Source organism: Pseudomonas sp. B21-009 (genome assembly GCF_024749345.1).
Taxonomy (GTDB): domain Bacteria; phylum Pseudomonadota; class Gammaproteobacteria; order Pseudomonadales; family Pseudomonadaceae; genus Aquipseudomonas.
Genome location: NZ_CP087199.1, coordinates 5,764,922 through 5,875,347, shown reverse-complemented (window position 1 = coordinate 5,875,347; position 110,426 = coordinate 5,764,922). Strand labels below are relative to the sequence as shown.

Genomic DNA, 110,426 nt, shown 5'->3' with positions numbered 1-110,426 from the left:
TTCTCCTTTGCCAACGTGTACTTCCCGCCACTGTTCATCTACCTGCTGGTAGCAACGGTGTTCTATCTCATTTTGGAAAGGATGGCGCGACGTTGGTTGGACCTGATGTGGCATCCAAACCTGCTCCGATTCTTCCTGTCGGTGTCCTTGCTTTCTCTGCTGGTCATCAAATTCTGAAGAGGCGTCGATGAATCACGTAGTGAGATTGTTCAAGTTCCTGGCCACCCTGGTTGTTGGTGCCTTTTCACTCTATTTCGGCCTGTCACTTTGGAATGCTTATGTACTGGCACCATGGACCCGGGATGGCCGCATTAGTGCTCAGGTTATCCGGATCGCTCCCGAGGTATCGGGCAGCATCGAGCGGGTTTGGGTCGGTGATAACCAGTGGGTGCAGAAGGGCGAACTGATGTACAGCATCGATGCTCGAAGCTATGCCCTGGCAGTCGATCAAAAAGCCGCCGAACTGGCCGAGGTCAAGGAGGTGTTCCAGCAGCGCAACGAAGAGCTACGCCGCCGGAAGCTGCTGGTAGGTGTAGTGCCCAAGGAAGAGATCGATAACGCTGTACGCACCCGTGCAATCGCCAACGCTCGGCTGAACATTGCACAGGCCCAGTTGGCACAGGCTCAACTGGAACTACAACGCACCAAGATCTTTGCACCCGTAGATGGCTATGTCACCCAACTGCGTCTACAACCCGGTGATTATGCCGTTGCAGGTGGCACCAACATGTTCGTTGTCGACAGCAAGAGTTTCTGGGTCACCGGCTATTTCGAGGAAACCAAACTCACAAATATTCCTCTTGGGGCCCATGCCAAGGTCAAGCTCATGGGGTTCTCGCCGCTGCTATCCGGTCATGTGTCGAGCATAGGACGGGGAGTCTCCGATACCAATGAAGTGCGGGCGCAGAACGGTTTACCTCAGGTAAGCCCGACGTTCAGCTGGATTCGACTGGCCCAGAGATTGCCGGTGCGCATTGAAATTGACCACATCCCGGAGGGCGTGGAGCTTGCAGCAGGCATGACCGCAAGTATTGAGGTGGACCAGGCTGGTGCACCAAACCATCGGCGTCTGACTCATTGGCTCCAGGAGTTTCTGTAATGGGCGCCGTAGCTATAGGTAAACGGTTTGGCGCATTGCCCTTGCCCTTTACATCTTCTACAAGCCTGTATGTCTTGCGCAGTTGCATGGCAGCAGCGCTGGCATTGTGCGTAGGTCTCTACCTGCATCTGGACTCGCCATTCTCCGCGGCCTCTACCGTGCTCCTGCTGGTCAATCCCGTTCAGGGAGCTGTGGTTGGCAAAGGTCTGCATCGTATCGCCGGCACGCTGGTAGGTGCCGTAGCCGCATTCGTTCTGGTGGCGTGTTTCGCCCAGCAAATGATCCTCATGATAGTGGGCGTTGGGATATGGCTTGGGCTATGTGTAGCCGCTATGTCGGTAGTTCGGCATTACTTCGCAACTACCGCCGTCGTGGCCGGCTACACCGTTTGCCTGGCGTTAGGGCCAGCCATCACCGAACCTCAGATCAGCTTTGAACACATCGTCTCCCGTGCCACTGCGGTGGTGGTCGGGGCTATTAGTCTGACTCTGGTTACCGTCCTTTTCAGTCGCAAGACAGTCGAGGCTCGCATACGCGACACCGTGGTCAGCTTGTGCGTCAAGGCTGCAGCGTTGATTGCAGAGAAATACGCACAACCTGCAGATGAGCAGGCGCATCGCAAACGCCTTGTCCTCGCGGCAGAGATCAACAAGGTGGACGATCTCCTTGGCCTGGGTCGAGGTGAATCCTGGGTCATCAGTGACAATTTGAAAGCTATCAGGTCTGGCTCGGCTTACCTGCAATCTGCACTGCTGGAACATGAGTTGCCTGCCGACTTGTCAGTACTGGAATCAACAAATGCAGTTTCGGCAACGGGCCTTCAGCTTGCTTCGGTAAGCAGGGCATTAAGCGAACACTCTTTGAGCCTGGCAGAGGCCAAGGTCCGGGTTCGAACCATTCGCGACGAGCTAGCAAGCAAAACAGCTTCGGCTGCCCAAGCGAGTCATCCAGAGCAACGTACCCTCCTTGCGTTCAGGCGCTTGGACGAGCAGTTGGAAGAGTTCGCTTTGGCCCTGGAAGGCTTTTCTTCCCTAGAGCAAGAAACTGCTCATGTTCATCGCCCATTTCGCTTTCATCGCCATTACGCCGACGGCCTGCGTAACGGGATCAGAGCCCTTCTGGCAACTTTGCTGGCAGCTGCTGTCTGGTACATAAGTGGTTGGGACCAAGGCCCGACCCTGCTGGCAGTTCTGGGGCCCTACTGCACACTGATCGCTGCAATGCCCACCCCCGAAAAAGGCACCGAAAGCTTTCTACGGGGGACGCTGTATGCGATTCCCGCAGCGCTCGCTTGCAAGTTCCTCATCCTGCCGCAGATCAATGGTCTGCCACTGCTGCTGGTCAGCCTGAGCCTTTTCTGGTCGTTCGGCATTCACGCGACTACCTTGCCTTCACGCGCTTTCCAGGGGGTAGCTTTTCTGATCGCCTTCAACACACTGGTATCTACCACTCTCGTACCCGCCTATGACTTCAATGACTTCGCGAATCAGTCTGTTTCATGGATCATCGCTTTGGGTATTTGTCTGCTTGCGTACCAGCTGCTGCCAAAACGAAATGACAGGAATTTCAATGGGCTAGTTGACGCCCTTCATCGCGAGACCCTGGTATTGCTTCGACAGGGTGCCGCCGGTAGTGATCACTCATGGCAGGTGCGCCAGCAGCACCGGCTCGCCTCGTTGGCTGCGCTGGCCCCAGCAACACTCGATAGCCAGCATCAACACGAGTACCTGGGCAGATTGTCACTGCAACTAGCGCGTGAACTGCGGCGGGTGCATGCCGACCTGAAGCAGCTTGACCCTCAAGACCCGATCGCGCAGCTCATCGGCGCTGGATTGAGCCGCCTCGCTCGCTCCCCACAACGCTACCCCCGGATGATCCTTCAATCACACCGAACCGCAAATTCATTGCGTCGGCTTGGGGCGATGCATTTCGCTGCGATCTTCGATGATTTGGCCTGGTTGTTGGGGCAGTACAGACACGTTCAAAGCAAAAAAGTGAGGTCCTCATGAAACTGGTTAGCTCAATCCTGCTTGCTCTCTTGCTCCTCAGCCCGCTTAGCCAAGCATCAGATGGTGCAGAGGCATTGGAGCGATGGCACCAAAAATTCAAAGAGGAGCGTGGTCAGGACAAAGGTCAGACCGAAAAGAAGCCAATTGCGCCAACGACTTCGAACACCAGTAAAAAAACAGACTGACCTGCGCCACTTCCGGTATTCCAGAACGATCACGTGAATACTCTGCTACAGAAGTTAATCGCGGTTCGAACAGAGATAACGAGCTCCTCCCTTGTGCATTCAAATCGGGCCAACGATTTGAATGCACTTTTTTCTAGAATCGCCCGTTGAGAAGCATCGCCCGGATGAGCACGGGCCATCTGCTCTGTTTTGTCGGTTTGTCCGGCAAGCAGACCCATTAGCTGGCCTGGATCAATAGTCCTGACGCGCGCTTGGCTTAGTGTGCGCAGTCCATGTTTCTTTTTCACGGACGAAAAGCTATGCAGACTCTGGAGCGAAAGCTAGATATCCAGCCCCTGTCGCGGGCGGACATGACCATCGAAATCAACGGCCAGGCGGTGGCGGTCGCTGCCGGTGAAACCGTGCTCAGCGTGCTTAACGCCGTGGGCCTGCGCCAGGTGGCGCTTAACGATCACCAACAATTGACCGGCGCTTTCTGCGGCATGGGCGTGTGCCATTGCTGCCTGGTGTCGATCAACGGCCGGCCCAAGCGCCGCGCCTGCCAAACCGAGGTACAGCCGGGCATGCGGGTCGAAACCGGGACCAACCGTTTTGCCGGGCAGGAGGCACCATGAGCTTGCGTCCAGTTATTGTCGGTGGTGGTTCGGCAGGTATGGCAGCGGCGATCGAGCTGGCCAGGCACGGCGTCTCGAGCCTGTTGTTTGATGAAGCCTCACGCCCGGGTGGCGTGGTGTTTCGCGGACCGCTGCGCAGCGGCGTCGACCTGGGCTACCTGGGTGCCCGCTATAGCAAGGCGCTGAAAAAACTGCACAAGGACTTCGCCGCCTGCGCCGATCGCATCGACCTGCGCCTGAACAGCCGTGTAGTCGGTGGGGACGAGCAGCGCCTGATGGTACTCGATGGCGAAGAAACCCTGCACGAAATCGATTTTTCCCATCTGTTGCTGTCGGCCGGTTGCCACGAGCGCAACGTCCCGTTTGCCGGCTGGACCTTGCCGGGTGTGATGTTGCTCGGCGGGCTTCAGTTGCAGATCAAAAGCGGTGTGGTCAAACCCCTGGGCAGTACCGTGATCGCTGGCACCGGGCCGTTGTTGCCGTTGGTGGCCTGCCAGTTGCACGCGGCCGGGGCGAAGGTTGCCGGCGTCTATGAAGCCTGCCCGTTCAGCAAGATTGCCCGTGAAAGTCTGGCGCTGATGAACAAGCCGCAGCTGTTCCTCGATGGCCTGAGCATGCTTGGCTACATGAAGCTCAACGGCATCCCCATGTACTACGGCTGGGGGATTGTCGAAGCCAAGGGTGAGGGTGAGCTGGCTGAAGTGACCGTGGCGCCCTACGGTGAAGATTGGCAGCCGGACCTTTCCCGCGCCCAGCGCGAGCCGGCGCAAACCCTGGCGGTGGGCTACGGTTTTATCCCGCGCACCCAGCTCAGCCAGCAACTGGGTCTGGACCATGGCTTCAACGAAGACGGCTACCTGCGTCCGGAAAGCAACGTCTGGCAGCAAAGCAGCCAGCCGCACATCCACCTGGCCGGTGACATGGGCGGCATCCGTGGTGGTGAGGCGGCAATGCTCACCGGGCGCATCGCGGCTGTTTCGATCCTGCTGCAGCAGGAGGTACTCAACGCAGAAGAGGCGATCGAACTGCGCGAGAAATACCTCGGCCAGCTGGCAGCGATCAAACGCTTTCGCGCCGGGGTAGAGCGCTACACCCACCGCGGCACCAAGCAGATCGAGCTGCCGCAGGCGGACACGGTGATCTGTCGTTGCGAGCATGTCACCCGCAGCGACATCGATCGCGCCCTGGAGCAGGGCGTCGAGGACATGGCCGGGTTGAAGATGCGCACCCGGGTGAGCATGGGCGACTGCCAGGGGCGCATGTGCGTCGGCTATTGCAGCGATCGCCTGCGCGAAGCAACCGGACGTGCCGATGTCGGCTGGCTGCGGCCGCGTTTCCCGATCGACCCGATTCCATTCTCTGCATTCCAGCAACTCGGCACGGAAGCCTGAAGCATGAACAGAACCTATGATGTGGTCATCGCCGGTGGCGGTGTGATCGGTGCGTCCTGCGCCTACCAGCTGTCCAAACGCAAGAACCTGAAGATCGCCCTGATCGATGCCAAGCGCCCGGGCAATGCCACCCGCGCGTCGGCCGGTGGCCTGTGGGCCATTGGTGAGTCCGTGGGCCTGGGCTGCGGAGTAATCTTCTTTCGCATGATGTCGGCCAAGCACAAGCGCGAAGCCCATGGCGCGGCAGTGGCGGTGGATTCGAGCACGCCGCACATCCTGCCGCAGTCGTTCTTCGACTTTGCCTTGCAGTCCAACGCACTTTATCCACAGCTGCACCGCGAGCTGATCGAGCGCCACGGCATGGACTTCAAGTTCGAGCGCACGGGCCTCAAGTACGTGATCTACGACGATGAAGACCGCCTCTACGCCGAGCACATCGTTGCGCAGATCCCGCACCTGGCCGACCAGGTGCGCTGGCTCGACCGCGATGCCCTGCGCCAGGCCGAACCTGCGGTGAGCCATGAGGCCCATGGTGCCCTGGAGTTTCTCTGCGATCACCAGGTCAGCCCGTTCCGCCTGGCCGATTCCTATATGGAGGCGGCGCGCCAGAACGGTGTCGACCTGTTCCACAACACCAACATTACGGGTGTGCTGCATCAGGGTTCGCGGGTCAGCGGCGTGCAAACCGCCGAAGAGGGCACCTTTCACTGCGATACCCTGATCAACGCCGCCGGCGCCTGGGCCGCAGACTTGAGCGAGTGGGCCACGGGCCTGCGGATTCCGGTCAAGCCGGTCAAAGGCCAGATCATCCTCACCGAGCGCATGCCCAAGCTGCTGCAAGGCTGCCTGACCACCAGCGACTGCTACATGGCGCAGAAGGACAACGGTGAGATCCTGATCGGCAGCACCACCGAAGACAAAGGCTTCGACGTCAGCAACACCTTCCCGGAGATCAACGGCCTGGTTCAGGGCGCGGTGCGCTGCGTGCCGGAGCTGGCGCAGATCAACCTCAAGCGCACCTGGGCCGGCTTGCGCCCGGGCTCGCCGGACGAGCTGCCGATCCTGGGGCCGGTCAGCGAAGTCAGTGGCTACGTGAATGCCTGTGGACACTTTCGCACCGGCATCCTTACCTCGGCCATCACTGGCGTGCTGATCGACAAGGTCGTGAACCAGGAAACCCTGCCGCTGGATATCACCCCGTTCCTGGCCTCGCGTTTTGACCTGCTGGCTGTGGAAAACCAACAGGCTGCCCTGGCCTGATTGTGGATAAGCCGGCCTTCAGCCTTGAAGGCCGGCTTCATCCGTTCGACCGGCCTGACTGATCAGACCTGCATCGCCTTGCCGTCGACGTTCATCGCCGCCTGGCGCAGTGCTTCGGAGCGCGTCGGGTGCGGGTGGCAGGTGAGGGCGATGTCTTCAGCCGAGGCGCTGAACTCCATGGCCACGCAATACTCACCGATCATCTCACTGACGCTTGGGCCAACCAGGTGCACGCCCAATACTTCATCGGTACGGGCATCTGCGAGGACCTTGGCGAAGCCTTCGGTCTCGTGGTTGATCTTGGCCCGGCTGTTGGCGCTGAAGGGGAACTTGCCGACCTTGTACTCGCGGCCTTCGGCCTTGAGCTGCTCTTCGGTCTTGCCGACGCTGGCCAGTTCCGGACGGGTGTAAATGACCGCCGGAATCAGGTTGTAGTTGACCTCGTGGGCCTTGCCGGCAATCTGTTCGATGCAGGAGATAGCCTCGTCCTCGGCCTTGTGCGCGAGCATCGCTCCGCAGGTGACATCGCCAATTACCCACACGCCCGGGACGCTGGTGCGGTGGTGCCGGTTGGCGAGCATGCCGCGCTTGTCGGTTTCCAGGCCGACGCTTTCCAGGCCAAGGCCCTGGGTATAGGGGCGCCGGCCGATGGCAACCAGTACGTAGTCGGCCTCGAGAGTTTCGGCGCTGCCGCCTGCGGCAGGCTCCAGGCTCAGGTTCACCCCTTGCGCTGAAGCGCTGGCCTGGGTGACCTTGCTGCCGAGCTTGAACTTCATGCCTTGCTTGGCCAGGGCGCGTTGCAGGGTTTTTGCCGCTTCTTCATCAGTACCGGGGCAGATGCGATCGAGGTACTCGACCACGGTCACCTGGCTGCCCAGCCGGCGCCACACCGAACCCAGCTCCAGGCCGATGACCCCGGCGCCGATTACCACCAGGTGCTTGGGCACTTCACTCAGGGCCAGGGCGCCGGTGGAGTCGATGATGCGCTGGTTGTCGATGGTCACGCCAGGCAGCGGCGTCGGTTCGGAGCCGGTGGCAATGACGACGTCCTTGGCCTCCAGCTCAGTTACCGCGCCCTGGTCGTCGGTCACCTTGACCCGACCAACTCCATCGAGCTTGCCCCAGCCCTTGATCCAGTCGACCTTGTTCTTGCGGAACAGGAACTCGATACCCTTGGTCAGGCCGCTGACGCTCTCATCCTTCTGCTTCATCATCTGCGCAAGGTTGAGGGTCGGTTTGACCTCGATGCCGAGGTTGGCGAACTCGCTGCCAACCGCCGCCTCATACAACTCGGAGGCATGTAGCAGGGCTTTGGACGGCATGCAGCCGACGTTAAGGCAAGTGCCGCCGAGGGTCGAGCGACCTTCCACGCATGCCACGCTCAAGCCCAGTTGACCGGCACGAATAGCCGCGTTGTACCCACCAGGCCCGCCGCCAATGATTACTACATCATAGGTTTTCATTGTTGTACTCCAGGATGAAGAATCGACAATGGCGCCAAGACTAATCTGCAAATCGCTCGATTGTATACAATAAATCGTAGGTTCCAGCCCCCGGCGCAAGGTCTGCAACGGGCTAGATAGGCTCAGACTATGGTCGGCATAAGCTGAAAGTTCCGGCAGATGAACTACCCTTTTGGGCAGACGTCCGATGAAAAAAGGAGGCTCATTTCATGCTTGCGCAACTTCCACCTGTTCTGCAAAGCCTGCGACTGCCACTGCGACTCAAACTTTGGGATGGCAATGCGTTCGATCTGGGGCCCAAGCCGCAGGTGACCATCCTGGTCAAGGACCCGCAGCTGATTACTCAGTTGACCCATCCAAGCCTGGATGAGTTGGGGGCAGCGTTCGTCGAAGGCAAGCTGGAACTGGAGGGCTCCATCAGTGAGGTGATCCGCGTCTGTGACGAACTTAGCGTGGCTTTGCTCAAGGATGAAGAAGACGATCAGCCGGTGCGCACCGAGCATGACAAGGCTACCGATGCGGCAGCAATTTCCTACCACTACGACCTGTCCAACGCCTTCTACCAGCTGTGGCTGGACAGCGACATGGCCTACTCCTGCGCCTATTTCAAATCGCCCACCAACACCCTGGAGCAAGCCCAGCAGAACAAGTTCGAGCACTTGTGCCGCAAGCTGCGCTTGAAGAAGGGCGACTACCTGCTGGATGTCGGTTGTGGTTGGGGCGGGCTGGCGCGCTACGCAGCCAGGGAGTTCGGTGCCAAGGTGTTCGGCATCACTCTGAGCAAAGAGCAGCTCAAACTCGGCCGTGAGCGGGTCAAGGCCGATGGCCTGGAAGGGCAGGTTGAGCTGCAGATACTCGATTATCGCGACCTGCCCCAGGACGGTCGCTTCGACAAGGTGGTGAGTGTCGGCATGTTTGAACACGTGGGTCATGCCAACCTGGCGCTGTATTGCCAGCGCTTGTTTGGCGCCGTGCGCGAAGGTGGCCTGGTGATGAACCATGGCATCACCGCCAGGCACACCGACGGGCGACCGGTCGGGCGCGGCGCGGGCAGCTTCATCGAGCGCTACGTGTTCCCCCATGGCGAGCTGCCGCACCTGTCGATGATCAGTGCACGCATCAGTGAAGCGGGGCTGGAGATTGTCGACGTCGAAAGCCTGCGCCTGCATTACGCGCGCACCCTCGAGCACTGGAGCAACCGCCTCGAAGCACAGCTGGACAAGGCTGGCGCGCTGGTGCCAGAGAAAGCCCTGCGCATCTGGCGCCTGTACCTGGCTGGTTGCTCCTATGCCTTTGCCAGGGGCTGGATCAATTTGCACCAGATCCTTGCGGTCAAACCCTTTGCCGATGGCAGCCACGATTTGCCGCTGACCCGCGAAGACTTCTACCGTTAAAGCACCTTACAGAATCGGCGAAATCAGCCGGGCGATACGCATCCCCAGCTGCTGCAGGCGATGTGTATCGCGGCTGTCTTCGGCGGTGATTTCCCGGGATTGGTCGAAGTCATGGCTGAGCATCGCTTCGACCTGATCGGCAAATGCGCGGTCTACGGTCAGCAACATGATCTCGAAGTTGAGGCGAAACGATCGGTTGTCGAGGTTGGCGCTGCCGATGGCGCTGATCTCGTTGTCGATCAGCACCACCTTCTGATGCAGGAATCCAGGTTCGAAACGAAACATCCGCACCCCGGCGCGCACCGCCTCAAAGGCGAACAGGCTGGAGGCGGCGTAGACGATACGGTGGTCTGCACGCGAAGGAATCAGGATGCGCACATCTACCCCGCGCAACACTGCAAGGCGCAGGGCTGCGAACACCGCTTCGTCAGGGATGAAGTAGGGGCTGGTGATCCACAGGCGTTCGCGCGCCGAGTGGATGGCTTCGACGAAGAATAGCGAGCAAGTTTCTTGCGGATCGGCCGGCCCGCTGGCCAATACCTGGCAGAGCACGCCATCTTCCGGGTAGGTGTCCGGCAGGATCAAGGGCGGCAGTTGGCGCGACGCCCAGAACCAGTCCTCGGCGAACGATTCCTGCAGGCAGGCCAGCACTGGCCCGCTGACCTGGACGTGAGTATCACGCCAAGGGGAGAGCTTGGGATTGCCACCCAGGTACTCATCGCCAACGTTGTGGCCACCCAGAAAACCCTGCAGGCCATCGACCACGACGATTTTGCGGTGGTTGCGAAAGTTGACCTGGAAGCGGTTGAACCAGCCGCGGCGAGTGGCGAAAGCGCGGATATTGACGCCGCCTGCACGCAGCTTATGGCTGTACGCAGAGGGTAGGGCATGGCTGCCGACGCTGTCGTAGAGCACGTAGACCTTGACGCCTTCGGCGGCCTTTTTCAGCAGCAGGGCCTGTAGCTGCCGCCCCAGTTCATCGTCGTGAATAATGAAAAACTGCACCAGCACCGTGTCGCGTGCGCCGGCAATGGCGTGAAAGATGGCGTCGAAAGTAGCCTTGCCGTCGATCAGCAAACGCACCTGATTGTTGGCCAGGCACGGCATGCGTCCCAGCTTGGGCATCGCCCGCAGCGCGGCATAGGATTCTGAATTGCGGGCTGCCAAGGCCTCTTCGACCCAGGGTCGCCAGTTGAGATCGGCCATGGCCACATGCATTTCACGGTTGGCCTGGCGCCGGGCCTGGATGTAGGCGTCGAAGGTACGGCTGCCAAACACCAGGTAGGGAATAAGGGTGAAGTAGGGAATGAACAGCAGCGATAAGGCCCAGGCAATTGCCCCCTGGGCGGTGCGTACGGTGAACACCGCGTGCAAGGCGGCGATTGCCCCGAGCAAGTGAATCACGCCAATGAGGTAACCGAAGAAGTACGGGCTGTGGTAATCCATACGCATCCTGCTGTCCGAAGGCTCTACCCCTAACAGAGCATGTTCATGGCAGCACTTGCAACCGAAAGCACAAATTGACGTCTAAGCTGTGTTCCAGCTTGGGGCTGGAGTTTCGAGGAGTCACTACATGAAAAATCGTCTGCCGCTGCTGGCACTGATGTTCGGTCTGGCAAGCCCGTTGGTGCATGCGCAGATGTTGCAACCTGGCCTTTGGGAGCTGACCACCAGCAACATGCAGGTTGATGGCAAGCCGCTTCCAGACATGGGCTTCATGCTCGGTCAGTTGAAGAACCTGCCACCGGAGCAACGGGCGATGATCGAAGGTGGCCTGGCCAAGCAAGGGATCAGCGTCGCCGGTCAAGGTGTGCGCTCTTGCCTGACGCCGGAGCAGGTAAAAACCAATGACATCCCGCTGCAGGATCCCAAGTCTGGCTGTACCCAGAAGATCACCGAGCGCACCGGCAATGTCTGGAAGTTCACCTTCAGCTGCCCGAAAGCCCAAGGCAATGGAGAAGCCACGTTCGTCAGCGATCGTGAGTTCACAACCCAGGTCAACGGTACCTTCAACGCGTCCGGTGTGCAGCAGCAGGGCAGTATGAACACCCGGGCAGTGTGGCTTGGTAATGACTGCGGTACGGTTAAACCGCGTAGTTGAAGCGCCTCACCATCGCCATTGGCTGTGAGCGACTGCGTCGTGGGCATGCAAGCTTTCGGCATGCTCCACACGCAGGTTGAAGCCGCTGAGCCACGGCAGGGTTTTCAGCGCCACATTCAAGCGCCGGGCGGCATCTTCACAGAACATCAGGTTCTGCCCGTTGGCCAAGGCAAAGGCTTGTTCATCGGCGCGCTTTACCGCAGTTTGAACAGCGGTGCCCAAGGCGCTCTCGGCCTGGTTGATCAGCGTTTCTATCGGCAGTTCGTTAATCCCTGGGCGCAGACGAACCTCCAGCTTTGCCGCACTGCGTTGGCTATGGGGCGTGGCCACAATACCCTCGGCACTACCCAGCCAACTCAAGATCGCTTCATGGCTCAAGCTGCGATTGCCAAAATCGCTGATGAATTGCTGTTGAATCAGCTGCCGAGCCAAGGCGGCTGAGCAGGGGCAGGTGGAGGAATACGCCACATCGACAAATAGTTCCACGTGGAACACTCCGTCTTTTATCTGCGCATCCAGAGTAACCGGATAGGCTTTCCAACCTGCCAAGGGGCTGATTAGCGCAGGGCGTTTGAGCATCAGTTCGAATCGCAGGGTCAGGAACGCACTGGCGGAAAGGCCTATGTGGCTGTCGAGAAAACCCTGCAGAACTTCATCGATCAGCGCCGGACTCAAGGGTTGATGTTCCAGGGTTTCCAGCGCCAGGTACAAGCGTGACATGTGAATGCCCCGGGAGGCGCCATCATCAAGGCTGACGCCTGCGTCGGCTGTTGCTGGCAATATCTGCCCATCGATCTGCAGCGGCAGGGCAATGCCACACATGCCGACCCAATCCAATGGCAACTGGGAAGTGGTGGCTTGGGCAGCGATGTCAGGAAGGGTGAAAGCGCTCATCAGGGGTTCACTTTTCAAGAAGGCTATTGGCAGCCGCTCAGACGATTGCAGCGCAGATTGAAACGCTGCCCGCTGGAACTGGAGACCTTGTTCAAGGTGGTCCAGCCCACACGCTGGCTGTATCCGACCCAGGTTTCGCCATTGCTCGCCACGCCTGTGAAGAAAGTCAGCTGGCCATAGCGGCTATTGGTTTGTGCCCACAGCCGGCGGCCCTCCATTTCGAAGCCGCGCAGGTAGGTGGTGCTGCCCTGGGTTTGCACGCTGTAGTAATTGCCCTGGGCATCGCTGCAGGCAAGCAAGGTTGCACTGCGGGTACAAAGTGCCAGGCCGTTGCTGAGGGGCGCGCCGTTTGCAACGGCGGATTCGCACAGCAGCAATGCAGCGAAGGCAAAAAGGCAACGTGATTTCATCTTCCAGGTCGGCCTTTGGTCATGTTCTGAGCGAAGTGGGTTGGCGAGATTGTATTGTTATAATATAACATTGCGCAATGCATCGTTCGAATGCACTCGCCCCGATGAGGATAGCCCCCATGCCCAACCGTCTTCCCGTCACTGTGCTTTCCGGCTTTCTGGGTGCCGGCAAAAGTACTCTGCTCAATCACGTGCTGAAAAACCGCGACAACCTGCGGGTCGCGGTGATCGTCAACGACATGAGCGAAATCAACATCGATGCCAGCGAGGTGCAGCGCAACGTCAGTCTCAACCGCGCCGAAGAAAAGCTGGTGGAGATGAGCAACGGCTGCATCTGCTGCACCCTGCGCGAAGACCTGCTCGAAGAGGTCGCACGCCTGGCCCGCGAGGGGCGTTTTGATTATCTGTTGATCGAGTCCACCGGCATCTCCGAGCCGTTGCCGGTCGCCGAAACCTTTACCTTTCGTGACGAGCAAGGCCGCAGCCTGGCCGATCAGGCGCGCCTGGACACCATGGTCACGGTGGTCGATGGCTTGAACTTCCTGCGTGATTATCAGGCGGCCGAGAGCCTGGCCAGCCGCGGCGAAACCCTTGGTGACGAAGACGAGCGCTCGATCAGTGACCTCTTGATTGAGCAGGTGGAGTTCGCTGACGTGATTCTGTTGAGCAAGATCGATCTGATCAGCAGCGCCGAGCGCGAAGAGCTCAGCGCGATCTTGCGCAGCCTTAACGCCCAGGCGCAGATCGTGCCGATGGTCATGGGTCAGGTAGCGCTGCAGCAGATCCTCAACACCGGTCTGTTCGACTTCGACCGCGCCGCCCAGGCGCCTGGCTGGCTGCAGGAACTGCGCGGCGAACACGTGCCGGAAACCGAGGAATACGGAATTGCCGCGACCACCTGGCAAGCGCGCCGGCCGCTGCATCCACAGCGCTTTTACGATTTTATCCACAGGCCCTGGGACAACGGCCGGTTGCTGCGCTCCAAGGGCTTCTTCTGGCTCGCCAGCAAGCACCAGGATGCCGGCAGTTGGTCGCAGGCCGGCGGCATGATGCGCCACGGTTTTGCCGGGCGCTGGTGGCGCTTCGTACCCCGTGAGCAGTGGCCGCAGGATGAGCAGAGCAGCGCGCAGATCTTCAAGAACTGGACTGCAGAGTGTGGTGATTGCCGCCAGGAGCTGGTATTCATCGGTCAGAATATCGACTTCGCTCGGCTCGATGCCGAGCTCTCGAGCTGCCTGCTCGACGATGCAGAAATGGCCGCAGGCGTGAACAGTTGGCGGCAACTGCCCGACCCGTTCGGCCCGTGGTTTGACGAGGACGCGGCGTGATGCGCCAGGCCTTCGGCGACACGCCTCAAGTGCTCACCGAGGCGTTGCAGGATGGCGTCAATCTCGCGGTATGGCAGCGCCGCTTGCCGGTGCAGATCGAAGACTTTGCCCGCTTGCTGCTGTCGCTGAACCAGCCACTGGGTGAAAGCCGGGTCATCGAGCTGGATGAGCAACAACAGTTGCCGGACCTCAGTAGCTTGCTGGGCGGGTATGCCGACCTGGAAGGCCATGTGGCGTTTGTTACCGACGTTGCCTGGCTGGTGGCTGCCTACGCCTGCTTGCTCGACGCCCGACGAGTCGGCTTGCGCCTGCAGGCGCTGGGCAACGCCATGTGCCCGCGGTTTCATGTCGATCACGTCCCTCTGCGTTTGCTGAGCACCTACGCCGGGCCGGGTAGTGAATGGCTGGGAGAAGGTGCAATCGACCGTACGCAACTGGCTCGGGAGCAACCGCATGCCGAGGCAATCCGCCAATTGGCCGAGGGTGAGGTGGCCTTGCTCAAGGGCGAGAAATGGCTTGGTAATCAGGGAGGCGGGCTGGTCCATCGTTCGCCGGCCTTGGCCAATGGTGAGCGGCGTTTGATCCTCAGCCTTGACTGGATGGCCTGATATAACGGCATAGTGACGAAAATTTCAGGCACTCTCCGTCCCATGCTGCAGAACATTCCTACCCACGTGATTGCCGGCCCGCTCGGCGCCGGCAAGACCAGCCTGATTCGCCAGTTGCTGGCGCAGCGGCCCGCCGATGAGCGCTGGGCGGTGCTGATCAACGAGTTCGGCCAGATCGGCCTGGACGCAGCGCTGCTGGCAACCGATGACGATGGGATTGCCCTGGGAGAGGTGGCCGGCGGTTGCTTGTGCTGCGTCAACGGCATGCCATTCCAGGTCGGCCTGGGTCGCCTGCTGCGCAAGGCCAGGCCGCATAGGCTGTTTATCGAACCATCCGGGTTGGGCCATCCGTTGCAGTTGCTGGAGCAACTGCGCTTACCGCCTTGGCAGGGGGTGTTGGCGGTACAACCGGCGGTACTGGTGCTCGATGCCGAGCAGCTGGCTGCGGGTGTTGCCTTGCCGCAAGCTCAGCACTCGACCCTGGCCAGCGCCGGGCTGCTGGTGCTGAACAAATCCGCTGGTCTGGACGAACAACAGCGCTTGTGGATAACTTCCCGGCTGGCGGATGCTCGCCTGTACTGGACCGATTTCGGCCATCTGCCGTTGTCCGAAGTGCCGATGGCAAGTGCTCCGCCAAGCCATTCCCTGGCTGTGGATAAACTGGCATCAGCCAGTGTTTCCGCAGTCATAGGCAGCCTGTGGACAAATCCGCAGGAGCCAATTTGCAGCATCCAGGAGGCGGCGGAGGGCTGGAGCATTGGTTGGCGCTGGCACCCGGCTCAGGTGTTTGATCGTGCCCGCATCGAGAAATTTCTGCGGGAGTTGGACTGGCGCCGGGCCAAGGCAGTTATCCACAGCCTGGACGGCTGGCAAGCGCTCAATGCCCTGGCTGGACAGCCGTCCTTGCTGTGGAGCCGCAGCGAATGGCGGCGTGACTCGCGGCTGGAGCTGATTTTCGCCGAGCCGCAAGCTCCTGAAGCGCTAAAACAGGCCATGCTGGCCTGCCGCGTCTAGTTACGCCAGCGGTTGTGGTCCTGACGCCACTGGTTCATCTCGACCACGTTATCGTGGTGTGGCGGCGTCTTGATCTCGAACGGGTAGGGCGCCAGTTCGATCTGCATGGTATGGGCGCCGAACTGGGTGACGGTACCGGGGTGGCGCTGTTCGCCGGTCACGGTGAATTCGAAGTTGTACACCCGGGCCAGGCGTTTGCGGCCGTTGGCATCGCGAACAAAGCCGATGCGCTTGAGCGCGACATTGCCATCGAGCAGCTCCAGGTCGAGCTTGGCGCAGTGCTGCTTGACCCGCTCCAGAGCCTTTTCACGCAAGCCGTGGTTATGCCACAACCAAGCGCCTGCCGTGGCCAGCAGCATCAGCACGAAGAGATTTCCCAGGGTCAACATTTACATATGCTCCAACGAGGTATGCCCAGCTTAACTGCCTCCCCGGTCTGTCGTACAGGTGGCATTTAGCGCCATACTGCGCGCCTTGTTTTTCATTCCTACGCTTTCGGAAGACCTGCATGAAACGTACACCGCATCTGCTCGCCATCCAGTCCCACGTGGTTTTCGGCCATGCCGGCAACAGCGCCGCAGTGTTTCCCATGCAGCGGGTCGGGGTGAAGGTCTGGCCGCTCAATACCGTGCAGTTCTCCAACCATACTCAGTATGGCCAGTGGACCGGAGAAGTGCTTGCTCCAGCGCAAATACCTGCACTGGTAGAAGGGATTGCGACGATCGGTGAGCTGGGCAACTGCGATGCGGTGTTGTCCGGCTACCTGGGCAGTGCCGAGCAGGGGCGGGCGATCCTCAGCGGCGTGGCCCGGATCAAGGCGGCCAACCCGCGCGCCTTGTACCTCTGCGACCCGGTGATGGGCCATCCCGAGAAGGGCTGTATCGTTCCGGCCGAGGTCAGCGAGTTTCTGCTCGAAGAAGCGCTGGCCCGTGCTGATGTGCTGTGCCCGAACCAGCTGGAACTGGACAGCTTCTGCGGGCGCCGTGCCGAGTCTCTGCAAGACTGTGTCGACATGGCCCGTAGCCTGCTGGAGCGCGGCCCGAAAGCGGTGCTGGTCAAGCACCTGGCGTACCCGGGGCGTGGCGCGGAAGATTTCGAGATGCTGCTGGTGACCGGCGAAGGGAGCTGGCACATCCGCCGCCCGCTGCTGGCATTCGCCCGCCAGCCGGTAGGCGTTGGTGACCTGACATCAGGCTTGTTCCTGGCGCGCTTGCTGCTCGGCGATGACTGGCTAGCGGCGTTTGAATTCACCGCCGCCGCGGTGCACGAAGTGCTGCTGGAAACCCAGGCCTGTGCCAGCTACGAGCTGGAACTGGTGCGGGCGCAAGATCGCATCGTGCACCCGCGGCTGCGCTTTGCGGCGCAGCCTCTGGCCTTTTAACGGGCGGTCTTAAAGGGCGTCGCCCTTGAGTTCCTGGTAGCGCTTTTCCAGCTCCTGACGGATCAGCCGGCGCTGTTTACCCTGGAGGAAACGGCGCTTCTCTTCGCTGCTTTCAGGCTGGCGCGGCGGCACCGCAACCGGCTTGCGGTCGTCGTCGACGGCGACCATGGTGAAGAAGCAGCTGTTGCTGTGGCGCACCGAACGCTCGCGAATATTCTCAGTGACCACCTTGATGCCGACTTCCATCGAGGTGTTGCCGGTGTAGTTGACCGAAGCGAGGAAGGTCACCAGCTCGCCGACATGCACCGGCTCGCGAAAGACCACCTGGTCGACCGACAGGGTCACCACATAACGACCGGCGTAGCGGCTGGCGCAGGCATAGGCCACTTCGTCGAGGTATTTGAGCAGCGTGCCGCCGTGGACGTTGCCAGAAAAGTTGGCCATGTCCGGGGTCATCAGGACGGTCATCGACAGCTGGGCGTTTCCAGGTTCCATAGTGTGCTCACGGTAAGGTTGCGCTGAGGCGGGGTGGCGATTGCTGTTCACGCTTCTTTCCCCCAATACGATTCCCATCTAAGTAGACGGGACGCTGACAGCGGCCTTGCCGTCACGCTATTTGTGCCATTTGCGGCGATGCTTTGGTCGATCTGTTTCTTCATATTGCACCGGCTTTTCGCGACAAGCGGCGGTGTTAACCTGAAGAAGCCCATGCAAGGTGGGCATTCCTACATTTAAAACGCTATGTACCCGCAACTCAATCAGACAATTCATCGGGTGAGTTGCGGCTTGTCTCTGGATACCAGGTAAGGAGTCCCACGCCGTGCATGCCATCAGCTTTATCCAGGATTTGGCAGTGATCATGCTGGTTGCCGGGGTGGTCACTATCCTCTTCCACCGTTTCAAACAGCCGGTAGTGCTTGGCTACATTGTTGCCGGCTTCATCATCGGCCCGCACACCCCGCCGTTCGGCCTGATTCACGACGAAGAGACGATCAAGACCCTGGCCGAGCTCGGCGTGATCTTCCTGATGTTCTGCCTGGGCCTGGAGTTCAGCCTGCGCAAGTTGTTCAAGGTCGGGGCCACGGCGTTCATCGCCGCGTTCCTGGAAATCGTGCTGATGATCTGGATCGGATTCGAGATCGGCCGCTGGTTCGGCTGGAACACCATGGATTCACTGTTCCTCGGCGCCATCCTGGCGATTTCCTCGACCACCATCATCGTCAAGGCGCTCAACGACCTGAAGATGAAGAACGAGCGTTTTGCCCAACTGATCTTCGGCGTGCTGATCGTCGAAGACATCCTGGGCATCGGCATCATCGCCTTGCTCTCGGGTATTGCCGTGAGTGGCACGGTGAGCTCGGGTGAGGTGTTTTCCACGGTCGGCAAGCTGTCGCTGTTCATGATCGTTGCCTTGGTCATCGGCATTTTGCTGGTGCCGCGCCTGCTGGCTTACGTGGCCCGCTTTGAAAGCAACGAGATGCTGCTGATTACCGTCCTGGGCTTGTGTTTCGGTTTTTGCCTGTTGGTGGTCAAGCTTGAATACAGCATGGTCCTGGGCGCCTTTCTGATTGGCGCGATCATGGCCGAGTCGCGCCAATTGCTGAAGATCGAGCGCCTGATCGAACCGGTACGCGACCTGTTCAGCGCCATCTTCTTTGTCGCCATCGGCTTGATGATCGATCCGTCGATCCTGGTCGAGTATGCCTGGCCGATCGTGGTCATCACCATTGCCGTGGTGCTGGGCAAGATGCTGTCCTGCGGCATGGGCGCCTTTATCGCCGGCAACGACGGACGTACCTCACTGCGGGTCGGGATGGGGCTTTCACAAATTGGCGAGTTCTCGTTCATCATCGCCGCACTGGGCATGACCCTGCAGGTCACCAGCGACTTCCTTTACCCGGTGGCGGTAGCCGTTTCGGCCATCACCACGCTGCTTACCCCGTATCTGATTCGCGCCGCCGACCCGCTGTCGCTGAAGCTCGCCAAGGTCGTGCCGGGGCGCCTGTCGCGGGTGCTGTCGCTGTACGGCGAATGGCTGCGCAGCATCCAGCCCCATGGCCAAGGGGCATTGTTGGCGTCGATGATCCGACGGATTCTGCTGCAGGTGGGGGTGAACCTGGCGCTGGTGGTGGCGATCTTCTTCAGCGGTGGTTATTTTGCCGCGCGCATCGGTGACTACCTGAGCGAATGGGTCAGCGATGTCGGCCAGCAGAAGGCCTTGATCTGGGGCGCGGCGCTGATGCTGTCGCTGCCTTTCCTGATCGCTGCGTACCGCAAGCTCAAGGCGCTGTCGATGCTGCTGGCGGAGATGGGGGTCAAGCCGGAGATGGCCGGGCGCCACACCCAGCGGGTTCGACGGGTGATTGCCGAGGTCATTCCGTTGCTGTCGCTGTGGGTGATCTTTTTACTGCTGTCGGCGCTGTCGGCCAGCATTCTGCCCACCAGCGAGCTGCTGTTGCTGATCGTGATAGTCGCGGCAGTGGTGGTGGCGGTGCTGTGGCGCTGGTTCATCCGTGTGCATACACGCATGCAGATCGCTTTGCTGGAGACCCTGGAAAACAACCAGGAAAACCACCACTAAGAGGCGCTTCCTGCGCGGGGCGGTTCGAATGTCCGAGGGGATGGAGCGGTAGCGAAGCGCCACGCGCGGGAAGGCGTGGCGATTCTACGAGCATTAATAGCCAAGAGCCATTATTTTATGCGGGTATTTCTCATTCAGCTTTCCAGCCAGACATCCCGCGCCCAGTGCCAGACCGATTCCCAGCTGTCCTCGGTAACGATCTCTTCTTCGCCGGACCACAGCACCACGGTGCCGTCCTCTTCGACGCAGTAGTAATCGTCGCCGTCCTGGCATATCGGGATCAGGTCGCGCGGCACGCCGGCATCCCAGGCATTGGCTGCCACGTCCGGCAAGTAGGTATGCGACTGCGGGTCGGTGACGGTGACCGGCTCCAGGCTGCCGTAGACCACGTCGCTGACCGTCAGCAGGAACTCCTTGAAGACGAACGGAATGTTGATGAACAACTCTTCTTCGATTTCGACCAGTTGGTCTTCGTCCGGCAACTCCAGCGGCACCGGTACCGGTTCATTGGCTTCTCGGAGCTGTTCGATGACTTCTTCCACGGTTCTATCCTCTAACCTTTACGACACGCTGCGCGTTATACCCTAGTAGCCTGCTGCGCTAAAAGCAAAACCCCGGGACAAGCCCGGGGTTTTTTGTGCAATGCCTCAAGATCAGCCGTTCTGACGGATCCCGGCAACCAGCCAAGGCTGGTTCTCGCCCGGCGCGCGTTCCATGTTCCAGCTTTCGCTGAACGGTTCGCCCTGGTCGAAGCGCGAAGTCTTCGATACACCGCTGAAGGTCAGGGTGGCGATGGTCTTGTCGGCGCGGTCGTCGACACCTTCAAGTTGCACATTTAGGTCGTCGATGTAAGTGGACTGGAAGGCATCACCCAGGTCAGCACGCTCCTGCTTGAGGAACTGCAGCATCTGCGGGGTGACGAACTCGGCGATCTTGTCCATTTCGTTGGCGTCCCAGTGCTGCTGCAGCGACTGGAAGTGGTTGCGGGCAGCCGCCAGGAAGCTTTGCTCGTTGAACCAGGCCGGGGCGTTGATTACCGGACGGGCGGCGGCAGGTGCAGCCGAACCACCGAAGATCGACGGCTGCGCAGGCTGGTGCGCTTCACGCTGGAAAGGCGCGTGGCCGGCGGCGGCCATTTGTGGCTGCTGCTTGCGGCGACGGGCGGCGATGAAGCGGAACGCCAGGAAGGCAATCAGCGCCATGATCAGGATGTCGAAGATCTGCATGCCCTGGAAGCCGTCGCCCATGAACATGGAGGCCAGCAGGCCACCGGCGGCGAGGCCGGCCAGCGGGCCGAGCCAGCGCGAAGCACCGCTGGCGGCGGCAGGTGCGCGACCTGGCGCGGTTGGCGAGGCAGCCGGGGTAGCTGGGGCTGCCTGGCGGGTCTGGTGGGTCGGCGCGGCGCCCGAGCTCTTGCCGCCGCCGAAGCGTTTGGCGTTGGCGTCGAGACTCATCGTCAGGCCGATGCACAGCGCCAAAGCGATGCTAAGAAAACGTTGCATAGAAGGGTATTCCCGTTTTGTGGATTGCACGCGCGTCATGGTGCACAGGTTGTAGGACACATGACCAGCGCCATAATGTTTCCAGCTTTTGCCTGAATGATCTGAATACGCTGTAGGAGCGGGCTTGCCCCGCGATTACGGCGTGCAAGTCACATTGCATCGCGGGGCAAGCCCGCTCCTACAGGATTTTCTGCGTTACAGCGCTTCGAGCTTGGCGTAACCGAGCATCAGCCACTTGCTGCCTTCGGCAAAGTTGACCTGGACCCGGGCCTGGGCGCCGGAGCCTTCGAAGTTGAGGATCACACCTTCGCCAAATACCGCATGCTGCACCCGCTGGCCAAGGTTGAAGGCGGTCTGCGGGATGTTGGCGTTGGCGAACAGGCTGCTCGAGTTCTGCTGCTGACCGGAGCCGAACGGGCGGCTGACGCTGTTGGACAAGCGCACTTCCTGCACCAGGCCGGCCGGAATTTCGCGTACGAAGCGCGAGACCTTGTTGTAGGTCTCGCTGCCGTACAGCCTGCGGGTTTCGGCGTAGGTCATCACCAGCTGCTGCATGGCGCGGGTGATGCCGACATAGGCCAGGCGGCGTTCTTCTTCAAGACGGCCGGGCTCTTCCAGGCTCATCTTGTGTGGGAACAGGCCTTCTTCCATGCCGACCAGGAAGACGTGAGGGAACTCCAGGCCCTTGGCACTGTGCAGGGTCATCAGCTGGATGCTGTCTTCGTGCTCGTCGGCCTGGGCGTCGCCGGCTTCCAGCGAGGCATGGCCGAGGAAGGCCGCCAGTGGCGACAATTCGGCGTCTTCTTCGCTGTTTTCGAAGTTGCGCGCGGCGCTGACCAGTTCCTCAAGGTTTTCCACCCGGGCCTGGCCTTTTTCGCCTTTCTCTTCCTGGTGATAGACGATCAGCCCGGACTGCTCGATAACCGTCTGGGTCATCAGGTGCAGGGGCATCTCCAGGACTTTGGCGGCAAGGTTCTCGATCATTTCCATGAACGCGCCCAAGGCACTGGCGGCACGGCCTTTGAGCGCCTTGTTGGCGATCAGCAGGCTCATCGACTCCCACATCGAAACCTGGGCGTGGCGCGCGTGCTCGCGAATCGCTTCGACGGTTTTCTCGCCGATACCGCGCGGTGGCACGTTGATGACCCGCTCAAGGGCGGCATCGTTGCCGCGGCCTTCGAGCAGGCGCAGGTAGGCCATGGCGTTCTTGATCTCGGCGCGTTCGAAGAAGCGCTGGCCGCCATAGATGCGATAAGGAATGCGTTCGCGCAGCAGTGCTTCTTCAAGCACCCGCGACTGGGCGTTGGAGCGATAGAGGATGGCGATGTCGCTGCGTGCCAGGCCGGTCTTGAGTGCGCTTTCGATGCTCTCGACCACGTAGCGGGCTTCGTCGTGTTCGTTGAAGGCAGCGTACAGGCTCAGCGGTTCGCCATCGCCGCCATCGGTCCACAGCTCTTTGCCCAGGCGCCCGCTGTTGTTGGCGATCAGGGCGTTGGCCGCCTTGAGGATGCCGGCGGTGGAACGGTAGTTCTGCTCCAGGCGGATCAGCTCGGCGTCAGGGAAGTCGGCGGTGTACTGGTGGATGTTCTCGATCTTGGCACCGCGCCAGCCGTAAATCGACTGGTCGTCATCGCCGACCACCATCAGGCTGTCGCCGCCCTTGGCCAGCAGCCGCAGCCAGGCGTACTGCACGGCGTTGGTATCCTGGAATTCGTCGACCAGCACATGGCGGAAGCGCCGCTGGTAGTGCTCGAGCAGGCCCGGGTGGTCGCGCCACAGGTCCAGGGCGCGCAGCAGCAGCTCGGAGAAGTCGATGACGCCGGCGCGCTGGCAGGCTGCCTCGTAGGCTTCATAAATGCTGCGCATGGTGCCCAGGAACAGGTCGCCGCTGGCTTGGATATGTTGCGGGCGCAGGCCTTCGTCTTTCTGGCCGTTGATGAACCACTGTGCCTGGCGCGCCGGCCAGCGCTGTTCATCCAGGCCCAGCTCGCGGATTACGCGTTTGACCAGACGCTGCTGGTCGTCGCTGTCGAGGATCTGGAAGTTCTGGTTCAGCCCGGCCTCTTGCCAGTGCGCGCGCAACAGGCGGTGCGCCAGGCCGTGGAAGGTGCCGACCCACATGCCGGCCGGGTTGATGCCCATCAGCTGTTCGATACGCTGGCGCATCTCGGCAGCGGCCTTGTTGGTGAAGGTCACCGACAGGATCGAGTGCGGCGAGGCCTGCACCACCTGGATCAACCAGGCGATGCGGTGCACCAGCACACGGGTCTTGCCGGAGCCGGCACCGGCCAGGACCAACTGACGACCGACCGGCGCAGCTACAGCCTGGCGTTGGGCGTCGTTGAGAGAGTTCAACAGGAGAGAGAGATCATCGCGCATCCGGCCATTTTAGGGGCGCAGGCGACCCTTGGGCAAATATACAGTAGAAAAACTTGGCGCTGACGACCGGCCGGTCACCGGCTGCAGCCCAAGGCCTGCGTGCTTGAGCACCTGCCGTCGGGAAATGCGATGAAATAATTATGATCCAGAGCAGTTTGGCCCAGGGGCTTGCTTGTGTATGCTCCGTGCACGTTTAAGGCTAACCATTACAAGAACACCGCCTATGACACTCGGTTCCGACTCCCTGAGCGCCCCAGCCCAAGCGCGCCGGAGTATTCGCAAACACTTCGCACCGCAACTGGCTGTCGAGCGCACCCGCCTGCTGTATCAAGGCTCGTTGCTGCCGACCCTGTTCATGCTGCTCAACGGCCTTGTCTGTGCCTGGCTGCTGTGGAACCCGGCGCGTTACCTGCTGGTCAGCGTCTGGGTGGTCTGGCTGATGGCGCTGGTGGCGTTGCGGGTGATCCAGGTGGCCGCTTTCGATGCTGCCATGCCCGACCGGCAAGCCCAGCCGACCTGGTGGCGGATGTTTTTGCTCGGTTCGGCCTTCAGCGGCCTGACCCTGGCCAGCGCGGCGATTGCCCTGGTGCCGGTGGACAACTTCGTCCAGCAGGCCTGGGTGTTTGGCCTGCTGGGGGCGGCGACGCTTTCGGCCAGCGTTGCTTATGCCGTCAGCCTGCCAGCGTTTCTCAGTTTTACCTTGCCTTGCCTGCTGCCGCCGATTGCTTTCCTGTTCTGGAGTGGCGACGAACAGCAGCGCGGCTGGGGCTGGCTTGGGCTGATTCTGTTGATTGCGCTGTCGGTGGTGGCCTGGCAGGTCAACCGGCTGATCGAACGCGGATTGCTGCGACGCTTTCAGAATCAGGAGCTGATCGAACACCTGCAAGCGGCGCAAAGCCGCAGCGAGAGCCTCAACCAGGCATTGGCCGAGGAGGTCGAACAGCGCCGGTTGATCGAGGAACAGCTGCGTGAGGCGCAGGTTGGGCTGGAGTCGCGGGTGGCCCAGCGCAGCCAGGAACTCGATGTCGCCAACCAGGCCCTGAGCAAAAGCGAGCAGCGCCTGGCCCTGGCGCTAGAGGCCAGCGAGCTGGGGCTTTGGGACTGGAACCTGGACACCGACGAGATCCACCACACGCAATTGCGCGAGCTGTTTGGCCTGGAGCCTGAACAAGTCCAGGAAATGCTCGCGCACCTCAAGCCACGTTTGCATCCTGATGACGTGCCGCTGCTCAAGCGTACCCTGGTCGAACACCTCAAGGGCCGCAGCGAGGACTACCGCATCGACTACCGGGTGCGTCACCGCCAGGGCCATTGGTGCTGGATTGAGGACCGTGGCCGGGCGGTGGAACGTGATGCCAGCGGGCGGGTGCTGCGCATGCTCGGCACCCGCCGGGAAATCAGCGCGCAAAAAGCCCAGGAGGAACAGCAGCGTCTGGCCGCCACGGTGTTTGAAGCCGCCAGCGAAGGCATTGTGATTCTTGACCCTGACTATGTACTGCTGGCCGTCAATCAGGCCTTCTGCCGGGTTACCGGCTACAGCCGCGAAGAACTATTGCAAGGGCGGTTGCTGGAGCTGGCGTGCAGCCTTGATGCTCGTCGACATTCACAGGCTATCGAACTGGCCCTGGAGCAACAGGGCAGCTGGCAAGGCGAACTGGTCGAGGCGCGCAAGAACGGTGAGCTTTATCCTCAGTGGCTGCAGCTTAACGGCGTACGTGATGCCCGCGGCAACCTGACCAGCATCGTCGGCTTCTTTACCGACCTGTCGGCGCGCCGTGAGTCTGAAGAGCGCCTGCGCTACCTGGCCCACTATGATGAACTGACGGGCCTGGCCAACCGCGCCTTGTTCCGCCTGCGCCTGCACGAGGCCGGCGAGCGCCTGCGCCAGAGCGGTCGCGGCCTGGCCCTGCTGCACATCGACCTGGACCGCTTCAAGCTGCTCAACGACAGCCTTGGCCATGAAGTTGCCGACCACTTGCTCAAGCAGATGGCCCAGCGCATCAGCAATGCCATGCCCGAGGCCGACACCGTGGCGCGGCTTTCCGGCGACGAGTTTGCCGTGCTGTTCGATGCCTACAGCAACCTGTCGAGCTTGGTGCGAGTGGCTAGCCGCCTGCTCGACAAGCTACGCGTGCCCCTGCGGGTCGATGGTCACGAGCTGGTGATCAGCGCTTCGGTGGGCATTAGCCTGCTGGCCGACACCTCGCGGGATGTCACGGTGCTGGTCAGCCAGGCCAATACCGCCATGCAGCACGCCAAGCACCTGGGTGGCGACAACTTCCAGTTCTACACCGAGAGCCTGCAGGCCAGCACCCTGCAGCGCCTGCAGCTGGAAAACCACCTGCGCAAGGCCATCGAAGAGCGGCAACTGCAGGTCTACTACCAACCCAAGCTGTGCCTGGCCACCGGCCGCCTGCATGCGGCCGAGGCGCTGGTGCGCTGGCAGCATCCGCAGTGGGGCATGGTGCCGCCATCGGATTTCATCGGCCTGGCCGAAGAAACCGGGCTGATTGCACCGATGGGCGAATTCGTCCTGCGCCAGGCCTGCTGGCAGGCTTGCGAGTGGCAGCGCATGGGCCTTGCGCCGATTCGCGTGTCGGTGAACCTGTCGGTGTATCAGTTGCGCCAGGGCAAGCTGGTCAGCCTGGTGCGCCAGGTTTTGGAAGAAAGCGGCCTGGCCCCGCACTTGCTGGAACTGGAACTGACCGAGAGCCAGTTGCTCGACAGCGTCGAGCACATCATCGCCACCTTCCGCCAATTGCATGAGCTGGGGGTGAAGCTTGCGATCGACGACTTTGGCACCGGCTATTCATCGCTCAGCTACCTCAAGCGTTTCCCGGTGGACTACGTGAAGATCGATCAGGCCTTTATCCGGGGCCTGCGCGAGGGCAGCGAGGACGCGGCGATCACCCGGGCAATCATCGCCATGGCCCAGAGCCTGGACCTGCAGGTGGTTGCCGAGGGCGTCGAGACCGCTGAACAGCTGGACTTCCTGCGCAAGCAAGGCTGCAACGAAGTGCAGGGCTACCTGATCAGCCGGCCGGTGCCGGCGCAGGAACTGGCCGGTTTACTGGCCAGCCGCTACAGCTTTTAAAGGTGCCAGGCGCGGCCCTGGTGGGCCAGCAGGCTGTGGGCCTGGTCCGGGCCGTTACTACCGGCGTGGTAGGGGCGCGGGGCCTGGAAGTGTTCCTGCCAGCCGTTAAGGATCGGGTCGATCCAGGCCCAGGCCGCCTCGACCTCGTCACGGCGCATGAACAGCGTCGAGTCGCCTTCGAGCACATCCAGCAATAGCCGCTCATAGGCGTCCCAGCGACGGGTCTGGCCGAATACCTGGGCCAGGTTGAGGTTCAGTTCCACCGGCTCCAGGCGCATGCCCTTGCCGGGGGTCTTGGTCATCATTTGCAGGCTGATGCGCTCGTCGGGTTGTAGCTGGATCAGCAGCTGGTTGGCCTGATCGCCGTCGAACAGGCGGTGGGGCACCGGCTTGAACTGGATGACGATCTGCGACGAGCGCTTGGCCAGGCGTTTGCCAGTGCGCAAGTAGAAGGGCACGCCGGCCCAGCGCCAGTTGTTGATGTGGGCTTCTACGGCGACAAAGGTCTCGGTATCGCTGTCGTTGTCGACATCTTTTTCGAAGTAGTAAGCCGGTACTTCCTGGCCGCCGATCTTGCCGGCGCTGTACTGGCCGCGCACGGTCTTGTCCTGCACGTCCTGGCCGGTGATCGGTTGCAGGGCCTTGAGGATCTTCACCTTTTCGTCACGAACCGCTTCAGCCTCGAATTGTGCCGGCGGCTCCATGGCCACCAGGCACAGCAGCTGCAGCAGGTGGTTCTGCAGCATGTCGCGGGTGGCGCCGGCGCGGTCGTAGTAGGCGCCACGGTTTTCGACGCCGAGGGTTTCACAGACGCTGATCTGCACATGATCGACCTGGTTGTTGCGCCACACCGGCTCGAGCAAGGCATTGGCAAAGCGCAGGGCCATGAGGTTCTGCACCGTTTCCTTGCCCAGGTAGTGATCGATACGAAACACCTGCGACTCGGCGAACACCGCGCCGAAGGCCTCGTTGATCGCCGTGGCCGACTCCAGCGAGTGGCCGATGGGTTTTTCCAGGACGATGCGCGCATCGTGATCGGCAAGCCCGGCGATTTTCAGGTGGTTGGCAATCGGCACGAACAGGTTCGGTGCGGTGGCCAGGTAGTAGATCCGGGTCAGGCCGCCGGCTTCACCAAGAAAGCGCGCCAGGCGGACGAAATCGGCGCTTTGCGAGGCGTCCATGGGGAAGTAGTCCAGGCGCGCCGAGAACCGCGCCCAGACATCCTCGTCGAAGTCGGCACGGGCAATCTGTGCCCGGCAACGGCGTTCGGCGAGTTTGAGGAATTGATTACGCGGCAGATTGCTGCGGGCCAGGGCGATGATGCGCACGGCGGGGTGCAGGCGAGCCTCGCGATACAGGTGGTAGAGCGCCGGAAGCAGTTTATGCAGGGCCAGGTCACCGGTGCCGCCGAACACCATGATGTCGCAAGGGATAGTCAATACCACCACTCTCCTAGTTCGTTTAGCTGGGCGGGTCGCCGGTCATGTAGTATAACTACAAGAAAGCTACAACCCGGTCAGTCGATCATAACCGAGTCCTGCCCTTGAATCTGTTGCAACACATCGCCCAGTCGCGCCATCTGCTACGCAAATCGGAACTCAAGGTTGCCGATCACGTGCTGCTTGATCCTGCGGCCGTCATGCATAGCTCCATGGCCGATCTTGCCCACAGCGTCGGCATCAGCGAGCCGACCATCGTGCGTTTTTGCCGTGCGATCGGTTGTTCCGGTTTCCAGGACCTCAAGCTCAAGCTGGCCCAGAGCCTGGCGGCGGGCGCGAGTTTCGGCCAGTTCGCCATTCATGAAGACGACTCGGTTGCCGACTACAGCCTGAAGATCTTCGACACCACCCTGCATACCCTGATGGAAGTGCGTGAGCACCTCGATCCACAGGCTTTGCAGCGTGCGGTATCCGCCATGGCCCAGGCCCAGCGTGTCGAGTTCTACGGTTTTGGTGCCTCCGGCGCGGTAGCGGCCGATGCCCAGCACAAGTTCTTCCGCCTGCTGCTGACGGCGGCGGCGTATTCCGACCCGCACATGCAGGCGATGTCGGCGGTCACCCTCAAGCCGGGCGATGTGGCCATCTGCATTTCCCAGTCGGGGCGCTCCAAGGACCTGCTGATCACCGCCAACCTGGTGCGTGAAAGCGGCGCCACGCTGATCACCCTGTGCCCGAGCCAGACGCCGTTGGCGGAGCTGTCGACCGTCAACCTGGCCATCGATGTGCACGAAGACACCGAAATCTACACCCCGCTGACCTCGCGCATTGCCCACCTGGTGGTGATCGACGTGCTGGCCATGGGCGTGGCCATGGCCCGCGGGCCGAGCCTGGTCAACCACCTCAAGAGCGTCAAACGCAGTCTGCGCAGCCTGCGCCTGTCGCCCAAGTCGATCAAGGCGATGGACGACTGAGACCTGTAGGCGCGGGTTCATTGATTTGTCATTGGCCCGCCGCCAAACCGTAATGCCACGACGTCAGGCTAAAGCTCCCGCACTCGATAAGGGAGATATGTAATGGCTCGTGAATTCGATGGCTCGTACCAACCCAACGCCAAATCCCGCAAACAGCAGGAAAAAGACCAGCGCCGCATGGAGTTTCGCCGCGCGATCGAAAGCTACTCCGAGCAGCGCCGTCTGCTGCAGGACATCACCGACTACCCCGATTTGCAGGCCGTCAGCGTGTGGCAGGTATCGGCGGCAGAATCCCCGAGAAACGCTCAACAAGCCCGCTGATCTGTGCACGTTCGCTGCGAATGAACGCTAGAAAGGCCAGGGCCACCGGCGATTGCCGCTTGGCCTTGGACTGCACCACACACCAGCTGCGGTACAGCGGCAGCTCTTCGACCGGCAGCTCGCGCAGCACGCCGGTGGCCAGTTCCAGGTTCAATGCATGGCGGGTCAGCAGGGCGATGCCCAGGCCGGCAATCACGCACTCGCGCTGGGCATCGGCCGAGGCCACTTCCAGCGTCTGAGTGAAGTGCACGCGCTTTTCCTTGAAGTACTCTTCGCAAGCCTTGCGTGTGCCCGAGCCCTGTTCGCGTACCAATAGCGTGTGCGGCTCAAGGTCTTGCAAACGCAGGCTGTCGAGCTTGCACAGCGGATGATCGGGCGGCGCCACGGCAACGATCGGATTGTTGAGGAACGGCAGGAACTCCAGGCCCATGTCCTGGGGCACCATGGACATAATGATCAGGTCATCACGGTTGTCCGAGAGGCGACGTATGGCCTGGGCGCGGTTGACCACTGTGAGGGTAAGATTGACCTCGGGGTGCAAACGCTTGAAGGCCGCGAACAGATGCGGGACGAAGTACTTGGCGCTGGATTCGACCGCCAGCTTCAATTGCCCCTGCAGCGAGCCCTGCATGTCGGAGAGCTGCATGTCGAGGCTCTCCAGGCGCCCGAAGATATCGCGGCTGGCGCGTTGCAGCGCTTCAGCGGCTTCGGTCAGGTAGAGCTTCTTGCCGACATACTCGAACAGCGGCTGGCCGACCAGTTCTTCCAATTGGCGGATCTGTAGACTAACGGCGGGTTGCGTCAGGTTCATCTCCTCGGCCGCCCGGCTGTAGGAACGCAAATCACAGACCTCATTGAAGATCTGAAGTTGACGCAATGTCATACGCATCAATGACTTACGCATTTTTCTCAAGCCCCGGCAAAACCTTGTAACAGCACTATAAGCTTTTGCTTATGCACACCCTAATAAATATTGATTTTTGTTTATCCAGAGACAGCGCTAGGGTAAAGATGCGACTGGCCAGCGACGATTGGTCACGCGCCGACCGGCCTTGCCGGCTCGTTTGTTCTAGCGGCCTTGGGAATACTCCAGTGATAAAAAAGATCCTGATCGCCAACCGCGGTGAAATTGCTGTTCGAATCGTGCGTGCCTGCGCCGAGATGGGCATCCGTTCCGTGGCGATCTACTCCGACGCCGACCGCCATGCCTTGCACGTCAAACGTGCCGACGAGGCCCACAGCATTGGTGCCGAGCCCCTGGCCGGCTACCTGAACCCGCGCAAGCTGGTGAACCTGGCCGTGGAAACCGGTTGTGATGCGCTGCATCCCGGTTATGGTTTTCTGTCTGAGAACGCTGAACTTGCGGACATCTGTGCCGAACGCGGTATCAAATTCATAGGCCCGGCGGCTGAAGTCATTCGCCGTATGGGTGACAAGACCGAAGCTCGCCGCAGCATGATCAAGGCCGGTGTGCCGGTGACCCCGGGCACTGAAGGCAACGTCGCCGATATCCACGAAGCGCTGCTCGAAGGCGACCGCATCGGTTACCCGGTGATGCTCAAGGCCACTTCCGGCGGTGGCGGCCGCGGTATTCGCCGCTGCAACAGCCGTGAAGAGCTGGAGCAAGCCTTCCCGCGGGTAATCTCCGAAGCGACCAAGGCCTTCGGTTCTGCGGAAGTGTTCCTGGAAAAATGCATCGTCAACCCGAAACACATCGAGGCGCAAATCCTCGGTGACAGCTTCGGTAACGTCGTCCACCTGTTCGAGCGCGACTGCTCGATCCAGCGCCGTAACCAGAAGCTCATCGAAATCGCCCCGAGCCCGCAACTGACCCCCGAACAGCGCGCCTATATCGGCGACCTGTCAGTGCGTGCGGCCAAGGCCGTGGGCTACGAGAACGCCGGTACCGTGGAGTTCCTGCTCGCCGATGGCGAGGTGTACTTCATGGAGATGAACACCCGGGTGCAGGTGGAACACACCATCACCGAAGAAATCACCGGTATCGACATTGTTCGCGAGCAGATCCGTATTGCCTCCGGCCTGCCGCTGTCGGTCAAGCAGGAAGACATCCAGCACCGCGGCTTTGCCCTGCAGTTCCGCATCAACGCTGAAGACCCGAAGAACAACTTCCTGCCCAGCTTCGGTAAGATCACCCGTTACTACGCACCCGGCGGCCCCGGCGTGCGGACCGACACGGCGATCTATACCGGCTACACCATTCCACCGTTCTACGACTCGATGTGCCTGAAACTGGTGGTCTGGGCGCTGACCTGGGAAGAAGCCATGGACCGCGGCCTGCGGGCTCTGGACGACATGCGCGTGCAGGGGGTGAAGACCACGGCTGCCTATTACCAGGAAATCCTGCGCAATCCGGAATTTCGCAGTGGTCAGTTCAATACCAGCTTCGTTGAAAGCCATCCGGAACTGACCAACTACTCGATCAAGCGCAAACCCGAAGAGCTGGCCCTGGCCATCGCCGCCGCCATCGCCGCACATGCGGGCTTATGAATAAGCCAGCTGCAAGTTGTTAGCTACAAGCGACAAGTCAGAGCCGATCGGCTTTTTCTTGCGGCTTGTAGCTTGAAGCTTGCCGCTATGAGGAGATAAGAATGTCCAAGAAGATCTTTGTCACTGACACAATCCTGCGCGATGCCCACCAGTCCCTGCTGGCCACCCGCATGCGTACCGAAGACATGCTGCCGATCTGCGACAAGCTCGACAAGGTCGGCTACTGGTCGCTGGAAGTCTGGGGCGGGGCGACCTTCGACGCCTGCGTGCGCTTCCTCAAGGAAGACCCTTGGGAGCGCCTGCGCAAACTGCGTGCGGCACTGCCCAACACCCGCCTGCAGATGCTCCTGCGCGGGCAGAACCTGCTGGGCTACCGCCACTACAGCGATGACGTGGTCAAAGCCTTCGTCGCCAAGGCGGCGGTCAACGGCATTGACGTGTTCCGCATCTTCGACGCCATGAACGATGTGCGTAACCTGCGCGTGGCCATCGAAGCGGTCAAGGCCGCTGGCAAGCACGCCCAGGGCACTATTGCCTACACCACCAGCCCGGTGCACACCATCGACGCCTTCGTCGCCCAGGCCAAGCAGATGGAAGCCATGGGTTGCGACTCGGTTGCAATCAAGGACATGGCCGGCCTGCTGACTCCCTTCGCCACCGGCGAGCTGGTCAAGGCGCTGAAGGCCGAGCAGTCGCTGCCGGTGTTCGTCCATTCCCACGACACCGCCGGCCTGGCTGCCATGTGCCAGCTCAAGGCGATCGAGAACGGCGCCGACCATATCGACACCGCCATCTCCAGCTTCGCCTGGGGCACTAGCCACCCGGGCACCGAGTCGATGGTCGCGGCCCTCAAGGGCAGCGAGTTCGACACCGGCCTGAGCCTGGAATTGCTGCAGGAAATCGGCCTGTACTTCTATGCCGTGCGCAAGAAGTACCACCAGTTCGAAAGCGAATTCACCGCCGTCGACACCCGTGTGCAAGTCAACCAGGTACCGGGCGGGATGATTTCCAACCTGGCCAACCAGCTTAAGGAGCAGGGCGCGCTCAACCGCATGAACGAAGTGCTGGCGGAAATCCCGCGGGTGCGCGAAGACCTCGGCTTCCCGCCACTGGTGACCCCGACCTCGCAGATCGTCGGTACCCAGGCGTTCTTCAACGTGCTCGCCGGCGAGCGCTACAAGACCATCACCAACGAGGTGAAGCTGTACCTGCAAGGCGGTTACGGCAAGGCTCCGGGTGTGGTCGACGAAAATCTGCGGCGCCAGGCCATCGGTAGCGAAGAAGTCATCGACGTGCGCCCGGCCGATTTGCTCAAGCCGGAAATGGCCAAGCTGCGCAACGACATCGGCGCCCTGGCCAAGTCGGAAGAAGACGTACTGACCTACGCCATGTTCCCGGACATCGGGCGCAAGTTCCTCGAAGAGCGTGAGGCCGGCACCCTGACCCCTGAAGTGCTGCTGCCGATTCCGGAAGCCGGCGCCGTGGCCTCGGCCGGCGGCGAAGGCGTGCCGACCGAATTCGTCATCGACGTGCACGGCGAGACCTACCGGGTGGATATCACCGGTGTTGGCGTCAAGGCCGAAGGCAAGCGTCACTTCTACCTGTCCATCGACGGCATGCCGGAAGAAGTGGTGTTCGAGCCGCTCAACGAATTTGTCGGCGGTGGCAGCAGTAAACGCAAGCAGGCCAGCGCCCCTGGCCATGTCAGTACCACCATGCCGGGCAACATCGTCGATGTGCTGGTCAAGGAAGGCGATACGGTCAAGGCCGGCCAGCCGGTGCTGATCACCGAGGCGATGAAGATGGAGACCGAGGTGCAGGCGGCAATCGCCGGCAAGGTCACCGCCATTCACGTGGCCAAGGGCGACCGGGTCAACCCGGGCGAGATCCTGATCGAGATCGAGGGCTGATTTTCAGGCCCTCATCTACAAGCGGTTAACCTCTGGGGGGCGTATGCCTCCCTTTTTTTGCCTGCTCCTACCGGCACGCCTCCAAGGTCTGTACCTGTCCCTCGGGCCGCTGGTTATCTGCCGCCAACCAACGTTCGAACCCCGCCGCAATCGCCGGCCATTCATCATCGGTAATCGAGAACCAGGCGGTGTCGCGGTTTCGGTCCTTGATCACCATGTGCTTGCGAAACACCCCCTCGAAGGTGAAGCCAAAGCGCAGCGCGGCGCGCTTGGAGCGGGCGTTGTCGTTGTTGCATTTCCATTCCAGGCGGCGGTTGCCCAGCTCGAACGCCAGTTTGCCAAGCAGGTACACCGCTTCGGTGCCTTTAGGTGTGCGCTGCATGGCAGCACCAAAGGCGATATGGCCAATCTCGATGCGGCCCTGTTCGGGCACGATCGACATCAGGCTGAGGATGCCCTGGGTCTGGCCGCTGGCCAGGTCAATGACGCTGTAGAACAGCGGATCGCTGCTGGCGGCATTGGTGTCGAGCCAGTGATCGAAGTCTTCGCGCTCGGTGAACGGACCGTAGGCCAGGTAGTCCCACAGTGTGCGGTCGGCCCGGGAGCCCTGGAACACTTCCCAGAGGTCTTCGGTGTCGCGCTTGGGGTCGAGTTTTTCCAGGCGCACGAAGCGCCCGGTCAATGTTGCAGGTTGCGGGCGCTTGGCCGGATGCCAGTGCAATGGGCTGCTCATGGGGTGGCTCCTCTGGCTTACAGCGGTTTGCGAAACTGGATGAAGCCGGGCCGCTCGGCGACCTGCTCGTACAGGCTGATGGCCGTGGCGTTGGTTTCGTGGGTCAACCAGTGCACCTTGGCGCAACCTGCCGCCTTTGCCGTAGCGTAGACGTATTCGATCAGCTGGCGGCCGATACCCAGGCCGCGTTGCTCACTTTGCACGTAGAGGTCCTGCAGGTAGCAGGAGTTCTCGATGCTCCAGTTGGAGCGGTGATAGATCCAGTGGACCATGCCCAGTGCCTTGCCGTCGACCCAGGCCAGGGCGGCGTTGGTCGGCTCGGCCGGGTCGAGCATGCGCGCCCAGGCCACGGCGCTGACCTCGTCATCGATACGGGTTTCGTAGAATTGCTGATAGGCCTGCCACAGCGGTAGCCAGGCGCTGTGATCGTCGGCGGTGACAGGGCGGATGGTGACGTTAGGCATAGGTGTGTTCCTTCAAGGTTGGCCCATCAGGGCGGCCAATTGGTTGTCCAGGGGGTCGTTGTTGTTGGCCAGGCCGGTGCGCACGCCTTCGATGTCGATGGCCGAACGGTTCTGGCTGAGTTTGCGTGTGCCTTGCAGGCGCTCGATGGGCAGGGCGAAGCCGACGATTGCCTTGAGCATGCCGGCCATGTAGTCGGCAGGCGCTTCGTCCACCGACCAGGGTTTGGCCTGGCGTTGTTCGTGGTGATCACTCAGGCGGCGGACGATCTCCAGCAGACGCTCGGCGTCATGGAAAACCACAGCCTTGCCCCAGGCGTGCACAGCCACGTAGTTCCAGGTCGGAACCGTGCGCGGATCGTCGACCTTGCTGGGGTAGTAGCCGGCGCTGACATACGCATTGGGCCCGGCAAACACCAGCAGCGCCTCGGCGCCGTTGGCCAGATCCTGCCATTGCTTGTTGGCGCGGGCGAAGTGGCCGTACAGGGTGCCGTTGCTGCCCTGTTTGCGATCCAGCAGCAGCGGCAGGTGACTGGCCTGCAAGCCCTGTTCACCGTGGGTGACCAATACGGCCAGGCGCGTTTGCTCGATCTGCTGGTGCAGACGCTCGAGGTCGGTTTCCTTGTAGCTCGAAGGTGTGAACATGTGGATTGTCCTTGGCGAATGGCTCAATCCTAGGCAGGCTATTGGACTAAGGTAAGAGCCATTTCCAGCTAATTTCATAGGTCCATTGTCATGAGCGAGCGCCCCTTCACCTTGCCGTTCGACCCGACTGGTATCGTCCTTGATCGTCGCCAGGGGCTCAGCCGCCAGCTTTACCAGGCGCTTCGCATGCGCGTGCTGGACGGTCGCCTGAGCAGTGGCACGCGCTTGCCGGCCAGCCGTGATATGGCTGCGGCGCTGTCGGTGTCGCGCAACAGCGTGGTGCGTGCCTACGACCAGTTGTACGCCGAAGGCTATATCGAAAGCCGGGTCGGCGATGGCACCTATGTCAGCCAGCTGCCAAAACTATCCACAAAAATATCCACAGGGTTATCCCTGGGTTTTTCCACAGGGTTATCCACAAAAACAGCAAATAGCACTGTGGATTCATCCAGCAAACTTATCCACAATGGTCCTTGCAACCGTCTGGAAAGCCACCATTTACCGCCACCGAAAAGTGGTCCGCCACGGGCTTTTCGCGTCGGTTTGCCGGCGTTCGATTTGTTCCCTTTCGACGTCTGGGCCAAGCTTCAGGCGGGTTTCTGGCGCAACCCCGATCGCGCTGCTTTGGGCTATGGCGACCCGGCTGGAGAGCCGCAACTTCGTCAATTGATCGCGACCTATTTGCGTCGATCTCGTGGACTTTCCTGCACGGCTGAACAAATTGTGATCACCAGTGGCGCACAGCAGGCCATCAGCCTTTGTGCACAGCTGTTATTGGAGCCTGGCGAAGTGGTGGCTGTGGAAAACCCCGGTTACCGCGCTGCTGGAAACGCCTTCGCCTTGACCGGGGCAAAAGTGCAAGGCGTGGCGGTCGACGATGAGGGCCTGGACTGCGCTGCGCTCAATGCCGTGGAACATTGTCGCCTCAGCTATGTGACGCCATCGCACCAGTATCCGACCGGCGTCACCATGAGCCTGGCCCGTCGTCTGCAGTTGCTGGCCTGGGCCGAGCGCAAGGACGGCTGGATCATCGAAGATGACTACGACGGTGAGTACCGCTACAGCGGCGACCCGCTAGCACCTCTGGCGGCGCTGGATCGCAGTGGGCGGGTGTTGTATGTCGGCACCTTCGGCAAGATAGCCTTTCCGGCGCTGCGCCTGGGTTACCTGGTGCTGCCCAGGCAGTTGGTGCAGGTGTTTTCCCGCTGCCGGGCGCTGGCCGTGCGCCACTCTGAAATAGGCACTCAGGCAGTGATGGCCCAGTTCATGGCCCAGGGGCATTTTCAACGGCATATCCGGCGCATGCGCCGAGCTGCCTTGAGCCGGCGTAATGCGTTGAAAGCGGGCTGGCCAATGGACGTTAGCGGCGTCGGCTCGATGCCAGAGGTTGCGGCTGGATTGCATGTGAAAGTCGAGGTCGACAGTTATGCCCGTGAGCAGGATTTGATCGCCCGAGCCGAAGCGGTGGGTGTTGAACTCAATGCCCTCAGCGATTTCTGGCTGCCTGACTCGACCGTCCCTGTGGATAAACGTGCCGGCCTGGTACTGGGTTTCGCCGCTGTCGACGAAGCCGCTACTGCCGACGCGCTGACCCGCTTGCGGCGGGCCTGGCGTCGGTGATGGTCAGGTCCCGGCCTTGATCTTGGTCCAGGCACGGGTGCGCGCTCGCTCGGCATCGCGCGGTAGTGGCTTGAGGGTGTAGAGCTTGGCCATGGCTTCTTCGGTGGGGTACAGGTTGGGGTTATTGCGGATGGCCGGGGCAACCCGTTCGGTGGCGTCCTTGTTCGGGTTGGGGTAACCGACAAAGTCGCTGATCGGCGCGATCACCTTTGGCTGCAGCAGGTAGTTGATGAAGGTGTAGGCATCTTCCGGGTTGGCCGCGCCTTTGGGGATTGCCAGCATGTCGAACCAGATTGGCGCACCTTCCTTGGGCAGACGCATGTCGACGACCACGCCGTTCTTCGCCTCGCTGGCGCGGTTGGCGGCCTGGGAGAAGCTGCCGGAGTAGCCGACCGCTACGCAGATGTCGCCATTGGCAATATCCGCCATGTATTTGGAGGAATGGAAGTAGGTGACGTGCGGGCGGATTTTCAGCAGTAGCTCTTCGGCCTTTTTGTAATCCGCAGGTTTCGTGCTGTTCGGTGGCAGGCCGAGGTACTGCAGGGCCAGTGGCAGGATTTCAGAGGGTGAATCAAGCAAGGCCACGCCGCACTGCTTGAGCTTGGCGATGTTCTCCTCCTTGAAGATCAGGTCCCAGCTGTCGACCGGGGCGTTGTCGCCCAGCGCCGCCTTGACCTTGGCCGGGTTGAAGCCGATCAGCACGGTGCCGTACATGTAGGGCACGGCGAACTGGTTGCCGGGGTCGTTGGCCTCGATCAGCTTCATCAGTTTCGGGTCCAGGTGCTGCCAGTTCGGCAACTTGCTGCGGTCCAGGGGCTGGAACACCCCGGCTTCGATCTGCTTGGCCAGGAACACGTTGGACGGCACCACCACGTCGTAGCCGGAGTTGCCGGTCAACAGCTTGGCTTCCAGGGCTTCGTTGGTGTCGAAGATGTCGTAGATGAGTTTGACCTGGCTGTCTTTCTGGAAGTCCACCAGGGTTTGCGGGGTGATGTAGTCGAACCAGTTGTAGACCCGCAGGGTGCGTTGTTCGGCAGCTTGCAGGCTACCGGCGAGCAGGGTGCTGCACAGCAGCGGGGCGAGCAGGCGCTGGAGTCGGGTCATGCTTGAGCTTCCTGTTGGGCGCGTTCGAAACCTTCGAGTACGTTCACCGCGTTGATGCCGATTTCCTCGACCGCATAACCGCCTTCCATGACGAACAGCGTCGGCTTGCCGAGGCGGGCAATGCGTTCGCCCATCTGCAGGTAGTCGGGGCTGTCGAGCTTGAACTGGGAAATCGGATCGTCCTTGAAGGTATCCACGCCCAAGGAAATTACCAGCACGTCCGGGCCGTAGGCGGCGATGCGCTCACAGGCCTCGTCCAGGGCCTTGCTCCAGGTCGGCCAGTCACTGCCGGCTGGCAGCGGGTAGTTGACGTTGTAGCCCAGACCCTCGCCTTCGCCGCGCTCGTCGGCATAGCCGAGAAAGAACGGGAATTCGGCCTGCGGATCACCATGGATCGAGGCGAAGAACACATCGCTGCGCTGGTAGAAGATTTCCTGGGTGCCGTTGCCGTGGTGGTAGTCGACATCGAGGATAGCCACCTTGCGCCGGCCCTGGTCGAGGAACGCCTGGGCGGCGATGGCGGCGTTGTTCAGGTAGCAATAACCCCCCATGACGTCGCTGGCGGCGTGGTGCCCGGGTGGCCGGCAGAGGGCGAAGGCGCTGTGGGCGCCGGTCTGGATTGCCGCCTGGGCGGTAAGGGCCACTTGTGCGGCGCTGTAGGCCGCTTGCCAGGTACCCGCGGTGATGGGCGCGCCGGCGTCGAAGCTGTAGTAGCCAAGCTCGCCATGCAGGCCGCTGGGTTTTACGCTGCGCAGGGTGCGCGCCGGCCAGGTGAAGGGCAGCAGGTCGCCTTCGTGGCCCAGTTGGGTCCAGCGCTGCCAGGCGCCTTCGAAGAAATTCAGGTAATCGGCGCTGTGCACCCGCAGCAAGGGCGCGCGGCCAAAATCGGCAGGGCCCTTGATGGCCCCCAGTTCACGGGTCTTTACCCGATCCAGGACATGGTCGGCGCGCGAGGGCATTTCGAAGCAGGGCATCAGTTGCCCGTCGATCAGCTCGCAGCGGCCGTGGTGCAGGCGGTGGTCATCGGAATAGATCGTCAGCATGTTGTTGTTCTCCGGGTCACTGGCGTCGCTCCATTGTTGGTGGCACGGGCCTGCTGCAGAACGACGGAAACGGCCAAAAGGGGATCGATATGGCCAACCTGACTGTCCGGATTTCGCCCCCCGGCGGTGCAAGCGCGATGTTCAGGCGCGGAAGTGACTCGGCGCCACCCCGCTCCAGCGCATGAAGGCGTGGCGAAAGCTGGCGGTCTCGCTGAAGCCGAGTAGTTCGGCGATGCGGTAGATGGGCAACTGATCTTCGGCCAACAGTTGCTTGGCGCGCTCGAAACGCAGTTCATCGAGCAGCTGTTGATAACTGCTGCCCAGCTCTTGCAGGTGCCGGCGCAAGGTGCGCGACGAGCAGTTCATTTGCCGCGCCAGGCCCTCGAGGCCGGGCGCCGCATCGAGTTGTTCGAGCAGCAGTTGGCGGATCCGCCCGAGCCAGGCCTGGCGGCCGGTGAACTCCAGGTTAAGCCGCCGGCAGCGCTCGCTCATGGCCTGGTGAGTGATCTGGTCGGCCAGCGGCAGGGGCTGGTCCAGCCATGTGCGGGCGAAGGCGAAGGCATTGTCGGTGGCCTCGAATCGCAATGGGCAGGCAAAGCTGTCGCCGTACAGTGCATGGTAATCCGGCATTGGGTGGGCGAAGCGTGCAGCCGTCAGCGGCAATGGCTGGCCAAGCAGGTCGTCGCAGATGACTTTCAGCGAGGTCAGACAGAACTCGGCGTTGAATGCAGCCAATTGCGGGTCTTCGCGATAATCGCTGGCGCTGAACCAGACCCGCTCGCCATCCTCGACCAGACGCAGCTGAAAAAGTGTTCCCAGTAGCGCCGGGTACTGCATCGCCAGGCGCAAAGCGTCACCTAAGGTGGCACTGGAGAGCAGGGCGTAACCGAGCATGCCGTAGCAGGAAACATGCATGCGCCGGCCCAGCTCCAGGCCTACTTCGCGGCGTCGGGCCACCGCATTGGCACACACCAGCATCTCTTGGCGGGTGGTGATGCGCGAGTCGGCGCGGCCCAGGTCTGCCGGGCTGATGCCGCTGCCGGCCAGCAGCGCTTCAGCGCCGGGGCCCTGGCCTTGAAAGGCTTGCAGAACCAGCGATACAGCGTTGAGGGTGGTGAGGTGTGAATGGAGCATGCTCGGCTTCTTTCGACAGGTTGGCCGAGCAAATCGAGCAATTTGTATGCCTTGAGCCGCTTACAGCAATTCCCCGCAAAGGTCCTGCTCCACCAGGTACCTTACCTCGCCAACCGGCAAGCCGCTGCCCAGCAGCAACTGCAACTTGCCAAACAACGCTTCACGGGTCATGCCGCCACCCGACAGCACGCCGGCCTGACGCAAGCGGCTGCCGGCCTCATAGACATCCAGTTCGACCCCGCCTTCATGGCACTGGGTGATGGCGACCACGACCACACCGCTTGCCTGAGCCTCGGCCAGGGCGGCGAGAAAGTCGGGGTTGTCGGAAGGGCCGGTGCCACTGCCAAAGCATTCCAGGATCAAGCCCTGGGCACCGCTGGCGAGCGCGGCCTGCACCATTGGCGCGCCGATCCCCGGCACCAGAGGCAGCACGGCGACATTGGCGACTTGCTTGGGCTGGCGATAATCGAGCGCTGCAGGCCCGGGCATCGTTGCGCCAGCGCCGGCAAAGCGCTTGAGGGTAACGAACGGATGCCGGCCAAAGCTGCGGACCTTGGCGGTACGGTGCGGGGCTAGCAACTCTCCGTGAAAATACAGCTGCACACCCGGCGCGACGCCGGTGGCCAAGGCCTGCAATGCGCCGGTGAGGTTCTCCCAGGCATCGCTGTCGGCGACCCCGGCCGGCAGCATCGAGCCGGTGAACAGCACTGGGGCCTGCAAGCCCAGCAGTTGAAAGCTCATGGCGGCGGCGCTGTAGGCCAGGGTATCGGTGCCATGCAGCACCAGCACGGCATCGCAACCTTGGCTGTCGACGGCGTCGATGATCGCCGCACGCAGGCGCTGCCAGTACTGCGGGGTCATGTTGGCGCTGTCGATCAGCGGCAGCAGTTCACGGAACTGCCAGGTGGGAATGCCGGCCTGGCCGGCCAGTTGCGCGCGCATCCGCTGTTCGAAGCCGGACGCCGGAGCCAGGCCGTTGGCGCTGGCTTGCATGCCGATGGTGCCGCCGGTGTACAGCACCATGATGTTGCGGGCCGGTTGCGCAATTGCCATTCGCCTGTCTCCGTGGTCGGCTTGGGTTAAGCCGACCACAGTACGCGAACACCGGGCTGGCTGTCAGCGCTTGGTGTCTTCGACCTTGGCAGGCCAGGCGTTGGTATCCAGGTCGAGGTCGGCGAACTTGGCCGAATCGAACACCGGCGTTTTTATCCCGGCTGCGCGCTGGTCGTCGTAATCGCGCAGTACGCGCATGGCCACCTTGAACAGCAGGGCCAGGGCGATCAGGTTGACGAAGGCCAGGCAGGTCATGGTGATGTCGGCGAAGGCGAACACCGTGCCCAGGTTCTGCACCGCGCCCCAGAAGATCAGCAGCAACACCAGGGCGCGGTAGCCGATCAGGGCTTTGCGGTTGTCACCGACCAGAAAGCGCAGGTTGCTCTCGCCCAGGTAGTAGTTGTAGAGGATCGAGGTGAACACAAACAGCGCCAGGGCGACGCTGATGAAAATCCGCCCCCAGTCACCGACCACCGCAGCCAGCGAATTCTGGGTCAGGGCAATGCCGTCGCCTTCGAAGCCCGGGGTGTAGAAGCCCGACAGCAGGATCAGCAAGGCGGTGCAGGTGCAGATAATGAAGGTGTCGAGGAACACCGAGAACGCCTGGACCACGCCCTGGGCAATCGGGTGGTCGACTTCGGCCACGGCGGCGACGTTGGGTGCGCTGCCAAGGCCGGCTTCGTTGGCGAACACGCCACGTTTGACGCCCATGATGATGGCGCTGCCAACCAGGCCACCGAAGGCCTGATCGAGGCCGAAGGCGCTCTTGACGATGGTCATCAGCATGTCCGGCACCTGGTCGAACTGCAGCACGATCACGTACAGGGTCACGGCGATGTAGGCCAGGGTCTTGACCGGTACCAGCAGGTCGGCGACGGCGGCGATGCGCTTGATGCCGCCGATGAACACCAGGCCCAGCAGCACCGCCAGGGCGATGCCGGTGTAGGTGGTGTCGAACTGGAAGGCGTTGTTCAGCGAGTGGGTCACGGCGTGGGCTTGCAGGCCGTTGAAGGCGAAACCGAAGGTCACCAGCAGCAGGAAGGCCATGACCATGCCCAGCCAGCGTTTGCCCAGGCCGTGCTCGATGTAATACGACGGGCCGCCGCGGTACTGGCCTTCGCTGTCGCAACGCTTGTACAGCTGGCCGAGGGTGCATTCGATGAAGCTGCTGGACATGCCGACCAGCGCGGTCACCCACATCCAGAACACCGCACCGGGGCCGCCAAGGGTCACGGCGATACCGACCCCGGCAATGTTACCGGCACCGACCCGGCCGGCCAGGCTGAGCATCAGCGCCTGGAACGAGCTCAGTTGCTCGCTGCTGCTGCGCAGGCTGTCGCGAAACACCGCGAACATGTGGGTGAAGTACCGCAACTGAACGAAACGCGAGCGGATCGTGAAGTAACTGCCCAGACCGACAATGAGCACGATCAGTACCTTGCCCGAGAGGAAGTCGTTGATGACTTCAAGCATGGAGTGTTCCTCGCTTTTGATGACTTTGCTGCGTGTAGCGCCAGGGGGCTGGCACGCAAGAGGGCGGGCACTATACCGATGCGAGCGCCGCGCGTCTGCCTTGGCGTGGCGGATATGCCCTCTGAAAGGGCATAAAAAAAGGGCCCGGGGAATGATCCCTGGGCCCTCAAAAGGTGAGAGGTGTCTAGTCCCTCGACCTGGTGAGCGTGTTACAGCATCGGTTACGCCTTGAGCGGCACCAGACGCGGAGCAATCATGTTTTCCGGACGCAGGATGTCGTTGAGCATCTCTTCGTCCAGCAGGCCTTCCTCGCGGACCAGCTCCAGCACGCCACGGCCACTTTCCAGGGCGATGGCAGCGATACGGGTGGCGTTTTCGTAGCCGATGTACGGGTTCAGGGCGGTGACCAGGCCGATCGAGTGCTCGACCAGTTCACGGCAGCGCTGTTCGTTGGCGGTGATGCCGACGATGCAGTGCTCGCGCAGCATGTCCATGGCGCGTTGCAGCAGGCGGATCGAGTCGAAGATCTTGTAGGCGATCAGCGGCTCCATGACGTTCAGCTGCAGCTGGCCACCTTCGGCGGCGACGGTCAGGGCCAGGTCGTTACCCATGATGGCGAAGGCCACCTGGTTGACCGCTTCCGGGATTACCGGGTTGACCTTGCCTGGCATGATCGAGCTGCCTGGCTGACGCGCTGGCAGGTTGATTTCGTTGATGCCGGTACGTGGGCCGCTGGACAGCAGGCGCAGGTCGTTGCAGATCTTCGACAGCTTGACCGCGGTGCGCTTGAGCATGCCCGAGAACAGGACGAAGGCGCCCATGTCCGAGGTGGCTTCGATCAGGTCGGCAGCCGGGACCAGCGGCTGGCCGCTGATAGTGGCCAGGCGCTGAACGGCCAGGAGCTGGTAGCCAGGGTCGGCGTTGATGCCGGTACCGATGGCGGTACCACCCAGGTTGATTTCAGTCAGCAGCTCTGGCGCCAGCGAACGCAGACGGTTGAGGTCTTCGGTCATGGTGGTGGCGAAGGCGCGGAATTCCTGGCCCAGGGTCATCGGCACGGCGTCCTGCAGCTGGGTACGGCCCATCTTCAGTACGTGGTCGAATTCCTGGCCTTTGGCAGCGAAGGCCTGGATCAGGCTGTCGAGGCTGGCCAGCAGGGCGTCGTGACCCAGCAGCAGACCCAGGCGGATCGCAGTCGGGTAGGCGTCGTTGGTCGACTGCGCCATGTTCACGTCGTTGTTCGGGTGCAGGTACTTGTACTCGCCCTTCTGGTGGCCCATGGCCTCCAGCGCGATGTTGGCGATCACTTCGTTGGCGTTCATGTTGGTAGAAGTACCAGCACCGCCTTGAATCATGTCGACCACGAACTGCTCGTGGTAGTCGCCGCGGATCAGACGGGCGCAAGCCTCGCTGATGGCAGCGTGCTTGGCATCGCTCAGGTGACCCAGCTCGCGGTTGGCGTCAGCAGCAGCCTGTTTGACCATGGCCAGGGCCACAACCAGTTTAGGGTAGTGCGACAGCGGAACGCCGGAGAGGTGGAAGTTGTTGGCAGCACGCAGAGTCTGGATACCGTAGTAGGCATCGGCAGGAACTTCGAGGGTGCCAAGCAGATCTTTTTCGACACGGAACGATGCAGCAGCGGACATGATGGATATCATCTCGATTTTGACCCGGCACATGCCGGAATGGCGTCAATCCTAGGCCCGCGCCGATTTTGCGGCCAATGCTGTTGCACGCTAACCTATGCACAAACGGCATACGGGTTGATGTGACGCCAACTGCCGATCGAGCGTGTTCAATTTTGGTGCATGCCTGGAGAGCCCATGAACCTTGAGAGCAAATGGCTGGAAGATTTCAGTGCCCTGGCCGCCACCCGCAGCTTTTCCCAGGCCGCCGAGCGCCGCTTTGTCACCCAGCCGGCCTTCAGCCGACGCATTCGCAGCCTGGAAGCGGCATTGGGGCTGACCCTGGTCAACCGCTCGCGCACGCCGATCGAGCTGACGGCGGCGGGGCAATTGTTTTTGGTGACGGCGCGTACGGTGGTCGATCAGCTGGGCGAGGTGCTGCGCCATCTGCATCACCTGGAAGGCGGGCAGGGCGAGGTGATCCAGGTGTCGGCGGCACACTCGCTGGCGCTGGGGTTCTTTCCGCGCTGGATCGCGCAGTTGCGCAACGACGGCCTGAACATCGCCACGCGTTTGGTCGCGACCAACGTCGGCGACGCTGTGCATGCCCTGCGCGAAGGCGGTTGTGATCTGATGCTGGCGTTCTACGACCCCGATGCCGCCTTGCAGATGGATGCGGAAATCTTCCCCTCGTTGCACCTGGGTCACACTGAAATGCTGCCCGTGTGCGCCGCCGATGCCGACGGCAAGCCGCTGTTCGACCTGGAAGGCGAGGGCAGCGTGCCGCTACTGGCCTATAGCGCCGGGGCGTTCCTTGGGCGTTCGGTCAATCTGCTGCTGCGCCAGCGCAACCTGCGCTTTACCACTGTCTATGAAACGGCGATGGCCGACAGCCTCAAGAGCATGGCCCTCGAAGGCCTGGGCATCGCCTGGGTGCCGAGGCTGTCGGCGCGGGCCGAACTTGAACGCGGTGAGCTGGTGATTTGCGGCGGTAGCCAGTGGCACGTACCGCTGGAAATCCGCCTGTATCGCTGCGCCCTGGTGCGCAAGGCCAACGTGCGCCTGCTGTGGCGCAAGCTGGAGGGTGGGCCGGCGACGCCGGCTTGACCCGAAAGTCAGCCAAAGCCCCGAAAAATAAGGCCGACAGTTGGTCGTCGGAGTGCATTAAGCGCACCGCTTTGCGATATACTGCGCGGCCTTCGGTCGGTTTCACCCGGCCCTAATTCGTATAACAAGCCACGCCGGTTGTCCCCGCGTGGCTTGTTGTTTTTTGACGCGCCTGCGGGCGCCCAAGAGAAGAGGCTCGACGATGAGTGCACTGGTTGGCGTGATCATGGGCTCCAAGTCCGATTGGTCCACCCTTAGCCACACCGCCGATATGCTGGAAAAACTCGGCATTCCCTACGAGGTCAAGGTGGTCTCTGCCCACCGTACCCCGGACCTGCTGTTCCAGTATGCCGAAGAGGCCGAAGGCCGTGGCATCGAGGTGATCATCGCCGGCGCCGGTGGCGCTGCCCACCTGCCAGGCATGTGCGCGGCCAAGACCCACCTGCCGGTGCTGGGCGTACCGGTGCAGTCGTCGATGCTCTCGGGTGTCGATTCGCTGCTGTCGATCGTGCAGATGCCGGCCGGCATTCCGGTTGCCACCCTGGCGATCGGCAAGGCTGGCGCGATCAACGCCGCGCTGCTCTCGGCGAGCATCCTCGGCGCCAAGCACCCGCAGTTCCACACTGTGCTCAAACAGTTCCGCGCTGAGCAGACAGACAACGTTCTGGACAATCCAGATCCGCGCCAGGCTTGAGGTCAAAAGCATGAAAATCGGTGTAATCGGTGGCGGCCAGCTGGGCCGCATGTTGGCCCTGGCAGGTACTCCGCTGGGCATGAACTTCGCTTTCCTCGACCCGGCTCCGGACGCCTGCGCAGCGCCCCTGGGCGAGCACCTGCGCGCCGATTACGGTGACCAGGACCACCTGCGGCAGTTGGCCGACGAAGTTGACCTGGTGACCTTCGAGTTCGAAAGCGTCCCGGCAGAAACAGTGGCCTTCCTTTCGCAGTTCGTGCCGGTCTACCCGAGCGCCGAGTCGCTGCGTATCGCCCGCGATCGCTGGTTCGAAAAGAGCATGTTCAAGGACCTGGGCATTCCCACCCCGGCCTTCGCCGATATCCAGTCGCAAGCCGACCTGGAGGCCGCCGTTGCCAGCATCGGCCTGCCTGCCGTGCTCAAGACCCGCACCCTTGGTTATGACGGCAAAGGTCAGAAAGTGCTGCGAACTGCCGCAGATGTTGTGGGTACTTTCGCCGAACTGGGCAGCGTGCCGTGCCTGCTCGAAGGCTTCGTGCCGTTCACCGGCGAAGTGTCGCTGATCGCCGTGCGTGCACGCGATGGCGAAACCCGCTTCTACCCGCTGGTGCACAACACCCACGAGAACGGCATCCTGCGTTTGTCGGTGGCCAGCGAAGACCACCTGCTGCAGGGCCTGGCCGAAGACTACGCCGGTCGCGTGCTCAAGCAGCTCGACTACGTCGGTGTGCTGGCCTTCGAGTTCTTCGAAGTCGATGGCGGCCTTAAAGCCAACGAGATCGCCCCGCGGGTGCACAATTCCGGGCACTGGACCATCGAAGGCGCCGAGTGCAGCCAGTTCGAGAACCACCTGCGCGCCGTTGCCGGCCTGCCGCTGGGTTCGACCGCCAAGGTCGGCGAAAGCGCCATGCTCAACTTCATCGGCGAAGTGCCGGCAGTCGACCAGGTGATCGCCATCGACGAATGCCACCTGCACCACTACGGCAAGGCCTTCAAGGTCGGTCGCAAGGTTGGCCACGCCACTCTGCGCTGCGACGACCTGACGACCCTGGAGCAAAAAATCCAGCAAGTCGAAGCCCTGATCAAGGGCTGAAGGGAACCTTCCCGCCCCGCTGTCCCTCTGATGGCAGGATGCCAAAGCGCTGACTAGGCTTTGGCATGCGCCATTCAACTCAGAGGGATTGCCATGGGTATCATCGGAACCATCTTCATCGGCCTGATCGTCGGTCTGCTGGCACGCTTTCTAAAGCCTGGCGACGACAGCATGGGCTGGATCATGACCATTCTGCTGGGCATTGCCGGTTCGCTCGCCGCGACCTACGGCGGCCAGGCGCTGGGCATCTATCAGGCTGGAGAGGGTGCAGGTTTCCTCGGCGCGCTGGTGGGCGCGATTATCCTGTTGGTGATCTACGGGCTGGTCGTCAAAAAGAGCTGACGGCAGGCTAGAATGCTCGGCACCGAATTCCTTCGTTGCCGAGCTTTTTCATGCGCCGTGTATTACTGCTTTCTCTATTACTGCTGAGCGGCCTGGCCCGGGCTGAGTTGCCGGAAACCGACTGGCTGGAGCTGATGCCCAAGTCGGACCAGAAAGCCCTCGAGCAGATGCCCGAAATCGACCACAACTCCCCGGAAGCCATGGGCACCTTCAGCGAAAAGGGTGGCCTCAAGCAGAGCAAAGGCTTGCCGGCGGTGATGTATTCGACCAAGACCGTGGCCGCCATGAATGGCAAGCACATCCGCCTGGGCGGGTATCCGGTGCCGCTGGAAACCGACGCCAAGGGCAACAGCACGTTGTTCTTCCTGGTGCCTTACCCGGGCGCCTGCATCCACGTGCCGCCGCCACCACCGAACCAGCTGGTGCTGGTGCGCTATCCCAAGGGCTTGAAGCTCGACGATATCTACACGCCGCTGTGGGTCAACGGTACGTTGAAGGTGGAGACGGTCAGCAATGACCTGGCGGATGCGGCCTATGCAATGGATGCAGCCAAGGTGCGGGTGGTGGAAGACGCCGATCTTTGAATGATCGCGGGGCAAGCTTGCTCCCACCGGATACTGTGGGAGCGGGCTTGCCTCGCGATAGTGATCTACAGCTGTTCGCTATCGATTTTCAGACTCAGCGAATGGGTTGCCCCAGGCGCCAGTGTCACCACATCTTCCCACACGTTCGCGGTCTCGATGCAGAGCATGCGCTGCCAGCCATCGTCGGCCATATCCGGCAACTCAGCGGCACGCTCGGTCCAGGGGTTCCAGATCACTGCCGTACGCGAACCCTGGGCCGTTATCACCACGCGACGGTTCCAGGCCGGGTCGACGATGCTCAGTTGCTCGGGCGCCTGCAGATAAATGCGGTCGGTTTCACCGGCAAAGCCCAGCGCGCCTTGCTGCTGGCGCTGCTCCCAGTTGGCCAGGGTTTCGATGTAGTTCAGACCATCGACACCTTCGACCTGGACCTCGCGCACATCGCTGACCGCGAAGTAGCTGTGCAGCGCCTGGCTGAGGGTGACCGGGACGTTGTCGAGGTTATAGCTGGAGAGGGTGATGCTCAGCTGTTCGCCCATGACGATGGTCAGCTTGAGCTCAACGATGTGTGGCCAGCCGGGCAGGTCGCCTTTGGCCTCTGGTAGGGTGAATTCGACTGTTACATTGCCGTCCTTCACGGCGATGCCCAGCAATTGCCAGTCACGACCGCGCACCAGGCCATGGGCCGGGCCGTCTTCAGCGCGATACATGGCCTGCACGGCATCGGGGTTGCGCTTGAAAATGCCAAACCAGGGCCAGCACACCGGAACCCCGGCGCGCACGGACTTGCCCTGCCTGAAGATGGCCTGTTCGCTGAGCCACAGCAAAGGTGGCTCGCCGAGCCGCTGATAGCTGAGCACCTGCGCGCCTTGCTGGGCGACCAGCAATTCAGCCGTGTCGCTGGTGATGCGCCAGCAATTGAGCTCGCCGTGCTTTTCGGATTCGACCTTGGGTGTGGACATGCGCTTTATCTCGTAGGTTTGCCGTACGGCCTTGGACCGCTTGCATACCTTCGAGTTTACCGCGCAGCGGTCTCAGCGACGAGGAGGAACCGAGCGGGTGCGCCCGCTGCCGTCGATGGCGACGAACACGAATACCGCTTCGGTCACCTTGCGCCACTCGCTGGACAGCGGGTCGTCGCTCCACACCTCGACCATCATCTGGATCGAGCTGCGGCCGATTTCCAGGGTCTGGGTATAGAAGGACAATTGCGCGCCGACTGCCACCGGCACCAGGAATGCCATGCGATCGATGGCCACGGTAGCTACCCGGCCACCGGCAACGCGACTGGCCATGGCGGTACCGGCCAGGTCCATCTGGGCGACCAGCCAGCCGCCGAAGATATCGCCGAAACCGTTGGTTTCACGGGGCAATGCGGTGATCTGCAAGGCCAGGTCGCCTTGCGGGATAGGATCTTCTTGTTCGAGTTCAATCATGCCGGGGGTGCCTCTGACCCATGACGCTTCGTTGGTTGGCGCTATGACAGACGCCTCGAAAAACGATTCAGCACAACTATTCTACGCTGCTTTCGCTTTGCCAGGCGGCGAAGGGAAACTCTGCGAAACCGACTAAGCATACCTAGCGGCGTTTTCGCACAACATCCTTCAGAAGGCGCAACCCTTTCCTACAAGCGGCCAGTATATAGAGCCGAAAGCGCAGCGACGACCATGCAGTCATGAATACTTGTATTGAATTTGTACTGCTATGTGCTTTTTCTGCCAATTTGCTATCTTTCCAGGCTGCCCAGGCCCAAACCCGCGTGCCAGGCGGCCTGCACCCCCAATAAGAAATGCCAAACAAGAGAGACCTATGACCTCCGTGCCCGGCAGTATCGCGCAGCCTTCGAGGCCGCTGACCCGCAGTGACTACAAGACCTTGTCGCTTTCCGCCCTGGGCGGTGCGCTGGAGTTCTACGATTTCATCATCTTCGTGTTCTTCGCCACGGTGGTCGGCAAGCTGTTCTTTCCCGCCGAAATGCCTGAATGGCTGCGTTTGATGCAAACGTTTGGCATCTTTGCCGCCGGCTACCTGGCGCGGCCGCTGGGCGGCATCGTCATGGCCCACTTCGGCGACCTGCTGGGGCGCAAGAAGATGTTCACCCTGAGCATCTTCATGATGGCGGTGCCGACCCTGATCATGGGCTTGCTGCCGACCTATGCGCAGATCGGCCTGTGGGCTCCGATCCTGTTGCTGGTGATGCGGGTGATCCAGGGCGCGGCGATTGGCGGTGAAGTGCCGGGCGCCTGGGTGTTCGTCTCCGAGCACGTGCCGGCGCGCAACACCGGGTACGCTTGCGGCACGCTGACGGCGGGGCTGACTGCCGGGATTCTGCTCGGTTCGCTGGTGGCGACGCTGATCAACACGGTTTACAGCCAGCAGGAAGTGGCCGATTACGCCTGGCGTATTCCGTTCCTGCTCGGCGGCGTGTTTGGCTTGTTCGCGGTCTATCTGCGCCGCTGGCTGCACGAAACCCCGGTGTTTGCCGAGATGCAGGCGCGCAAGGCGCTGGCCGAAGAAGTGCCGCTGCGCGCGGTATTGCGCGACCACCGTGGCGCCATCGTGCTGTCGATGCTGCTGACCTGGCTGCTGTCGGCCGGCATTGTCGTGGTGATCCTGATGACCCCGGCGCTGCTGCAGAGCCTTTATCAGGTCAGTCCGACCGATTCGCTGAAGGCCAACAGCCTGGCCATCGTCCTGCTCAGCCTCGGTTGCATCGGCACCGGCGCGCTGGCCGACCGTTTTGGCGCCGGGCGGGTGTTCATTGTTGGCAGCCTGGCGCTGCTGGTGACCTCCTGGACCTTTTATCACACGCTGCCTACCCACCCCGAGTGGCTGTTCCCGTTGTATGCCTTGACCGGCTTGTGTGTCGGCATCGTCGGCGCCGTGCCGTACGTCATGGTTAAAGCCTTCCCGCCGGTAGTTCGGTTCAGTGGCCTGTCGTTTTCCTACAACCTGGCCTACGCGATCTTCGGCGGCCTGACGCCGATGGCCGTCACCGCGATGCTCAAGTTCAGCCCGATGGCGCCGGCTTATTACGTTGCTGGTATCTGCACCATTGGTCTGCTGGTGGGTATTTATCTGACCGCGAAAAAGCGCTGAAACCGCTCTAAATCAAACCTCGCAACATTTTGAAAAGGCCATCACCGCTCGCCGGTGATGGCCTTTCATCTAATTGTCACATTCGATTCATAGAGTAGTCATACGGCCTGCAGATACTTGGGCCCGATCCATCTCACCCCAATTCCTGCTAGGAGCAAGGCATGAAACTGAAGCGTTTGATGGCGGCCCTGACTTTCGTCGCCGCTGGCGTTGCCACCGCCAATGCGGTTGCCGCTGTTGACCCTGCTATTCCGACCTACACCAAGACCACCGGTGTGTCGGGCAACCTCTCCAGCGTCGGTTCCGATACCCTGGCCAACCTCATGACCCTGTGGGCCGAGGCCTACAAAAAGGAATATCCGAACGTCAACATCCAGATTCAGGCTGCCGGCTCCTCCACCGCGCCACCCGCGCTGACTGAAGGCACCGCCAACCTCGGCCCGATGAGCCGCAAGATGAAGGACGTCGAGCTGCAGGCCTTCGAACAGAAGTACGGCTACAAGCCAACCGCCATCCCGGTTGCCGTCGACGCCCTGGCCGTATTCGTACACAAGGACAACCCGATCAAAGGCCTGACCATGGCCCAGGTCGATGCAATCTTCTCTTCGACCCGCCTGTGCGGCGCCAAGGCCGACGTGAAAACTTGGGGTGACCTGGGCGTGACCGGCGACCTGGCCAACAAGCCAGTGCAGCTGTTCGGCCGTAACTCGGTGTCCGGCACCTACGGCTACTTCAAGGAAGAAGCCCTGTGCAAAGGCGACTTCAAGCCTAACGTCAACGAACAACCTGGCTCGGCTTCGGTCGTGCAGTCGATCAGCAGCTCGCTGAACGGCATCGGTTACTCGGGCATCGGCTACAAAACCGCCAGCGTCAAGACTGTAGCCCTGGCCAAGAAAGAAGGCGGTGCCTTCGTTGAAGACAACGAAGCCAACGCCCTGAACGGCACCTACCCGCTGTCGCGCTTCCTCTACGTTTACGTCAACAAGGCGCCGAACAAGCCTCTGGCCCCGCTGGAAGCCGAGTTCGTCAAGCTGGTGCTGTCGCAAGCCGGCCAGCAAGTGGTGGTGAAGGATGGTTACATCCCGCTGCCAGCCAAAGTGGTTGATAAAGCCCTGGCTGACCTGGGCCTGAATCACAACGGCAACGTTGCGAAGAAGTAACTGAAGGACCGGCGGGGGCGGGTTTTGTCCCGGTCTCGCCACTCATTGCGAGTCCGCTGCCAGGGGTATCTGCGCGGCGGGCTTTTTTGCGTCACTGCATTGTCATGTTTTTGTCATACGGGACCGCTAGGGTGTGCGCATGAATGATCTGGCCAACTCCACCATGACCCAAAATTCTCCCCCCGTGCGGATTGACTTCAATACGCCCGAACTGCAACGCAAGCGGCGCATGCGTGCGCTCAAGGATCGCCTGACCCGCTGGTATGTACTGGTGGGCGGGCTTGCCGTGCTGGCAGCCATTACCCTGATCTTCTTCTACCTGGCCTATGTGGTCGTACCGCTGTTCCAGGGCGCTACCCTGACCAGCAAGAAGGCCCTGGAGCCGACCTGGCTGCAGCAGGACGCCGGCAAGCCGCTGATGATCGCCCTGGAAGAGCAGAACCTGGTCGGCATGCGGGTTTCCGACAAGGGCCAGGCGCTGTTCTTCGACACCAAGAGCGGTGCCGAGCTCAAGCGCGTCGAACTGCCGGTGCCGGCTGGCACCCAGGTGACCTCGATCGGTGCCGATCAGCCGGGTAACCCGCTGGTGGTGCTGGGCCTGTCCAATGGCCAGGCGCTGGTGTTCAGCCACAGCTACAAGATCACCTACCCGGACAACAAGAAAACCATCACTCCGGCCATCGACTTCCCCTATGGCCAGGAGCCCTTCGCCCTGGATGACCAGGGCCGGGCGCTGGAGCATGTCAGCCTCAACGTCAATGGCGAGACCCTGGTGGTGGCCGGTTCCACCGGTGCGCACCTGCAGGTGGTGTCGCTGAGCCGCGAAGAGAACATGATGACCGGCGAAGTCACCAGCGAGCAGAGTCGTATCGAGCTGCCACAGATGACCGAAGCGGTCAAAGCCATCTTCATCGACCCGCGCCAGCAGTGGCTGTATGTAATCAACGGTCGTGCCCAGGCTGATGTTTTCAGCCTGCGCGACAAGAGCCTCAACGGCCGCTACAAGTTGCTCGACGACGGCAATGCCGAAGTCACCGCCAGCACTCAGTTGGTGGGCGGTATCTCGCTGATCATCGGTGACTCCAAAGGTGGCCTGGCCCAGTGGTTCATGGCCCGCGACCCGGATGGCGAGCAGCGCTTCAAGCGCATTCGCGAGTTCCAGATGGGCAAGGCGCCGGTGGTGCAGATCGATGCCGAAGAGCGCCGCAAGGGCTTCGTTGCCCTCGACGCTGACGGCGAGCTCGGTGTGTTCCACAGCACCGCGCACCGTACCCTGCTGGTCGAGCCGGCTGCTGAAGGCGCGGGCATTCTGGCGCTGTCGCCACGGGCCAACCGCATCATCATCGAAGAAGGCGGCAAGCTGCTGCCGCTGACCCTGAAGAACCCGCACCCGGAAGTGTCCTGGAGCGCGCTGTGGAGCAAGGTCTGGTACGAGAACTACGACGAGCCCAAGTATGTCTGGCAGTCGACCGCCTCGAACACCGACTTCGAACCCAAGCTGAGCCTGTCGCCGCTGACCTTCGGTACCTTGAAGGCCGCGTTCTACGCGATGATCCTCGCTGCGCCGCTGGCCATTGCCGCCGCCATCTACACCGCCTACTTCATGGCCCCGGGCATGCGCCGCAAGGTCAAGCCGGTGATCGAACTGATGGAGGCGATGCCGACGGTGATTCTCGGCTTCTTCGCCGGCCTGTTCCTGGCGCCGTTCCTTGAAGGCCATCTGCCGGGTGTGTTCAGCCTGTTCCTGTTGATGCCGCTGGGCATTCTGGTCGCCGGCTTCGCCTGGAGCCGCCTGCCCGAGTCGCTGCGCCTGCGGGTGCCGGATGGCTGGGAAGCGGCGATCCTGATCCCGGTGATCCTCTTCACCGGCTGGTTCGCCCTGTACATGAGCCCGTTCATCGAGACCTGGTTCTTCGACGGTGACATGCGCCTGTGGATTACCAACGACCTGGGTATCACCTACGACCAGCGCAACGCCCTGGTGGTCGGTATCGCCATGGGTTTTGCGGTGATCCCGAACATCTACTCGATCGCTGAAGACGCCGTGTTCAGCGTGCCGCGCAGCCTGACCCTGGGTTCGCTGGCACTCGGTGCCACGCCATGGCAGACCCTGACCCGCGTGGTCATCCTGACCGCAAGCCCGGGGATCTTCTCGGCGCTGATGATCGGCATGGGCCGCGCGGTGGGTGAAACCATGATCGTGCTGATGGCCACCGGCAACACCCCGGTCATGGAAATGAACCTGTTCGAAGGTATGCGCACCCTGGCGGCCAACGTTGCGGTGGAGATGCCCGAGTCGGAAGTCGGTGGCAGTCACTACCGCGTGCTGTTCCTCGCCGCGCTGGTGCTGCTGATGTTCACCTTCGTGATGAACACCTTGGCCGAGCTGATTCGCCAGCGTCTGCGCAAGAAATACTCGTCGCTTTGATAGAAAGGTAGCGATCCGTGAAAAAGGATTCCCTCAAAAGCTGGTTCAAGAGCGGCGCCCCCGGCGTCTGGATGAGCGGTGGCGCGGTCGCCATCGCGGTGATCATGACCATCGGTCTGCTCGCCGTGATCGCCGTGCGCGGCCTGGGCCATTTCTGGCCGGCCGACCTGCTGCAAGCCAGCTACAACGTGCCTGGCCAGGCCAACCACATCGTCGTTGGCGAAGTGGTGCAGAAGGAAGAGGTACCCCGTGCCCGTTTGAAAGGTGCCGGCCTGCCGGTGCCTGATGAAGGCCCGGAGTTCATGACCCGCGAGCTGATCAAGGTCGGTAACCGCGACCTCAACGGTAGCGACTTCACCTGGGTGGTCGGCGAATGGCTGACCGACCAGCACAAGCCGGTCGACCTGATCGCCCTGGAGCGCCGCGAGTGGGGCAACTTCTATGGCTACCTGGTCAGCGTCAAGGAAAACGGCAAGGTCGTCGCCGAAGGCCAGGCGGCCTGGAGCGAGCTGCAAGATCGCCTCAAGCGTGCCGACAAGCTGGCCGGCGAGCTGCAGAAGCTTGAGAAGAAGGACATCGGTGCGATCAACTACGGTCTTGAGCGTCTGCGCCTGCAGACCCGCAAGCTGGAGCTGGACGGCAAGCTGGACGCCGCTGCCCAGGCCGATATCGAAGCCGAGCGCGCCGAGCTGAACAACCGCTACAAGGCCATCGAAGAGCGTCTGGGCGGCCTGCACCAGGACTTCGGCCGCGACAGCCTGGTGGCCAAGGACGGTAATGGTCGTGAGGTGGAAATCAACCTGAGCAAGGTGGTGCATGCCTACCAGCCGAACGGCATGGGTATCTTCACCAAGCTGGGCGTGTATTTTGCCAAGGTCTGGGAATTCCTCAGCGACGACCCGCGTGAAGCCAACACCGAAGGCGGGATCTTCCCGGCGATCTTCGGTACCGTGATGATGACCCTGATCATGGCCGTGATCGTCACCCCGTTCGGCGTGCTGGCGGCGGTGTACCTGCGTGAATATGCGCGTCAGGGCCCGGTGACCCGCCTGATCCGTATTGCGGTGAACAACCTCGCCGGTGTTCCGGCGATCGTCTACGGCGTGTTCGGCCTGGGCTTCTTCGTCTATGTGCTGGGTGGCTCGCTCGACCGGCTGTTCTTCCCCGAAGCGCTGCCGGCGCCGACCCTGGGTACGCCGGGCCTGCTCTGGGCTTCGCTGACCCTGGCGCTGCTGGCGGTACCGGTGGTGATCGTGGCCACCGAAGAAGGCCTGGCGCGGATTCCACGTACGGTCCGTGAAGGCTCGCTGGCGCTCGGTGCAACCAAGGCCGAGACCCTGTGGAAGATCGTCCTGCCCATGGCCAGCCCGGCGATGATGACCGGCATGATCCTCGCCGTGGCCCGGGCCGCCGGTGAAGTGGCGCCGCTGATGCTGGTAGGTGTGGTGAAGCTGGCGCCGTCGCTGCCGGTGGACGGCAATTACCCGTACCTGCACCTGGACCAGAAGATCATGCACCTGGGCTTCCACATCTATGACGTCGGCTTCCAGAGCCCGAACGTCGAGGCCGCGCGGCCGCTGGTGTACGCCACCGCGCTGTTGCTGGTGCTGGTAATCGCCACCCTGAACCTCTCGGCGGTATGGATTCGTAACCACCTGCGCGAGAAGTACAAGGCGCTGGACAGCTGACTGAAAGCTATTAGCCATAAGCGGCAAGCTACACGCCGCTTTTGCTCAAACTTGCAGCTTGCAGCTAGAAGCTTGCAGCTACAAACGGAGTGAAATCATGCAACATGAAACCCATTCTCACGGTATAGACATGTCGGCCCTGGGTCGCGACAAACAGAGCCTGCGCCTGGCTGAAGAAACCGTAGCCATCGAAGTGCCAGGCCTGAGCCTGTACTACGGCGACAAGCAAGCGCTGTTCGATGTCAGCATGAACATCCCCAAGCAGCGTGTGACCGCTTTCATCGGCCCGTCCGGCTGCGGTAAATCGACCTTGCTGCGCACCTTCAACCGCATGAACGACCTGGTTGACGGCTGCCGCGTGGACGGCGCGATCAACCTTTACGGCAACAACATCTACCGCAAGGGCGAAGACGTCGCCGAACTGCGCCGCCGGGTTGGCATGGTGTTCCAGAAGCCCAATCCGTTCCCCAAGACCATTTACGAGAACGTGGTCTACGGCCTGCGTATCCAGGGCATCAACAAGAAGCGCGTGCTCGACGAAGCCGTGGAGTGGGCGCTCAAGGGTGCGGCGCTGTGGGAGGAGGTCAAGGACCGCCTGCACGAGTCGGCGCTGGGCCTGTCCGGTGGTCAGCAGCAACGTCTGGTGATTGCCCGTACCATTGCCGTGGAGCCGGAAGTACTGCTGCTCGATGAGCCGTGCTCGGCACTCGACCCGATCTCGACGCTGAAGGTCGAAGAGCTTATCTACGAGCTCAAGTCCAAGTACACCATCGTCATCGTTACCCATAACATGCAGCAGGCGGCGCGGGTCTCCGACTACACCGCATTCATGTACATGGGCAAGCTGGTGGAGTTCGGTGATACCGACACGCTGTTCACCAACCCGGCGAAGAAGCAGACCGAAGACTACATCACCGGCCGGTATGGCTAGCGGCAGTTGCAAGCTTCAAGCCGCAAGCTGCAAGAAAGTGGCGAGCGTGAAGCCCGGGAACGACACGAACAAACTTGAAGCTTGAAGCTTGCTACTTGAAGCTTTTTCGCGGAGCGAAAGCATGATCGATAAAGACAGCCTTACCCACCATATCTCCCAGCAGTTCAACGCCGAACTCGAAGAGGTTCGCAGCCACCTCCTGGCGATGGGCGGCCTGGTCGAGAAGCAGGTCAACGATGCGGTTACCGCGCTGATCGAGGCCGACTCGGGCCTGGCCCAGCAAGTGCGCGAAGTCGACGAGCAGATCAACCAGATGGAGCGCAACATCGACGAAGAGTGCGTGCGCATTCTGGCCCGACGTCAGCCGGCGGCGTCTGACCTGCGCCTGATCATCAGCATTTCCAAGTCGGTAATTGACCTGGAGCGCATCGGCGACGAGTCGACCAAGATTGCCCGTCGCGCCATCCAGCTGTGCGAAGAAGGCGAATCGCCTCGCGGTTACGTTGAAGTGCGTCACATCGGCGACCAGGTGCGCAACATGGTCCGTGATGCCCTGGATGCCTTTGCCCGTTTCGACGCCGACCTGGCGCTGTCGGTGGCCCAGTACGACAAGACCATCGACCGCGAGTACAAGACCGCGCTGCGCGAGCTGGTCACCTACATGATGGAAGATCCACGCTCGATCTCGCGCGTTCTCAGCGTGATCTGGGCGCTGCGTTCGCTGGAGCGTATCGGCGACCACGCGCGCAACATCTCCGAGCTGGTGATCTACCTGGTGCGCGGTACCGACGTCCGTCACCTGGGCCTCAAGCGTATGCAGGAAGAGGTTCAGCGCAGCGGCGAAAAGGCTAATGTTCCGGGCAAATCTGACGATAACTAAGACTGCCCGAGAATGAACGCCCGGCCTTGGCCGGGCGTTTTCGTTTGCGGGTGAGGCAGCCGCGAACGAAACAACGAGTCCCGGCGTGACCCAATGTTTGGCAAATGGCCATCAGTCAGCGTTATGCTAGTCGGGATTCAATAGGAGTGGCGATGAGTAAAGTCAGTGTGTTGGTTGTGGATGATGCGCCGTTCATTCGCGACCTGGTCAAGAAGTGCCTGCGTAACTACTTCCCCGGTATCGTTATCGAAGATGCGGTCAACGGCCGCAAGGCCCAGACCTTGCTGAGCCGTGAGGCTTTCGACCTGGTCCTGTGCGACTGGGAAATGCCGGAAATGTCCGGCCTTGAGCTGCTGACCTGGTGCCGTCAGCAAGAGTCGATGAAGACCCTGCCGTTCATCATGGTGACCAGCCGTGGCGACAAGGAGAACGTGGTCCAGGCGATTCAGGCCGGGGTCTCGGATTTCGTCGGCAAGCCGTTCACCAACGAGCAACTGCTGACCAAGGTGAAAAAAGCCCTGACCAAGGTCGGCAAGCTCGACACCTTGCTGGCCAGTGCGCCGACCCGCGCGACGTCGGCGTTTGCCAACGACTCGCTGAGCGCCCTGACTGGCGGCCGTGCCGAAACGGTCAAGCCGACAGCCCCGGTGGCCCCGGTAGCCGCGGCCAAACCCCTGGTGAGCGCTCCCAAGCCTGCAGCTGCGGCGCCGGCAGGGCGTGGCCAGGGCCAACTGCGCCTGCCAAGCGGCGTGCAGCCGTGTGTGATCAAGGCCTTGAGCCTCAAGGAAGCACTGCTGGTGGTGCGCCGTGGCGAAACCCTGCCACAGGTTCTGGAAGGCGCGGTACTCGACCTGGAGCAGGGCGAGAACGCCGAGATCGCCCGCCTCAACGGCTACCTGCATGCGGTTGCCGCGCTGGAGCCGAAACCCGACAGCGACTGGTTGCAACTGACCTTCAAGTTCGTTGACCAGGATGCGCAGAAGCTCGACTACCTGTCGCGCCTGATCGCCCGCGGTTCGGCGCAGAAGCACTTCGTGCCAGGGGCCTGAAGGCCCTGTTGGAGCGGGCCTTGCCCCGCGATCGAGCGCGCAGCGGTCGCAATCCAGACAACACCTGATGTATTGACTGGGCTGGCCTCTTCGCGGGGCAAGCCGGCTCCTGCAGGAGCCGGCCTTGCCGGCGATCAATGCACCGTTCGTCTCCTGGTACACCCCTGAAACACTCTCGCCATACCCCCGCCAAAATCCGCTGCTAGGCTTCGACAGACCACTCACTGTCAAAAAGCCACTACTCATGCCTGCACGCACGCTGCTGTTCTGCGCCTTGCTCATGGCCTGCGGCCCTGTGCTGGCCATGACCCTTTACAAAAGTACCGACGCCTACGGCGTGGTGTCCTATTCCGATCGACCGATTCCCGGCGGCCGGGCGTTTGTCTTTGGCGACAGGATGGTTGAGCAACTGGAAACCCAGGTGCAGTTGCAGGCCAACCGCTTTGCCGCAGGCGTGCGCTTCAGTGCGCGTAACGACACCTACGCGCCGGTCGAGGTAGAGCTGCGCCTGGAGCGCCTGGGCAATGTCCAGGGTGGGGCGTCGCGTTTGGTGCGGCGAGTGGTGCCGGCGCGCAGCACGGTGGCGCTGACGCTGCTCAGTGCCCGCCAGCCCGGCAAGCCGGTGAGCTACAAGAGCAAGTTCGATTTTGCCCTGGGCAACCCGGGCCAGCGTCAACAGGCGTTCCGTTACCCATTGCCCTGGCGCGGCGGGCCCTTTCGCTTGACCCAGGGGCCCAATGGCCGCTACAGCCACTTCGGGCCCAAGGGCCGTTATGCCATGGACATCGCCATGCCTGAAGGCACGCCGATCATCGCCGCACGGGCAGGGGTGGTGATCAAGACCGAAAACAGCCAGAGCGGCCGTGGCAGTCATCCGTCAGGCAACTTTGTGCGCATCCTTCACGAAGACGGCACCATGGGCGTGTACCTGCACCTGATGCGCGGCTCGGTGGTGGTCAGGGAAGGGCAGCGGGTGGTGTACGGCACGCCGCTGGCAAAATCCGGCAATACCGGCAACAGCAGCGGCCCGCACTTGCACTTTGTGGTGCAGCGCAACGTCGGGCTGGCGCTGGAGTCGATACCCTACCAGTTCAACCAGCCCGTCGGCGGGCTGCCGAACTTTACCGCCGGCAACCCCTGAGGCGGCTCAATCGAGCTTGAGCACCTTGGCCAGGACGATCTTCGGCCCCTTCATCTTTTTGATGATGATGCGCAGGCCTTCGACTTCCAGTAGCTCTTCCTCTTCCGGAACCCGCTTGAGGGTCTCGTAGACCAGGCCGGCGAGGGTTTCGGCCTCGATGTGGTCCAGATCCACGCCAAGCAGGCGCTCGACCTTGAATAGCGGGGTGTCGCCGCGTACCAGCAGCTTGCCCGGCTGGTAGGCGAGGATGCCGCGCTCGGCCTTGCGGTGTTCGTCCTGGATGTCGCCAACCAGCACTTCCAGCACGTCCTCCATGGTCAGGTAGCCGATGACCTTGCCGTCGGCTTCCTCGACCAGCGCAAAGTGCGCACCGCCTTTGCGGAACTGCTCGAGCAGGTGCGCCAGCGGCATGTGCCGCGACACGCGCTCCAGCGGCCGGGTCAGCTCGGCCAGGTTGAACGACTCGGGGATATGGTCGAGATCGGCCAGCTCCAGCAGCAGGTCCTTGATGTGCAGCAGGCCGATGAATTCGCCGCGCTCGGCATCGAGTACCGGGTAGCGACTGAACTTGTGCCGACGGAACATCGCGAGGATTTCCTTGAGCGGCGCGTTGGCATCGAGGCAGACCATGTCTTCCCGCGAGTTAGCCCAGTCGACCACTTCCAGCTCGCCCATTTCCACCGCCGAGGCCAGTACCCGCATGCCTTGGTCGCTAGGGTCCTGGCCACGGCTGGAGTGCAGGATCAGCTTGAGTTCTTCACGGCTGTAGTGGTGTTCGTGGTGCGGCCCGGGCTCGCCCTGGCCGGCAATACGCAAGATGGCGTTGGCGCTGGCGTTGAGCAGGTAGATGGCCGGGTACATCAGCCAGTAGAACAGGTACAGCGGCACCGCCGTCCACAGCGACAGCAGCTCGGGCTTGCGGATCGCCCAGGACTTGGGCGCCAGCTCACCTACAACGATGTGCAGGTAGGAGATGACGAAGAAGGCGCTGAAGAACGAGATGCCCTTGATGACTTCCGGCGATTCAACGCCGACGGCGGCCAGCAGGGGTTCGAGCAGGTGCGCGAAGGCCGGCTCACCGACCCAGCCCAGCCCCAGCGAGGCCAGGGTGATACCCAGTTGGCAAGCGGACAGGTAGGCGTCCAGCTGGCTGTGTACGGTGCGCAGGATCTGCCCGCGCCAGCCATGCTGCTCGGCAATCGACTCGACCCGGGTCGAGCGCAATTTGACCATGGCGAACTCGGCGGCAACGAAGAAACCGTTGAGCAGAACCAGCAGCAGAGCAAAAAGAATCATGCCGAAATCGGCGAAAAGTGCAGCGAGGTTGAAACCAGGGGAAGGGTCCATGATGGAGTTTTACGGGGTCCGTCTTTTAAGAAAGGGAGTACAGCAATGCCAGCATTAGCTGGCGCGAGTCAGCCAATGTAGCGGCTGACTGCGCAAATTTAAAGGGCGGCGGCTCAGGAGGCCTGGCGCGAGGCTATCTGCACCGGGGCGAAATGGCAGGTAAAGGTGCTGCCATGGCCTGGCACGCTGCTGATTTCCAGGCGCGCGCGATGGCGCAGCAGCACGTGCTTGACGATCGCCAGGCCCAGACCGGTGCCACCGGTATTGGAGGCACGGCTGGAGTCGACGCGGTAGAAGCGCTCGGTCAGGCGTGGCAGATGCTTGGGGTCGATGCCGATGCCCGAGTCCTGCACGCTCAGGTGTGCGCCTTGCTCGTCGGCCCACCAGCGGATGCGGATCTGGCCTTCGTCCTGGGTGTATTTGACTGCATTGAACACCAGGTTGGAGAAGGCGCTGCGCAGCTCCGCCTCGCTACCCTTGAGGCGAATGCCCGGCTGCGCCTCCAGGCTGATGCGCTGGTTACGCTGCCCGGACAATGCCTGGGCGTCGCCCTTGATCGATTGCAGCAGGCTCTCGACCGCTACTGGCTGGTTGTCCGAGGGGTAGTCGGTGGCTTCCAGCTTGGCCAGCAACAGCAGGTCGTTGAGCAGCGTTTGCATGCGCCCGCCTTGCTGCTGCATCTGCTGCAGGGCACGAACCCAGCGCGGGTTCACCTCTTCGACGTTATCGAGCAGGGTTTCCAGGTAGCCGGCGATCACCGTCAGCGGCGTGCGCAGTTCGTGGGAGACGTTGGCGACGAAATCCTTGCGCATCTGCTCCAGCTGATGGATGCGGGTGACATCGCGTACCAGCATCAGGTGCTCGTTGTTGCCGTAACGGGTGATGTGCAGTTGCACGCGCATGCGGTCGTTGATCGGCGAGGGGATCTCCAGCGGTTCGAGGTAGTTCTCCTGCTCGAAGTACTCCTTGAAGCGTGGATGACGTACCAGGTTGGTTACTGGCTGGCCGCTGTCCTGCGGGGTCTTGAGGCCGAGCAGGGTTTCCGCGGCGCGGTTCCACCACTCCAGGTTGCCATCGCTGTCGAGCATGATCACCGCATCCTTGAGGGCGGCGGTGGACTCCTGCACCCGGTCGATCACCGCCTGCAGACGCCCGCGCACGCGCTGGTCGCGGCGTTGCAGATGGTAGATGCTGTCGAACACCTCGCCCCACAGGCCATAGCCATCGGGCGGTGCTTCATCGGGTTTGTGCAGGCGCAGCCATTCGTGCAGGCGCAGCAGTTGCTTGAGGGTCCAGCCCAGGTAGATCGCCAGGCCCAGGGCCAGGCTCCAGCCATAGTAGCCGCTGATCAGGCCGGCCAGCAGGCAGACGGTGATCAGCAACAGCATGTGGCGAATCAGGGTGCCATGCCAGTTCTGGTTCAATTGGGATCCTTAGCGGATCAGCTGCACGTTGCAAGCTACAAGCTGCAAGGTTGAAGCGGATCTGCGTGTGCTTTTGCTCTTTCTTGCAGCTTGGGGCTTACAGCTTGCAGCTTTCTCAACTTTTAGTTGAGAACCGGTAACCGGTGCCGCGGACGGTTTGTACCAGATTTTCGTAGGCATCGCCCAACGCCTTGCGCAGGCGGCGGATATGCACGTCGACGGTGCGTTCCTCGACATAGACGTTGCCGCCCCAGACCTGGTCGAGCAGCTGGCCACGGGTGTAGGCGCGCTCCTGGTGGGTCATGAAGAATTGCAGCAGGCGGTATTCGGTCGGGCCCATTTCGGCCGGCTTGCCGTCGATGGTCACCCGGTGGCTGATTGGATCGAGCAGCAGGCCGCCGACTTCGATCGGCGCTTCGCCATCGCTCGGGCCGGCGCGGCGCAGCACGGCCTTGAGCCGGGCCACCAGCTCGCGCGGCGAGAAAGGCTTGGTGATGTAGTCGTCGGCGCCGACTTCCAGGCCCTGGATCTTGTTGTCTTCCTCACCCTTGGCGGTGAGCATGATGATCGGGATGTCGCCGGTCAGCTCGTCGCGCTTGAGGCGGCGGGCCAGTTCGATACCGGAGGTGCCCGGGAGCATCCAGTCGAGCAGGATCAGGTCCGGCTTGCGGTCGACGATGATGGCGTGGGCCTGCTGGGAGTTTTCGGCTTCCAGGCAGTCATAGCCGGCCATTTCCAATGCAACGGCGATCATCTCGCGAATTGGCGCTTCGTCGTCAACGATCAGAATGTTTCTGCCAACCATGCTTAAACCTCTTCCATTAAAGGTGTCTTGGCCCGCATTAGATAACGGAATTATTGCAGTCGTGTGACAGCTCGTGGGCCATTGCAGCAACATTCTGTTACTGGGCTAGGCTTAAATTCCCTCTCCCGAGAATTACGGTGAATCCAATGACACGACATACGCTGAACTGGATGGGTCTATTCGCTGCAGTAGCCCTGGCGCTGCCGGGAGTGGCCTCGGCTCATCATGCCATGGAGAAAGGTGGCATGTGGGTCGACCATAAGGGTATGACCTTGTACACCTTTGATAAGGACGCTGGTGGCAAATCCATGTGTAACGCTGATTGTGCCAAGAACTGGCCGCCGTTGATGGTCAAGGATGGCGAGAAAGCCGAAGGCAAGTGGACACAGATCAAGCGCGATGACGGCAGCATGCAGTGGGCCTATGATGGCAAGCCGCTGTACACCTTCGTCAAGGACAAGAAGGCGGGGGAAACCACGGGGGATGGCATGAAGGACGTGTGGCACGTCGCCAAACCGTAGTGGCTTTTTCGCGGGGCAAGCCCGCTCCTACATGTAGGAGCGGGCTTGCCCCGCGAAAAAATCAGAAACTGTAATCCAGCACGATGCCGATAAAGATCAGCAGCCCCGCCCAGTGATTGTGCAGAAAGGCCTTGAAGCACGATTCGCGGTCCAGCTTGCGCGTCGACCAGAACTCCCAGGCAAAGCACAGCAAGGCTGCCACCAGTCCCAGGTGGAACCAGCCGCCCAGCTCGAAGCGGTTGCCGGCCAGTAACAGGCAGCCCAGGGACAATACCTGCAAGGTGAGGATGATCACCCGATCGGCTTCACCGAACAGGATGGCGGTGGATTTGACCCCGATTTTCAGGTCGTCATCGCGGTCGACCATGGCGTAGTACGTGTCGTAGCCCACGGTCCACAGCAGGTTGGCGATGTACAGCAGCCAGGCGATGGCCGGCAGCTCGCCGGTGGCGGCGGTGAAGGCCATGGGGATGCCCCAGGAGTAGGCCGCCCCCAGCACCACCTGCGGGTAGTAGGTGTAGCGCTTCATGAACGGGTAACAGGCCGCCAGCGCCACAGCGCCGAACGACAGCCACACCGTGGTGGCATTGGTGCACAGCACCAGCAAGAAACTCACCCCGACCAATACCGCAAACAGGGTCAGCGCCTCGCGGGCGTTGATCCGTCCGGCGGCCAGCGGGCGGTCGGCAGTGCGTTTGACGTGGCCATCGACCTTGCGGTCGGCGAAATCGTTGATGGCGCAGCCGGCAGCGCGCATCAGCACCACGCCGAGGGTGAATATCAGCACGTTGGCCAGGGTCGGCGCGCCCTTGGCGGCAATCCAGACGGCCGAAAGGGTCGGCCACAGCAGCAGGTAGATGCCAATCGGACGGTCCATCCGGCTCAGCTGGATGAAGTCCCAGGCCCGGGGGTGCAGGCGATTGAACGACTTGAGCAACTGCAGGTACATCAGCGGGTCTCCGATGGGGTGTCGGCGGCAATCCACAGTGTAGGCAAGAACACCTCGGCCACCAGCACGCTCAAGGCGTCGCGATCAAAGCGCGAACGGCGCCCCCACAAGCCTGCATGGCACTGCTCCAGCGGCAGCCAGGCCTGCGGATAGTGGCAGACCTCGATGGGCCGGCGGACAAAGCCCTGTTCGCAGAACAGCAGTTCGCCCAATGAGCGGCTGCCCAGCGCTTCCATGTCCAGGCCGCCACTTTCCAGCGAGCTGCGCGCGGCCACGCTGCGGGCAAACACCCAGGGCTGGCCATGGCCGCGCAAATACACTTCGCGCACCCAGCCTTCGCTGCCCAACGGCAGGTCAAGGGCCTGGCATTCGTCTTCGCGCAGGCGTTGCCAGCCCTCGCAAAGGGGTGTCACGCAAAAGTGATCGGCGGATAATTGAATCAGGCGGCGGGTCAGGGAGCCCTGGTCGTACAACCAGTCGCGAGTCGTGGGCGATGTGCTGTCTGCCAGGTCAGGGTGCTGCAGCCAGAGTGCAGCGGGCGCTTGCAATGTTTCGTACGGCACGGCGGTATCGAATAACAGGCCAGAGAGACGCCGAGCTTAGCATGATTGCCCGATCCGGCTTGCATGCTGGCACCTGGCTCCAGTACAAAGCCCTTTCTTTGATGGCCGCCACTGTAATCTTCACGAGAGCGGCCACTCCAATGCCTGAGTCTTTCGAGGAAGTGCGTTATGAAAAAGTGGCAATGTATTGTCTGTGGCCTGGTCTACAACGAAGCTGACGGTTGGCCGGACGACGGCATCGCTCCAGGCACCCGGTGGGAAGACGTACCCGAAGACTGGCTGTGCCCGGACTGCGGTGTCGGCAAGATGGATTTCGAGATGATCGAAATCAACTGATCACATTTCAATCAGATTTCAAGGAAGGCAGCGCATGACGGCTCCAGTGGTGATTGTCGGTACAGGTCTGGCGGGTTACAACCTGGCTCGCGAGTTTCGCAAGCTCGACGGCGATACGCCGTTGTTGCTGATTACCGCCGACGACGGCCGTTCCTACTCCAAGCCGATGCTTTCCACCGGTTTCGCCAAGAACAAGGACGCCGACGGCCTGAGCATGGCCGCACCCGGCGCCATGGCCGAGCAGCTCAAGGCCGAGGTGCGCACCCACACCCGCATCAGCGGCATCGACCCGGGCCATAAACGCCTGTGGATCGGTGAAGAGCAGGTTCACTACCGCGACCTGATCCTGGCCTGGGGCGCCGAAACCGTGCGGGTGCCGGTCGAAGGCGATGCGGGCGAGCTGATCTTCCCGATCAACGACCTCGAGGACTACGCGCGTTTTCGCGCCGCCGCCGCTGGCAAGCAACGGGTGCTGATCCTCGGCGCCGGCCTGATCGGCTGTGAGTTCGCCAACGACATGAGCCTGGGTGGCTATCAGGTCGAGCTGGTGGCGCCGTGCGAGCAGGTCATGCCGACCTTGCTGCACCCGATGGCGGCAGCTGCGGTTCAGGCCGGCCTTCAAGAGCTGGGCGTGCGCTTCCACCTGGGCCCGGTACTGACCCGCCTGCAGCGGCTGGAGCAGGGCCTGGAAGCGCACTTGTCCGACGGCAGCGTGATTGCTTGCGACCTGGTGGTTTCGGCTGTTGGCCTGCGCCCACGCATCGACCTGGCCTCGGCTGCGGGGTTGCAGGTCAATCGCGGCGTAGTGGTTGATCGCCAGCTGCGTACCTCCCACGCCAACATCTTCGCCCTCGGTGATTGCGCCGAAGTCGATGGCCTCAATCTGCTGTATGTGATGCCGTTGATGAGTTGCGCCCGGGCGCTGGCGCAAACCCTGGCCGGCAACCCGACAGCGGTCGCCTACGGGCCGATGCCGGTTACGGTTAAAACCCCGGCCTGCCCGCTGGTGGTGTCGCCTGTGCCCCATGGCCGTGAGGGCCAGTGGAGCGTTGAAGGCCAGGGCGCCGACCTCAAGGTGCTCTGCCATGACGCAGACGGCCAACTGCTGGGCTATGCCCTGACCGGCACCGCCGTCATGGACAAGCTGGCTCTAAATCGGCAACTTCCGGCGCTGATGGCGTAAATAACCGGCGTTCTGTCGGATTTCCCCTGCCTTTGCCCCAACAATGGCCGCCCAGAGACTGGCGCGGCCCCTGAGGGCATGCCATTCTCACTCCGTCTGCCGCAGTTTAGAGCCTGCGGTGCCTTGGGCGCTGTTCTTCAAGAGCAGCACGGCATAACAACAAAAAAACCGTCAAAGAGGCTTCACTATGCGTAAACCAGAACTCGCCGCCGCCATTGCGGAAAAGGCTGATCTCACCAAAGAGCAAGCCAACCGCGTGCTCAACGCCGTGCTCGAAGAAATCACCGGCGCCCTGCACCGCAAGGACAGCGTGACCCTGGTCGGCTTCGGTACCTTCCTGCAGCGCCACCGCGGTGCCCGCACGGGCAAAAACCCGCAAACCGGCGAGCCGGTCAAGATCAAGGCCAGCAACACCGTTGCTTTCAAACCAGGCAAATCCCTGAAGGACAGCGTCAATCCGTGATGCCTCGCACAGATCGATTGCAGTGAAAAACGGGCACCGCACAAGGTGCCCGTTTTTTATTGCCGCCGCCCTGGCATCTGGCTAGCATACGCGGCCGCCGTCGCAAGGACGGGGAAGTGTCCAGGGAGGGCCGTGATGAAGACCGAAGGATTCGCACTAACCGCTAGCGCAGGGCAACGCCATGTATGACGGCTTGACCTTGCCCAACTACCTGGCGGGCGTTGCCGACAGCGACCTGTTCGGCAGCCTGGCCTTTGTCTGCCTGATATTGATACTCACCAGCCTGCACCGACGCTGGCGTGACCAGCTCTGGCATCGCCTGCTGACGTTCATTTGCCTGACCACCGTGGTGGTCATGGAACTGGTGGGTTCCTACTATGCGAACCTGCCGCCGGCATGAGCAAAGGCAAAGGGTTGGCCCTGGCGTTGCTGGTACTCCTGCTGCTGCCAGGCGTGACCACGCCGTTGTATTCGAACGCGCTGCTGCTGTGGATGGAGCCTGACAACTTCATCCCCGCCGAATCCTCAATGCTGACCTTCGAGCCCTACCAGATTTCCCAGGGCTCCTCGTCCTACTGGCTGTACGGCCAGGACAAGCACAACTACTACCACTTCACCTACGAAGCCGCGCACCCCTATCGCTATATCCCCCGCGACAACAACTGCCCGGGCTTCGACAGGAACGATGTGCGCAGCTGGTGCCAGGCTTTGCAAGGAAACTCCCGATGATCAAACGCTGGCTGATCGCCCTGGCCGTGCATGCGCTGGCTTGCTTCCTGTTCCTGGTGCTCAACGACATCGGGGTTCATTACTACAAGCAGATCTACGGCGGCTTCACCGCCCGCGGCGTGGCGTCTGGCGCCATTTTCTGGCTGGTGTTCGATGTGATGGTGATCTTCAGCCTGGTGATCGTTTTCGTGCCGAGGCTCAAGCACAAACTCATGATCAATGGCGCGCTGGTGGCGTTGATCATCTACTGGCTGATGCCGGATCACCCGGTGCGAACGATGTTTTTCAGCCCGCTGGCCGGTGGTCTGACTTTCCTGGCGATAATGCTTGCCCACTGGTTGGGCCGGCTGAATGTATGCAACAAGGATCGGTCTTGAAACGTAGGCACTATTTTGCCCTGGCGATGGTTGGGGCATTGGTACTTTGGGTGGGACACAACATCCAGGTATTGATCGATCGGCCAGGCGAAGTCAGGGTGGTCAGCGAGTCGGGCCGTTATCTCATGGAGAATGTGCCGGTTGGTGGCTGGCTGGTGCCTTTCGATGACCTGGCCTACCTGCGTTTCATTGACCGCAGCAATCAAAAGCAGGTTTACCGCACGCCGCTGTTCTCGCAGACCTCTTTGGACATGCGCGATTACGAAGACAACGGCACTGTCGGCATCGTCTGGATCAGCTTGTACAAGGCTGATGGGCATATCGAGATCGCCATACCCAACTGGAAGCCCCATTGGCTCAACTACTTCATCAGCAATACGCCCTATGACGTGGCCGACGAGCAGGCCGATTGCCGCAAGCCGGAAAGCGCCCTGCGCTTTATCCGCGATGTGCTGGGTTACTGGCTGGGTTTCAGTGACTACTGGTGTACTCCCACTCAACAGCTGATCGACAGAGGCAAACCATGAAAGGCTTTGCGACGACGTGGCGGCAGTGGTTCTGCTCGTTCCTGCTGCTGGCCGGGGCGACAACCTGCGCTGGTGCCCCGGCGGACATGCCGGACTGCTCCGACAACGATTTTGGCGCCTTTTTCGCCGCTTTTGCCCAGAGCGAAGCGCTGCAGCAGTCGCTGGTGGCTGACCCGCTGATCGAGCAGCGGATCTACCCCGGTCGCAAGCAACCGCGTGTGGCGATCCGCAAGCTGGCCCCGGAGCAGCGCCCGTCGCTGGCCTTGCTACAGCCGGCCAAGCGTGCCGCGCTGGGGCTGGTGGTCGAGCAGGAGGGTAGCCGGCAAGTGGTGTTGCACGACACCAAGGGCGAACTGCTCAATGTCTATACCTTTACCCGCGGCCAATGCTGGGTGTTACAGCGGATCGATGACTGGTCGCTGGCGGGCTTCTTTACCGGGCGCCAGGAGAAGGTTGCCGGCGAGCTGGATGTCGAGCGCGCCAGGCTCTATGAGAATCTGGGCAGGGCAGGGCTCTACGACAACCCTGGGCAACTGATGAACGCCGCCCTCAACAGTCTGCTCAGTGCCGCTACCAAGGGCAACAACGAGGCCGCAGTCCAGGCGGTCATCCTGATTTTTTCAGGGGATGCCGAACGACTGCCGGACTCGACCATCGTGCAGCTCCTGGAGGCGGCGATGGTCACTGAACGGGACGCCGGGGCCATGCTGGCGCACTTCGTTTGCTACGGCGAAGAGTATGCCGAGGACCGGGTCTGCCAGGGCCCGGGCAAAGCGCTTCAAGCCTTGCGCCAATCGGCGAAGCTGGAGTCGCCGCGGGGGCTGGTGGAGCTTGGCTTTGCCTACGAGGCAGGCAAGCTTGGCCAGCAGGACAATGACCGCGCCATGGCGTGCTACCAGCAAGCGGCACTGGAGGCCAGCGGTTACCGCGACAGCGCCGTGGACGGTATTAAGCGCCTGAGCGACAAAGGCGTGGTCGAAGACGAGACACAGAAATGCTTGTAACTCGCCCTTACCGCCTGGCAATCGCTCTGGTTGTGCACCTGTTGGCCATTGTCACTTACCTGTGGCTGCACAACACTGGCATGACAATGTACCGGCAGATGGCCGGCGGGCTGATGTCACGCGGCGTCGCGATCGGCATGGGCATGTACCTGATCTTCTACTTCGTGGTGTTGATGAACCTGGCGATCGCGCTGGTGCCGCGGCTCAAATGGCGGTTGCTGCTAGCGGCGGCCATTCCTGCCGCAATCCTGCTCTACCTGTTGCCCCAGCATCCGCTGCGCGCAATGTTTTGCAGCGTGCTGGGGTTGTCTACGGCACTGGCGGCTGTCGGCGCGAACCAGTTGATTCTGTACGCGTTGAGCAGGTTCAGGCGTCAGTGAATAACCCGGTTACAAGGCCAACGGCGGCTATCATCGGGTAAAGCGTAGAGAACTATGGCGTTTTTGTAGCGAGACTATAAACTGCTTCGCCAGTCACTTTTTAGCCGAGGCGTGCACATGAAGTTTCGCTTTCTCCTTTGGGCCATGGGCCTGCTGATGGCCAAAGCCAGCCGCAACAATCCTGCCTTTCAGCAGCAACTGGCCGACAAGGACCTGGTGTTCCAGCTGCAGACCCTCGATGGCAAGGCGGCGCGCCATTTCATCGTCAAGGACCTGCGAATCAGCAGCAAATCCGGCACTCACCCTGCGCCAGCTTTCGCTATCGCCTTCAAGGATGCCGCGTTCGGTTTTGCCACCCTGCAGGCCAAGAACAAGCAACTGGCCTTCATGCAGGGGATTCAGGACAAAAGCATCCAGATCAAGGGCAACCCGGCGCTGGTGATCTGGTTCCAGGGCCTGATGAAGTACCTGAAACCGAAAAAGAAGGCCTGACCGCCAAGGTCAGGCTTACGCCTCAGTGCTGGCTGAATTGCGAGGCCAGCTCACGCAGCATGGCTTCGGCTTCCAGCACCTTGTTGACCACGTCCTCGGCTTTTTCGCGGGTCAGGTTCAGACGCTCGAGCAGATCGTCGGGGATGCTTTCCTGCGGCCCCGAGCCGATTCCGCGCGAGCGCAGCAGGCGCACCGCCAGGCACACCAGGTTGGGGAAGGCGGCGCAATCGCCGGCATAGGTCGGGTCGTGCTGGAAGCGCAGGGCAGTGGACAGCTCATCCGGCATGTCCCAGTAGCGCATCAGCCAGGCGCCGATCTGCTCGCGGCTGATGCCCAGCAGGTGTTGCTCGACGTAGCTGTGGCACAGGTGCGGGTTGACCTCCAGGTGCCGGCAGATCAGCGAGAAATGCGGCGGGAACACATGCGCCAGCAACAGGTAGCCGAAGTTGTGCAGCAGCCCGGCCAGGTAGGTCAGGCCCGATTCCGGGCGCTCGGCCCGTGGCATGGCCCGGGTCAGGCCCTCGATCACCGCAGCGGTGTAGATCGATTGCTGCCAGTACGGCGTGGTCTGTTGCGGGTGGTCCTTGGGCAGGCTCAGGGTTTTGCCCAGCGCCAGGCCCAGGGCCAGGTTGATCACCAGGTCAAAGCCGAGTACGCGAACGATGGCGTCTTCCACCGAGCGGATCTTGCCCGGTGAGGCGTAGTAGGGCGAAGCCGCCCAGCTGACCACTTGCGCAGCAAGGGCCGGGTCGGTTTCGACCACGCCGGTGATGTCATCGATGGTGGCGTTGGGGTCGACCCGCAGCTTGATGATTTTTTGCGCGGTTTCCGCCAGCGGCGGGATCTCGATGGTGCTTTCCAGGCGCTGCTGGATGCGCCGGGCGGTGAATGCCTGGACGGCCTGGGAAATTTCTTCGCGGTCGTCGTGGGGGCGGTCGAGATTTGGGCGGATGCTGGTCAGCAGTTCGCCGAAGTTGCCGGCGCTGGCCTTGCTGAGCATCTTCTTGAAGTCGTCGCGCTCGATCTCCAGCAACAACCCGGCTTCACCGGAGTGAATCAGCAGGCGCTCGGGACGCAGCAGGCTTTCTTCGTACAGGCACGGTGAGCTGGTCAGCGCCGGAATCCCCGGGAGGATTTTCAGGCCGTGCTTTTCCAGCATGTGGCGCAGGCGTTCCAGCGGTACCGCAGCCAGCTTGCGGCCGGTCAGCTCGGTCAGGCGGCTGAGGTCGAGCAACTGGTTTTGCGGGAACAGCACCATCAACGCGCCGACTTCGTCGTCCAGCAGTACGGCCTGCACTTTGGCGGCGGCCGGCAGCTGCGGATGGTCGGTCACTTCGCGGTAGGCGATGCCGAGCTTGTCGAGCAGCAACCGGATAACAGACGGAGCGTGGGGGGTTGCGGTGTCCAGAGCAACTTCAGTCATGGTCTGTATCCAAAATTTTTTCAATCGCATGAGTATAACCAGCTTGAACCCCGGGCTGGCCGCAATCTGGGACGGGCGTCACACTTGGCCGTATTGCTGGCCGTGGCGCAGCCAGCGTTCCAGCAAGGGGCTGACGTGTGACGGCCAGCGGGCCAGCAGGGCCTGGGCGGCGTCGCGCACGGCGGGCAGCAGGTCAGCGTCGCGCATCAGGTCAGCGACCTTGAATTGCAGCAGGCCGGTCTGGCGGGTGCCGAGCATTTCACCCGGGCCGCGCAGCTCCAGGTCTTTCTCGGCGATGATGAAGCCGTCGTTGGTCTCGCGCATGATCCCCAGGCGTTCGCGGCCGATCTGCGACAGCGGCGGGTGATACAGCAGCACGCAATGGCTCACCGCGCTGCCCCGGCCAACCCGGCCGCGCAGCTGGTGCAATTGGGCCAGGCCCAGACGCTCGGGGTTCTCGATGATCATCAGGCTGGCATTGGGCACGTCGACACCCACCTCGATCACCGTGGTTGCCACCAGCAGCTGCAAATTGCCCTGCTTGAATTCGGCCATCACCGCGGCTTTCTCCGCAGGTTTCATGCGCCCGTGAATCAGGCCGACACGCAACTCGCCCAAGGCGCTGCTAAGTTCCTCGTAAGTGGTTTCGGCGGCCTGGCAGGTGAGCTCTTCAGATTCTTCGATCAGGGTGCAGACCCAGTAGGTCTGGCGCCCTTCGGCGCAAGCCGCGCGCACCCGCTCGACCACTTCGAAGCGCCGGCTGTCGGTTACCAGCACGGTGTTGACCGGGGTGCGGCCTGGCGGCAATTCGTCGAGGATCGAGGTGTCCAGGTCGGCATAGGCGCTCATGGCCAGGGTGCGCGGGATCGGCGTGGCGGTCATGATCAGCTGGTGCGGGCACAGTTGACCGCCCACGCCTTTCTGGCGCAGGGCCAGGCGCTGCTGCACGCCGAAGCGGTGCTGTTCGTCGATGATCGCCAGGGCCAGGTTCTTGAACTTCACTTCTTCCTGGAACAGGGCATGGGTGCCAACCACCATCGGGGCGCCGGCGGCGATCTGTTCCAGGGCGCTGCTGCGTGCCTTGCCCTTGAGCTTGCCGGCCAGCCAGGCGACTTCGATGCCCAGCGGCTCCAGCCAGCGCTTGAAGGTGATGAAATGCTGCTCGGCGAGGATCTCGGTGGGTGCCATCAGCGCCACCTGGTAACCGGCTTCCAGCGCTTGCAGGGCAGCGAGGGCAGCGACCACGGTCTTGCCGGCGCCGACATCGCCTTGCACCAGGCGCAGCATCGGCTCCGGCTGGCTGAGGTCGTAGGCAATCTCGTTGCCCACGCGTTGCTGGGCACCGGTTGGTGCAAAGCCGAGGTTGGCCAGGTACTGCTGGGGCAAGCGGCTGGCCTTGGGCAATACCGGCGCACGCTGGGCGCGCAGGCTTTCGCGCAGGCGCTGCTGGGACAGCTGGTGGGTCAGCAGCTCTTCGAACGCCAGGCGGTGCTGGGCCCAATGGTGGCCTTCGGCGAGCTCATCGACGTCGGCATCGGCCGGTGGGTGGTGCAGGTAGCGGATCGCATCGTCCAGCGGCGCCAGTTGGTAATCCCGGGCCAGTTCGTCCGGTAGCCAGTCCGGCAGGCTGCGCGGGCCGAGCAGGGCCAGGCTCTGCTGGCACAGCTGGCGCAGGCGCTGCTGGGTCAGGCCTTCGGTGGTCGGGTAGATCGGGGTCAGGGTCTGCTCCACCGGGGCCGGCTCGTCGCCGGTCAGCGCGCGGTATTCCGGGTGGTAGATTTCCAGCCCGGAAGCACCCGGGCGCGCTTCACCGTAGCAGCGCAGGTGGGTGCCGCGCTTGAGGCCTTCCTTCTGCGCGTTGCTGAAGTGGTAGAAGCGCAGGCTCAGAACGCCGCTGCCGTCGCCCAGGCGCACCAGCAGGCTGCGGCGCTTGCCCATGACCACGTCGGTGCCACTGACCACGCCTTCGATCACTGCATCCTGGCCCGGGCGCAGGGCGCCGATGGGCACCACGCGGGTGCGGTCCTGATAGCGCAGCGGCAGGTGGAACAGCACGTCCTGGAGGTTCTCCAGGCCGACCTTGGCGAGTTTTTCGGCCATGGCCTCGCCGACTCCCTTGAGCGCGGTCACCGAGACCTGGGACAACTCCGGCATGGTGCTTTCCTACTGGCTCGCGGCGGGTTTGGCGACCGAGCACAGGCGGATCGAGTCAGCGAGGATCTCGATGGCCTTGGGCCGCGGGAAGCTGGCGCGCCAGGCGATGGCCACGGTGCGAAACGGCGCCGGTGGGCTCAGCGGGCGCACTTCGATCACGCCCGGGGCGTAATGGTGGCTGTGCACTGCCGACAGCGGCAGGATCGATACGCCCAGGCCCGAAGCGACCATGTGGCGAATGGTTTCCAGCGAGCTGGACTCGACCGTGGTGTGCTTGGCGCCGTCGCTGCCTTTGGCCAGGGTCGGGCACGCCTCGAGCACCTGGTCACGGAAGCAGTGGCCTTCACCGAGCAGCAGCAGGCTCTTGTCGTTGAGCAGGCTGGCGTCGATGGTTTCTTTCTGGGTCCATGGATGCTCGCTGGGCATCAGCACGTAGAACGGCTCGTCGTACAGCGGCAGGGTCAGTACGTCGGCTTCGTTGAACGGCAGGGCGATGATCACTGCGTCCAGCTCGCCATTGCGCAGCTTGTCGCGCAGGATGTGGGTGAAGTTCTCTTCGATGTACAACGGCATCTGCGGGGCGACCCGGTGCAGTTGCGGGATCAGGTGCGGGAACAGGTAGGGGCCGACGGTGTAGATCGCGCCGACTTTCAGCGGGGCGGTCAGCTGGTTCTTGCCGGCCTGGGCCAGCTCGCGAATGCCCTGGGCCTGCTCGAGTACCTTTTGCGCCTGGGCAACGATGCCTTCGCCGACCGGGGTCAGGCGTACCGCGCTTTTGCTGCGCTCGAAGATCAGTACACCCAGCTCGTCCTCAAGCTTCTTGACGCCGACCGACAGGGTCGGCTGGCTGACGTGGCAGCGTTCGGCGGCGTGGCCGAAGTGCTGCTCCTGGGCGAGGGTGACGATGTAGCGCAATTCTGTGAGGGTCATAACGTGCGTCCATGAAGTTGCGGCCCCAGCATAGCGGCTGCAATCGATAGACGCACGTTATCAGACTTGCTCGTTTGTGACAGAAACAAAGCGTTAGCGTTTGTCCAGCGAGTAGACGAAAGGCGCGATCACTTCAATGCTGCCGTTGTTGAGCAGTTCTTTAGGCGGCGGTGGCACCGGTTGCGCGCGACGGATCATCTCCAGGGTCGCCCGATCCAGTGCCGCGCTGCCCGATCCACCAGCCAGGGCGTAGGAGAGGATCTTGCCCTCGCCATCGACCACGAAGCGCAGGCGGTTGATGCCTTCCATACGCATGCGCCGGGCGTTTTCCGGGTAGCGCTTGTACTTCGCCAGGTGTCGCAGCAGATCGCTCTGCCAGGTCGGCAGGGCATTGCTGTTGGTGGCGATGCTCGGCGCCGGAGCCGCCGATTTTTGCGACGGTGCGGTGGTTGGCGGTGTATCGACCACTTCCTCGTCGGCCGGCTTTTCCTGCGGCGGCTCAGGCTTTTTCTCGGGCTTGGGCGGCTGCGGTTTGGCCTTTGGCTTGACCTGCTTGGCAATGGCGATTTTCGGTTTCGGCGCCTCGGCCAGTTTCGGCAGCGGCGGTTCTTCGACCGGCGCTGGCGGCTGTGGCGGGGTGACCACCTTGGGTGGAGGTGGCGGGGCCGGTTCGGGCATCGGGGCCATTTCGATCATCATTGCCGCAGGCGGCAACTCGATCGCTTGGGGCACCGACCAATTGAGCGTCAGCAAAACGGCAACGGCATGGATACCCAGCACAATCGCCAGACTACTGCTGTAACGCGCCAGCTTATGCCGCGTCTTGATCATTTCTTGGCTGCCGTCTCAAGGCCGACCAGACCGACTTTCAGGTAACCGGCCGCGCGCAGCGTGTTCATGACTTCCATCAGATCGCCGTAATCCACCCCTTTATCGGCCTGGAAGAAGATCGTGGTGTCCTTGTCGCCCTTGGTCTTGGCGTCGAGAATCGCGCCGAGCTGGTCACGCTGGACCTGCTCGTCACCGACGTACAGGTTCTGGTCAGCCTTGACGCTGAGGAACACCGGCTTCTCGGGCCTCGGCGCCGGTTTTGCGGTCGAGGCTGGCAGGTCGACCTTGATGTCGACGGTTGCCAGCGGCGCTGCCACCATGAAGATGATCAGCAGGACCAACATGACGTCGATGAACGGCGTGACGTTGATTTCGTGGTTTTCGGCGAGGTCGTCGCCACCTTCGTTAAGATGCAGGCCCATGGCTTAGCCCACTTTAACCATGTGAGGTGCCGCGGCGCGATCGCCTGGCTGGTGGTCCAGGTCGCGGCTGACCAGCAGCAGGACTTCGGCCGAGGCATCGGACACCTGCGCCTTGTAACCGGCAATGGAGCGGGCGAAGACGTTGTAAATGACTACCGCAGGGATCGCTGCGACCAGGCCCAGGGCGGTGGCCAGCAGGGCTTCGGCGATACCCGGGGCAACCACGGCGAGGTTGGTGGTCTGGGTCTTGGCGATGCCGATGAAGCTGTTCATGATGCCCCAGACGGTACCGAACAGACCGACGAACGGCGCGGTGGAACCGATGGTGGCGAGGACGCCGGTGCCGCTGCTCATGTTGCGGCCGCTGGCAGCTACCAGGCGCTCAAGGCGGAAGCTGACGCGCTCCTTGATGCCTTCTTTCTCGCGGGTATTGGCCGACAGGCGCATTTCATCCAGGGCATCGTGAACCAGGATGTGGGCCAGGGTGCCTTCTTTGTTGGCGCTGTCGCTGGCTTCCTTGAGGGTGGTGGCACGCTTGAGGGCGGCGATCTCGCCACGCAGGCGACGCTTGGCGCCCAGCAGCTCGAAGCCTTTGGCGATCCAGATGGTCCAGGTAATGATCGAGGCGATGGCCAGGCCGATCATGACGATCTTCACCACGATGTCGGCGTTCTTGTACATGCCCCATGGCGACAGGTCGTGGGCCATGCCCAGGCTGGTATCTTCAACCAGTGCTTCAACGCTTTCGTCAGCCGGGCTGGCGGCCTGGCCATCAACCGGAGCAACAGCAGGTGCGGCAGCCGGATCGGTCGGCGCAGCAGCCTGTTCGGCACCCGGTGCGGCCGGTGCAACGGCGGCGGCTGGAGTGGCGGGTGCGGTGGTCGGCTCATCGGCCAGGGCGGCGGGTGCCATCACCAGGCTGAGCATCAGCGCGGCAACGGCGCGCCATGCGCGCGACGTGGTTGGCGAAGCGGAAGGTTGGATACGTGTCATGCTGGCCTGACCTGATGAAGAAGAAAGAGGTGGTTGTCCTTCCAGGCCTCGAGACAGGCCGAGAACAAAATTGGGTGGCCATTATTGCAAGTAATTCTTGTTAGCAGAAGTAATAAAGTTACTTTTTTTCCATCATAGCTAGCCGCCTATCGATTTATTTGGATAGGCTGGGCCTTTGATTTGCGGAGTTTCAGGATGTCTGCGCCCTCAGTTCTGATCGTCGGTTGTGGCGATGTCGGTGGCCGTCTGGCCAAGCAATTGCTGGCCTCTGGCTGGCCGGTGAGCGGCTTGCGCCGCAGTGTTGGCCAATTGCCAGAGGGGGTGACGGCGATCGCTGCCGACTTGAATGACTCGCGTTGCCCGGCCGACTGGCCGGTTGACGCTCCGGATTACCTGGTCTACAGCGTTGCCGCCAGCCAGCATGACGAAGCCGGTTACCAGGCCGCTTATGTCGAGGGCCTGCGCAACGTGCTGGCCTGGCTGGCCGAGCGCGGGCAAAAGCCGCGGCGCCTGCTGTTTGTCTCGAGCAGCAGCGTGTATGCGCAGAAGGACGGCGAGTGGATTGACGAAACTGCTGCCGTGGCGCCTGAAGGCTATTCGGGCAAGGTGATGCTCGAAGCCGAGCAACTGGCCCTGGCCAGCGGCATCCCGGCGACCATCGTGCGCCTTACGGGCATCTACGGCCCGGGTCGCGAATGGCTGCTCAGCCAGGTCCGCCAGGGTTATCGAGTAACCGAAGAGCCGCCGCTGTACGGCAACCGCATTCACGCTGAAGATGCTGCCGGGCTGCTGGCGTTCTTGCTCAAGAGCGATCAGCAAGGCAAGGCTGTGGACGACTGCTACATCGGTGTCGATGACGCGCCGGCGCCGCTGTTTGACGTGGTTGCCTGGCTGCGCGAGTACATGGGCGTTACCCAGTGGTCGGAGCAGGAGCGGGTGCGCCGTGCCGGCAGCAAGCGCTGCAGCAACGTCCGGGCCCGGGCACTGGGCTGGGCGCCACAGTACCCAAGCTACAAGGAAGGCTATGCGGCCATCCTTGCCGGTAGCAATTAACCCTTACTGACGCTCAAGCAGCCAGCGACGAGGGCCAGGTTGCAGATCGGGCATCTCGTCGGCCTGGGCCTTGTTGACGGCCTGGAAGATTTCCAGCTGTTTGCCGTCACGCTTGAAGATCCACGGGTTGCCCTGCTGGTTGCGTTCCAGCCACAGGCTGTCGTGCTCGCCGCTCATGGCCGCGCAATCACCAGCCAGGCACAGCGCGTAGCGATCCAGGCCGGGCAGGCCGTCGAGGCTGCCGTTGGCGCGAAAATGCACCATTGCACCTTGACCCGGGCCCTCGACAATCTTCCAGTCGCCACCCATGTAAGCCTTGTACAGCTCGGTTTCAAAGGTGGTGCCAGCTGGCGCATCAATGGGCGCCGGGGTTTCGGCGCGCTGGAAGCTCTGCTGCGGGTTGGCGTCACTGGCCGCTTGAACCAGTTCGTCGCCGTCCAGGCTCAGCGTCTCGGCGTAGTTACCATAGAAATCGACTTCCCACTGGCCATCTTTGAGCGCCTTGAGCTTGCCGTCGCCCGCTTCAAAGCCATTGCTGAAGGTGGCCTGGCTGGCGGCAACGTTGACCTTCCATTCAAGGTTCGGGCCGTTGGCGAGCAGGGCCTGGCGCAGGTTGGAGCCTTTGGCGGCAGCGTCGATGGCGTTCTGGTTGATCCAGGTACCGTTGAGGTCTTCCGGGCTGTGGCTGGCGCAGCCGCTCAACAGGGTGGCGAGCAGCGACAGGGCGAGCGCGTAGCGCATGGCGGGGGTCCTTGCAGGGGCGGGGGATGAGGGCGCACCGGGCGGCGCGCCCTCGGGGGTGTTACTCGATGACCAGGATGGCATCCATTTCAACCTGCGAGCCTTTCGGCAGGGCAGCAACGCCAATGGCGGCGCGGGCCGGGTACGGCTGGTCGAAGTACTTGCCCATGATCTCGTTGACCTTGGCGAAGTGGCTGAGGTCGGTGAGGAAGATGTTCAGCTTGACGATGTCCTTGAACGAACCGCCAGCGGCTTCAGCAACGGCTTTGAGGTTTTCGAAGACCTGGACGGTCTGGGCTTCGAAGCCTTCGACCAGTTCCATGGTTTTCGGGTCCAGCGGGATCTGCCCGGACATGTACACCGTGTTGCCGGCCTTGATCGCCTGGGAATAGGTGCCGATGGCGGCTGGGGCCTTGTCACTGGTGATGACGGTCTTGGTCATGATGACTCCTTGCTGTTATTGGGCTACGCACGCATGCGGGTGATTCGGATCACCCCGGTCAGGGCGCGCAGTTTCTTGATCACGCGTGCCAGGTGCACACGGTCGTGCACGCTGACCACCAGTTGGACCACGCTGATGCGACCATCGCGTTCATCCATGCTGATTTTCTCGATATTGCCGTCGGCGGCGTTGACGCTGCTGGCCAGCAGCGCGATCAGGCCGCGCTGGTGCTCAAGCTCGACGCGCAGCTCGACGTTGAATTCGCCGGTGACATCCTTGGCCCAGGACAGCTGGATGCATTTTTCCGGGTTGTGGCGGATTTCGCTGATGTTGCGGCAGTTTTCCAGGTGCACCACCATGCCTTTGCCCGCCGACAGGTGACCGACAATCGGGTCGCCCGGTATCGGCGTGCAGCATTTGGCGTAGCTCAACACCAGGCCTTCGGTGCCGCGAATGGCCAGCGGGCCTTCCGGGCTTGGCAGTTGCTCGCCTTCGGTAGACAGCAGGCGGCGGGCCACTACGTAGGCCATGCGGTTGCCCAGGCCGATGTCTTCGAGCAGGTCTTCGATCAGCTCCAGGCGGTATTCGCCGAGCATGGCCTGGATGCGCTCCTGGGGGATCTTGTCCAGGGCGCTGTCGAAGCCGTTGAGAACCTTGTTCAGCAGGCGTTCGCCGAGGCTGATGGATTCCGAGCGGCGCTGCAGTTTGAGCGCATGGCGGATGTGCGTACGGGCCTTGCCGGTCACCACGAAGTTGAGCCAGGCCGGGTTCGGTCGCGCCCCCGGGGCGCTGACGATCTCGACCGTCGAGCCGCTCTGCAGCGGTTCGGACAGCGGCGCCAGGCGGCGGTTGATGCGGCAGGCAATGCAGCTGTTGCCGACGTCGGTGTGCACCGCGTAGGCGAAGTCGACCGCCGTGGAGCCTTTGGGCAGCTCCATGATCCGGCCCTTGGGCGTGAACACGTAGACCTCGTCCGGGAACAGGTCGATCTTCACGCTCTCGATGAATTCGAGGGAGTTGCCCGCGCGTTGCTGCATTTCCAGCACGCCTTTGACCCATTGGCGCGCCCGGGCATGGGTGCCCTTGGGCTGCTCGTCGTCACTGGACTTGTACAGCCAGTGGGCGGCGATGCCGTTGTTGGCCATCTCTTCCATTTCGCGGGTGCGGATCTGGATCTCGATCGGGACCCCGTGCATGCCAAACAGCGTGGTATGCAGCGACTGGTAGCCGTTGGCCTTGGGGATCGCGATGTAATCCTTGAAGCGCCCCGGCAGCGGCTTGTACAGGTTGTGCACGGCGCCCAGCACGCGGTAGCAGGTGTCGACCTTGTCGACGATGATGCGGAACGCGTAGACGTCCATGATCTCGTTGAAGGCCCGGCGTTTGCCGCGCATCTTCTTGTAGATGCCATAGAGGTGCTTCTGCCGGCCGCTGACTTCGCCTTCGATACCGTCGACCGCCAGGCAGTGGGCCAGCGACTCTTCGATCTTGTTGACGATTTCCTTGCGGTTGCCGCGGGCGCGCTTGACCGCCTGGTAGATGCGCGCCGAGCGCATCGGGTGCATGGCCTTGAAGCCGAGGTCTTCGAACTCTACGCGCACACTGTGCATGCCCAGGCGGTTGGCGATGGGGGCGTAGATTTCCAGGGTTTCTTTGGCGATGCGCCGGCGTTTTTCGCCGGACAGCACTTCGAGGGTGCGCATGTTGTGCAGGCGGTCGGCCAGCTTGACCAGGATCACACGGATATCCCGGGCCATGGCCATGGCCATTTTCTGGAAGTTTTCCGCCTGGGCTTCGGCCTTGGTCTCGAAGTTCATCTGGGTCAGCTTGCTGACGCCGTCGACCAGTTCGGCCACGGTTTCGCCAAATTGCGAGCTGAGTGCTTCCTTGGCGATGCCGGTGTCTTCGATCACGTCATGAAGCATGGCGGCCATCAGGCTCTGATGGTCCATGTGCATGTCGGCAAGGATGCTTGCCACCGCCAGCGGGTGCGTGACGTAGGCTTCGCCACTGCGACGGCGCTGGCCGTCGTGGGCTTGTTCGGCGTAGAAATACGCCCGGCGCACCAGGTTGACCTGGTCGGCGCCGAGGTAGGTCGACAAGCGATCGGCGAGGGCGTCTATGCTCGGCATGGGATTACCTCTTGCCAAGGGACGATGACCGGTGCCGTACTACGTCGACCAGGCATGGGCTTAGACTGCCTCGTTGGTCTCGTCACCCTCGCCGAACGCGAACATTGGCTCAACTTGAGTCTGGATCGACTCTGCAGCCATGAACTCATCAGTGCAGATGCCTTCAGCGATTTCGCGCAGGGCCATGACGGTAGGTTTGTCGTTTTCCCATGGCAGCTTCGGCTCTTTGCCGCCGGTGGCCAGTTGACGGGCACGTTTGGTGGAGAGCATGACCAGCTCAAAACGGTTAGCCACGTGTTCTAGGCAGTCTTCAACGGTTACGCGGGCCATGGTCTTCCTCAAGTAGCAAATGCGGAGTTCAGCCCGAAAGGGCGAGCGGACTCGATAGTTTAAAAAATCACCAGCCTTTAGGGAAGCGCTGATTTCATTTCGAGCCCTTGATACCTCGACGATACCTACTTGCAGGGCTCTAGCACAACTGTCTTGTATGCGTGCTCAATTCAATAGCATCGCGGGGCAAGCCCGCTCCTACAGAGGTTCTGTGGCAGCGGGCTTGCCCCGCGAGGACGATTTCACTGGCGACCCAAGGCATCGCGCAGGCGCGGGGTCAATTCGTCGAACAGCGTCTGCACTGAACGCAAGGCGCGGCAATCGGGGCGGGTCAGCAGCCAGACTTCGGTGTCGCAGCCGGGCAGGGCAGCGCTCAGCGATTCGACACCGGGCAGGGTATGGGCCATGTAGTCTGGCAGGGCCGCCACGCCCAGGCCGGCGGTTACCAGCTGGGCAATCGCCGAGATGCTGCTGCAACGGTAGCGCGGCATGACCCCGGGCAGGTGTTCGCTGCGCCAGACCACGGTGGGGTGGTCCTGCATGGTGTCGTCCGGGGCTATCCACGGCAGCGCCGCCGGCGCGTCCTTGAGCTTGTCGCGAAACTCTTCGCGGCCGCACACCACATAGGACGCCGATCCCAGGCAGCGCCCGACCAGGTGCTCCGGCGGGGTGTTGGTCAGGCGCAGGGCCAGGTCGGCATCGCGCCGGCTGAGGTTGGCAAAGGTGTTGGAGGTCGCCAGCTCCAGCGACAGCGCCGGATACGCCGGCATGAACTCGGCCAGCGCTGGCAGCAGCAGGCTGTGCAGCACGGCGTCGGTGCAGGTCAGGCGCACCGTGCCGCTGACCACCTGCTCACCGAGTTCCAGCGCCACCCGCGCGGCATCCAGTGCCTGCTCGGCGCGTTCGGCCTGCTCGGCCAGGGCCTGGGCGGTACCGGTGGGGATGTAGCCTTTGCGGCTTTTGACGAACAACGCGGTACCCAGGGCGGCTTCCATGCGCCGGATCGAACGAAAAACAGTCGATACATCGACCTTCAGCAGCTCGGCGGCCTTGGCCAGGGAGCGGCCGCGGACCAGTGCAAGCACCAGGGAAAGGTCGGCGTGGCTGATCTGATATTGCATGGATGCACTCTTTACTTGCCTAAATGCCAATGTCTGTTGCGTGGGGGCCATTCTATAGTGAGGCGGCAGTCGTGAATCAAGTCGCGACGTTGTCAGAAAAATCTGGAACGTCCGTGCGAACCCACGGCGTTCAGCTGTTCCCCACGATGGGACCACTTAAAAAGAACAAATGAAACCATCGCCGCTCTCGATAGCGCAGTAGTACCTCCTCCATGTCGTTCGATAAAAAATCAAAGGATGCCTAGCCATGACGTCGGTCTCCCCGTGCGCCATCCCTCTCGATGAGATGGGCGAATTTCTCCAGGCCCACCCTGAGGTGCAATTTGTCGATCTGCTGATTGCAGACATGAACGGCGTGGTGCGTGGCAAGCGCATCGAGCGTGCAAGCCTGGTTAAAGTCTACGAAAAAGGCATCAACCTGCCGGCTTCGCTGTTTGCCCTGGACATCAACGGCTCGACCGTCGAAAGCACCGGCCTGGGCCTGGACATCGGCGATGCCGACCGCATCTGCTTCCCGATCCCCGGCACCTTGGCCTACGAGCCGTGGCAGAAGCGTCCGACCGCGCAATTGCTGATGACCATGCACGAACTGGACGGTACGCCATTCTTCGCCGACACGCGGGAAGTGCTGCGCAGCGTGGTGGAGAAGTTCGATGCGCTGGGCCTGGATATTTGCGCGGCGTTTGAGCTTGAGTTCTACCTGATCGACCAGGACAACCTCAACGGCCGCCCGCAACCGCCGCGTTCGCCGATCTCCGGCAAGCGCCCGCAGTCGACCCAGGTGTACCTGATCGACGATCTCGACGAATACGTCGATTGCCTGCAGGACATGCTTGAAGCCGCCAAGGAGCAGGGCATCCCGGCGGATGCGATCGTCAAGGAAAGCGCCCCGGCGCAGTTCGAGGTCAACCTGCACCACGTTGCCGACCCGATGAAGGCCTGCGACTACGCGGTGTTGCTCAAGCGCCTGATCAAGAACATCGCCTACGACCATGAAATGGACTCCACTTTCATGGCCAAGCCCTATCCGGGCCAGGCCGGTAACGGCCTGCACGTGCATATCTCGTTGCTGGACAAAAAAACCGGCAAGAACATCTTCACCAGCGAAGACCCCGAGCAAAGCGAAACCCTGCGCCACGCCATTGGTGGCGTGCTCGAGACCATGCCAGCGTCAATGGCCTTCCTGTGCCCGAACATCAACTCCTACCGGCGTTTCGGTGCCCAGTTCTACGTGCCCAACGCGCCGAGCTGGGGGCTGGACAACCGCACCGTAGCGGTCCGCGTGCCGACCGGCAGCAGCGATGCCGTGCGAATCGAGCACCGGGTTGCCGGCGCCGATGCCAACCCGTACTTGATGATGGCGGCCATTCTCGCCGGCATCCACCACGGCCTGACCAACCAGATCGAGCCGGGAGCGCCTATCGAGGGCAACTCCTACGAGCAGCTGGAGCAGAGCCTGCCGAACAACCTGCGCGATGCGCTGCGTGAGCTCGATGACAGTGAAGTGCTGAACAAGTACATCAGCCCCGACTACATCGATATTTTTGTCGCCTGCAAGGAAAGCGAGATGGCCGAGTTCGAGGTGTCGATTTCCGACCTCGAATACAACTGGTACCTGCACACGGTGTGACGCCGGAGAAAACAACAATGACAACAGCACCACGCCAACACTGGGAACAGCTTTTCCAGGGCCTGAACATCGAAGGCCGCGCCTTCATCGACGGCCAGTACTGTGCCAGTGTGTCCGGCGAAACTTTCGAGTGTTCAAGCCCGGTCGACGGCCGCCAGCTGGCGCAGATCGCCAGCTGTGACAGCGCCGATGCCGAACGCGCGGTAGCTGCGGCCCGGCGCAGTTTCGACAGTGGCGTCTGGGCCAACCAGGCGCCGGCCCAGCGCAAGCGGGTGCTGATTGCTTTTGCAGATTTGCTTCTGGCCAATGCCGAAGAACTGGCATTGCTCGAGACCCTGGACATGGGCAAGCCGATTGCCGATGCCCTGAGCATCGACATTCCGGCGGCGGCCAACGCCATCCGCTGGAACGCTGAAGCCATCGACAAGATTTACGACGAAGTTGCTGCGACCCCGTCCGACCAGCTGGGTTTGGTCACCCGCTCGCCGGTCGGCGTGGTCGCGGCCATTGTTCCGTGGAACTTTCCACTGATGATGGCCTGCTGGAAACTCGGCCCGGCCCTGGCCACCGGTAACTCGGTGATCCTCAAGCCGTCCGAAAAATCGCCGCTGACCGCCATTCGTATCGCCCAACTGGCGATCGAAGCCGGTTTGCCGGCGGGTGTCCTCAACGTGCTGCCAGGTTACGGCCACACCGTCGGCAAGGCCCTGGCCCTGCACATGGACGTCGATACCCTGGTGTTCACCGGCTCCACCCGCATCGCCAAGCAGCTGATGGTCTACGCCGGCGAGTCGAACATGAAGCGCGTCTGGCTCGAAGCCGGTGGCAAGAGCCCGAATATCGTCTTCGCCGACGCCCCGGACCTGCAGGCCGCCGCCGAAGCTGCGGCCAGCGCTATCGCCTTCAACCAGGGCGAAGTGTGCATTGCCGGTTCGCGCCTGTTGGTTGAACGCTCGATCAAGGACCAGTTCCTGCCGATGGTGGTCGAGGCCCTCAAGGCCTGGAAGCCCGGCCATGCGCTGGACCCGGACACCCGCGTCGGCGCCCTGGTCGACACCACCCAACTGGACACTGTGCTCGGTTACATCGAAGCCGGCAAGGCTGACGGTGCCACCCTGGTCACCGGTGGCGAGCGGGTGCTGGAAGACACCTGCGGTGTTTACCTGCAGCCGGCGATTTTCGATGGTGTGACCAATGCCATGCGTATCGCCCGCGAAGAAATCTTCGGCCCGGTGCTGTCGGTGATCACCTTCGATAGCGCCGAACAAGCCATCGACATTGCCAACGACTCGCCCTTCGGCCTGGCGGCGGCGGTGTGGACCAGCAACATTTCCCGTGCCCACAACACCGCTCGCGCCCTGCGTGCTGGCAGTGTCTGGGTCAACCAGTACGACGGCGGCGACATGACCGCACCGTTTGGCGGCTTCAAGCAGTCGGGTAATGGCCGGGACAAATCGCTGCACGCTTTCGACAAATACACCGAACTCAAGGCGACCTGGATCAAGCTGTAAGGGAGGGTGAACCCATGCAAACTACCGCAGCAATGCCGCCTTTGATTGGCGTTTCCGCTTGCCGCCAGCAACTGGGCAAGAACTCGTCGCACACCGTGGGCGACAAATATGTCGAGGCCGCAGGCTTTGCCGGGATCCCCCTGATCCTCCCGGCCAGGGCCGAGCCCAGCGACCCGCGCCGCGTACTGGAGCGGCTCGATGGCATTCTTTTTACCGGTTCGCCTTCAAATGTCGAGCCGCATCATTACAATGGCGCCCCCAGCGTGGAAGGGACCCAGCACGACGTGTTTCGCGATCGACTGACCCTGCCGCTGCTGCAGGCGGCGATTGCCGACGGCGTGCCGGTGTTCTGCATCTGCCGTGGTTTCCAGGAACTCAACGTGGCCCTCGGTGGCACCCTGCACCAGCGGGTGCAGGAACTGCCGGGTTACCTGGATCATCGCGAGCCGCAGGACGCCCCGCTGGAAGAACAGTACAGCCCCCGTCACCTGGTCACTGTCCAGCCCGGCGGGTTGTTCGAACGCCTGGGGATGGAGCACAGCTTCATGGTCAATTCGCTGCACAGCCAGGGTATCGATCGCCTGGCTGGCGGCTTGCGCGCCGAGGCATTGGCCCCCGACGGGCTGATCGAAGCGGTGTCGATGCAAGACGCCCCGGGCTTTGTGGTCGGCGTGCAATGGCACCCCGAGTACCGTTTTGCCGACAACCCGGTCTCGCTGCGCCTGTTCCAGGCATTTCGTGAGGCATGCCTGACCCGTGCCATGGGCGAGCGGATCCGGGAGAAAATCCTATGAAGTCAGCCGGTTGATCCGGGCTTGAAGTACCACGCAACAGGTTTCAATGAGTGAAAGCGGACACCCCGCGGGGCGTCCTGAAAAACAATACCAATATTGGCGGCAACTACTCATGAGTGAACACAAAGCAGGCCTGTCCCCAGGTGAGGGCGGGCGATCCAAGGGGCTGGCCAAGGGCCGGCTCGGACTGCTGGCCAGCATCGTGCTGGGCATTTCCACCATCGCTCCGGTCTACACCCTGACTGGTGCGTTGGGCCCGACCGTGCGTGAAGTCGGGGCTCATCTGCCGGCGGTATTCATCGTTGGCTTCCTGCCGATGCTGCTGGTGGCCCTGGGTTACCGCGAACTGAATGCGGCCGAGCCTGACAGCGGTACTTCCTTTACCTGGTCGGCACGGGCGTTCGGCCCGATGATCGGCTGGATTGGCGGCTGGGGGCTGGTTACCGCAACCACCATCGTGCTGTCCAACCTGGCCGGGGTGGCCGTCGACTTCTTCTATCTATTCCTTGGGCAGATCACCGGCAGCCACGAGGTGGCTGCGCTGAGCGACAACCTGTTGGTCAATGTCGTCACCTGTTGCGTGTTCATCGCCATGGCGGTGTGGATCTGCTGTCGCGGCATCGCTACGACCATGACCGTGCAGTACGGCCTGGTGGCCTTGCAGCTGGTGGTGCTGGTGGGCTTTGCCATGGCTGCGTTTGGCGAGTCGTCGGCGACGCCACCGCTGGCGTTCGACCTGGACTGGTTCAACCCCTTCGGCGTTGAGTCGTTCTCGGCCTTTACCGCCGGCCTGTCGCTGTCGATCTTCATTTTCTGGGGCTGGGACGTGTGTCTGAGCATCAGTGAAGAATCGGTCGGCAGCGGTGATACCCCTGGCCGTGCGGCGACCCTGACGGTGCTGCTGATTCTTGGCCTGTACCTGGTCACAGCAATCGCTACCCTGCAATTCGCCGGTATCGGTGACATTGGCCTAGGCCTGAACAACCCGCGCATCCAGGAAAACGTCTTCGCTCACCTGGCCGGCCCGGTCATGGGGCCGCTGGCTATCCTGATGTCGATCGCGGTGCTGGCCAGCACTGCCGCCTCGCTGCAGTCCACTTTCGTATCGCCGGCGCGCACGTTGCTGGCCATGGGTTACTACGGCGCTGTGCCCGAGCGTTTCGCCAGTATCTGCCCGCGCTCGAAAACCCCGCGCTACGCCACCATCTGCGCCGGCATGGCGGCAGGTGTGTTCTACGTGACCATGCGTACCTTGAGCGAAAACGTCCTGGCAGACACCATCACCGCCCTGGGCATGATGATCTGCTTCTACTATTCGCTGACTGCCTATGCTTGCGTCTGGTACTTCCGCCACAGCCTGTTCGACAGCGTGCGGCATTTCCTGATGCGCGGCCTGTGCCCGCTGCTTGGCGGTGGCATCCTTTCGGTGATTTTCCTGCAGACAGCCATCGACAGCGCTTCGCCGTCGTTCGGCAGCGGTTCGCATGTGGGCGGGTTGGGCCTGGTGTTCGTGATCGCAATGATCATCACCGTACTCGGCCTGGTGCTGATGATGCTGTCGCGTCTGCGTGCGCCGGCGTTCTTCCTGGGCATGACCCTGCATCGTCACGCCACGGTCTCCAGCCGCCGCTAAGCGGCTGGAGCGGCAGGTTGCTCAGGCAAGCAATTGCTTGAGCAGCTGGCCATGACGCTGCTGCTGGTTGGCTTGCAGCAGGCGATTGGCGCGGAACACCGCCTTGAGGTCTTCCAGTGCCGTGGCGAAGTCATCGTTGATGATGACAAAGTCATACTCGTCGTAGTGACTCATCTCGCTCACTGCTTCACGCATCCGTCCTTCGATGATCTCGTCGCTGTCCTGGCCGCGGTTGGTCAGGCGCTGGCGCAGGGCTTCCTGGGTCGGCGGCAGGATGAAGATCGAGCGCGCCTCGGGCATCAGCGTGCGCACCTGCTGGGCGCCTTGCCAGTCGATCTCGAGGATCAGGTCCTGGCCCTGGTCGAGCGCCTGTTGCAGCGCGCTGCGCGAAGTCCCGTAGAAGTTACCGAAGACTTCGGCCTGTTCGAGGAAGTCGCCTTGCTCGATCATCAGCTTGAACTCGGTGTGTTCGACGAAGTGATAGTTCACGCCGTGCACTTCGCCCGGGCGCATGGCCCGGGTGGTGTGCGAGACCGACACCTGGATGCTGTTGTCAGCATCGATCAGGGCTTTGACCAGGCTGGTCTTGCCGGCGCCGGAGGGGGCCGAAACGATGTAAAGGGTGCCGCTGCTGTGATTCATGGTCGGGGTGGCCTTACTCAATGTTCTGTACTTGTTCACGCATCTGCTCGATCAGTACCTTGAGGTTGACCGCGGACTGGGTGCTGCGTGGGTCGAAGGCTTTGGAGCCCAGGGTATTGGCTTCGCGGTTGAGCTCCTGCATCAGGAAGTCCAGGCGCCGGCCGGCGGCACCGCCGGACTTGAGCACGCGGCGCACTTCGGTGACGTGGGTGCTCAAGCGGTCGAGCTCTTCGGCGACGTCGCTCTTTTGCGCGAGCATGACCATCTCTTGCTCCAGGCGCTGCGGGTCGAGCTCGGCCTGCATGTCGCTGAAGCGGTCGAGGATCTTCTGCCGTTGCGCCGCGAGCATCTGCGGCACCAGGGCGCGCAAGGTGGTGACCTCGCTGGCCATGTTGTCCAGGCGCTCGTTGATCAGTCGCGCGAGTTCTGCGCCTTCGCGGTTGCGGCCGTTCTTCAGCTCGTTCAGGGCCTCTTCGAACAGGGCCATGGCCTCGCTGTTGAGCGCCTGCGGGTCGGCGGCATCGGCCACCAACACGCCGGGCCAGGCCAGAACCTCGAGCGGGTTGAGCGGCGCCGGCTGCTTGATCAGGCTGGCGACTGTCTCGGCGGCGGCAACCAGTTGCGCGGCGCGCTCGCGATCAACCTGCAGGGCCTTGCCGTTGTTCTCTTCGTTGAAGCGCAGGGTGCATTCGACCTTGCCGCGCGACAGGCCCTGGCGCAGGCTTTCGCGCACGGCGCCCTCGAGGTCGCGGAAGGCTTCTGGCAGGCGCAGGTGCGGCTCCAGGTAACGATGATTGACTGAGCGCAGTTCCCAGATCAGGGTGCCCTGGCTACCGGCGCGCTCGACTCGAGCAAAAGCGGTCATGCTGTGCACCATGGGAAGTACCTCGCGCAAAAGATGAAGGAAAGCCAAGCGGCTGAAGGCGCAGGATTGTAGCGCAGTGCGGCGCTGGCTCCCAATCAACTGATGTTACAAACCCTCACGCGGTTCCCGGAAAAACCCGACCTGCGGCCCTGGGCCGTCTGTTTCGGGGCCTGCGACAATAGGCGTGTCCTCATCGCCCGGCGCGCTCTATAATGCTGGGCAGATTCAAGTCCAGTACAGGTATCCCAAATGAAACGTCCAAGTGGTCGCGCTGCCGATCAGCTCCGCTCGATCCGCATCACCCGCAACTACACCAAACACGCCGAGGGGTCAGTACTGGTCGAGTTCGGTGACACCAAAGTCATCTGTACCGTCAGTGTCGAGAACGGTGTCCCGCGCTTCCTCAAAGGCCAGGGCCAGGGCTGGCTGACGGCCGAATACGGCATGCTGCCGCGTTCTACCGGCGAGCGTAACCAGCGCGAAGCCAGCCGTGGCAAGCAAGGCGGTCGCACCCTCGAAATCCAGCGCCTGATTGGCCGCTCCCTGCGCGCTGCGCTGGACATGAGCAAGCTGGGCGACATCACCCTGTACGTCGACTGCGACGTGATTCAGGCCGACGGCGGCACCCGCACCGCTTCGATCACCGGCGCCATGGTTGCCCTGGTTGATGCCCTGCGCGTGGTCAAGAAGCGCGGCGGCCTGAAGGGCGGTGACCCGCTCAAGCACATGATCGCAGCCGTCTCGGTAGGCATGTACCAGGGTGAGCCGGTGCTCGATCTGGACTACCTCGAAGACTCGGCAGCCGAGACCGACCTGAACGTGGTGATGACCAGCGCAGGCGGCTTCATCGAAGTACAAGGCACTGCCGAAGGCGCGCCATTCCAGCCGCAAGAGCTCAACGCCATGTTGGCACTGGCGCAAAAAGGCATGGTTGACCTGTTCGAACTGCAGCAGGCCTCGCTGGCTGACTGATACACCCACGCCCAGGAGCAGAGCATGACCGAGCAGCCCTTGCAGTTGCCCACTCCCAACGCCGAAGCCCGGCAATGGGCGATGTTCTGTCACCTGGCTGCCTTGCTCGGCCTGGTCTTCCCCTTCGGCAGCCTGTTGGGGCCGCTGGTGATGTGGATCTGGAAAAAGGACGTCGACCCGTTCGTCGATGCCCAGGGCAAGGAGGCACTGAACTTCCAGATCACAGTATTCATCGCCGGAATCATCTGTGGGCTGCTGATGTTCGTCCTGATCGGCATTGTGCTGTTTGGCATGCTGATGATCGCCGTGCTGATCCTGACCATCATTGCCGGGGTCAAGGCCAACGAAGGCCAGCCCTATCGCTACCCGCTGACCTGGCGGCCGATCAAATAATGATCTGATAAAAGCTGAAGCCACAAAAAAACCGACATGAAGTCGGTTTTTTTGTGGCTGCACGACTTAGATGGTCAGCGTCCAGTCGTAATCCACGATCAGCGGCGCGTGCTGGGAGAAGCGCGGCTGGCGTGGCAGGCGTGCGCTGCGAACAAAGCGGCGCAGGCCCGGGGTCAGCAGCTGGTAGTCGAAGCGCCAGCCCAGGTTGAGCATCTCGGCCTGCTCGTTGTCTGGCCACCAGCTGTACTGGTCGCCTTCACGGTTGACTTCGCGCAGGGCATCGACATAGCCCATGTTGCCGACAATCTCGTCCATCCAGGCGCGTTCCGGCGCCAGGAAGCCTGGAGACTGCTGGCCATCGCGCCAGTTCTTGACGTCGAGCTTCTGCTGCGCCACGTACAACGAGCCGCAATAGATGTACTCGCGACGCTTGCGCCGCTGCTTGTCCAGGTACTTGGCGAAGTCGTCCATCAACTTGAACTTCTGGTTCAAGTCTTCATCGCCGTTCATTCCCGAAGGTAGCAACAGGGTTGCAATACTTACCTTGTCGAAATCGGCCTGCAGGTAACGTCCGTAGCGGTCGGCTGTCTCGAAGCCCAGGCCGCTGATGACTGCCTTGGGCTGCAACCGCGAATAAAGTGCCACGCCGCCTTGGGCGGGAACTTCTGCGTCGCAGGCATAAAGGAAGTAGCCATCGAGCTGGAAAGCTGGGTCGTCGAGTTCAAAGGCCGAGGCGCGGGTATCCTGAAGGCAGATGACGTCAGCATTCTGGGCTTGTAGCCAGCTGAGCAAACCACGCTCAACGGCAGCCTGAATGCCATTAACGTTCACACTGATGATCCGCATAAATGGCCCCAAAAATCTCGTGCGTGTATGATACCCGAGCTGTACTCAATTAGCTAAATCCGTGGTATCCGGGACTCTTCATGCAGCCGTATCAGCGCGACTTCATTCGTTTTGCCATCGACCGCGGGGTTCTGCGCTTCGGTGAGTTCACCCTCAAGTCCGGGCGCACCAGCCCGTACTTCTTCAACGCCGGCCTGTTCAACAGCGGTTCGGCCCTGGCTCAGCTCGGGCGTTTCTATGCTGCGGCAATCGTCGACAGCAAGATCCCGTTCGACGTGCTGTTCGGCCCGGCCTACAAGGGTATCCCCCTGGCGGCAGCCACTGCCGTGGCCCTGGCCGAGCACCATGACCTCGACCTGCCGTGGTGCTTCAATCGCAAAGAGGCCAAGGCCCACGGTGAAGGCGGCAGCCTGGTCGGCGCACCGCTGACCGGCGATGTGCTGATCATCGACGACGTGATCACTGCCGGTACCGCCATCCGCGAAGTCATGCAGATCATCCAGGGCCAGCAAGCCAAGGCTGCTGGCGTGTTGATCGCGCTGAACCGCCAGGAGCGCGGCAACGGCGAGCTGTCGGCGATCCAGGAAGTGGAGCGCGACTTCGGCATTCCGGTGGTGAGCATCGTCTCGCTGACCCAGGTGCTGGAGTTCCTCGCCGACGACCCGGCGCTCAAGCAGCACTTGCCGGCCGTCGAGGCCTACCGGGCCCAGTACGGTATCTGAGGCAAACAAAAAGGCGACCCGAGGGTCGCCTTTTTTGTGCCTTAGCGCGGCTTGTGGTTGGTAATCAGGGTGCCTACGCCGCTGTCGGTGAAGATCTCCAGCAGTACCGCGTTCGGCACCCGGCCATCGATGATGTGCGAGCTGTTGACCCCGCCTTGCACCGCTTCAAGGGCGCAGCGGATCTTCGGCAGCATGCCGCCGTAAATGGTGCCGTCGGCGATCAGTTCGTTGACCTGCTCGGTGGTCAGGCCGGTGAGCACGGTGCCTTGCTTGTCCATCAGGCCGGCGATGTTGGTCAGCAGCATCAGCTTTTCAGCTTTCAGTGCTTCGGCAACCTTACCGGCCACCAGGTCGGCGTTGATGTTGTACGACTCGCCGTTGGCGCCCACGCCGATCGGCGCGATCACCGGAATGAAGTCACCTTTGACCAGCATGTTGAGCAGGTCGGTGTTCACCCCGACTACTTCGCCCACATGACCGATGTCGATGATTTCCGGGGTGGTCATCTCTGGCGTCTGGCGGCTGACGGTGAGCTTCTTCGCGCGAATCAGCTCGGCATCCTTGCCGGTCAGGCCGATGGCGCTGCCGCCATGACGGTTGATCAGGTTGACGATGTCCTTGTTGACCTGGCCGCCGAGGACCATCTCCACCACGTCCATGGTTTGCGCGTCGGTAACGCGCATGCCGTCGATGAAGTGGCTTTCGATCGACAGGCGCTTGAGCAGGTCACCGATCTGCGGGCCGCCACCGTGCACGACCACCGGGTTGATGCCGACCGCTTTCATCAGCACCACGTCGCGGGCAAAACCGGTTTTGAGCTCTTCGCTCTCCATCGCGTTGCCGCCGTATTTGATCACCAGGGTCTTGCCGACAAAGCGGCGGATATAAGGCAGCGCTTCGGACAAAACCTGGGCGACATGGGTGGCGGCATCGCGATCGAGGGTCATGCAGGGCTCCAGTTGGAACAGATAGTCGGTCAGAACTCGGGTTGCAGGTCAGGGGCAACGCGCTTTAGTTGGGCGCGGAATACCTCTTGGATACGCTGCAGTTCGGCGTCAGTGTCGGCCTCGAAGCGCAATACCAGCACCGGCGTGGTGTTGGAGGCGCGAACCAGGCCCCAGCCTTGTGGGTAGTCGACCCGCACACCATCGATGGTGGTCAGGTTGGCGTCGTTGCCCCAGTCGGCGTTGCGTTGCAGTGCATCAATGATGCTGAATTTACCCTCGTCGGTCACATCAATGTTGATTTCCGGCGTGGAAATATCGTTCGGGAACGCCGCGAACAGCTGTTCGGCATCGGTTTTGGCCTTGCTGAGGATCTCCAGCAGGCGCGCGGCACTGTAAATACCATCGTCAAAACCGTACCAGCGTTCCTTGATGAAAATATGGCCGCTCATTTCACCGGCGAGCAGGGCGCCGGTCTGTTTCATCTTCTTCTTGATCAACGAGTGACCGGTTTTCCACATTAGCGCGCGGCCGCCGTACTGCTCGATCAGCGGGGTCAGGCGGCGGGTGCATTTGACGTCGAAGATGATCTCGGCGCCCGGATTGCGCTCCAGCACGTCCTGGGCGAACAGCATCAGCAGGCGGTCGGGGTAGACGATGTTGCCGGTGTTGGTGACCACGCCGACGCGGTCGCCATCGCCATCGAAGGCCAGGCCCAGGTCGGCGCCGGTTTCCTTGACCTTGGCGATCAGGTCGACCAGGTTCTCAGGCTTGCCCGGGTCCGGGTGGTGGTTGGGGAAGTTGCCATCGACCTCGCAGAACAGCGGGATCATTTCGCAGCCCAGGGCTTCGATCAGCTGCGGGGCAATCACGCCAGCCGCACCGTTGCCGCAGTCCACCACCACCTTGAGCTTCTTCGCCAGCTTGATATCGCCGGTGATCTGTTTGAAATAGCGCTCGAGGATTTCGACTTTCTCGACGCTGCCTTCGCCGCGGCTCAGGTCGTTGGTTTGCAGGCGGATCAACAGCGCTTGGATCTGCTCGTTGGCCAGGGTGTCGCCGGCGATGACGATCTTGAAGCCGTTGTAGTTCGGCGGGTTGTGGCTGCCGGTGAGCATCACTCCGGACTTGCCGGCCAGTACGTTGGCGGCGTAGTAGAGGGCTGGGGTCGGCACCAGGCCGACGTCACTGACCTTGCAGCCGGCTTCGACCAGGCCCTTGATCAGTTGCTCGACCAGCATTGGCCCCGACAGGCGCCCGTCGCGGCCGACCGAGATGTTCGGCTCACCCTGGGCCAGCGTCTGGGCGCCGATGGCGCGGCCGATCCAATAAGCGGTTTCGGCGGTCAGGGTGTCACCGACCACGCCACGGATATCGTAGGCGCGGAAGATGCTGGCGGGAAGGTTCGGGGTCACTCGTTCCATGCTGGTCACCTGGGAAACTCCAATCTAAAAGGGTTGCTGAGAGCGTCAGCGGCAGCCACTGCGCGAGTCAATATGTCCGCCTTTGACGGCATTTTCGCGACAGAGTTCGCCGGTAAAGTCTGTTCTGTCTACATTCAGCTGATGTTTACGGCCCCATTCTGGGAGCGTCTGGCGGTTAACCAAAAGCCGCCGAACAGGCCGGACAACGCTAGAAAGGCGGCGAGCAGCAGCCAGGGGTTGAACCTGTATGCCGAGGCGTTCTCGATCAAGGGGCCGGGCTGAAACCCCAAGGCCCAGGTGGCGTTGGCAGTGCCCAACTGGTGCAATGCCGGCGCCTGGCTGTGGCCGTGGTTGAAAAGCTCGACGGGCGGGTCGTTGAACACCAATTGTGTCAGTCGCATCTGACCAATCGTACCCGCATCGCGCTGCAGTGGGTCAGTGAAGTGTGAGAGCGCGAATGTGAGCACCAAAATGGCCTGTACGGGGGCGTCAGCAGACTCACGCAGTGCGGTGACGCTGAAAACCCGTTGCTGTCCAGCCTCAGGATAGGCTTCAAGGGCAGGTGGAACGCCGCGCTCGGCGCGCCGGATCATGTCGAGCACGGGCTCGCTCATGGGTGGGCTCGAGGCGGCCTGTCCAGGTTTGAGCAACTGTGCCGCCACCAGGCCGTCGAGGTGGGCGAATGCGCCGAGCAGCTTTTTGGGGTCAGGTGATTGAACCAATGCCAGTACCGCCGGGCTTCTCGCCAGGGCGTTCACTTCGCTGCTGACGGCAATGATCGAGGCGTCCAGGCGCGATACGAGTGCACCGGCCTGGGCGTAAGCCAGGTTGTTGCGGTGCTCACGCTGGCCAGGCAGTACTGCGGTGAACCAAGTCAGTAGTACGCCCGCAAGCAGGCCAGCCAGGGCTATCAATAGCCCCGGCAGCACCTGCTGGAAGCGCCTCAATGGCTACCGGAATGACCGAAGCCGCCAGCGCCACGCTGGCTTTCGTCGAAGGTTTCGACGATATCGAAGTGCGCCTGTACCACGGGTACCAGCACCAGTTGCGCAATGCGCTCGCCGATGGCGATGGTGAATGGGGTCTGGCCGCGGTTCCAGCACGAGACCATCAGCTCGCCCTGGTAGTCGGAGTCGATCAGGCCGACCAGGTTGCCGAGGACGATGCCATGTTTATGGCCAAGGCCCGAGCGCGGCAGGATCAGCGCCGCCAGGCCCGGATCGCCGATGTACACCGACAGGCCGGTAGGGATCAGCAGGGTCTGGCCTGGCTCGAGGACGGTGTCTTGCTTGAGCATGGCGCGCAGGTCAAGGCCGGCCGAACCCGGGGTGGCGTACTGCGGCAGCGGGAACTCGCTACCGATGCGTGGATCGAGAATCTTGGCTTGTAGAGCGTGCATGCGAAATTAAACCTGGTTGAGACGTTCGGCAATGAAGGCTACCAGCTGGCGGGCGATCTTGCCCTTGCTGGTCTGCGCGAAAACTGTTGCGTGAAGTTGACGGTCGATGACGCTGCAGGCGTTCTCCTCGCTGTTGAAGCCGATGCTGGGGTTGGCCACATCGTTGGCGACAATCAGGTCGAGGTTCTTGTCCTTGAGCTTGCGCGCGGCGTAATCGAGCAAGTGTTCGGTCTCGGCGGCAAAGCCGACGCTGAACGGGCGGTCAGGACGGGTGGAGATGCTGGCAAGAATGTCCGGGTTGCGGACCATCTGCAGCAGCAGGCCGTCACCTGTCGTAGGGTCTTTCTTGAGTTTTTGCGGGGCTACCACTTCTGGGCGGTAGTCTGCGACTGCTGCCGAGGCGATGAACACATCGCAGGGGATGGCGGCTTCACAGGCGGCAAGCATGTCGCGGGCGCTGACCACGTCGATGCGGGTGACGCGGTCGGGTGTCGGCAGATTCACCGGGCCGGTCACCAGGGTCACCTTGGCGCCAGCTTCCACGGCGGCTTCAGCCAGGGCAAAGCCCATTTTCCCCGAGCTGTGGTTGGTGATGTAGCGCACCGGGTCGATGTTTTCCTGGGTCGGGCCGGCAGTGATCAACACGTGCTTGCCGGTCAGCGACTCGCGCTTGAAAGTCTCGGCGGCGCACCAGGCCAGGTCGGTGGCTTCGAGCATGCGGCCCAGGCCGACGTCGCCACAGGCCTGGCTGCCGGAAGCCGGGCCGAACACCTGGATATTGCGGCTTTGCAGCAGCTCAAGGTTGGCCTGGGTGGCCGGGTCGCGCCACATTGCCTGGTTCATCGCCGGGGCCACGGCCACGGTGGCATCGGTAGCCAGCACCAGGGTGGTCAGCAGGTCATCGGCGACACCCTGGGCCAGGCGCGCGAGCAGGTCGGCGGTGGCTGGGGCAATCAGTACCAGGTCGGCCCACTTGGCCAGCTCGATATGGCCCATCGCCGCTTCGGCAGCAGAGTCCAATAGGTCCATGTGCACCGGGTGGCCGGACAGGGCCTGCATGGTCAGCGGGGTGATGAATTCGGCCCCGCCACGGGTCATGACGACGCGCACTTGGGCGCCGTGTTCAAGGAGTCGGCGAACCAGCTCGGCACTCTTGTAGGCGGCAATGCCGCCGCCGACGCCGAGAACGATGCGCTTCCGATACAGCCGCTGCATAGGCTTGCCTTTTGCTCAGTGATTGCACGCGGCGACGACGCCTCCCCAGGCCGGTTCGTCGCGTAAAAATGAGCGGCTAATGTAGCACAGGGCTCAAACCGGGAGCAGTAACCGAAAGACAGAGGGAATTGTCATGAGTATCAGGGATTGGCCTGCGGCGGAGCGCCCGCGGGAAAAACTGCTGGAGTCGGGGGCGGGTAACCTGTCGGATGCCGAGCTGCTGGCGATTTTTTTGCGCACCGGGGTGCGTGGGCGTAGCGCGGTCGACCTGGCCAGGCATCTGCTCGGGCGCTTCGGCAGCCTGCGCGGGCTGCTGGAGGCAGACAGCCGCAGCTTCAATGGCGAGCTCGGCCTGGGCCCGGCAAAGTACGCCCAGTTGCAGGCCGTGCTGGAAATGTCCCGGCGCCACCTGGCCGAGGGCCTGCGGCGCGATTCAGCCCTGCAGAGCCCGCAGGCGGTCAAGGACTACCTCAAGGCGCGCCTGCGCCACGAGCCGCATGAGGTCTTCGGTTGCCTGTTTCTCGACAGCAAGCACCGGGTGCTGGCCTTCGAGGCGCTGTTCCAGGGCTCGATCAACAGCGCCAGCGTCTATCCGCGGCAGGTGATCAAGCGCGCCCTGGCCCATAACGCCGCGGCGTTGATCCTCTGCCACAACCATCCTTCAGGCGTGAGCGAGCCCAGCGATGCCGACCTGGTCCTGACCCGGCGCCTGACCAAAGCGCTGGACATGATCGAAGTGCGCGTGCTCGACCACTTCGTCATCGGCGACGGCGAGCCACTGTCGATGGCCGAGCACGGCTGGCTCTAGCGCGAGGTGCTGACCCCGGCGAAGTCCTGGCGACCGAACGGGCTGACCTGGTAACCCTGGACATCCTTGCGCGCCAGTACGGCGGCGGTCGGGTGGGCCAGGGGCAGCCACAAGGCCTGCTGCTGAATCAGCGTCTGCGCCTGTTGGTACAGACGGCTGCGCACGCTCTGGTCATTGGTGGTCTTGCCGGCGCTGATCAACTGGTCGAGGCGCTGATCGCAGTAACGGGCGAAGTTGGTCCCGGACTTGACCGCCGCGCAGGAAAACTGCGGGCTGAGGAAGTTGTCCGGATCGCCGTTGTCACCGGCCCAGCCCATGAACAGCAGGTCGTGCTCGCCAGCCTTGGCCCGGCGGATCAGCTCGCCCCATTCGATCACGCGGATTTCAGCCTTGATGCCGATCTTGCCCAGGTCGGCCTGCAGCAATTGCGCGCCGAGGCTGGGGTTGGGGTTGAGCAGGCTGCCTTGCGGGCGGGTCCAGATGGTGGTGCTGAAGCCGTCCTTGAGGCCGGCCTTGGCCAGCAGGGCCCGAGCCTTGTCGAGGTTGGCCGGATAGCCTGGCAGGTCCTTGGCGTAGCTCCAGGTGTTGGGCGGATACGGGCCATTGGCGGCGACGGCGGTGCCTTCGAACACGGCCTTGAGGTAGCTGGCCTTGTCGAAGGCGAGGTTGATGGCCTGGCGTACTTCCGGCTTGTCCAGCGGTGCGTGCTGGCTATTGATGGCGACGAAAGCGGTCATGAAGGCTTCGGTCTTTTCCACCTTGAGGGTCGGATCCTCGCTGGCCGCGGCGATATCCAGCGGTTTCGGCGACAGGGCGATCTGGCACTCATTGCGCTTGAGTTTTTGCAGGCGCACGTTGGCATCGGGGGTGATGGCGAAGATCAGCGGGTCGACACCCGGCTTGCCGGCAAAGTAGTCCGGGTTGGCGCGGTAGCGGATCACCGCGTCCTTCTGGAAACGATTGAACACAAACGGCCCGGTGCCGATCGGCTGGCTGTTGAGCTTCTCCGGGGTGCCTGCCTTGAGCAACTGGTCGGCATACTCGGCAGAATAGATCGAGGCAAAGCCCATGCTCAGGGTGGCCAGGAACGTGGCGTCGGGATGGTCGAGGGTAAAGCGCACGGTCAGCGGGTCGACGGCCTCGATCTGCTTGATCAGGCTGGGTAGCTGCAGCGACTGGGCGTGCGGATAGCCGCTCTGGGCGATCTTGTGCCAGGAATGGGCGGGGTAGAGCATGCGCTGAAAACTGAACAGCACGTCGTCGGCATCCAGCGTGCGCCCGGGCTTGAAGTAGCCAGTGCTATGGAACTTTACCCCCGGGCGCAACTTGAACTCATAGATCAGGCCGTCTGGCGAAACCGTCCAGCTTTCGGCCAGGCTCGGCACCACCTGGCCCTGGCGCGCATCGAACTCGACCAGGCGGTTCATCAGTACGTCGGCCGAGGCATTGGTGGTGGTCAGCGAGTTGTACTGGACCACGTCGAAGCCTTCGGGGCTGGCTTCGGTGCACACACTCAGCGCAGCCGCCTGGGCGAAAGCCGGGCCGAGCAAGGTGGCGAACAACAGGGGTAGAGCGGCAGCACGCATGGGGATTCCTTGGCTGATCGATGGCCCATCTGCCAGTGCAGTCTGGAAAAGTCCTACCCTAGTGTGCCGTGAGACAAATGACCATATCCTTTTTTGCCGATCGAGCGACGGGCGGTCGACAGCCGGCCGGGCCAGTGGTTATGCTGGTCCGGCGTGTCGAACAGCAAGTCAAAGCACATCTTCTGTTGTTGTGCTCTGGTCTTTCTGGTATAAAGCAGCGCTCTTTTCTAGGGGCTCGGCTTGTCGCATCTGCTGACCGAGTCGATAAGACCCTGAAGAAACACGGCGCCTGGCGCCAAAGACTGAGAGATTAAGCGGCCAACCCATGCCGGGTTGGGCATGTGGTTTTAGAGGGCTGAGGCATGTCGAGAGTCTGTCAAGTTACCGGTAAGGGTCCGGTAACCGGGAATAACATTTCCCACGCAAACAACAAAACCCGTCGTCGTTTCCTGCCGAACCTGCAGCATCATCGCTTCTGGGTCGAGTCCGAGAAGCGTTTCGTGCGTCTGCGCGTATCTGCCAAAGGCATGCGTATCATCGACAAGCGCGGCATTGATGCCGTTCTGGTCGACATTCGCCGTAACGGCGCTAAGGTCTAAGGGAGAGAATCATGCGTGAATTGATCCGTCTGGTGTCGACCGCTAATACCGGCCACTTCTACACCACCGACAAGAACAAGCGCACCACTCCGGACAAAATCGAAATCAAAAAATTCGATCCGGTTGTTCGCAAGCACGTGATCTACAAGGAAGCCAAGATCAAGTAATTGATCCGGCTGACGAAAAAAGGGCCCGTATCTCAGGATACGGGCCCTTTTTTTATGCCGCTTTGAAATTAGCTGAAGTGAAACGACTGGATGATGCCTTCGTCGTTAGCAATCACCTGGATACGGCTCGGGTCGTACTCGCGGGTGGAGAACTCACCCGCACCGACCACGCGAGCGCGGCCGGTCAGTTCGCTGATGTAGGCCTTGGCACTAGGTACATAGCGGGTGCCGACAAGGTGATTGATGTGTTGCAGGGCTTCTTCGTTGGTCATGGCGTTGCTTCCTTTCATTGAGTACATACCCAATTGGGCAGCGCCATGCTCCGTCGGTCAGGTCCAGCTCGAGTGGTAGTTATTTACTTCTGCTCGAACATCACATAGATCTTGCGGCACGGCTCCAGCACTTCCCAGGTGCCCTTGAAGCCCGCCGGGATCACGAAGCGGTCGCCCGCGCGCAGGGTTTTTGCCCCGCCTGCCTCGTCGCGAAGCACCGAGACGCCTTGAACGATCTCGCAATACTCGTGTTCGGTGTAATTGACGGTCCATTGACCGACTTCGCCTTCCCAGACGCCGGCGGCGAATTGTCCGCAAGGGCTGGCATAGTGGTTATAGACGGCTTGATCCGGTTCGCCCTTGAGTATCTTTTCCGCGGCAGGACGGTAGCGTTCAGCCTCGGTCAGCACTTGGGCGAAGTCGATGATCTGGTCAATGCGCATGATCGGGTCCCCTTTTTGTTGTTTAATAAAATGAACATCAGTAGGTGTTTGGTGTGATTATGTCAAATATATTGAAAATTAGGGCGCCGGTGGTTTAGGGTGGCAGGTGCCTGTGCGCCTGTGTCGCCCAGCCAGAATTTTCGACAGTGCCCCCAAGCCCTCGCGCGGCACTGCACCTTAACAAGAGGAGGAGTTTCGTATGACCACCCTGACTCGTGCGGACTGGGAACAGCGTGCCCAGCAACTGAAGATCGAAGGCCGTGCTTTCATCAATGGTGAATACACCGCTGCCGTTTCCGGCGCCACGTTCGAGTGCCTCAGCCCGGTCGACGGACGCCTCCTGGCGCAGATCGCCAGCTGTGACGAGGCCGACGCCAATCGCGCCGTTGAAAACGCCCGTGCCACCTTCGCCTCCGGCGTCTGGTCGCGCCTGGCCCCGGCCAAGCGTAAGGCCACCATGATTCGTTTCGCCGCGCTGCTCAAGCAGAACGTCGAAGAGCTGGCCCTGCTGGAAACCCTGGACATGGGCAAGCCGATCAGCGACTCGCTGAACATCGACGTGCCAGGCGCCGCCCAGGCCCTGAGCTGGAACGGTGAAGCGATCGACAAGATTTACGACGAAGTCGCCGCTACCCCGCACGACCAGCTCGGCCTGGTGACCCGCGAGCCGGTGGGCGTGGTTGCCGCCATCGTGCCGTGGAACTTCCCGCTGCTGATGGCCAGCTGGAAACTCGGCCCGGCCCTGGCCACCGGTAACTCGGTGGTGCTCAAGCCTTCGGAAAAATCTCCGCTGACTGCCATCCGTATCGCCCAACTGGCGATCGAGGCCGGCATCCCGGCGGGCGTACTCAACGTGCTGCCAGGCTATGGCCACACCGTTGGCAAGGCCCTGGCCCTGCACATGGACGTCGATACCCTGGTGTTCACCGGTTCGACCAAGATCGCCAAGCAGCTGATGATTTACGCGGGTGAGTCGAACATGAAGCGCGTCTGGCTGGAAGCCGGCGGCAAGAGCCCGAACATCGTCTTCGCTGACGCCCCCGACCTCAACGCCGCCGCCGAAGCTGCCGCCAGCGCCATTGCCTTCAACCAGGGCGAAGTCTGCACCGCAGGTTCGCGCCTGCTGGTCGAGCGCTCGATCAAGGACAAGTTCCTGCCGCTGGTGCTCGAAGCACTCAAGGCCTGGAAGCCGGGCAACCCGCTTGACCCAGCTACCACCGTCGGTGCTCTGGTCGATACCCAGCAGATGAACACCGTGCTGTCCTACATTGACGCTGGCCACAGCGATGGTGCCAAGCTGCTGGTGGGCGGCAAGCGCATTCTCGAAGAAACCGGCGGCACCTATGTCGAACCGACCATCTTCGACGGCGTGACCAACGCCATGAAGATCGCCCAGGAAGAGATCTTCGGCCCGGTCCTGTCGGTGATCACCTTCGACACCACCATCGAGGCGATCAACATCGCCAACGACACCCCATACGGCCTGGCTGCCGGTGTGTGGACCGCCGACATCTCCAAGGCGCACCTGACCGCCAAGGCCCTGCGTGCCGGTAGCGTGTGGGTCAACCAGTACGATGGCGGCGACATGACCGCACCGTTCGGCGGCTTCAAGCAGTCGGGCAACGGCCGTGACAAGTCGCTGCACGCGCTGGACAAGTACACCGAGCTGAAGGCGACCTGGATCAAGCTGTAAATCCAGACGGACCTGTCGCGGGGCAAGCCCTCTTCCACAGTGTGGGAGCGGGCTTGCCCCGCGATTTTTTTGCGAGGAAGACGCCGATGCGTTGGGGAACCTATTTCGCCGTGCTGGCGGCCGTGCTCAGTGTCGGCCTGGCCCTGGGCGTCAGTATGCCGCTGGTGTCGTTGCGCCTGGAGGGTTGGGGCTACGGCAGCTTTGCCATTGGTGTGATGGCGGCGATGCCGGCCATTGGCGTGCTGGTCGGTGCCAGCCTGTCCAGCCGTCTGGCCGCGCGTTTTGGTACGCCGGGACTGATGCGCCTGTGCCTGTGGGCAGGGGCGTTGTCTATCGGCTTGCTGGCGTTGCTGCCGAGCTATCCGTTGTGGCTGGCCTTGCGCCTGTTGATCGGGATCATCCTGACTATCGTGTTCATCCTTGGCGAAAGCTGGATCAACCAGCTGGTGGTCGAGCAATGGCGCGGGCGTCTGGTGGCGCTGTATGGCAGCAGTTATGCCTTGAGCCAGTTGGCCGGGCCATTGTTGCTTGGCGTGGTGGGTTCGGAGGATGACCTGGGCTTCTGGATCGGTGCCGGTCTGCTGATTGCCGCGCCATTGGTGCTGCTCGGGCGCGACGGTGCACCGAGTGCCGAAGCCTGCAGCGTGACCTTCACCGACCTGTTCGGTTTCTGCCGGCGATTGCCGGTGATCGCCTGGGCTATTGCCCTGTTTGCTGCCTTCGAGGCGATGATCCTGACCTTGCTGCCGGTTTATTGCCTGCAGCAGGGGTTCACTACCGAAATCGCCCTGTTCATGGTCAGTACCGTGGTGGTCGGTGATGCGCTGCTGCAACTGCCGATCGGCGCACTGGCCGACCGCATGTCGCGGCGCACGCTGTTCAGTGGCTGTGCCTTGACGCTGCTGGCTTCGAGCCTGGCAATCCCGCTGGCGCTGCAAACGCCGCTGATCTGGCCTTTGTGGGTGTTGTTCGGCGCCAGTGCCGGCGGCCTGTTCACCTTGTCGCTGGTGCTGATTGGCGAACGCTACCGCGACGACGCACTGGTGCGCGCCAATGCTCATGTTGCGCAGCTGTGGGGCATCGGTTGCCTGATCGGACCGCTGGCGGCAGGGGCGGGCAGCCAATGGGTCAGCGGGCATGCGCTGCCGCTGTTCATGGCCGTGGGGGCCTTTGGCCTGGTGCTGCTCGCGCGGCGGCCCAATGCTTTTGAGCCGGCGCCGGTCTAGAGCATCTTCTCCAGGCCCACAGCCTTGCTGATCCAGGCGTTGAAGCGCCGCCACAGACCGCCGGGCTCGGTGGTCAGGGTGTGCAGGCGGTGGTTGTCCTCGGTCACCCAGACCAGCTGGCCATCGACCAATTGTGGCTGGTAGCTGACCGCCGGGGCCATACCCTGGGCGGCTAGCTCGCGGGTGTATTCGGCCAGTTCCGGGCTGTCGACCAACACCCCGACCTCGGTGTTCCACAGCACCGAGCGCGGGTCGAAGTTGAACGAGCCAATGAAGGTCTTCTTGCGGTCGAAGACGATCGCCTTGCTGTGCAGGCTCGAGTCCGAGCTGCCATGAAAGCGCAAGCCGCGGCGCGAGCCCGGATCGCCTGGCTGGCGGCGTAGTTCATACAGGTGCACGCCGTGCTCGAGCAGTGCCTTGCGATAGGGTGCATAGCCGCCATGCACCGCCGGCACATCGGTGGCTTCCAGTGAATTGGTCAGCAATTTTACCGATACGCCTTTGTCGGCATGGCTGGTCAGGTAGAGCAGGCCGGACTCGCGGGGCACGAAATAGGCCGAGATCAGGATCAGCTCGTGCTGGACGTTGTTCAGGTCAGGTGCCAGCTGTTGGGTCATCAGCAGTTGCGGGTCCGGCTCGTCACGGGCCAGTACCTTGCTCGGCGCGTCCCAGAGCGCCTGGTTATGGGCCCAGATCAGCTCGTTGCGCCACACGTCGAGGCGCGGTCGGGCTTGATAGGCCATCAGCCGCTCATACAGAGCCTTGCGCTTGACCCGCGCATCGGCCAGTGACGCCTCAAGGCGCTGGCGGCTGTTGCGCAGGTCGTCGGCATCGGGTTGGGTGAACAGAAAATCGCCAATCGGCCTGCTCAGCGCGCTGTTCCAGTACTGGTCGAAACTGTGCCCCAGCTGTTCGGCCACCGGGCCGACGCCGAGCAGGTCGATGTCAGTAAAGTTGAGGTTGGGTTCGGCATCGAAATACTCATCGCCCAGGTTGCGCCCCCCGACAATGGCCATGCTGTTGTCCACCAGCCACAGCTTGTTGTGCATTCGCCGGTGCTGCAACGACAGGTTGAACAGCCGGCCCATGGCCCGGGTTACGCCAGTGCTGCGGCCCAGGTGCAAGGGGTTGAACACGCGGATGTGAATGTTCGGATGCGCGGCCAGGGTGCCGATCATTTCGTCGAGGCCATCGCTGGTGGTGTCGTCGAGCAGGATGCGCACGCGCACCCCGCGGTCGGCGGCCTGCAGCAGCTCGTGCACCAGCGCGCGGGTGCTGAGGCCGTCGTGGACGATGTAGTACTGCAGGTCGATGCTCGACTGGGCGTTGCGAATCAGCTCGGCGCGGGCGCGGAAGGCTTCGTTGCTGTTGGGCAGCAGGCGAAAGCCGGAACGCCCGTCATAGGCCGAGGCCTGGCGCTGCACTGAACGGCCAAAGGCCGAGTCACTGGCCGGCAGCGCCTGGCTGACTTCCCGTGGCTGGCTGACGCTGGCGCAGCCGCCCAGGCCGAGCAGTAGCGACAGCAGTAGTGGCAGCACCCGCTGGCTTTTCAAAAAGATCGTCCTGTTACAACTGAGGCGTAAGAATATGGACCGCGAGCGGCGGCGCAAAGTTACCCGGCGCCGTGCTCCTGGGCCAGTAGACGAATGGCGGTTTCGCCAACCTTGCGCACTGCCGCTTCGATTTCGGCACTGGGGCGTGCGGCGAAGTTCATCCGCAGGCAGTTACGGTACTTGCCCGAGGCCGAGAAAATACTGCCGACAGCAATCTGCACGCCCTGCCCAAGTAAAGCCCGGTTCAGGCGCAGCGTGTCGAAACTTTCCGGCAATTCCACCCACAGCATGAAACCACCCTGGGGCCGGCTGGCGCGGGTGCCCGGTGGAAAGTAGCGGGTAACCCAGTCGCTCATCTGGTCGCGCCCGCGCTGGTACTGGCTGCGCATGCGCCGCAGGTGCGGCTGGTAGTGGCCGCCTTCGATGAAGTCGGCAATTGCCAGTTGCGGCTGGGTGGCGGTGCAGCCGGTGCTGATGTACTTCATGTGCAGCACCCGCTCCAGATACCGCCCCGGGGCCGCCCAGCCAATGCGCAGGCCTGGCGCCAGGGTCTTGGAGAACGAGCTGCAGAGCAGCACTCGACCGTCTTCGTCGAACGACTTGATGGTCCGCGGTCTGGGATAGGTGTAGGCAAGGTCGCCATACACATCGTCTTCCAGGATCGCTACGTCGAAGCGTTGCGCCAGGGTCAGCAAGGCCTTCTTGCGCGCCTCGGGCATGATGTAGCCGAGCGGGTTGTTGCAGTTCGGGGTGATCTGGATGAGCTTGATCGGCCACTGCTCCAGGGCCAGTTCCAGGGCTTCGAGGCTGATCCCGGTGAGCGGGTCGGTGGGGATCTCCAGGGCCTTCATGCCCAGGCCCTTGAGGGTTTGCATGGCGCCATGAAAGCTGGGCGAATCCACCGCGACGATATCGCCGGGCTGGCACACCGCGCGGATGCTGCTCGACAGCGCCTCGTGGCAGCCGGTAGTCACCACCAGGTCGGCCGGGCTGACAGTGCAGCCTGAGTCGAGCATCAGCCGGGCGATCTGCTCGCGCAGGGCGCGGGTGCCAGAGATGGTGTCGTAATACAGGCCGGGCATGTCCTGGCGCCGGCTGAGCTGGGCCAGGCTGCGAAGCAGCGGCTTGAGAGTCGGGCTGTCGATATCGGGCATGCCGCGGCCCAGTTGCACCACGTTTTTATTCGGCTCGCTGCGGATCAGCTCGATGACCTGCTCCCATTGGGAAATATCCACCGGCCGTTGTGCCGGGCGGCTGACATCGGGGAGGGCGGGCAGGCTGCGGTTGTTGGGCACGAAGTAGCCGGATTTTGGCCGTGGTGCGGCCAGGCCGTTGTCTTCCAGCAGGCGATAGGCCTGCTGCACCGTGCTCAGGCTGACACCATGTTCGATGCTCAGGGCGCGTACCGAAGGCAAGCGGTCGCCGGGACGGTATAGGCCTTGTTCGATACGGGCACCGAGCAGCTCGGCGAGGTTGATGTACAACGTCATGGCATACTCCGGAAAACGACTACAGCAACAGACCAATACAGATGAGGAAAAAATACAGCATTCAGTAGGAAATCTGCCAATTCTGTATGGAAATAATAGTCGGTCTTTGGATCTGTAATGGTTTTGCCTTGACGCGCATGCTTTCTCCACGGTTCACACACCCTGGAGGTAACAAGCAATGAGCGGCATGAGCGATGTGCGCCTGAAACTGTATGCCGAAGAACTGAGCCGCGAGCAGCGTACCCAGCTGTTCAGTGCGCCCACCGGTCTCAGTCGCTGGGGCCTGATGGCGCACCGTTGGCATACCCGCAGGGCACTACTGGCGCTGGACGCAGCGCAACTGCGCGACGTCGGCCTGACTCCTGAGCAGGCCCGTGAGGAAGGCTTGAAGCCGTTCTGGCGGTCTTAGACCAGCTCTTTCATCCGATGCCAGAGCATGCCCAGGGCCAGCAGCGGCGAGCGTAGGTGTTTACCGCCCGGGAAGGTGATGTGCGGCACCCGCGCGAACAAGTCGAAGCGCCCGCTGTGCTGGCCACTGATGGCTTCACCGAGCAGCCTGCCGGCCAGGTGCGTGGCATTCAGGCCATGGCCGGAATACGCTTGGGCGAAGTACACGTTGGGCTGGTTGGGTAGGCGGCCGATCTGCGGCAGGCGATTGGCACCGATGCCGATCATTCCGCCCCATTGATAGTCGATGCGCACATCGGCGAGCTGCGGGAACACCTTGAGCATTTTCGGCCGCATGTAGGCGGCGATGTCTTGCGGATCGCGTCCGGAGTAATGACAGGCACCGCCAAACAGCAGCCGGCGATCGGCCGACAGACGGTAGTAATCGAGGGCCACGCGCTGGTCGCAGACGGCCATGTTTTGCGGCAGCAACTGGCTGGCCTGGGCTTCGCTCAGAGGCTCGGTGGCGATGATGTAGCTGCCGGCGGGCAGCACCTTGCCACCGAGTTCGGGGTTCAGGTCGTTAAGGTAGGCGTT

General features: G+C 62.1%; 109 protein-coding genes and 1 pseudogene (2 of these 110 running past the window's edge). 58 read left to right on the top strand and 52 right to left on the bottom strand.

Annotated elements, in window-relative coordinates:
* The 7 genes from LOY34_RS27245 to hcnC form a co-directional block, all read left to right on the top strand.
* Nucleotides 1-177, top strand: partial view of a DUF1656 domain-containing protein gene (locus tag LOY34_RS27245; RefSeq protein ID WP_195885350.1) — the 3' portion only. It extends 12 nt beyond the left edge of the window; 177 of the gene's 189 nt are visible here — the last part of the coding sequence; its start codon lies beyond the left edge, outside the window; it ends in the stop codon at nt 175-177.
* Between the two features lie 10 nt (nt 178-187).
* Nucleotides 188-1,099, top strand: a complete 912-nt coding sequence (locus LOY34_RS27240) for an HlyD family secretion protein (RefSeq protein ID WP_195885349.1) — start codon at nt 188-190, stop codon at nt 1,097-1,099.
* A complete protein-coding gene (locus LOY34_RS27235; protein ID WP_195885348.1) occupies nt 1,099-3,108 on the top strand; it encodes an FUSC family protein in 2,010 nt (669 codons plus the stop codon). Before LOY34_RS27240 ends, LOY34_RS27235 begins: the two co-directional genes overlap by 1 nt.
* Nucleotides 3,105-3,293: a hypothetical protein gene (locus tag LOY34_RS27230; RefSeq protein WP_195885347.1), complete on the top strand. Its 189-nt coding sequence runs from the start codon at nt 3,105-3,107 to the stop codon at nt 3,291-3,293. The genes LOY34_RS27235 and LOY34_RS27230 overlap by 4 nt, the downstream gene beginning before the upstream one ends.
* A 299-nt stretch (nt 3,294-3,592) precedes the next feature.
* Entirely contained in the window at nt 3,593-3,907 is a 315-nt protein-coding gene (gene hcnA, locus LOY34_RS27225) for a cyanide-forming glycine dehydrogenase subunit HcnA (RefSeq protein ID WP_258664129.1), read from the top strand.
* On the top strand, nt 3,904-5,298 hold the full coding sequence (gene hcnB / locus LOY34_RS27220) for a cyanide-forming glycine dehydrogenase subunit HcnB (RefSeq protein ID WP_195885346.1): 1,395 nt from the start codon (nt 3,904-3,906) through the stop codon (nt 5,296-5,298). Before hcnA ends, hcnB begins: the two co-directional genes overlap by 4 nt.
* A 3-nt stretch (nt 5,299-5,301) precedes the next feature.
* A complete protein-coding gene (gene hcnC, locus LOY34_RS27215) occupies nt 5,302-6,558 on the top strand; it encodes a cyanide-forming glycine dehydrogenase subunit HcnC (protein WP_093377819.1) in 1,257 nt (418 codons plus the stop codon).
* A gap of 62 nt (nt 6,559-6,620) precedes the next feature.
* Here the strand turns inward: hcnC and lpdA are convergent, their stop codons facing one another.
* Nucleotides 6,621-8,021: a dihydrolipoyl dehydrogenase gene (gene lpdA / locus LOY34_RS27210; protein WP_195885345.1), complete on the bottom strand. Its 1,401-nt coding sequence runs from the start codon at nt 8,019-8,021 to the stop codon at nt 6,621-6,623.
* A 209-nt stretch (nt 8,022-8,230) separates the two neighbouring features.
* On the opposite strand from lpdA, the gene cfaB reads away from it, so the two are divergent.
* On the top strand, nt 8,231-9,415 hold the full coding sequence (gene cfaB / locus LOY34_RS27205; RefSeq protein ID WP_093377830.1) for a C17 cyclopropane fatty acid synthase CfaB: 1,185 nt from the start codon (nt 8,231-8,233) through the stop codon (nt 9,413-9,415).
* Between the two features lie 6 nt (nt 9,416-9,421).
* Here the strand turns inward: cfaB and cls are convergent, their stop codons facing one another.
* Nucleotides 9,422-10,861, bottom strand: a complete 1,440-nt coding sequence (gene cls / locus LOY34_RS27200) for a cardiolipin synthase (RefSeq protein ID WP_195885344.1) — start codon at nt 10,859-10,861, stop codon at nt 9,422-9,424.
* 127 nt (nt 10,862-10,988) lie between these two features.
* Here cls and LOY34_RS27195 point away from each other — a divergent pair, with 127 nt between their 5' ends.
* On the top strand, nt 10,989-11,516 hold the full coding sequence (locus LOY34_RS27195; RefSeq protein WP_195885343.1) for a DUF3617 domain-containing protein: 528 nt from the start codon (nt 10,989-10,991) through the stop codon (nt 11,514-11,516).
* 6 nt (nt 11,517-11,522) lie between these two features.
* On the opposite strand, the gene folE2 is transcribed toward LOY34_RS27195, so the two are convergent.
* Together folE2 and LOY34_RS27185 are read right to left on the bottom strand one after the other, a co-directional pair.
* Nucleotides 11,523-12,410: a GTP cyclohydrolase FolE2 gene (gene folE2, locus LOY34_RS27190; RefSeq protein WP_195885342.1), complete on the bottom strand. Its 888-nt coding sequence runs from the start codon at nt 12,408-12,410 to the stop codon at nt 11,523-11,525.
* 23 nt (nt 12,411-12,433) lie between these two features.
* A complete protein-coding gene (locus LOY34_RS27185; protein ID WP_045199449.1) occupies nt 12,434-12,820 on the bottom strand; it encodes a hypothetical protein in 387 nt (128 codons plus the stop codon).
* A gap of 119 nt (nt 12,821-12,939) precedes the next feature.
* Between LOY34_RS27185 and zigA the strand changes: the two genes are divergently transcribed.
* From zigA to LOY34_RS27170, 3 genes are read left to right on the top strand one after another with little or no spacing between them, the layout of a single operon-like run.
* The gene (zigA, locus tag LOY34_RS27180; RefSeq protein ID WP_195885341.1) at nt 12,940-14,148 is read left to right on the top strand and encodes a zinc metallochaperone GTPase ZigA; all 1,209 of its coding nucleotides are present in this window, start codon (nt 12,940-12,942) and stop codon (nt 14,146-14,148) included.
* The gene (locus LOY34_RS27175; protein WP_195885340.1) at nt 14,148-14,756 is read left to right on the top strand and encodes a DUF1826 domain-containing protein; all 609 of its coding nucleotides are present in this window, start codon (nt 14,148-14,150) and stop codon (nt 14,754-14,756) included. Before zigA ends, LOY34_RS27175 begins: the two co-directional genes overlap by 1 nt.
* A 42-nt stretch (nt 14,757-14,798) precedes the next feature.
* Nucleotides 14,799-15,770: a GTP-binding protein gene (locus LOY34_RS27170; protein WP_195885339.1), complete on the top strand. Its 972-nt coding sequence runs from the start codon at nt 14,799-14,801 to the stop codon at nt 15,768-15,770.
* Here LOY34_RS27170 and LOY34_RS27165 read toward each other — a convergent pair.
* The gene (locus LOY34_RS27165) at nt 15,767-16,159 is read right to left on the bottom strand and encodes a DUF3301 domain-containing protein (protein WP_045199457.1); all 393 of its coding nucleotides are present in this window, start codon (nt 16,157-16,159) and stop codon (nt 15,767-15,769) included. The genes LOY34_RS27170 and LOY34_RS27165 overlap by 4 nt on opposite strands.
* Nucleotides 16,160-16,278: 119 nt before the next feature.
* On the opposite strand from LOY34_RS27165, the gene pdxY reads away from it, so the two are divergent.
* Nucleotides 16,279-17,151, top strand: a complete 873-nt coding sequence (gene pdxY, locus LOY34_RS27160) for a pyridoxal kinase PdxY (protein WP_195885338.1) — start codon at nt 16,279-16,281, stop codon at nt 17,149-17,151.
* A 9-nt stretch (nt 17,152-17,160) separates the two neighbouring features.
* Here pdxY and LOY34_RS27155 read toward each other — a convergent pair whose 3' ends face one another.
* On the bottom strand, nt 17,161-17,646 hold the full coding sequence (locus tag LOY34_RS27155) for an acyl-CoA thioesterase (RefSeq protein WP_045186257.1): 486 nt from the start codon (nt 17,644-17,646) through the stop codon (nt 17,161-17,163).
* A 325-nt stretch (nt 17,647-17,971) separates the two neighbouring features.
* On the opposite strand from LOY34_RS27155, the gene LOY34_RS27150 reads away from it, so the two are divergent.
* Nucleotides 17,972-19,732, top strand: a complete 1,761-nt coding sequence (locus LOY34_RS27150; RefSeq protein ID WP_195885337.1) for a cation:proton antiporter — start codon at nt 17,972-17,974, stop codon at nt 19,730-19,732.
* Between the two features lie 134 nt (nt 19,733-19,866).
* On the opposite strand, the gene LOY34_RS27145 is transcribed toward LOY34_RS27150, so the two are convergent.
* From LOY34_RS27145 to uvrD, 3 genes are all read right to left on the bottom strand, one after another.
* Nucleotides 19,867-20,274, bottom strand: coding sequence for an SMI1/KNR4 family protein (locus tag LOY34_RS27145; protein ID WP_010222784.1), 408 nt, complete (start codon nt 20,272-20,274; stop codon nt 19,867-19,869).
* A gap of 111 nt (nt 20,275-20,385) precedes the next feature.
* Nucleotides 20,386-21,234 (bottom strand): Tim44 domain-containing protein, encoded by an 849-nt coding sequence (locus LOY34_RS27140; RefSeq protein WP_045199463.1) that lies wholly within the window; start codon nt 21,232-21,234, stop codon nt 20,386-20,388.
* Between the two features lie 195 nt (nt 21,235-21,429).
* Nucleotides 21,430-23,613 carry a DNA helicase II gene (gene uvrD, locus LOY34_RS27135; RefSeq protein ID WP_045199464.1) on the bottom strand — a complete coding sequence of 728 codons (2,184 nt, stop codon included), beginning with the start codon at nt 23,611-23,613 and terminating at the stop codon, nt 21,430-21,432.
* Between the two features lie 223 nt (nt 23,614-23,836).
* Here uvrD and LOY34_RS27130 point away from each other — a divergent pair, with 223 nt between their 5' ends.
* Nucleotides 23,837-26,707: an EAL domain-containing protein gene (locus LOY34_RS27130; protein WP_093377881.1), complete on the top strand. Its 2,871-nt coding sequence runs from the start codon at nt 23,837-23,839 to the stop codon at nt 26,705-26,707.
* Here the strand turns inward: LOY34_RS27130 and zwf are convergent.
* On the bottom strand, nt 26,704-28,146 hold the full coding sequence (gene zwf / locus LOY34_RS27125) for a glucose-6-phosphate dehydrogenase (protein ID WP_045199468.1): 1,443 nt from the start codon (nt 28,144-28,146) through the stop codon (nt 26,704-26,706). The two genes, LOY34_RS27130 and zwf, sit on opposite strands and share 4 nt — an antisense overlap.
* Before the next feature lie 104 nt (nt 28,147-28,250).
* Here zwf and hexR point away from each other — a divergent pair, with 104 nt between their 5' ends.
* A complete protein-coding gene (gene hexR, locus LOY34_RS27120; protein ID WP_038616018.1) occupies nt 28,251-29,117 on the top strand; it encodes a transcriptional regulator HexR in 867 nt (288 codons plus the stop codon).
* A gap of 102 nt (nt 29,118-29,219) precedes the next feature.
* Nucleotides 29,220-29,438, top strand: a complete 219-nt coding sequence (locus tag LOY34_RS27115; RefSeq protein ID WP_045199472.1) for a PA3496 family putative envelope integrity protein — start codon at nt 29,220-29,222, stop codon at nt 29,436-29,438.
* On the opposite strand, the gene LOY34_RS27110 is transcribed toward LOY34_RS27115, so the two are convergent.
* Complete coding sequence (locus LOY34_RS27110) at nt 29,380-30,327, bottom strand: LysR family transcriptional regulator (RefSeq protein ID WP_162195917.1); 948 nt, start codon at nt 30,325-30,327, stop codon at nt 29,380-29,382. The two genes, LOY34_RS27115 and LOY34_RS27110, sit on opposite strands and share 59 nt — an antisense overlap.
* A gap of 203 nt (nt 30,328-30,530) precedes the next feature.
* Between LOY34_RS27110 and LOY34_RS27105 the strand changes: the two genes are divergently transcribed.
* Nucleotides 30,531-31,946, top strand: a complete 1,416-nt coding sequence (locus tag LOY34_RS27105; RefSeq protein ID WP_045199475.1) for an acetyl-CoA carboxylase biotin carboxylase subunit — start codon at nt 30,531-30,533, stop codon at nt 31,944-31,946.
* A gap of 101 nt (nt 31,947-32,047) precedes the next feature.
* Entirely contained in the window at nt 32,048-33,856 is a 1,809-nt protein-coding gene (oadA, locus tag LOY34_RS27100) for a sodium-extruding oxaloacetate decarboxylase subunit alpha (protein WP_045199477.1), read from the top strand.
* A gap of 67 nt (nt 33,857-33,923) precedes the next feature.
* On the opposite strand, the gene LOY34_RS27095 is transcribed toward oadA, so the two are convergent.
* From LOY34_RS27095 to LOY34_RS27085, 3 genes are read right to left on the bottom strand one after another with little or no spacing between them, the layout of a single operon-like run.
* On the bottom strand, nt 33,924-34,589 hold the full coding sequence (locus tag LOY34_RS27095; RefSeq protein WP_195885336.1) for a GNAT family N-acetyltransferase: 666 nt from the start codon (nt 34,587-34,589) through the stop codon (nt 33,924-33,926).
* A gap of 17 nt (nt 34,590-34,606) precedes the next feature.
* Nucleotides 34,607-35,053 (bottom strand): GNAT family N-acetyltransferase, encoded by a 447-nt coding sequence (locus LOY34_RS27090; RefSeq protein ID WP_093377901.1) that lies wholly within the window; start codon nt 35,051-35,053, stop codon nt 34,607-34,609.
* Between the two features lie 12 nt (nt 35,054-35,065).
* On the bottom strand, nt 35,066-35,695 hold the full coding sequence (locus LOY34_RS27085; RefSeq protein ID WP_195885335.1) for an FMN-binding negative transcriptional regulator: 630 nt from the start codon (nt 35,693-35,695) through the stop codon (nt 35,066-35,068).
* Between the two features lie 90 nt (nt 35,696-35,785).
* On the opposite strand from LOY34_RS27085, the gene LOY34_RS27080 reads away from it, so the two are divergent.
* Nucleotides 35,786-37,315, top strand: a complete 1,530-nt coding sequence (locus LOY34_RS27080; RefSeq protein ID WP_195885334.1) for a PLP-dependent aminotransferase family protein — start codon at nt 35,786-35,788, stop codon at nt 37,313-37,315.
* A gap of 3 nt (nt 37,316-37,318) precedes the next feature.
* Here LOY34_RS27080 and LOY34_RS27075 read toward each other — a convergent pair whose 3' ends face one another.
* From LOY34_RS27075 to aspA, 6 genes are all read right to left on the bottom strand, one after another.
* A complete protein-coding gene (locus tag LOY34_RS27075; RefSeq protein ID WP_195885333.1) occupies nt 37,319-38,419 on the bottom strand; it encodes a polyamine ABC transporter substrate-binding protein in 1,101 nt (366 codons plus the stop codon).
* Complete coding sequence (locus LOY34_RS27070) at nt 38,416-39,462, bottom strand: histone deacetylase family protein (RefSeq protein ID WP_195885332.1); 1,047 nt, start codon at nt 39,460-39,462, stop codon at nt 38,416-38,418. The genes LOY34_RS27075 and LOY34_RS27070 overlap by 4 nt, the downstream gene beginning before the upstream one ends.
* A 141-nt stretch (nt 39,463-39,603) precedes the next feature.
* Nucleotides 39,604-40,596 (bottom strand): AraC family transcriptional regulator, encoded by a 993-nt coding sequence (locus LOY34_RS27065; protein WP_045199493.1) that lies wholly within the window; start codon nt 40,594-40,596, stop codon nt 39,604-39,606.
* 60 nt (nt 40,597-40,656) lie between these two features.
* The gene (locus LOY34_RS27060) at nt 40,657-41,649 is read right to left on the bottom strand and encodes an asparaginase (protein ID WP_195885331.1); all 993 of its coding nucleotides are present in this window, start codon (nt 41,647-41,649) and stop codon (nt 40,657-40,659) included.
* Nucleotides 41,650-41,712: 63 nt separating this feature from the next.
* Nucleotides 41,713-43,122 carry a sodium:alanine symporter family protein gene (locus tag LOY34_RS27055; RefSeq protein WP_045199497.1) on the bottom strand — a complete coding sequence of 470 codons (1,410 nt, stop codon included), beginning with the start codon at nt 43,120-43,122 and terminating at the stop codon, nt 41,713-41,715.
* 221 nt (nt 43,123-43,343) lie between these two features.
* Nucleotides 43,344-44,768: an aspartate ammonia-lyase gene (gene aspA, locus LOY34_RS27050; protein WP_045199650.1), complete on the bottom strand. Its 1,425-nt coding sequence runs from the start codon at nt 44,766-44,768 to the stop codon at nt 43,344-43,346.
* A 177-nt stretch (nt 44,769-44,945) separates the two neighbouring features.
* On the opposite strand from aspA, the gene LOY34_RS27045 reads away from it, so the two are divergent.
* The 5 genes from LOY34_RS27045 to LOY34_RS27025 all read left to right on the top strand — a co-directional run bounded on the left by LOY34_RS27045 (nt 44,946) and on the right by LOY34_RS27025 (nt 48,567).
* Entirely contained in the window at nt 44,946-45,854 is a 909-nt protein-coding gene (locus LOY34_RS27045; protein ID WP_045199499.1) for a LysR substrate-binding domain-containing protein, read from the top strand.
* 202 nt (nt 45,855-46,056) lie between these two features.
* Nucleotides 46,057-46,548, top strand: coding sequence for a 5-(carboxyamino)imidazole ribonucleotide mutase (gene purE, locus LOY34_RS27040; RefSeq protein ID WP_038615995.1), 492 nt, complete (start codon nt 46,057-46,059; stop codon nt 46,546-46,548).
* 10 nt (nt 46,549-46,558) lie between these two features.
* Nucleotides 46,559-47,641, top strand: a complete 1,083-nt coding sequence (locus tag LOY34_RS27035) for a 5-(carboxyamino)imidazole ribonucleotide synthase (protein ID WP_093377936.1) — start codon at nt 46,559-46,561, stop codon at nt 47,639-47,641.
* Nucleotides 47,642-47,734: 93 nt separating this feature from the next.
* The gene (locus LOY34_RS27030) at nt 47,735-47,983 is read left to right on the top strand and encodes a GlsB/YeaQ/YmgE family stress response membrane protein (protein ID WP_045199503.1); all 249 of its coding nucleotides are present in this window, start codon (nt 47,735-47,737) and stop codon (nt 47,981-47,983) included.
* Nucleotides 47,984-48,033: 50 nt separating this feature from the next.
* Nucleotides 48,034-48,567 (top strand): DUF3299 domain-containing protein, encoded by a 534-nt coding sequence (locus LOY34_RS27025; protein WP_045199652.1) that lies wholly within the window; start codon nt 48,034-48,036, stop codon nt 48,565-48,567.
* Nucleotides 48,568-48,632: 65 nt separating this feature from the next.
* Here LOY34_RS27025 and LOY34_RS27020 read toward each other — a convergent pair whose 3' ends face one another.
* Both LOY34_RS27020 and LOY34_RS27015 read right to left on the bottom strand, forming a co-directional pair.
* Entirely contained in the window at nt 48,633-49,529 is an 897-nt protein-coding gene (locus LOY34_RS27020) for a D-hexose-6-phosphate mutarotase (protein ID WP_195885330.1), read from the bottom strand.
* A gap of 72 nt (nt 49,530-49,601) precedes the next feature.
* Entirely contained in the window at nt 49,602-50,003 is a 402-nt protein-coding gene (locus tag LOY34_RS27015; protein ID WP_009402429.1) for an acyl-CoA thioesterase, read from the bottom strand.
* A gap of 373 nt (nt 50,004-50,376) precedes the next feature.
* Between LOY34_RS27015 and LOY34_RS27010 the strand changes: the two genes are divergently transcribed.
* From LOY34_RS27010 to LOY34_RS26975, 8 genes are all read left to right on the top strand, one after another.
* On the top strand, nt 50,377-51,666 hold the full coding sequence (locus tag LOY34_RS27010; protein WP_045199508.1) for an MFS transporter: 1,290 nt from the start codon (nt 50,377-50,379) through the stop codon (nt 51,664-51,666).
* 161 nt (nt 51,667-51,827) lie between these two features.
* Nucleotides 51,828-52,826, top strand: coding sequence for a phosphate ABC transporter substrate-binding protein PstS (locus tag LOY34_RS27005; protein WP_045199510.1), 999 nt, complete (start codon nt 51,828-51,830; stop codon nt 52,824-52,826).
* Nucleotides 52,827-52,965: 139 nt separating this feature from the next.
* Nucleotides 52,966-55,254, top strand: coding sequence for an ABC transporter permease subunit (locus LOY34_RS27000; RefSeq protein ID WP_195885329.1), 2,289 nt, complete (start codon nt 52,966-52,968; stop codon nt 55,252-55,254).
* 71 nt (nt 55,255-55,325) lie between these two features.
* Complete coding sequence (gene pstA / locus LOY34_RS26995) at nt 55,326-56,942, top strand: phosphate ABC transporter permease PstA (RefSeq protein WP_184959542.1); 1,617 nt, start codon at nt 55,326-55,328, stop codon at nt 56,940-56,942.
* Between the two features lie 97 nt (nt 56,943-57,039).
* Nucleotides 57,040-57,873, top strand: coding sequence for a phosphate ABC transporter ATP-binding protein PstB (pstB, locus tag LOY34_RS26990; RefSeq protein ID WP_045199517.1), 834 nt, complete (start codon nt 57,040-57,042; stop codon nt 57,871-57,873).
* Nucleotides 57,874-57,994: 121 nt separating this feature from the next.
* Entirely contained in the window at nt 57,995-58,753 is a 759-nt protein-coding gene (phoU, locus tag LOY34_RS26985) for a phosphate signaling complex protein PhoU (RefSeq protein WP_038997986.1), read from the top strand.
* Between the two features lie 152 nt (nt 58,754-58,905).
* Nucleotides 58,906-59,802 carry a response regulator gene (locus LOY34_RS26980; protein WP_045199519.1) on the top strand — a complete coding sequence of 299 codons (897 nt, stop codon included), beginning with the start codon at nt 58,906-58,908 and terminating at the stop codon, nt 59,800-59,802.
* Between the two features lie 244 nt (nt 59,803-60,046).
* Nucleotides 60,047-60,943 (top strand): peptidoglycan DD-metalloendopeptidase family protein, encoded by an 897-nt coding sequence (locus LOY34_RS26975; RefSeq protein WP_093377951.1) that lies wholly within the window; start codon nt 60,047-60,049, stop codon nt 60,941-60,943.
* Nucleotides 60,944-60,949: 6 nt separating this feature from the next.
* Here LOY34_RS26975 and LOY34_RS26970 read toward each other — a convergent pair whose 3' ends face one another.
* The 3 genes from LOY34_RS26970 to phoB form a co-directional block, all read right to left on the bottom strand.
* Nucleotides 60,950-62,290 carry a hemolysin family protein gene (locus LOY34_RS26970; RefSeq protein WP_045199523.1) on the bottom strand — a complete coding sequence of 447 codons (1,341 nt, stop codon included), beginning with the start codon at nt 62,288-62,290 and terminating at the stop codon, nt 60,950-60,952.
* A 113-nt stretch (nt 62,291-62,403) separates the two neighbouring features.
* Entirely contained in the window at nt 62,404-63,678 is a 1,275-nt protein-coding gene (gene phoR, locus LOY34_RS26965) for a phosphate regulon sensor histidine kinase PhoR (RefSeq protein ID WP_230090937.1), read from the bottom strand.
* A gap of 151 nt (nt 63,679-63,829) precedes the next feature.
* Nucleotides 63,830-64,519, bottom strand: coding sequence for a phosphate regulon transcriptional regulator PhoB (phoB, locus tag LOY34_RS26960; protein ID WP_010225936.1), 690 nt, complete (start codon nt 64,517-64,519; stop codon nt 63,830-63,832).
* A 146-nt stretch (nt 64,520-64,665) separates the two neighbouring features.
* On the opposite strand from phoB, the gene LOY34_RS26955 reads away from it, so the two are divergent.
* Complete coding sequence (locus tag LOY34_RS26955; protein ID WP_195885328.1) at nt 64,666-65,040, top strand: hypothetical protein; 375 nt, start codon at nt 64,666-64,668, stop codon at nt 65,038-65,040.
* A gap of 61 nt (nt 65,041-65,101) precedes the next feature.
* Here LOY34_RS26955 and ubiA read toward each other — a convergent pair whose 3' ends face one another.
* On the bottom strand, nt 65,102-65,989 hold the full coding sequence (gene ubiA / locus LOY34_RS26950; protein WP_045199529.1) for a 4-hydroxybenzoate octaprenyltransferase: 888 nt from the start codon (nt 65,987-65,989) through the stop codon (nt 65,102-65,104).
* Nucleotides 65,989-66,552 (bottom strand): chorismate lyase, encoded by a 564-nt coding sequence (locus LOY34_RS26945; RefSeq protein WP_045199531.1) that lies wholly within the window; start codon nt 66,550-66,552, stop codon nt 65,989-65,991. Before LOY34_RS26945 ends, ubiA begins: the two co-directional genes overlap by 1 nt.
* A 168-nt stretch (nt 66,553-66,720) precedes the next feature.
* Here LOY34_RS26945 and LOY34_RS26940 point away from each other — a divergent pair, with 168 nt between their 5' ends.
* From LOY34_RS26940 to LOY34_RS26895, 10 genes are all read left to right on the top strand, one after another.
* Entirely contained in the window at nt 66,721-66,888 is a 168-nt protein-coding gene (locus LOY34_RS26940; RefSeq protein ID WP_045199533.1) for a rubredoxin, read from the top strand.
* A gap of 34 nt (nt 66,889-66,922) precedes the next feature.
* Entirely contained in the window at nt 66,923-68,071 is a 1,149-nt protein-coding gene (locus tag LOY34_RS26935) for an NAD(P)/FAD-dependent oxidoreductase (protein WP_093377970.1), read from the top strand.
* Nucleotides 68,072-68,258: 187 nt separating this feature from the next.
* Complete coding sequence (locus LOY34_RS26930; RefSeq protein WP_003213368.1) at nt 68,259-68,534, top strand: HU family DNA-binding protein; 276 nt, start codon at nt 68,259-68,261, stop codon at nt 68,532-68,534.
* A 181-nt stretch (nt 68,535-68,715) separates the two neighbouring features.
* A complete protein-coding gene (locus LOY34_RS26925; protein WP_045199537.1) occupies nt 68,716-68,934 on the top strand; it encodes a hypothetical protein in 219 nt (72 codons plus the stop codon).
* A complete protein-coding gene (locus LOY34_RS26920) occupies nt 68,931-69,263 on the top strand; it encodes a hypothetical protein (RefSeq protein ID WP_045199539.1) in 333 nt (110 codons plus the stop codon). Before LOY34_RS26925 ends, LOY34_RS26920 begins: the two co-directional genes overlap by 4 nt.
* Nucleotides 69,260-69,640, top strand: a complete 381-nt coding sequence (locus LOY34_RS26915; protein WP_195885327.1) for a hypothetical protein — start codon at nt 69,260-69,262, stop codon at nt 69,638-69,640. The genes LOY34_RS26920 and LOY34_RS26915 overlap by 4 nt, the downstream gene beginning before the upstream one ends.
* Nucleotides 69,637-70,167 (top strand): hypothetical protein, encoded by a 531-nt coding sequence (locus LOY34_RS26910; protein ID WP_195885326.1) that lies wholly within the window; start codon nt 69,637-69,639, stop codon nt 70,165-70,167. The genes LOY34_RS26915 and LOY34_RS26910 overlap by 4 nt, the downstream gene beginning before the upstream one ends.
* Nucleotides 70,164-71,171, top strand: a complete 1,008-nt coding sequence (locus tag LOY34_RS26905; protein WP_258664125.1) for a hypothetical protein — start codon at nt 70,164-70,166, stop codon at nt 71,169-71,171. The genes LOY34_RS26910 and LOY34_RS26905 overlap by 4 nt, the downstream gene beginning before the upstream one ends.
* On the top strand, nt 71,162-71,551 hold the full coding sequence (locus LOY34_RS26900; RefSeq protein WP_045199545.1) for a hypothetical protein: 390 nt from the start codon (nt 71,162-71,164) through the stop codon (nt 71,549-71,551). The genes LOY34_RS26905 and LOY34_RS26900 overlap by 10 nt, the downstream gene beginning before the upstream one ends.
* Before the next feature lie 117 nt (nt 71,552-71,668).
* Nucleotides 71,669-72,043, top strand: a complete 375-nt coding sequence (locus tag LOY34_RS26895) for a helicase (RefSeq protein ID WP_045199547.1) — start codon at nt 71,669-71,671, stop codon at nt 72,041-72,043.
* 22 nt (nt 72,044-72,065) lie between these two features.
* Here the strand turns inward: LOY34_RS26895 and LOY34_RS26890 are convergent, their stop codons facing one another.
* The 6 genes from LOY34_RS26890 to exbB form a co-directional block, all read right to left on the bottom strand.
* The gene (locus LOY34_RS26890) at nt 72,066-73,466 is read right to left on the bottom strand and encodes an aminoacyl-tRNA deacylase and HDOD domain-containing protein (RefSeq protein WP_195885324.1); all 1,401 of its coding nucleotides are present in this window, start codon (nt 73,464-73,466) and stop codon (nt 72,066-72,068) included.
* Nucleotides 73,467-73,544: 78 nt separating this feature from the next.
* The gene (recG, locus tag LOY34_RS26885; protein ID WP_093377989.1) at nt 73,545-75,620 is read right to left on the bottom strand and encodes an ATP-dependent DNA helicase RecG; all 2,076 of its coding nucleotides are present in this window, start codon (nt 75,618-75,620) and stop codon (nt 73,545-73,547) included.
* 9 nt (nt 75,621-75,629) lie between these two features.
* On the bottom strand, nt 75,630-76,550 hold the full coding sequence (locus LOY34_RS26880; protein WP_045199553.1) for a hydrogen peroxide-inducible genes activator: 921 nt from the start codon (nt 76,548-76,550) through the stop codon (nt 75,630-75,632).
* Nucleotides 76,551-76,643: 93 nt separating this feature from the next.
* Nucleotides 76,644-77,381 carry an energy transducer TonB gene (locus LOY34_RS26875; RefSeq protein WP_045199555.1) on the bottom strand — a complete coding sequence of 246 codons (738 nt, stop codon included), beginning with the start codon at nt 77,379-77,381 and terminating at the stop codon, nt 76,644-76,646.
* The gene (exbD, locus tag LOY34_RS26870; protein ID WP_045199557.1) at nt 77,378-77,803 is read right to left on the bottom strand and encodes a TonB system transport protein ExbD; all 426 of its coding nucleotides are present in this window, start codon (nt 77,801-77,803) and stop codon (nt 77,378-77,380) included. Before exbD ends, LOY34_RS26875 begins: the two co-directional genes overlap by 4 nt.
* Nucleotides 77,804-77,806: 3 nt before the next feature.
* Nucleotides 77,807-78,796: a tonB-system energizer ExbB gene (gene exbB / locus LOY34_RS26865; RefSeq protein WP_093377992.1), complete on the bottom strand. Its 990-nt coding sequence runs from the start codon at nt 78,794-78,796 to the stop codon at nt 77,807-77,809.
* A gap of 195 nt (nt 78,797-78,991) precedes the next feature.
* Here exbB and LOY34_RS26860 point away from each other — a divergent pair, with 195 nt between their 5' ends.
* On the top strand, nt 78,992-79,849 hold the full coding sequence (locus LOY34_RS26860; RefSeq protein WP_258664123.1) for an SDR family oxidoreductase: 858 nt from the start codon (nt 78,992-78,994) through the stop codon (nt 79,847-79,849).
* A 3-nt stretch (nt 79,850-79,852) separates the two neighbouring features.
* Here the strand turns inward: LOY34_RS26860 and LOY34_RS26855 are convergent, their stop codons facing one another.
* The 5 genes from LOY34_RS26855 to LOY34_RS26835 form a co-directional block, all read right to left on the bottom strand.
* Nucleotides 79,853-80,590 carry a hypothetical protein gene (locus tag LOY34_RS26855; protein ID WP_195885323.1) on the bottom strand — a complete coding sequence of 246 codons (738 nt, stop codon included), beginning with the start codon at nt 80,588-80,590 and terminating at the stop codon, nt 79,853-79,855.
* Nucleotides 80,591-80,651: 61 nt separating this feature from the next.
* Nucleotides 80,652-81,032 carry a RidA family protein gene (locus LOY34_RS26850; RefSeq protein ID WP_003229509.1) on the bottom strand — a complete coding sequence of 127 codons (381 nt, stop codon included), beginning with the start codon at nt 81,030-81,032 and terminating at the stop codon, nt 80,652-80,654.
* Nucleotides 81,033-81,055: 23 nt separating this feature from the next.
* Nucleotides 81,056-83,164 carry a bifunctional GTP diphosphokinase/guanosine-3',5'-bis pyrophosphate 3'-pyrophosphohydrolase gene (spoT, locus tag LOY34_RS26845; protein WP_045199568.1) on the bottom strand — a complete coding sequence of 703 codons (2,109 nt, stop codon included), beginning with the start codon at nt 83,162-83,164 and terminating at the stop codon, nt 81,056-81,058.
* A gap of 60 nt (nt 83,165-83,224) precedes the next feature.
* Nucleotides 83,225-83,494 carry a DNA-directed RNA polymerase subunit omega gene (rpoZ, locus tag LOY34_RS26840; RefSeq protein WP_045199570.1) on the bottom strand — a complete coding sequence of 90 codons (270 nt, stop codon included), beginning with the start codon at nt 83,492-83,494 and terminating at the stop codon, nt 83,225-83,227.
* 242 nt (nt 83,495-83,736) lie between these two features.
* Entirely contained in the window at nt 83,737-84,615 is an 879-nt protein-coding gene (locus tag LOY34_RS26835) for a LysR family transcriptional regulator (RefSeq protein WP_045199572.1), read from the bottom strand.
* A gap of 247 nt (nt 84,616-84,862) precedes the next feature.
* On the opposite strand from LOY34_RS26835, the gene LOY34_RS26830 reads away from it, so the two are divergent.
* From LOY34_RS26830 to LOY34_RS26815, 4 genes are all read left to right on the top strand, one after another.
* A complete protein-coding gene (locus tag LOY34_RS26830; protein ID WP_258664120.1) occupies nt 84,863-86,245 on the top strand; it encodes a glutamine synthetase family protein in 1,383 nt (460 codons plus the stop codon).
* A 17-nt stretch (nt 86,246-86,262) separates the two neighbouring features.
* Nucleotides 86,263-87,756, top strand: a complete 1,494-nt coding sequence (locus LOY34_RS26825; protein ID WP_195885322.1) for an aldehyde dehydrogenase — start codon at nt 86,263-86,265, stop codon at nt 87,754-87,756.
* Between the two features lie 14 nt (nt 87,757-87,770).
* A complete protein-coding gene (locus tag LOY34_RS26820) occupies nt 87,771-88,550 on the top strand; it encodes a gamma-glutamyl-gamma-aminobutyrate hydrolase family protein (RefSeq protein ID WP_045199578.1) in 780 nt (259 codons plus the stop codon).
* A 112-nt stretch (nt 88,551-88,662) separates the two neighbouring features.
* Complete coding sequence (locus tag LOY34_RS26815) at nt 88,663-90,183, top strand: APC family permease (protein ID WP_045199579.1); 1,521 nt, start codon at nt 88,663-88,665, stop codon at nt 90,181-90,183.
* Between the two features lie 21 nt (nt 90,184-90,204).
* Here the strand turns inward: LOY34_RS26815 and gmk are convergent, their stop codons facing one another.
* Both gmk and LOY34_RS26805 read right to left on the bottom strand, forming a co-directional pair.
* Nucleotides 90,205-90,825 (bottom strand): guanylate kinase, encoded by a 621-nt coding sequence (gene gmk, locus LOY34_RS26810; RefSeq protein ID WP_045199581.1) that lies wholly within the window; start codon nt 90,823-90,825, stop codon nt 90,205-90,207.
* Between the two features lie 13 nt (nt 90,826-90,838).
* The gene (locus LOY34_RS26805) at nt 90,839-91,702 is read right to left on the bottom strand and encodes a YicC/YloC family endoribonuclease (protein WP_045199583.1); all 864 of its coding nucleotides are present in this window, start codon (nt 91,700-91,702) and stop codon (nt 90,839-90,841) included.
* 237 nt (nt 91,703-91,939) lie between these two features.
* Here LOY34_RS26805 and rph point away from each other — a divergent pair, with 237 nt between their 5' ends.
* Nucleotides 91,940-92,662, top strand: coding sequence for a ribonuclease PH (gene rph / locus LOY34_RS26800; protein WP_045199585.1), 723 nt, complete (start codon nt 91,940-91,942; stop codon nt 92,660-92,662).
* Between the two features lie 24 nt (nt 92,663-92,686).
* Complete coding sequence (locus LOY34_RS26795) at nt 92,687-93,055, top strand: DUF4870 domain-containing protein (protein ID WP_195885321.1); 369 nt, start codon at nt 92,687-92,689, stop codon at nt 93,053-93,055.
* A gap of 66 nt (nt 93,056-93,121) precedes the next feature.
* Here the strand turns inward: LOY34_RS26795 and LOY34_RS26790 are convergent, their stop codons facing one another.
* Nucleotides 93,122-93,901 carry an exodeoxyribonuclease III gene (locus LOY34_RS26790; protein ID WP_195885320.1) on the bottom strand — a complete coding sequence of 260 codons (780 nt, stop codon included), beginning with the start codon at nt 93,899-93,901 and terminating at the stop codon, nt 93,122-93,124.
* 80 nt (nt 93,902-93,981) lie between these two features.
* Between LOY34_RS26790 and pyrE the strand changes: the two genes are divergently transcribed.
* A complete protein-coding gene (pyrE, locus tag LOY34_RS26785; protein WP_010225878.1) occupies nt 93,982-94,623 on the top strand; it encodes an orotate phosphoribosyltransferase in 642 nt (213 codons plus the stop codon).
* Nucleotides 94,624-94,664: 41 nt separating this feature from the next.
* On the opposite strand, the gene argB is transcribed toward pyrE, so the two are convergent.
* The 5 genes and pseudogenes from argB to coaBC form a co-directional block, all read right to left on the bottom strand.
* Nucleotides 94,665-95,570, bottom strand: coding sequence for an acetylglutamate kinase (argB, locus tag LOY34_RS26780; RefSeq protein ID WP_045199591.1), 906 nt, complete (start codon nt 95,568-95,570; stop codon nt 94,665-94,667).
* A 29-nt stretch (nt 95,571-95,599) separates the two neighbouring features.
* A pseudogene (locus LOY34_RS26775) lies at nt 95,600-96,976 on the bottom strand (phosphomannomutase/phosphoglucomutase); the annotation flags it as partial.
* 149 nt (nt 96,977-97,125) lie between these two features.
* Nucleotides 97,126-97,938: a hypothetical protein gene (locus tag LOY34_RS26770; protein ID WP_195885318.1), complete on the bottom strand. Its 813-nt coding sequence runs from the start codon at nt 97,936-97,938 to the stop codon at nt 97,126-97,128.
* The gene (gene dut, locus LOY34_RS26765; RefSeq protein WP_010225872.1) at nt 97,935-98,390 is read right to left on the bottom strand and encodes a dUTP diphosphatase; all 456 of its coding nucleotides are present in this window, start codon (nt 98,388-98,390) and stop codon (nt 97,935-97,937) included. Before dut ends, LOY34_RS26770 begins: the two co-directional genes overlap by 4 nt.
* 6 nt (nt 98,391-98,396) lie before the next feature.
* Nucleotides 98,397-99,605 carry a bifunctional phosphopantothenoylcysteine decarboxylase/phosphopantothenate--cysteine ligase CoaBC gene (gene coaBC / locus LOY34_RS26760; RefSeq protein WP_258664118.1) on the bottom strand — a complete coding sequence of 403 codons (1,209 nt, stop codon included), beginning with the start codon at nt 99,603-99,605 and terminating at the stop codon, nt 98,397-98,399.
* A 133-nt stretch (nt 99,606-99,738) separates the two neighbouring features.
* Between coaBC and radC the strand changes: the two genes are divergently transcribed.
* Entirely contained in the window at nt 99,739-100,413 is a 675-nt protein-coding gene (gene radC / locus LOY34_RS26755) for a RadC family protein (RefSeq protein ID WP_195885317.1), read from the top strand.
* Here the strand turns inward: radC and LOY34_RS26750 are convergent.
* The gene (locus LOY34_RS26750; RefSeq protein ID WP_093378032.1) at nt 100,410-101,999 is read right to left on the bottom strand and encodes an ABC transporter substrate-binding protein; all 1,590 of its coding nucleotides are present in this window, start codon (nt 101,997-101,999) and stop codon (nt 100,410-100,412) included. The two genes, radC and LOY34_RS26750, sit on opposite strands and share 4 nt — an antisense overlap.
* Before the next feature lie 362 nt (nt 102,000-102,361).
* Between LOY34_RS26750 and rpmB the strand changes: the two genes are divergently transcribed.
* Together rpmB and rpmG are read left to right on the top strand one after the other, a co-directional pair.
* Nucleotides 102,362-102,598, top strand: a complete 237-nt coding sequence (rpmB, locus tag LOY34_RS26745; RefSeq protein WP_010225868.1) for a 50S ribosomal protein L28 — start codon at nt 102,362-102,364, stop codon at nt 102,596-102,598.
* 11 nt (nt 102,599-102,609) lie between these two features.
* A complete protein-coding gene (gene rpmG, locus LOY34_RS26740) occupies nt 102,610-102,765 on the top strand; it encodes a 50S ribosomal protein L33 (RefSeq protein ID WP_010225867.1) in 156 nt (51 codons plus the stop codon).
* A 68-nt stretch (nt 102,766-102,833) separates the two neighbouring features.
* On the opposite strand, the gene LOY34_RS26735 is transcribed toward rpmG, so the two are convergent.
* Both LOY34_RS26735 and LOY34_RS26730 read right to left on the bottom strand, forming a co-directional pair.
* Nucleotides 102,834-103,037 (bottom strand): I78 family peptidase inhibitor, encoded by a 204-nt coding sequence (locus LOY34_RS26735; RefSeq protein ID WP_195885316.1) that lies wholly within the window; start codon nt 103,035-103,037, stop codon nt 102,834-102,836.
* 83 nt (nt 103,038-103,120) lie between these two features.
* Nucleotides 103,121-103,480, bottom strand: a complete 360-nt coding sequence (locus LOY34_RS26730) for a cupin domain-containing protein (RefSeq protein ID WP_045199603.1) — start codon at nt 103,478-103,480, stop codon at nt 103,121-103,123.
* 199 nt (nt 103,481-103,679) lie between these two features.
* On the opposite strand from LOY34_RS26730, the gene LOY34_RS26725 reads away from it, so the two are divergent.
* Together LOY34_RS26725 and LOY34_RS26720 are read left to right on the top strand one after the other, a co-directional pair.
* Nucleotides 103,680-105,173: an aldehyde dehydrogenase gene (locus tag LOY34_RS26725; RefSeq protein WP_045199605.1), complete on the top strand. Its 1,494-nt coding sequence runs from the start codon at nt 103,680-103,682 to the stop codon at nt 105,171-105,173.
* 86 nt (nt 105,174-105,259) lie between these two features.
* A complete protein-coding gene (locus LOY34_RS26720) occupies nt 105,260-106,399 on the top strand; it encodes an MFS transporter (protein ID WP_045199607.1) in 1,140 nt (379 codons plus the stop codon).
* Here LOY34_RS26720 and LOY34_RS26715 read toward each other — a convergent pair.
* Together LOY34_RS26715 and LOY34_RS26710 are read right to left on the bottom strand one after the other, a co-directional pair.
* Nucleotides 106,396-107,952: a phospholipase D family protein gene (locus LOY34_RS26715; RefSeq protein ID WP_045199609.1), complete on the bottom strand. Its 1,557-nt coding sequence runs from the start codon at nt 107,950-107,952 to the stop codon at nt 106,396-106,398. The genes LOY34_RS26720 and LOY34_RS26715 overlap by 4 nt on opposite strands.
* 59 nt (nt 107,953-108,011) lie before the next feature.
* Nucleotides 108,012-109,442: a PLP-dependent aminotransferase family protein gene (locus LOY34_RS26710; protein WP_093378042.1), complete on the bottom strand. Its 1,431-nt coding sequence runs from the start codon at nt 109,440-109,442 to the stop codon at nt 108,012-108,014.
* A gap of 178 nt (nt 109,443-109,620) precedes the next feature.
* Here LOY34_RS26710 and LOY34_RS26705 point away from each other — a divergent pair, with 178 nt between their 5' ends.
* Entirely contained in the window at nt 109,621-109,851 is a 231-nt protein-coding gene (locus LOY34_RS26705) for a DUF1127 domain-containing protein (protein WP_045199613.1), read from the top strand.
* On the opposite strand, the gene LOY34_RS26700 is transcribed toward LOY34_RS26705, so the two are convergent.
* A protein-coding gene (locus LOY34_RS26700) for an FAD-binding oxidoreductase (protein ID WP_195885315.1) crosses the window boundary here: on the bottom strand, nt 109,848-110,426 show its 3' end. Its footprint extends 726 nt past the window's final position; the window shows 579 of its 1,305 coding nt (coding positions 727-1,305); its start codon lies beyond the right edge, outside the window; its stop codon occupies nt 109,848-109,850. The two genes, LOY34_RS26705 and LOY34_RS26700, sit on opposite strands and share 4 nt — an antisense overlap.

Coding starts and splice junctions, on each gene's coding strand:
- LOY34_RS27240 (WP_195885349.1), top strand. CDS start 188: ATGAATCACGTAGTGAGATTGTTCAAGTTCCTGGCCACCCTGGTTGTT.
- LOY34_RS27235 (WP_195885348.1), top strand. CDS start 1,099: ATGGGCGCCGTAGCTATAGGTAAACGGTTTGGCGCATTGCCCTTGCCC.
- LOY34_RS27230 (WP_195885347.1), top strand. CDS start 3,105: ATGAAACTGGTTAGCTCAATCCTGCTTGCTCTCTTGCTCCTCAGCCCG.
- hcnA (WP_258664129.1), top strand. CDS start 3,593: ATGCAGACTCTGGAGCGAAAGCTAGATATCCAGCCCCTGTCGCGGGCG.
- hcnB (WP_195885346.1), top strand. CDS start 3,904: ATGAGCTTGCGTCCAGTTATTGTCGGTGGTGGTTCGGCAGGTATGGCA.
- hcnC (WP_093377819.1), top strand. CDS start 5,302: ATGAACAGAACCTATGATGTGGTCATCGCCGGTGGCGGTGTGATCGGT.
- lpdA (WP_195885345.1), bottom strand. CDS start 8,021: ATGAAAACCTATGATGTAGTAATCATTGGCGGCGGGCCTGGTGGGTAC.
- cfaB (WP_093377830.1), top strand. CDS start 8,231: ATGCTTGCGCAACTTCCACCTGTTCTGCAAAGCCTGCGACTGCCACTG.
- cls (WP_195885344.1), bottom strand. CDS start 10,861: ATGGATTACCACAGCCCGTACTTCTTCGGTTACCTCATTGGCGTGATT.
- LOY34_RS27195 (WP_195885343.1), top strand. CDS start 10,989: ATGAAAAATCGTCTGCCGCTGCTGGCACTGATGTTCGGTCTGGCAAGC.
- folE2 (WP_195885342.1), bottom strand. CDS start 12,410: ATGAGCGCTTTCACCCTTCCTGACATCGCTGCCCAAGCCACCACTTCC.
- LOY34_RS27185 (WP_045199449.1), bottom strand. CDS start 12,820: ATGAAATCACGTTGCCTTTTTGCCTTCGCTGCATTGCTGCTGTGCGAA.
- zigA (WP_195885341.1), top strand. CDS start 12,940: ATGCCCAACCGTCTTCCCGTCACTGTGCTTTCCGGCTTTCTGGGTGCC.
- LOY34_RS27175 (WP_195885340.1), top strand. CDS start 14,148: ATGCGCCAGGCCTTCGGCGACACGCCTCAAGTGCTCACCGAGGCGTTG.
- LOY34_RS27170 (WP_195885339.1), top strand. CDS start 14,799: ATGCTGCAGAACATTCCTACCCACGTGATTGCCGGCCCGCTCGGCGCC.
- LOY34_RS27165 (WP_045199457.1), bottom strand. CDS start 16,159: ATGTTGACCCTGGGAAATCTCTTCGTGCTGATGCTGCTGGCCACGGCA.
- pdxY (WP_195885338.1), top strand. CDS start 16,279: ATGAAACGTACACCGCATCTGCTCGCCATCCAGTCCCACGTGGTTTTC.
- LOY34_RS27155 (WP_045186257.1), bottom strand. CDS start 17,646: ATGGAACCTGGAAACGCCCAGCTGTCGATGACCGTCCTGATGACCCCG.
- LOY34_RS27140 (WP_045199463.1), bottom strand. CDS start 21,234: ATGCAACGTTTTCTTAGCATCGCTTTGGCGCTGTGCATCGGCCTGACG.
- uvrD (WP_045199464.1), bottom strand. CDS start 23,613: ATGCGCGATGATCTCTCTCTCCTGTTGAACTCTCTCAACGACGCCCAA.
- LOY34_RS27130 (WP_093377881.1), top strand. CDS start 23,837: ATGACACTCGGTTCCGACTCCCTGAGCGCCCCAGCCCAAGCGCGCCGG.
- LOY34_RS27115 (WP_045199472.1), top strand. CDS start 29,220: ATGGCTCGTGAATTCGATGGCTCGTACCAACCCAACGCCAAATCCCGC.
- LOY34_RS27110 (WP_162195917.1), bottom strand. CDS start 30,327: ATGCGTATGACATTGCGTCAACTTCAGATCTTCAATGAGGTCTGTGAT.
- oadA (WP_045199477.1), top strand. CDS start 32,048: ATGTCCAAGAAGATCTTTGTCACTGACACAATCCTGCGCGATGCCCAC.
- LOY34_RS27095 (WP_195885336.1), bottom strand. CDS start 34,589: ATGAGCAGCCCATTGCACTGGCATCCGGCCAAGCGCCCGCAACCTGCA.
- LOY34_RS27090 (WP_093377901.1), bottom strand. CDS start 35,053: ATGCCTAACGTCACCATCCGCCCTGTCACCGCCGACGATCACAGCGCC.
- LOY34_RS27085 (WP_195885335.1), bottom strand. CDS start 35,695: ATGTTCACACCTTCGAGCTACAAGGAAACCGACCTCGAGCGTCTGCAC.
- LOY34_RS27080 (WP_195885334.1), top strand. CDS start 35,786: ATGAGCGAGCGCCCCTTCACCTTGCCGTTCGACCCGACTGGTATCGTC.
- LOY34_RS27075 (WP_195885333.1), bottom strand. CDS start 38,419: ATGACCCGACTCCAGCGCCTGCTCGCCCCGCTGCTGTGCAGCACCCTG.
- LOY34_RS27070 (WP_195885332.1), bottom strand. CDS start 39,462: ATGCTGACGATCTATTCCGATGACCACCGCCTGCACCACGGCCGCTGC.
- LOY34_RS27065 (WP_045199493.1), bottom strand. CDS start 40,596: ATGCTCCATTCACACCTCACCACCCTCAACGCTGTATCGCTGGTTCTG.
- LOY34_RS27060 (WP_195885331.1), bottom strand. CDS start 41,649: ATGGCAATTGCGCAACCGGCCCGCAACATCATGGTGCTGTACACCGGC.
- LOY34_RS27055 (WP_045199497.1), bottom strand. CDS start 43,122: ATGCTTGAAGTCATCAACGACTTCCTCTCGGGCAAGGTACTGATCGTG.
- aspA (WP_045199650.1), bottom strand. CDS start 44,768: ATGTCCGCTGCTGCATCGTTCCGTGTCGAAAAAGATCTGCTTGGCACC.
- LOY34_RS27045 (WP_045199499.1), top strand. CDS start 44,946: ATGAACCTTGAGAGCAAATGGCTGGAAGATTTCAGTGCCCTGGCCGCC.
- purE (WP_038615995.1), top strand. CDS start 46,057: ATGAGTGCACTGGTTGGCGTGATCATGGGCTCCAAGTCCGATTGGTCC.
- LOY34_RS27035 (WP_093377936.1), top strand. CDS start 46,559: ATGAAAATCGGTGTAATCGGTGGCGGCCAGCTGGGCCGCATGTTGGCC.
- LOY34_RS27030 (WP_045199503.1), top strand. CDS start 47,735: ATGGGTATCATCGGAACCATCTTCATCGGCCTGATCGTCGGTCTGCTG.
- LOY34_RS27025 (WP_045199652.1), top strand. CDS start 48,034: ATGCGCCGTGTATTACTGCTTTCTCTATTACTGCTGAGCGGCCTGGCC.
- LOY34_RS27020 (WP_195885330.1), bottom strand. CDS start 49,529: ATGTCCACACCCAAGGTCGAATCCGAAAAGCACGGCGAGCTCAATTGC.
- LOY34_RS27015 (WP_009402429.1), bottom strand. CDS start 50,003: ATGATTGAACTCGAACAAGAAGATCCTATCCCGCAAGGCGACCTGGCC.
- LOY34_RS27010 (WP_045199508.1), top strand. CDS start 50,377: ATGACCTCCGTGCCCGGCAGTATCGCGCAGCCTTCGAGGCCGCTGACC.
- LOY34_RS27005 (WP_045199510.1), top strand. CDS start 51,828: ATGAAACTGAAGCGTTTGATGGCGGCCCTGACTTTCGTCGCCGCTGGC.
- LOY34_RS27000 (WP_195885329.1), top strand. CDS start 52,966: ATGAATGATCTGGCCAACTCCACCATGACCCAAAATTCTCCCCCCGTG.
- pstA (WP_184959542.1), top strand. CDS start 55,326: ATGAGCGGTGGCGCGGTCGCCATCGCGGTGATCATGACCATCGGTCTG.
- pstB (WP_045199517.1), top strand. CDS start 57,040: ATGCAACATGAAACCCATTCTCACGGTATAGACATGTCGGCCCTGGGT.
- phoU (WP_038997986.1), top strand. CDS start 57,995: ATGATCGATAAAGACAGCCTTACCCACCATATCTCCCAGCAGTTCAAC.
- LOY34_RS26980 (WP_045199519.1), top strand. CDS start 58,906: ATGAGTAAAGTCAGTGTGTTGGTTGTGGATGATGCGCCGTTCATTCGC.
- LOY34_RS26975 (WP_093377951.1), top strand. CDS start 60,047: ATGCCTGCACGCACGCTGCTGTTCTGCGCCTTGCTCATGGCCTGCGGC.
- LOY34_RS26970 (WP_045199523.1), bottom strand. CDS start 62,290: ATGGACCCTTCCCCTGGTTTCAACCTCGCTGCACTTTTCGCCGATTTC.
- phoR (WP_230090937.1), bottom strand. CDS start 63,678: ATGCTGTTGCTGATCACCGTCTGCCTGCTGGCCGGCCTGATCAGCGGC.
- phoB (WP_010225936.1), bottom strand. CDS start 64,519: ATGGTTGGCAGAAACATTCTGATCGTTGACGACGAAGCGCCAATTCGC.
- LOY34_RS26955 (WP_195885328.1), top strand. CDS start 64,666: ATGACACGACATACGCTGAACTGGATGGGTCTATTCGCTGCAGTAGCC.
- ubiA (WP_045199529.1), bottom strand. CDS start 65,989: ATGTACCTGCAGTTGCTCAAGTCGTTCAATCGCCTGCACCCCCGGGCC.
- LOY34_RS26940 (WP_045199533.1), top strand. CDS start 66,721: ATGAAAAAGTGGCAATGTATTGTCTGTGGCCTGGTCTACAACGAAGCT.
- LOY34_RS26935 (WP_093377970.1), top strand. CDS start 66,923: ATGACGGCTCCAGTGGTGATTGTCGGTACAGGTCTGGCGGGTTACAAC.
- LOY34_RS26930 (WP_003213368.1), top strand. CDS start 68,259: ATGCGTAAACCAGAACTCGCCGCCGCCATTGCGGAAAAGGCTGATCTC.
- LOY34_RS26925 (WP_045199537.1), top strand. CDS start 68,716: ATGTATGACGGCTTGACCTTGCCCAACTACCTGGCGGGCGTTGCCGAC.
- LOY34_RS26920 (WP_045199539.1), top strand. CDS start 68,931: ATGAGCAAAGGCAAAGGGTTGGCCCTGGCGTTGCTGGTACTCCTGCTG.
- LOY34_RS26915 (WP_195885327.1), top strand. CDS start 69,260: ATGATCAAACGCTGGCTGATCGCCCTGGCCGTGCATGCGCTGGCTTGC.
- LOY34_RS26905 (WP_258664125.1), top strand. CDS start 70,164: ATGAAAGGCTTTGCGACGACGTGGCGGCAGTGGTTCTGCTCGTTCCTG.
- LOY34_RS26900 (WP_045199545.1), top strand. CDS start 71,162: ATGCTTGTAACTCGCCCTTACCGCCTGGCAATCGCTCTGGTTGTGCAC.
- LOY34_RS26895 (WP_045199547.1), top strand. CDS start 71,669: ATGAAGTTTCGCTTTCTCCTTTGGGCCATGGGCCTGCTGATGGCCAAA.
- LOY34_RS26890 (WP_195885324.1), bottom strand. CDS start 73,466: ATGACTGAAGTTGCTCTGGACACCGCAACCCCCCACGCTCCGTCTGTT.
- recG (WP_093377989.1), bottom strand. CDS start 75,620: ATGCCGGAGTTGTCCCAGGTCTCGGTGACCGCGCTCAAGGGAGTCGGC.
- LOY34_RS26880 (WP_045199553.1), bottom strand. CDS start 76,550: ATGACCCTCACAGAATTGCGCTACATCGTCACCCTCGCCCAGGAGCAG.
- LOY34_RS26875 (WP_045199555.1), bottom strand. CDS start 77,381: ATGATCAAGACGCGGCATAAGCTGGCGCGTTACAGCAGTAGTCTGGCG.
- exbD (WP_045199557.1), bottom strand. CDS start 77,803: ATGGGCCTGCATCTTAACGAAGGTGGCGACGACCTCGCCGAAAACCAC.
- exbB (WP_093377992.1), bottom strand. CDS start 78,796: ATGACACGTATCCAACCTTCCGCTTCGCCAACCACGTCGCGCGCATGG.
- LOY34_RS26860 (WP_258664123.1), top strand. CDS start 78,992: ATGTCTGCGCCCTCAGTTCTGATCGTCGGTTGTGGCGATGTCGGTGGC.
- LOY34_RS26855 (WP_195885323.1), bottom strand. CDS start 80,590: ATGCGCTACGCGCTCGCCCTGTCGCTGCTCGCCACCCTGTTGAGCGGC.
- LOY34_RS26850 (WP_003229509.1), bottom strand. CDS start 81,032: ATGACCAAGACCGTCATCACCAGTGACAAGGCCCCAGCCGCCATCGGC.
- spoT (WP_045199568.1), bottom strand. CDS start 83,164: ATGCCGAGCATAGACGCCCTCGCCGATCGCTTGTCGACCTACCTCGGC.
- rpoZ (WP_045199570.1), bottom strand. CDS start 83,494: ATGGCCCGCGTAACCGTTGAAGACTGCCTAGAACACGTGGCTAACCGT.
- LOY34_RS26835 (WP_045199572.1), bottom strand. CDS start 84,615: ATGCAATATCAGATCAGCCACGCCGACCTTTCCCTGGTGCTTGCACTG.
- LOY34_RS26830 (WP_258664120.1), top strand. CDS start 84,863: ATGACGTCGGTCTCCCCGTGCGCCATCCCTCTCGATGAGATGGGCGAA.
- LOY34_RS26825 (WP_195885322.1), top strand. CDS start 86,263: ATGACAACAGCACCACGCCAACACTGGGAACAGCTTTTCCAGGGCCTG.
- LOY34_RS26820 (WP_045199578.1), top strand. CDS start 87,771: ATGCAAACTACCGCAGCAATGCCGCCTTTGATTGGCGTTTCCGCTTGC.
- LOY34_RS26815 (WP_045199579.1), top strand. CDS start 88,663: ATGAGTGAACACAAAGCAGGCCTGTCCCCAGGTGAGGGCGGGCGATCC.
- gmk (WP_045199581.1), bottom strand. CDS start 90,825: ATGAATCACAGCAGCGGCACCCTTTACATCGTTTCGGCCCCCTCCGGC.
- LOY34_RS26805 (WP_045199583.1), bottom strand. CDS start 91,702: ATGGTGCACAGCATGACCGCTTTTGCTCGAGTCGAGCGCGCCGGTAGC.
- rph (WP_045199585.1), top strand. CDS start 91,940: ATGAAACGTCCAAGTGGTCGCGCTGCCGATCAGCTCCGCTCGATCCGC.
- LOY34_RS26795 (WP_195885321.1), top strand. CDS start 92,687: ATGACCGAGCAGCCCTTGCAGTTGCCCACTCCCAACGCCGAAGCCCGG.
- LOY34_RS26790 (WP_195885320.1), bottom strand. CDS start 93,901: ATGCGGATCATCAGTGTGAACGTTAATGGCATTCAGGCTGCCGTTGAG.
- pyrE (WP_010225878.1), top strand. CDS start 93,982: ATGCAGCCGTATCAGCGCGACTTCATTCGTTTTGCCATCGACCGCGGG.
- argB (WP_045199591.1), bottom strand. CDS start 95,570: ATGACCCTCGATCGCGATGCCGCCACCCATGTCGCCCAGGTTTTGTCC.
- dut (WP_010225872.1), bottom strand. CDS start 98,390: ATGCACGCTCTACAAGCCAAGATTCTCGATCCACGCATCGGTAGCGAG.
- coaBC (WP_258664118.1), bottom strand. CDS start 99,605: ATGCAGCGGCTGTATCGGAAGCGCATCGTTCTCGGCGTCGGCGGCGGC.
- radC (WP_195885317.1), top strand. CDS start 99,739: ATGAGTATCAGGGATTGGCCTGCGGCGGAGCGCCCGCGGGAAAAACTG.
- LOY34_RS26750 (WP_093378032.1), bottom strand. CDS start 101,999: ATGCGTGCTGCCGCTCTACCCCTGTTGTTCGCCACCTTGCTCGGCCCG.
- rpmB (WP_010225868.1), top strand. CDS start 102,362: ATGTCGAGAGTCTGTCAAGTTACCGGTAAGGGTCCGGTAACCGGGAAT.
- rpmG (WP_010225867.1), top strand. CDS start 102,610: ATGCGTGAATTGATCCGTCTGGTGTCGACCGCTAATACCGGCCACTTC.
- LOY34_RS26735 (WP_195885316.1), bottom strand. CDS start 103,037: ATGACCAACGAAGAAGCCCTGCAACACATCAATCACCTTGTCGGCACC.
- LOY34_RS26730 (WP_045199603.1), bottom strand. CDS start 103,480: ATGCGCATTGACCAGATCATCGACTTCGCCCAAGTGCTGACCGAGGCT.
- LOY34_RS26725 (WP_045199605.1), top strand. CDS start 103,680: ATGACCACCCTGACTCGTGCGGACTGGGAACAGCGTGCCCAGCAACTG.
- LOY34_RS26720 (WP_045199607.1), top strand. CDS start 105,260: ATGCGTTGGGGAACCTATTTCGCCGTGCTGGCGGCCGTGCTCAGTGTC.
- LOY34_RS26710 (WP_093378042.1), bottom strand. CDS start 109,442: ATGACGTTGTACATCAACCTCGCCGAGCTGCTCGGTGCCCGTATCGAA.
- LOY34_RS26705 (WP_045199613.1), top strand. CDS start 109,621: ATGAGCGGCATGAGCGATGTGCGCCTGAAACTGTATGCCGAAGAACTG.